Here is a 115,343-nt window from a genome sequence, read left to right on the forward strand (position 1 = left end):
AGGTACGTTTATTCGTCACGGCGGGCAAGTCACTGAGTGAACGAATAGCGGAAGTTAATGGCTTGTTAATAACAGGATTAAAGAAGAAAGTCGATTTTTGGTTAAGGAACGCATCGGGCGATAAGGTTTTGTCAGGGCTGGTAAAGGTAACCACATAACGCCAAGGTTGATTTAACTGCTCATCACCGTCAACATGCAAAACTGAAATCGGTGCGGTCAGCCCATCAACGGTTAAGGTATAGCGGTTGTGACTAACACCCCCTAAACCGACCATTAAATGGCTAAACTCGCCACCAAGTTGCCCCTAAAGGCGATTAAGTTCATTCGACATGGTAGTGTTCTCCTTTATATTCAATCCTATCATTCTTTATAAATTAGTTTTCATTATTTGTTTTATCTTTTACCTCTTCCTTTTTCTACTCCTTATTTGTCTTGCTTTTGGGGCTTTTTTTACTAGTTTTTTCTGCTATTTTTCCCTTTTCAACTGGCTTAGATGTCACTGTTGTTTTTTTAGGTTTTGCAGTTCTTACTTTGCTTCCTTTTGTTATCCATTGAAGTACAATGCCTTCTTTTTCATCAAAATCGAGTTGTAACATGCGGGATGGATTGTTATCACTATTAGCGCTTTGCAATAAGAGGTTAGATACCACTGGTAATATTTGTTGATTTAAGATACTGTCAATATTACGTGCGCCAGTATCTGGCAATAAACATGCAGAAACCAAGGTATCATAGAGTTTTTCTCCAACATTAAAGTCAACTTTGTAATGTTTTTGCAATCGAGATGCAACTTTATTGAGTTTTATTTCAACAATTTTACGCAATGCAGCATTAGCCAATGGGGTATAAATAACTGTTTGGAATCGCGCAAGTAACGCAGGTTGGAAGTGCTCCCGTATAATTGGGCGTAATAATTCTTGTTGTGTCGCAATATCGGCATCTGGCATTTGGTCAAAAAGAGCCATTAATTCATCACTACCTAAGTTAGAGGTCATTAATATTAAAGTATTACGAAAATCAATTTCACGACCTTCACCATCTCGCATAAAGCCTCGATCAAACACTTGATAAAATAGGTTTAGTACATCCCTATGTGCTTTTTCGACCTCATCTAATAATACAACGCTATATGGGCGTTTACGAACTGCTTCAGTTAAGATTCCTCCTTGACCATAACCTACATACCCTGGCGGTGAGCCTTTTAATTGTGATACAGTATGTGATTCTTGATACTCAGACATATTAATAGTAATCAGCGATTGCTCACCACCAAACAGAGTATCAGCAAGTGCTAATGCTGTTTCGGTTTTACCAACGCCAGAAGGTCCAACTAGTAAAAATACACCCATCGGGGCATCTTCTGATGTCAGCCCTGTTTTTGCTGCACGAATTCTTTTGGCAATTTCAAATAGAGCATTATCTTGCCCGACAACACGTTGATGTAGATCTTCTTCTAGCATAAGTAAATGGCTTTGCTCATCTTTTAATAAGCTTTCTAATGGAACACCAGTCCAATCTGCAATCACAGAAGAAACCATTCGACTATCAACATCGAGCGATAATAAAGGTGCATTTTTTTGTAGTTCACTTAATTTTTGCTGTGTTTCAATAAGCTGTTTTTGAATTTTTTCGTCTTGTTGTGGCGTTAGCTTTTCTCGTAAACCAATTAATGTTTCAACCAGATTTTTTTCTTTTTTAAATTGTGCTTGTTGAGTAGTTAATTTTTTTTGTAATTTGCTGAGTTGTAAATCGATTTCAGCTATGCGCTCTGTGGATAATACGTTTTCTCCAAGTGCTAAATCTGCCTCTATGGCCTGCTTTTCTATTGTCAATGATGCAATTTTGGATTCAAGCAAAGTGATTGATTCAGGAATAGTATCAAGTCCCATGCGTACGCGAGCTGATGCAGTATCCAGTAGATCCACTGCTTTATCAGGTAGTTGTCGGCCGCTGATGTAACGCCGAGACAATGAAACGGCTGTTTTGACAGCTTCGTCCAATATATGTACGCCATGGTGTTTTGCATACCGTGATTTTAAGCCTCGTAACATAAGGCAAGCTTTTTCATCATCAGGCTCATCAACTTTAACGATTTGAAAACGACGCTCTAACGCTGCATCTTTTTCAAAATATTGTTTGTATTCAGACCATGTTGTAGCTGCAATCGTTCGTAACTCACCTCTCGCTAAAGCGGGTTTTAATAAATTTGCAGCGTCTGCCCCACCAACTGAATTACCAGCACCAATAATGGTGTGAGCCTCATCAATAAACAGTAATATTGGAGTAGGCGATTGTTGAACTGCATCTATTACATTTTTTAGCCTTTGTTCAAACTCTCCTTTTACGCCTGCACCAGCTTGGAGTAAGCCAAGATCAAGCGTCAATATGTTGACTTTTTCAAGATTTTTTGGAACATTGCCCTCTACAATACGTAATGCAAGTCCTTCAACTAATGCTGTTTTACCTACGCCAGGTTCACCAACTAAGATAGGGTTATTTTTGCGACGGCGGGATAAAATATCTATCATCTGTCTTATTTCATTGTCACGTCCAAAGACTGGATCAATTTTCCCTGTTTTTGCTTTTTCGGTAATATCTTCGGTAAATCGGCTAAGTGCAACTTGATGATGTTTTTGTTGTGTAGTTTGATGTAGATTATTATCGTTCGTTTGAGAAACATCCTGAGTGTTGACGGTTGATTTTTTTGTGTTGTCGATATTATCATCTAAGTACTTATTATCTGAATAATAGCTACTTTTATTTGCTGGATTTTCATCGGACGTTTCATCTAATTTAGCACGCATTTTTTGCAATGAAACAACAGATAAACTGATTAATTGCCATGCTTCTTGTGCTTTTAAACAGTGAGACATTTCTTGCAGTGCTTGTAAAATATGAACTGAACGGATGACTTCTTCCTGATCCTCAAGCGAGGCCTTTAGCCATGATGACTGTAATATTGCAATCAACGATGGCGATAAACTTGGTTTTGTATTAATGGTATGGGGTAATATGTCTAGATAATTCAATAACCCTTGCCAGATTTTGTCCATATCTAATTGATAATGCCTTACAATAAATGAAATATCACCTGATCCTTGTTCTAGTAATTTTAATAACCAATGTTCAAGTGTAATTTCTGGATGTGCTCTTGTTTGACATAATTCTGCTGCCGCTTCAAGTGCTCTTGCACAATACGGATTGAGTCGCCTTAGTAAAACAGAAGGATCGGCAATCATTACTATTCCTTTCGTTATGTTGTTATTTATAAAAAATTGTTGATTCTGTCATTACAACAGAATCAACAAAAACCACATTAGCCTCTACTTTCTACCCAGCTATCTGAGTGAATAATGTTGCCGTCTTTATAAGTCCATGTGATTTTTTCGTAACGTAATTCAATACGTTCTAAATGGTTGTATTGCTCTTTTGTTGGATCTTTAATGTTGTGCATTTCAGGTTTAATAGAAACAACTTTTACGTTATCCATTAATGTATTGAAATACTCAACTTCTTGCCCAGCATCATTAATTTTGTACCATTTAATTTCAATAGACTTTAAGTTTTGGCCTGTAGTTACGGCTTTGTAAAGATAAGGCGACGAAGCATCAACTTCTTTAACAAATTCAAGTGCTTTATGAACACGAGTCCCTGTTAATTTACCTGTATTTCCATCTGTTGGAATGTAGACTTTGTGATCAAACTCAACCACTTCCACACTACCTTCACGCCCTACGACAGTTACAGAACCTTTAATTTCTGCACCGCCGTCATCTTTTAAAAACATATACGCTGGAACTGCCATTGTTTTCTCTCCTTTTTAGTTTTTGTTAAACATTCTTAGTGTTCATTTGCCAAAATACAATTTGACATTTGAGGAACTAAGACAATTTCTACTCGCCGGTTTTTTGCACGACCATCTAAAGTGTCGTTACTTACTAGCGGTTTTTTTGCTCCATACCCTTGTATAGCAAAACAGGTCTCAGGGATATCACTGGTTTTTATAATCCAGTTTCGTACTGCTGTTGCGCGCTCAAATGATAATTGAATATTTTTATTTTCATCGCCCGTCGAGTCAGTATGCCCTGTAATTAAAACAAGCCACCCAGTGTCTGGGTTAGCATTTATCTGTTTTTTCATTTCCACTAATGCATTAATTAGTGTTTTGGTTGAATCTGATTTTAAACTTGACTGCCCACTTTCAAATAACGCTAAACTATCTAAACGAATCACTGGAGGTGGTTCTTTCATGATAATTTCTTTTTCTTTGATAATAATTTTTTCTGGTTCAGGTGGTTTTGCAACATAATCACTCATAGAGATATTTAATAGCTCAAGTAATTGTTGTCCGTGATATAGCCCCATTCCTAGACGAACTGGTTCGCCTTGAGCTAAATATCGATTTAATACCGCTCTGTCTTTTTTAAGTTGATCAAGTGCTTGCCGCTTTTCTTCATAGCTATCCATCGAAATTAAATGATAATGTCGTATATCATTTTGTATTTGATCGGAAAGTTTAATGTTGTTCCAAAACGATGCGCCTAAACATCCAATAATAAATATAGAAGTAATCGTAATTAAACCGCATACCATCGAACCAATAGGAGAAAATGGGGAAGATATTGGCATAAATTTAATTAAGGAATCAGGCGGGGTGACGTTATCCTCAATTTTATGGTTATTGGGTAATGGTAAAGTAGTAATGCTTTCCCATTGTTTTTGCATAATATTATTATTTATAACAGATTGATTTACTGGATAAATAGCTATTGCTGTTGGTTTGCATTTTGCAATAGGCTGTTTTGTGTCAGCTAATGTGGTTAATACCACATTTTCAATCCAAGATTGTATTTCGTTTAGGAATGGTCTTAATCGCAATCTCCTTTCCCGTTCACTTGAAGGCGTTTTAATATCATTGACCCAATTATTTAGTGGCGATAAATAGCGATCAAGTAGGAACAATTTATGATCGACTAATTGGTACCAGTAAACAGGTAATGGATTTTGTTCATCATAAATTAAACTGTTTAGTCCAACATGTGTCGATAAGTAAACAGGTAGTTGATATTTTGCAATTCGACATGTGTCTACCCAAGCTTGGCGAAACGCTTGTAATTTAGCAATCAAGAAACCTTGTTTATCCTCAAGTTCAGGAGTTAATGCAAGAAATACACCAACGCGTCCTATCATATCAGGCCATTTTGCTATTAGTGAGTCATAGACAATAGGTAAATGAGAATATTCATCAATATAGATCCAAACTGCTTCAGATGAGACAACAATATTTGATTCCGCTATAGATAAATCTTTTGGAAAGAAGTCTTTTGCTGCACTACCTACCACCAATAAAATAGGTAAGCGATAACGTTGTCTTGCGGGTAATAAATCAAGCTTTTGGGCTAAAAATTCAATATTTGTTGTTGATAATGCAAGCATTCGCCGATAGCGTCGCATTCGCCATAGTAATCCACCTGAGGCGGCTAAGACTAAAAGAGCACCAATGATCTTCCAACCAATTGTTATTGGTAAAAAAACAAATAGCAGCAACAAGCTTAATATGGCTGCATAAATAATTTGAATTCTTTTAGGGTAATCGCTCATAAATTCCCCTTTAACCTACAATTTTTTTAATCAACATATCAAGTCGATAATCTAATGCAAAATAAAGAACAATAGCCAAAAGAACAGATAATGCGGTACAGGATAACAACATAGTTTTGCGCCCTAAATAACGATAAGTCTTGGTTTGTTCAATGATCGGATGAGATTGTTCTGGCTCGTATTCTCGTACTGCTTCACGTAGCGCTAGAACTAAATGCTCTCTCTCCATTTGAGGTTTATCTAGATAACATCCTTGAAAGCCAAGTCCAATGACTCTGTCAAAGCAACTTAGTACCAATGAATCTTTTTTATCTGACTTTAAACGTGTACGTATCTTTTCAAATAAATCATAACCTGCATTGTGTGTATTAAAAAAGACAACCTGTAATGGCGCACCTAACCATTCATCATAGTCTTGGTTTTTAGGGTTATCTCGATGGCAAAGTAATACTGTTTCATCTAATATGGCGCATAAAGCATAACTTACGTCATCAATTACATCTTGGCTATATTGCGCGTTATATAATGTTTCTCGAACAGTTGTTACTTGCTGCTTACAAAGCTCATATAATTTATGCCCTGATGGAATATCAGCTTTCGCTTTTAATTGGACAACAACCAATATAGAATCTCGTAATAATTCATCAATGGCTATTGTTTGTGGTTCTATACTCATACTATTGCCCCTATGATCGCAACACCGCGAAAAGTTCTAATGAAATATCAGGCAGCGCTCTTGGCACATAAAACTCACAACATCTTGTGAGCAACATGTTTTTTGCTGCGCTATGAGATAGATCCAGTGCAAAATATTGATTTTCTAAACGCATAGGTATAGCTGCCGGAACATGACTAAGTGCTTTTATTGGAATACCTGATAATGCTGAATGTATGATTTGCCTTACGTCATCAGGTGCACCTGCTTTACATAATATTGGGAACTGCGACTGTAATTGATGTCCAGGCATACTTGATCGTACAGATAAATAAAAATCAGCATCTTCAACAAGACGAGAGTCGTTTAAGCGACCAGTCCATAACGTGTCTTTGTCGTGAACTAAATCTATTTTGATCACGCGAGATGGTAAGCTTTCTTCTAATAAATTACGTACTAATCCAAATAGTGGCGGAAAAACTTCATTAAGGTTAGTATGCTGATAAGTAGGGATGGCATCAACATCATTTGTCAACGAAAATGTTAATAGTGCACCAGTTAGCCCTGTTAATGTCAGATAAAGATATTCTGGGTGAATAGTTGGATTATCACGTAAAAATTTTAGTTGAGGCTCAAAAGTATTTAGCGCATTTAAAAGCCAAAATAATGATACATCAGCTATTGCAAATTCAGCCATCTGATCATTGCGCTCATGACGCATGCCCATTAAACGCTGACGTTTAGCCTGTATTTGTATACATAAAAGCTCTAACTCTTTTATTAATGTTCCACTTTGAGTGAATAAATTAATAAGTGGCGGGAGATATTCAAAATCAAGAACAAAACGACCATTTAGATCACGCTTAAGATGTGCAATTGGACATGTCAAATAGTCACTATGATCTTCAAAATCAAATAAAAAGGTTAACGCATAACGTTCCACCGCTATTGTTTCAGTATTCTGGCCGAATAGATCTGCTACTTCAACCCATTCTTGCCTATAACGAAGTGGTCTTTCAAGATGTTGATTATCTTGTAAACAGTTACCGCCATTTGCTTGTAGCAATGGTATACCGACAAATACGGTAACCTCTTCACGCTCAGGTGGAATATCCGTATTTAGTATTCTGGCTTCTGGTAACTTATCGGCAGTATCAGTGTCAATGAATACACCATCACGAAAACGAATACTGATTGACTCCGCCTGTAAGCGATCTATCGTCAGCGCTTGTATATCAATAGCTAATTTTTCAATTCCCCATGGGTTAGCTACTGTCATAGCAGCTAACTTTTGAGAGGAAAACTGTTGCCATAATGTTTGTTGTTGGAATTGTTGAGGCGTCAAAAAGACGCCTTCGTTCCATAAAGGACGAAAAATTTTCATGAATACTACCATCCAGATTTTTTGATATTAAGCCTTAGCTTTTGGCATTTGTGATACCATTGATAAATTAATATCCATACCTTCAACCTGGAAGTGAGGAATCAAAAATGTCTTAACACGGAAAAATCCTGGGTTATCTTCAATATCTTCAACAATAACTTTTGCTTCTCGTAGTGGGTGCGATGCTTGAACTTCATCACTCGGATCGGTCATTTCGGTAACAAGATTGCTAACCCATTTATTTAGCTCAAGTTCAAGTACTCGACGATCTTTTGTAGTCCCAATATTTTCTCGTTGAATTACTTTTAAATAATGAGCAATGCGTGATAATAAGAAAATATATGGTAAGCGCGCGTTTATACGGCTGTTTGCAGTTGCTTCTTTTGTATCATATAGTGCTGGTTTTTGTGCTGAATTTGCAGAGAAAAAGCAAGCATAATCTCTATTTTTATAAAAAGAAAGTGGTATAAAACCTAAATTAGCAAATTCAAATTCACGTGTTTCTGGAATAAGAACTTCGGTTGGGATCTTAACTTGATTACCCGTGCCTAAGTCATAAAGATGAATAGGTAAATCTTCAACTAGCCCACCTGCTTGTGGACCTCGAATTTGTACACACCAACCATTACGAATAAAACTCTGTACCATGTTAGCTGCAAAAGCATATGAGGCATTAGCCCATAAATAACGGTTATGCTCAATTCCTTTAACATCTTCGATATAGTTAAAACTACGAACAGGTACCGTATCTGGACCATAAGGTAAACGAGCTAACACTCTTGGCAAGGTTAATCCAACATAACGTGAGTCATCAGTTTCGCGGAAACTATTCCATTTCGTATATTCAGCTCGATCAAAATAATTTGCAATATCTTTAATTGCTGCGACTTCTTCCATGGTTTCTTTACCAAAGAATTTCGGGCCAACAGAGCTAATAAATGGCATATGCGCTGCGGCTGCAACTTTTGAGATATTACGCAATAAAGCAATATCTTGTGGGTTACGGTCAAATTCATAATTTGAGATAGTCACGCCAATAGGCTCTCCACCTGGAGTGTCATATTCTTGAATATAAGTGTGGCGATAAAAACCAGTTTGAATAATTTCTGGCGCATCTTCAAAATCTTGGCGAAGCTCTTCTTTTGAAGCATCTAATAATTCAATTTTTACATTACGTCGGAAATCCGTACGATCTACTAAAAATTTTAGACCACGCCATGTTGCCTCAATTTCTTGGAAAGTTTCATTATGCATAATTGCATCTAATTGTCGGCTTAGCTTTTGGTCGATTTGGCTAATGTGATAGTCTAATAAATGTTTATCTAATTTTTCAACTTTTTGTGATGAGCCCTGAATCAATTTAAGTAAAATATCAACAGCCATCGTAACACGTTCATCTTGTGAAGCCTCAAATAATGCATCATTGTCTTCATATTTATCGATTTCGCCTGCTTTTTGAATCGGATTTAAATTGATCTTACTAAATAAAGATTGGTAAACACTCCCATTATCTTCTAAAACTGTTTGGCTTGCACTTTTTTGTTCTTTCTGTTCTTTCATTGCTTTTTCCTTAATTGTCTATCAACAACCATATAATTTATTTCGAAATTAACTGAATTTAGTTTGTTAAAAATACTTATTTTGTGTTTTCAGATACAATTGCCTCTAATTCAGCACGAAGCTCATCAGATAACTGTTCATCTTTTACTATTTTCTCTAATTCATAACGAAATGTAGCGTTGTCTAGTAAGTTAGATTTCAAGTCCCTTAATAAATTACGCATAGCAAGTAAAGAACGGAGTTGAGGAATATTTCTTGCAACTTGTTCAGGTTTAAAGTCATTCATCGATTCAAAAACGAGATCTACACTAATATCGCTACCATCATCAGCAAGGGTATTTGGCACACTGATTTTAGCTGTAGGCCTAAATTCTTTCAGTACAGCATCAAAATTATTTTTATTGATGGATACTTTTTCTTTTTCCGAAAGAGGGCGTTTATCTTTACCGCGGCCATAATCCCCAATAGACAAAATCTTTAATGGTAATTCTATTTTCTTTTGGGCTCCACCAGTATGAAGATCTAGTTGAATATTAACGCGAGCAGGTGGTACTTCGTTTTGATAGCTATTTGACATATATTATTCCTTATGAAACAGATAATTTAATTGCTTATTTGATAATATAAAGAGATTATCTTTAGAGGTAGTAAATTATACTAATATCCCACAAATTACAATAAAATTCCACATGTTACAAATATTTTGTAAATGACGTCTGTCAAATATTTTGATTATCAAAATAGCATAACATATTAATAAAAAATAAATTATTTTTATTTGGTAGGTATATTTTGGGAAGTTTTTTAGCGCAAAAATAAATCAAATAAAAAATATTTTTTAATCTTTTTTTGTTATTTTTTATTCTGCGTTCTCATCAAAAATACAATTTGGGCTATGGCTATGTAGCCTTCTTTAAATCTAAAATAATAAAATTAAAAATTAATCGTGTCACCATGATAGAAATGAGAATTCAAACATGAAAAAATGATATAACTTCAAATTGTATTTAATTTACAAAAAGAAAAGTTTGTGCTGTTATTAAGTAACTTTTCGCAAAATTACAATTAAAAACTGAATGGTTGATAACCTCATCTTAAAATTTTGGTATTAAGGTGGTTTCACAAAAAAAACATAATAATCATAGCAGTATGTAAAATATAAACTAAAGAATTATAAACATCGTTATCTTATGTATTGAAAACAACTGTTTAACTTTAAATAGGATAAAAAACATACTCCCGTAAAGCAAGAACCTCTACCAAGATACTCAATTAACGGGTTTTTGCTATTTTTTAGTTGGGAAACCGCTTTCTATTCGCTTTACACTCAGAATTATTGCATAATACCTAGCGTATAAAATACTGAATTTAAGTTAGGATTGATTATGGAACTTCTTTGTCCAGCTGGATCGTTGCCCGCTCTTAAAGTAGCAATCGATAATGGTGCTGATGCCGTTTATATTGGTTTGAAAGATGATACCAATGCCCGCCATTTTGCTGGTTTAAATTTTAATGAAAAGCGGTTGTTAGAAGCTTCAGATTATGTACATAAACGTGGCAAAAAGCTACATATTGCGATTAATACTTTTGCCCATCCAGATAATTTTCAACGTTGGCAACACGCTGTTGATACTGCAGCAAATATTGGGGCTGATGCTTTAATTATTGCTGATTTAGCTATATTGGATTATGCCGCTGAAAAATACCCTGATATTGAACGTCATGTTTCGGTGCAAGCCTCATCGACCAATGAAGAATCGATCAAGTTCTACTATAATAATTTTGGGGTTCATCGTATCGTTTTACCTCGAGTGCTTTCTATGCATCAAGTTAAACAGTTATCTCAAGTTTCACCTGTAGCGCTTGAAGTGTTTGCCTTTGGTAGTTTGTGTATTATGGCCGAAGGTCGATGTTACTTATCATCTTATTTGACGGGTGAATCGCCTAATACCGTTGGCGCTTGTTCGCCAGCTAAATTTGTGCGTTGGGAAGAGACTGATAAAGGGCTTGAATCACGGCTTAATAATGTGCTAATTGATTGTCATAAAAAAGGAGAAAATGCAGGTTACCCAACACTATGCAAAGGGCGTTATTTTGTTGGTGATATGCTTTATCATCCTATTGAGGAACCAACTAGCTTAAACACTATTGAGCTATTACCCGAATTGTTCGCAGCGAATATTGCTTCAGTCAAAATAGAAGGTCGTCAACGTAGCCAAGCCTATGTTGAGCAAGTCACTAAAGTATGGCGCCAAGCTATCGATCGTTACTTAGCTAATCCTCAATCATTCCAAGCAGATAAAAGCTGGTTGGATACGCTAGGTTTTGTTTCGGAAGGCAAACAAACAACTTTAGGTGCTTATCACCGTAAATGGCAATAAACCCATGATCAGTCGATAATCAAAAAGGATAGACTTTCTGTCTATTCTCGATTTTGCTTATACAATAAGCCAATAATGCAGGCTTTAATCATTTGAATAAGATTTAACATAAATATAGTGAGCAAAACTATGAAATACGCATTAGGACCAGTGCTTTATTATTGGCCTAAAATCAAAACCGAGACTTTTTATCACGCAGCCAAAGATAGCAAAGCCGATATTATTTATATGGGCGAAACGGTTTGCAACAAACGCCGAGAAATGAAAGTGCCAAACTGGCTGGAACTAGCAAAAGAAATTGCTAAATCGGGAAAACAAGTGGTACTTTCAACGTTAGCTTTACTTGAAGCACCATCAGAATTAAAAGACTTACGGCAATTAGTGAACAATGGCGATTTTTTAATTGAGGCAAACGATTTAGCCGCCATAAATATTGCTCAAGAACATAAATTACCGTTTGTTACAGGCCCTGCTATTAACTGTTATAACGCTTTAACGTTAAAATTATTACAAAAACAAGGTATGGTACGTTGGTGTATGCCTGTTGAGCTTTCACGCGATTGGTTAAGCAATGTTCTTAAGCAGTTTGAGGCATTAAATATCGAACGAAATTTTGAAGTCGAAGTATTTAGCTATGGTTATTTGCCTTTAGCGTATTCGGCTCGTTGTTTTACAGCACGATCAGAAGATAAACCTAAAGATAAATGTGAAACGTGTTGTATTAAATATCCTGTTGGTCGTGAGGTGTTTTCGCAAGAACAGCAAAAAGTATTTGTGCTAAATGGCATTCAAACCCAAAGCGGTTATTGTTATAATTTAGGCAATAATCTTAATGAAATGAAAGGATTAGTTGATATTGTTAGGATTTCGCCTTTAGGTATTGAAACGCTCGATATTGTTAAACAGTTTAAAGCTAACGAAGACGGATTAAATCCGTTGCAAATTGAATACAAGCGAGATTGTAATGGTTATTGGAATGGGATTGCAGGACTTGAACTTGCCCAATAAATATTTTACGCCTGAGCAATTTAGAGCTGATTTTCCCGCGTTAAATAGGCATTGTGTGTATCTTGACTCGGCGGCAACCGCACTCAAACCGCATGCAATGATTGATGCAACACTTGCCTACTATTCAGAAAATACCGCAACAGCTCAGCGTAGTTTGCATAATGCTGCCTTGCAAGTCACAGCAACGATTGATAACGCAAGGCAAAATGTTGCCAATTTAATTCACGCTCAAAGTAGTGATGAAATTATTTGGACTCGTGGTACGACTGAATCATTTAATTTAATTGCGCAAAGTTACGCTCGTCCATTACTACAATCTGGCGATGAAATTATTGTGAGCGAGTTGGAGCATCATAGCAATTTATTGCCTTGGTTGATTGTTGCGGGGCAAACAGGCGCTAAAGTCATTCAATGGTCGTCAGATGTTAATGAGTTATCTTTATTAATGTCTGCTAAAACAAGAATTGTTGCCATAACGCAAATGTCGAATGTAACGGGTTTTTGCCCTAACTTAGAAGCAATTAGCGATATTGTTCACCAACATAATGCAATTTTAGTCGTGGATGGAGCTCAAGGAATCGTTCATCATAATGTCGATGTAACAGCACTTAATATCGATTTTTATGCTTTTTCGGCGCATAAGCTATATGGTCCAACAGGCCTTGGGATCTTGTATGGTAAAAGAGCATTATTTGAACAAATGTCGGTTTGGCATGGTGGCGGTAAAATGTTAAAACGCACGTCGTTTGATGGTTTTATTCAAGAAGATCTGCCTTATAGATTTGAAGCTGGCACGCCGAATATTGCGGGTATTGTTGGCTTTAATGCAATACTTCAATGGTTAGAACGTTGGGATAGCAATCAAGCAGAGCACTACACTAAGCAACTCGCTGATTATGCGAAATCACAACTCAACAAGCTTACTGATATTCAATTTTATAGCGAGGATCATAGCCCAATAATCACGTTTAATATCAATCATATTCATCATAATGATATTGCTATTTTATTAAGTGAACAAAATATTGCGATTCGTACAGGTGAGCTTTGCGCTCAACCGTTGATGAATAAGTTAGGTTGCCATGGCGCTATTCGTTTGTCGTTGATGCCATATAATAATCAGCAAGATGTGGATAAATTTATTTCAGAGTTGCAAAATGCAATTGAAATATTAGTGTGATTTTATACTGAAACGTATAGTTTCCTGAAACTTTTTTACAAGCAGTTAACCGTAAATAGGTCAATATTATGCTATCACAGCAAAGTTTAACCGAATTATTTTCGCAACAACATAATTGGCAAGATCGTTATCGACAATTAGTAATGCTAGCAAAGCAATTACCTGATTTCCCTGAAAATGAAAAAACTGAGCAGAACCAAGTCCACGGATGCGAAAACCGTGTATGGCTAACTTATCAAAAACAACAAGATAATAAGTATATTTTTCAAGGTGATAGTGAGGGAAGGATTGTCAAAGGCTTATTGGCCATTTTAATCATCATTGCCAATCACAAAACAGCACAAGAAATTGCAGCTATCGATTTTCAATCCCTATTAAGTCAGTTAAAAATTTCTGATGAGCTAAGCCAATCACGTTTGCAAGGGCTTGCTAAATTAATTGAGCGCATAAAATCGGTTGCATAAAAAAGGGGCTAATGCGCCCCCTGTCTTTTATATAGTTATCGTTAATTTTCAGTATAAGTGTAAAGTGTGATGACTTTTTTTACACCACTGACTTTACTTGCAATTTCAGCTGCTGCTTTACCTTCTTCTGGGGTAACCATTCCAATTAAAAACACTTCGCTGTTTTCGGTTACCACTTTAATTTTGCGAGCTTTTGTTTTAGCATCTAAAACTAACCGAGATTTAACTTGAGTTGTTATCCAAGTATCATTAGTAATAGTCACTGCCCCAACGGGTTCCCCAATACGAATTTGGTTATAAACTTTTTTTACTCCGTCAACTTGATAAGCAAGCTTTTCTGCTTGTTCAACTTGTTGACTATTTGCTTGTCCAACTAAAAGGATATTACCACCATAAGCACTCGAAGCAATACGCGAGCCAATAAACAAAGGTCCATGGTCTTTAATTTTTATCCCCATACGTGAACTGAGCGTTGTATCATCAACTTGGGTACCAGTAGTGCGAGGATCAGAGGCAACTTTTGCCGTAGCTCCTGCACCAATTCCTATAACAGCAGCAACGCAGCCTTGCAATATTAATGTGCAAGAGATTAACATTGCCATTATGGCGATCTTTTTCATTATAGCTCCTTATGATTTATTGCTCTGTAATAATCAAATTCTAATAGATTGTTTGTATTATGCCTTGTAGATATTGATTTGCAAATAATTTTATGATTTATGCTAGCCTATAGCAGTATTTCTATTTTATTAAACTATATCATAAATTTCTGCTTGAATTTCAATTGTTATTTTAGTGTGAAATCTGCTATCTTTGTATAATAAATAAAATAAATCAGATGATTGGAATAAAAATATGAATCAAGATTGTGTCGATTGGCTATATGGTTTATCCGCACCAATGGTTGCTTTAAATAAGAGATATGGTGCAAGTTACACTTCGCCATCTTTTTTCCCTGACAGAACATTTGTTGATATGGAGAGTGATTGGGGAATAGACTCTCGCCAAGCATTACTAAACTGTGTGTTTAATATGGTTGATGATGGGCATGCACCAATATTATCTCGATATTATTCAATGTACTCTCGATTTTCTGAATCAGAATGGTGTGATTATTGCCAAGCACAAGATGATTATCAAAAAGTATTACTGGCGTTTGTTGAACAAACTTTTTGTGTATGTGGCTATGGTGGCATTCGTAGTTGGGATTATGCCCGTATGGGATATTTGCTACGCAATGGCACGACCAATAAATATATTAGCGAAGAAGAAGCTCTATGGATTTTTTCAAGAATTGCCGCTCGTTCTCAATATTTTTATAGATCTTGGCACCACTACAGTGCTGGTTGGGCGATTGGATTTCAATATTGGGAAACGCTCAATAATAAAGAAGATCTGGAGGCATTACGCTGTGAATTAACCAGAGCATCACAAACACATACCATGAAAATATTAATTAGCGATAAGGATTCACCTTGTAATCGCCTACCTTGGTATACTGAAATCGACGAACTAGAAAAACCAGAATCATTAGCGGAGTATGATTGGTCATGAATACAAATTTTTGGCAATTATTGGGCATCGAAAAAACAACAGATACCACGGTTATTCGTCAAGCATATCGTGTAAAGTTACCATTATATCATCCTGAAACAGATCCCGATGGATTTAAAGCTCTGCGCAAAGCGTATGAATTGGCAATGAATTATGCCAAATCGCCCGAAACAGCTATTGATGAAACTACACAGAATTCAGAAAAATCAACGCCACAACTAACAAAAGAACAAATTAAAGCGAATGAAATTTACGATGCTTATCAAGCCCTGTTAGAAGATCCACTGCGATGCTATAACATTGATGAGTGGCAAAAATTTATCGGTTCATTCTATGACTATCCAATGGAGGTTATTGATTCGGTAAAATGGCGACTATTAGAATTAAGTTACGAAACAACAAATATCTCTGAATCATGTGTCAAAGTTTTAGCCGATAATTTGCGCTGGCGTCAGCAACTCATGACACAATACACTGATGAACTTGAAAAATATGATAATTATTTAAATCACATTGATCGTGGTGATTTATTTGATTACACATGCTTACCAACAACAAATAAAACACTACAAAATGTAACTATCGATTATATATATAATGCCAAATGGTTATTTTGGGAAAGTAGTTCGGAAGACGTTTATGAATTTTTATGCCAAGATACCGTTATTTACCTTCCTAATGATAAAAAATTTATGCTCGAATTTGCTCATTGGCACAGTGCTGCAAGCCTAAAAAATCAATCTATTTTGGATTACGCTTTAACATGCATTGCCGAAGGCGATCAAGACGAAAATATTATTATCGAGTGGAAATATATTGCTGCCATCCAATATACTTTGCTTGAAGATAAACAAAATGCCTTACGGGCTTGGTTAGAATTGTATTATTCAGGTCATTATCAACAAAAAGCAGAAAGCTGGATAGCAGGTTGGTGTGCTTATTTTGAAAAAAATCACTTCCCATTATTAGTTATGGCGCTAAATAATAGTTATTGTGTCGCTGCCGATAAAACAGAAAATTATTTGTATACTATTCCGCAAATAACGGTAACTACAACATCACGATTAGCCTCATTAGAGAATATTGATGAGTATCCAAAAGAAATTATCGATTTTGTTAATTGGGCTTTAGATATAAGCTGGAATTACAAACAAGTCATACCAATATTGTTACTGGATGACGGCAATAATCGATTATATCGTTTATACCGACATGCCATTATGTTGCGTCACGGCAATGAAATATTATTACAAGAAATTTTAGACGATCAAAGCGATGATCCATTTGAACAATTTATTTTACAACATTTACAACGCCAAGCACGACAACATCTTGCATGGCTTGCAGAACTTTCACCCGTGCAAGAATTTAAAACATGGTTATTTGATAATAATGAAAATGCTCAACTTCCACCTCAATTCGATCCCGACGAGAATGGTAAGCTAGCTGTATATGCTCGTTTATGGCTAGATAGATTCAGCGATATTCCTGATATTGCTAAATCACATTTATATCAAAGTTTTTCTTATCCAAATATGGAAATGTTTGACTGGGTTACGTTTTTAAAATTTAATAATTATTATCAACTACCAAAATCTCCAGATCCTTCGGTTATTGCTAATAAGAAAGAAGCTTATTGGCAATGGTATCGTTGTTATTTATTAGTAATTGCAATTTCTTATGAACCAATAGAAACTGCAAAATATCTTCGGCAAGAAAATAATACTTTTATTATTGATGAAAATAACCCATTTAAACCATTAATAGCGATATTTAAGCATGGCAACTGGCAAAATGAAACCGAGCTGTATAACCTAATCAATAATGATAGTGGGCTAATTAATAATGTTTTAATTAATTATCCCAATTCAATTGAATGGTTTATTGATGCGCCTCACCTTATTGATTTTGACGATATTGAGCAAAAACTGGAGCAAATATGGACACAAAAACTGGCGAATCGAAATCCAATTTATTTAATGTTGTTATACATAATTATATTAAATAAAACTGAGCAAAAAAATAAATTAGATACGATATTACAAGATATTACTGGTGATAATAAAGAGTTAATAAACATAGCCAAAGATCTGCAAAATAATTGGATTACACTATCTTCTGATATCAAAAAAAAATACAGTTATACCAAACAAGTTGATGAAATAAGAACACTTGCTAAACGTTTATCTAACTATTACGGTATATGCGATGAAGATGAACTTGAAATGTTAGACAAGTTTAAAAACAGCTGTGGCAATGATTTAGTCTTACGGCTTTGTGCGTCATTACTTATAGCAAAACATCGTGAAAATCAACAAAAACTGGAATCACAGCCATTACCTAAAAATAAATGGTGGCAGTTTTGGCGTTGGAAAGGACGAACTAATATAAAAGGTTTTATTATACAATTATGTTGTAGCTTCATAGTGTTAGGATTGATGACCGTACTTAACAATAATTTTGAATTGGATAGTCCTACTTTCTCTATGATTTGTTATTTTGTTGTTGTAACCAACACCGTTTTTGCTATGAAACGACGTTTTAATGATATTAATAAAGGTGAGCCTCTCTGTGATTTTGTGGGCGAAATATTGGCTTATCTCTTATTTTTTGCGCCATTTTGGGTTTCTGGCATCAAACACACTAACCATTTTGGACCGCCAGTAGAAAAAGCTATCAAGAAAAAGTAAGCCGTATAAAAAACCCCTTTTATACTTATCATAAAAGGGGGTTGCTAATATTTTTAAATATCTTTATTAGTTATCGATTCAGATCTTGTAGATTAGATTCAATTTCACCACGAATTTCGTTAATTTCTTCAGAATTTTGTCTATTTAGTACTTCCATAAAAGCTTCAATATATGATCCAATTAATAGCCGTTCATTTCCCAATGATTGTGCCCATGCACGTTCCAGCCTTGCTAATAAAGTACGATTCGGCATTTCGTCGCGAGGGTGAATTTTAAGTGCTTTTAAGCGATCATGACTGTCTTGTTTTTGTTTGTCTGTTAATCCAATTGGACTATGATCAATCACTTTGCCATGTTGTTTGCCTGTCTCAAGTAAAACCACATCAACTTCTAATAAGCCATTTAGATCATAACTAAAGCGAACATCAATCCCTTGTGTTTTTTCCATTGGCGTTAGAGGCACTTCAAACTCATCAATTAAAACATCGTTTTCAACGCGTGGATTTTCACCTTGATAAACCGAAATACATATCACTTTTTGTTGAGGGTAAGTTGTGTAAAATGTTTTTACTTTCGAAGTTGGCACAATGGTATTACGTTCAATAATGGGGGAAAATAGCCCACTGACATTATTTGAACAACTTTCGATCCCTAGTGTATAAGGGCATACATCAGTTAAAATAACTTCTTCAACATCGGCATTTCGCAATCGACAAGCCGCCTGAACAGCGGCGCCTTGTGCCACGATTGTTGTCGGATTTATGTGGCGATAAGGTAGTTTTGCAAATAATTTTGTCACTAGCTCTCGAACTACACCCAATTGTGATGAACCACCGACTAAAACAATATGTTCGAGTTCGTTGGGTTTTAAGCGAGCATCACTTAAAGCTTGTTCAACTGGGGCTCGTAATCGATTAAGTAATGATAACCAAATTGATTTAGCTTTTACTTCGTTTAATGAAAATTGCCATTGTTTGTCTTGCCATAACCAGGTCAAATTATGCACTTGGTCACCACTGAGCTTACATTTTAGTTGTTCAGCTAAATCTAATAAACGCGCATAATCATCAACTGGGATATCTGGTTGTTTAAGTTTCCATTCTCTTAAGCATGCTTTGACAATTTCATCCGTAAAATCTTCACCACCTAAGTAATTATCACCTGCTGATGCATGTACCTCAATTATCGGCATGGCATATTCTAGTACAGTCACATCAAAAGTACCGCCACCTAAGTCAAAAACTAAAGTGTTACCAGACTGTTCTTCATGTAATCCATACGCCATTGAGGCCGCTGTTGGCTCATTAATTAAACGCACTGCATTTAGTCCAGCAAGCTCGGCAGCAAAGCGGGTCTGTTTACGCTGTTCGTCATTAAAATAAGCTGGAACAGATATGACGACATCATGAATTTCTTGTTGTAGAAAAGTCTCAGCATCAGCCTTTAGTGATTTTAAAACTAATGCTGAAAGCTCAGTTGGTGTAAATTTTTGATCACCTAATTCAAAAACTTTATTTGATCCTAAAAAACGTTTAAATGCCGCCACACTACGACTAGGATGAGTGGTTAAACGAGATAAAGCTGCGTGACCAACTAAAATCGAATTATCTTCATCAAGGCTGACTGCCGAAGGTGTAACAACTTCGCCTATTGAGTTGGGAATAAGTGTCGGCTGACCATTTTGCCAAACACAAATTAAACTATTGGTAGTACCTAAATCAATACCGATTGGATAATGCATAAACTCTCTAAATAATATAATAATTCCTTATTGTTTAGATTATATACTAGCGATCACCAGAATTGCAAAAATGATACTAAAAATGAGTAAAATAGGTTTATCTATCATCTTTAAATATAATTATTTTATTTATTGATTTTGGTAATTTGGCTAACAAGTTTACCTTTTTTCAGTCTTGTTACGATAATGTCGCCCACCGTGACTTGCTCAGAACGACGAACCACTGCATTGTTTTGGTCGGTGGTGACTGAATAACCTCGCTCAAGCGTAGCTAGCGGACTAACATTGTTAAGTTGAGAGGTTTGTAAAACGAATTGATGTTGTGATTTTGTTAACTTTTGTTTAATTAAATTAATAAGTCTTTGCTGTTTTTGTTCAACTACTTGTTGTAAATAGGTAATATTATTTTGTGGTGATACACGTAATAATCGCTTATCCAAAAAATTATAGCGATTTGATAGTCTGAGTAAATATTGCTGAATATTTTCAGATAATGAATGGCGATAAGCTAGGAGTTGATTTAATTGTTTTTCTAGCTTTGTTTGTGGATGTTGAGTTTGTAATTGATGTCGCCATTTATTGAGTCTTGCTTGACACTGCATTAAATAATAATCCATTGCCATGGATAAATGCTGTTCTTTTGCTTGAATACGTTTTATCTGATCTAAATTATCATGACTTACTAACTCGGCAGCAGCAGATGGTGTAGCCGCTCTGACATCAGCAACAAAATCTGCAATGGTAAAATCAATTTCATGTCCAACCGCGCTAACCGTCGGTATTTTGCTTGAAAAAAGGGCTCTTGCTACTATTTCTTCATTAAATGACCATAAGTCTTCAAGCGAACCTCCGCCTCGCCCAATAATTAACACATCACATTCTTGCCGAATATTGGCAATTTGAATCATCTTAGCAATTTGTCCCGCTGCCTCATTGCCTTGTACTTGAGTTGGGTAGATGATTAAATGTAAGCTAGGATCACGACGCTTTAATATTTGGCAAATATCATGTAGCGCAGCACCCGTTGATGAAGTGATAATGCCAACAGTACGAATATTTTCAGGAAGTGGCTGTTTATACATGGGATCAAATAAACCTTCGTCTGACAGTTTTTGTTTTAACTGCTCAAACTTTTGCTGTAGTAATCCTGCTCCTGCCGGTTGAATTTTATCAATAACTAATTGATATTCACCTCGAGCTTCATACAATGTAACTGTTGCTCGAACTAAAACTTGCTGTCCATTTTGTGGTGTAAAGCCAGCACGAAAATTACTATTGCGAAACATCGCACAGCGCACCTGTGCACTGTCGTCTTTTAATGAGAAATACCAATGACCAGACCATGGACGAGAAAAGTTTGAGATTTCGCCTATCAACCAAACTTGGCCAATAGCATCACAAAGCAACTCTTTCACCATTTGATTGAGATCTTTAATCGATAAAATTGAACTACCTTGCATGCTATTATCCTTATGGTAACTATATCTATGGTTATGCTAAATCAAATTGAGCCCAAATTGGTGCATGATCAGATGGTTTTTCCATCGCTCTAATATCATAATCAATACCTGTTTGCAGGTAGTAATTCATCATTTTTTTGCTAGCTAAAATCAAATCGATGCGTAGCCCAGTATGGGTATCAAAACCTTTAGAACGATAATCAAACCAAGAATATGTTTTTTCTTTTGGATAAGCATTACGGTAAGTATCAGTAAAACCAAGTGACATTAAATTGTTTATCCATTCACGCTCTTCGGGCAAAAATGAACATTTACCTGTACGTAACCAACGTTTTCGGTTTTCTTCAGTAAGACCTATATCTAAATCGGTTGGGCAAATATTCATATCCCCCATTATTAATGATAATTGGCTATTTAATTGCTGCTGTTCGATATAAGTTATTAAATCTTGATAAAATTTACGCTTGGCAGGATATTTTATTTCATGATGTAAACTTTCACCTTGCGGAAAATAACCATTAATTACCATTAAATTGCCTTGGCTAGTTGGTAACTCAGCAATAATCAAACGGCATTGTGCGTCTTCGTTATCGGTTGGAAAACCACACTGTACTGAAATGGTTTTTTGTTTAGTTAACAATGCCACACCATAGTGGCTTTTTTGCCCGTGATAATGTAAGTGATAACCAAACTGAGCAAGCTCTTCAACGGGAAATTGGTCATTATGTACTTTGGTTTCTTGAAGACCAATAATATCTGGTTGGTGGGTATCAATAATTGCCGCTAGCTGATGAATTCGGGCTCGAAGGCTGTTAATATTAAAAGAGATGACTTTCATGATTATTTTATTGTGTTACATTTAATGTTGTAGTTGCCCCATCCTACCAAAAATACGTTATACTGTTAAGCTATTACATAAAGAGTTGTCATTTGTGATAAAAGGAATAGCCGAATATGTCTACGGAATTAACTGCCTTGCGCGATAAAATCGATGAAGTTGATAAATCAATTTTATCATTAATTACCAAACGATTAGCATTAGTTACCGAAGTTGGTGAAGTAAAAAGTAAACATGGTATTCCTATTTATGATCCTAAACGTGAAGCAGAAATGCTAAACAAAAGGCGACAAGAAGCTGAAAATGCGGGTATATCTCCCGCATTAATTGAAGATATTTTACGTCGTTTGATGCGTGAATCGTATATTAGCGAAAATGACAAAGGTTTCAAAAAAGTTTATACAGGCCAAGGTTCTATAGTCATTGTTGGTGGTAATGGACAAATGGGGCGGTTGTTTGCTCGGTTATTTACCTTATCAGGCTACCAAGTTAAAACGTTAGGCTCTAAAACTATGCATCAAGCTACTGAAATAGTTGCTGATGCTGCTGCGGTTATTGTCACAGTGCCAATAAATAAAACTTGTGAAATCATAAAACAATTACCGCAATTGCCAAAAGATTGTATCTTAACGGATTTTACTTCTATCAAAGCTAAACCACTTGAAACGATGCTAGAAAAGCATCAAGGACCCGTTGTCGGATTGCATCCTATGTTTGGCCCTGATGTGCCTAATTTAGCCAAACAAATTATCGTTTATTGTGAAGGTCGCGAACCAACTAAATATCAATGGTTAATTGAGCAAATGCGTATATGGGGTGCTAATTTATGCGCTATTGATGCCAAAGAGCATGATAAATGCATGTCGTTCATTCAAGCATTACGCCATTTTACCTCTTTTTCATACGGCGTAAATTTACAACGTGAACAGGCTGATTTAGAGCAACTAATTGCACTATCATCTCCTATCTATCGGCTTGAACTGATGATGGTTGGACGGTTGTTTGCTCAAGATCCCGCTCTTTATGCCGATATTATTATGGCATCAGATGATAATATTGAATTAATCAAGCGCTATTATGAACGCTTTGGGCAAATGGTGAAATTAATTGAACAACGTAATAAAACTAAATTTATTGAGAATTTTAATGAAGTCACCGCCTGGTTTGGCAATTATGCAGAACGCTTTATCAAAGAGAGCCAAGTATTATTAAAATTTGCCAACGATAGTCGAGAATAGTTTTATAATGAAACGTCTATTTTATTGAGGTTTTTTTACAACTTGGGGTATACGGTTATCAAAAAAATCGCATACAACTTTAAAGTAAAGTATTGTTAATTAAATGTTGTCCAACATAACAAATATTAGTATGAGGGTACAAAATGTCTAATCGGAAATATTTTGGTACAGATGGGATTCGCGGTAAAGTTGGGCAGCATCCTATTACGCCAGATTTTGCGCTAAAATTAGGTTGGGCTGCAGGCCGTGTTCTTGCTAAAGATGGTGTTAAAAAAGTATTAATCGGTAAAGATACTCGCATTTCAGGCTATATGCTTGAGTCGGCACTAGAAGCAGGTTTTGCCTCCGCTGGCGTTGCAGCAGCTTTTACAGGCCCTATGCCAACCCCCGCTATTGCCTACTTAACTCGCACTTTTCGGGCTGATGCTGGAGTGGTCATTTCTGCTTCACATAACCCTTTTTATGATAATGGTATTAAGTTCTTTTCAGCCGAAGGAAAAAAACTTGATGATGCAATTGAATTAGAAATCGAGGCTGAACTTGAAAAAGAGATCGATTGCGTAGAATCAAAACAACTTGGTCGAGCAAGCCGTATCACCGATGCAGCGGGACGCTATATCGAATTTTGTAAGAGCACATTCGATCATGATTTAAGTCTAGCTACATTAAAAATTGTTGTCGATTGCGCTAATGGCGCAACTTATCACATTGCACCCAAAGTGCTTCGTGAACTTGGTGCTAAGGTCATAAAAATTGGCTGTGAACCTGATGGTGTTAATATCAATGAAAACTGTGGTGCAACTGACGTTAAAGCTCTCGCTAAATGTGTTATTGATGAAAAAGCAGATTTAGGCTTTGCATTAGATGGTGATGGCGATCGTATCATCATGGTTGATCATAAGGGACGCAAAATTGATGGTGATCAAATTATTTACATTATTGCTCGCGAAGCACTAAGGCAAGGTCAACTCAAAGGTGGAGTTGTTGGCACATTAATGAGCAATATGGGGCTTGAAATTGCACTTAAAAATCTTGGAATTTCTTTTGTTCGAGCCAAAGTAGGTGATCGTTATGTTCTTGAAAAATTAGTAGAAAAAAACTGGCGCTTAGGTGCTGAAAATTCAGGCCATGTGTTATTATTAGATAAAACCACCACGGGTGATGGTATCGTTGCAGGCTTACAAGTACTAGCGGCAATGGTGCGTAATGATATGTCATTAGCTGATTTATGCAGTGGCATGACAATGCTACCGCAAGTCTTAATTAATATCCGTTTTTCAGGCAAAGAAGATCCACTAAATAGTACTGCTGTAAAATCAGCTATTGAAAAAGCAGAAAAACAGCTTGGCAATCATGGGCGAGTTTTGATCCGTAAATCAGGTACAGAACCACTGATTCGCGTCATGGTTGAGGGAAACAATGAAATGGAAGCCCAAAAATTAGCAGAAACTATTGCCATAGCAGTTAAAAATTAAAAATAACCTCATTTATGCCCATTAATTAAGCCATTGATTGAACAATCTTTGGTTTAAAATAATAGATGAAGTTGCGCATATTTACACAAAATTAGTAAAAAGTGTCTAAATTTTTAATTTCGTTAATCAAAGGTTGACTTAATATAGGCAATTGGGTTTAAAATAGTGGCTTCAATTATTACAACGATTGCTTATACCTTTCTAGGTAAATAAGCAGTATTCTTTATTTTTAGGAATAAGTAAGAGGGTTATATGTCTGTTTCCTCTCCAGCTTCACCACAAGCTTACATCAAGCATCATCTTGAAAACTTGCAAGTAGGTTCGGGTTTTTGGACCTTAAACCTTGACTCACTATTCTTTTCAATTCTACTTGGTGTAATCTTTTTATGGATCTTTCACCGCGTTGCTAAAAAAGCAACTAGTGGAGTGCCTAGTAAATTACAATGTGCTATTGAAATGATTTTTGAATTTGTCAACAATACTGTTAAAGATATGTTCTCAGGTCAAAATAAGCTCATTGCACCGCTAGCTTTAACAGTGTTTATTTGGGTTTTCTTAATGAATTTTATGGATCTTATCCCGGTTGACTTTCTCCCTTATGCAGGTCAATACCTAGGTCTATCACATTTAAGGGTTGTTCCAACAGCAGATGTTAGCATCACTATGTCAATGTCTTTAGGCGTCTTTGTCCTTATTATTATTTATTCTATTAAATATAAAGGGATTAGTGGTTTCATTAAAGAATATACACTTCACCCTTTCAATCACTGGGCATTTGCGCCGATTAATTTAGTGCTTGAATTAGTTAGTCTTTTAGCTAAGCCTGTTTCTTTAGGGCTTCGACTTTTCGGAAATATGTACGCAGGTGAACTTATCTTCATCTTAATTGCTGCATTATTGCCTTGGTGGTCACAGTGGGTATTGTCATTACCATGGGCCATCTTCCATATTTTAATTATTACATTACAAGCATTTATTTTTATGGTGTTGACGATCGTCTATTTAGCTATGGCGTCGGCAACGGAAGATCATTAATTTTAATATTTTTTTGATAATAAACTGGAGTATATAATGGATATTAGTATGTTATTTGTAGCCGCAGGTATAATGATGGGATTAGCTGCAATTGGTGGTGCAGTTGGTATTGGTTTATTAGGTGGCAAATTTTTAGAAGGTGCTGCTCGCCAACCAGAATTAATGCCTATGTTACGTACTCAATTCTTTATCGTAATGGGCTTAGTTGATGCGATCCCAATGATTTGTGTGGGTATTGCGCTTTATGTTATTTTTGCTGTCGCTGGCTAATAAAAATTTAAGAGGAATCGTGTCATGAATATGAACGCAACGCTCCTCGGCCAAGCAATTACATTTGTATTGTTTGTTTGGTTCTGTATGAAGTTTGTTTGGCCTCCAGTTATCGGCGCAATTGAAAAGCGTCAAAAAGAGATAGCCGAAGGACTTGCTTCAGCAGAAACAGCAAAAAAAGATTTGGAATTAGCCAAAGCAAATACATCTGACATAATGCAACAGGCTAAGGTTGAGGCCAATGCAATTATTGAGCAAGCAAACAAACGCAAAGCAGCCATTCTTGAAGAAGCAAAGCAAGAAGCTTCTCGTGAAAAAGAACGAATTGTTGCTCAAGGGCTTGCCGAAGTAGAGGCCGAACGCAAACGAGCTAAAGAAGAGCTCAAACAACAAGTCGCTACACTCGCTATTGCTGGTGCAGAAAAAATTATTCAACGTTCTGTTAATGAAGCCGCAAATAGCGACATCATTGATAAACTCGTAGCTGAACTATAAGGAGATATGAGCAATGGCTGACTTAATTACGATTGCTCGCCCTTATGCTAAAGCCGCTTTCGAGTTTGCGGTAGAAAAAAACAGCATCGAATCATGGCATAAAATGCTAGTGTTAACATCAGAAGTAAGTAAAGATGCTCAAATAAAGAGCGTTTTAACATCTGACATGAAAGCCGATTCGGTGGCTAATTTACTCATCAATATCTGCAAAGATGTGTTAGATGAGTTTAGCACTAACTTTATTAAGATTATGGCTGAAAACAAACGGTTATCACTTCTTCCCGAAGTACTAACTTTGTTTGAGCAATATTGTTTAGAGAAAAATGCCCAAGCAGATGTAGATGTGATTTCTGCTAGTGAGCTAACCAATGAACAACTTAATAAGATTTCTGTCGCTGTCGAAAAACGTTTATCACGAAAAGTAAAACTAAAATGTCACATAGATAAATCGCTCATTTCTGGTTTTATTATTCGTACGGGCGATATGGTTATTGATAGTAGTATCAGAGGGCGTTTAAATCGTTTAACTGACGCTCTACAGTCTTAAGGGGACTGATAATGCAGCTAAATTCAACTGAAATAAGTGAACTAATTAAAGAGCGGATAGCTCAGTTCAATATTGTGAGTGATGCTCACAATGAAGGAACTATCATATCTGTAAGTGATGGTATCCTTCGAATCCATGGACTAACTGATGTAATGCAAGGTGAAATGATTGCATTACCAGGAGGTCGCTATGCAATGGCTCTCAATCTTGAAAGAGACTCTGTCGGTGCGGTGGTCATGGGACCATACGAAGATTTATCTGAAGGAATGAAAGTCCAATGTACTGGTCGTATATTACAAGTACCAGTTGGTGAAGGTTTATTAGGTCGTGTTATTAACACATTAGGTGAGCCAATTGATGGTAAAGGTTCACTTCAACATGATGGCTTTTCACCAGTTGAAGTTGTTGCACCAGGTGTTATCGATCGTAAATCTGTTGATCAAGCATTACAAACTGGCTATAAAGCCGTTGACTCAATGATTCCAATTGGTCGAGGTCAGCGTGAACTTATCATCGGTGACCGTCAAACAGGTAAAACAGCACTTGCTGTCGATGCGATCATCAATCAACGTGACTCTGGCGTAAAATGTATCTATGTCGCTATTGGCCAAAAACAATCAACTATTGCCAATGTTGTGCGTAAACTTGAAGAACATGGTGCATTAAAAAATACGATTGTTGTTGTTGCCTCTGCATCTGAATCAGCAGCATTACAATATTTAGCGCCATATGCCGGTTGTGCAATGGGCGAATACTTTCGTGATCGAGGCCAAGATGCATTAATTGTTTATGATGATTTATCTAAACAAGCGGTTGCTTACCGTCAAATTTCGTTATTACTTCGTCGCCCACCTGGACGTGAAGCTTACCCAGGTGATGTATTTTATCTTCACTCTCGTTTACTTGAACGTGCTGCGCGCGTCAACGAAGCCTATGTTGAAGAGTACACTAAAGGCGAAGTTAAAGGTAAAACAGGTTCTTTAACGGCATTACCAATTATTGAAACGCAAGCTGGTGACGTTTCGGCATTCGTACCAACTAACGTAATTTCGATTACTGATGGTCAGATATTCCTTGAAACTAGCCTATTTAACTCAGGCATTCGCCCAGCGGTTAACCCAGGTATTTCGGTTTCTCGTGTTGGTGGTGCTGCGCAAACTAAGATAATGAAAAAATTATCAGGTGGTATCCGTACTGCGCTTGCACAATATCGTGAATTAGCTGCGTTCTCACAGTTTGCTTCTGACTTAGATGAGGCAACAAGAAATCAATTGAGCCACGGTGAAAAAGTGACAGAATTACTCAAACAAAAGCAATATGCTCCTATGACTGTTGCTGAGCAATCAATTGTACTTTATGCCGCTGAGCGTGGTTATTTAGAAGATGTTGAACTCGCTAAAGTGTTACCATTTGAAACCGCACTACTTGCTTATGCTCATAGTCAATATGGCGATTTTGTTAAACAAATCGATGAGACCGGTAATTACAATGATGAGATTGAAAGTAAGCTAAAAGCATTACTTGAAAGCTTTAAATCAACTCAAACTTGGTAAGGGTGGGGTAAAAAATGGCTAATGCAAAAGAGATTAGAACCAAAATTGCCAGTATCCAAAGTACGCAAAAGATCACTAAAGCGATGGAAATGGTTGCCAACTCTAAAATGCGTAAAACGCAAGATAGAATGGCAGCTAGCCGACCATATGCAGAGATGATCCGTGAAGTAATTGGACATTTAGCGTTAGCTCAGATAGGCGCCAAACATCCATATTTAGAAGAAAGGGATGTAAAGCGAGTTGGCTATCTTATCATTTCAACCGATCGTGGTTTATGTGGTGGATTAAATATCAACCTTTTCAAGGCGGTTATTACTGACATGTCAGCATGGCAGGAGAAAGGTGTCGAAGCAGATGTAGCTTTAATTGGTTCACGAGGTGTGTCGTTTTTCTCTTCAGTAAAAGCGAATATCTTAACCCAAGTCACTAACTTGGGAGACGAGCCAACTTTATCAGATTTAATTGGTCCGGTAAAAACAATGTTGGAGGCTTATGACGAGGGTAAGATTGATAAATTATATATTGTAACAAATAAATTTATTAATACCATGTCACAAAAGCCGACAATACAGCAGTTATTGCCATTACCACATTCAGAAGATGACAAACTCAAAGCTTCATCATGGGATTATATTTATGAGCCTGATGCTAAATCACTATTAGATGTGATTTTACGTCGCTATATTGAATCACAAGTCTATCAAGCAGTGGTTGATAATTTAGCGAGTGAACAAGCAGCAAGAATGGTAGCCATGAAAGCGGCAACAGATAACGGTGCAAACCTAATTAATGAATTGCAAATTGTGTATAACAAAGCGCGCCAAGGTGCGATTACTAATGAATTGATTGATATTGTATCCGGTGCAGCCGCGGTTTCAGGTTAGTGCTAAATATTGGCTTATAGTTAAGAAAAAGACGTAGAGGATTAAAAATGGCTACTGGAAAGATTGTCCAGATCATCGGTGCGGTGGTTGATGTCGAATTCCCCGAAGATGCAGTACCAAAGGTATATGATGCATTAGAAGTGGAAACTGGCGCTGAAAAATTAGTTCTGGAAGTTCAACAACAATTAGGTGGTGGTGTTGTTTGCTGTATTGCGATGGGATCATCTGATGGTTTAAGACGTGGACTTAAAGTGGTAAACACTGGTCACGGCATTGAAGTACCAGTGGGGACTAAAACACTAGGGCGTATCATGAACGTACTTGGTGATCCTGTTGATAAAGCAGGCCCAATTGGGGAAGAAGAGCGTTGGGCTATCCACCGTGCAGCACCGACTTATGAAGAACTTGCGAACTCAACTGAATTACTTGAAACAGGTATTAAAGTTATCGACTTAATTTGCCCATTTGCTAAAGGGGGTAAAGTGGGTCTATTCGGTGGTGCTGGTGTGGGTAAAACCGTTAATATGATGGAGTTAATCCGTAACATCGCTATCGAACATTCTGGTTACTCAGTATTTACAGGTGTAGGTGAACGTACTCGTGAAGGTAATGACTTTTATCACGAAATGAAAGAATCAAACGTGCTTGATAAAGTATCGTTAGTTTATGGTCAGATGAATGAGCCACCAGGCAACCGTTTACGCGTTGCGTTAACTGGTTTAACCATGGCAGAAAAATTCCGCGATGAAGGTAAAGATGTATTATTATTCATCGATAATATTTATCGTTATACCTTAGCTGGTACCGAAGTATCTGCGTTATTAGGTCGTATGCCATCGGCAGTAGGTTATCAACCGACATTAGCTGAAGAAATGGGCTTATTACAAGAGCGTATCACTTCAACTAAAACAGGCTCAATTACGTCAATCCAAGCTGTATATGTACCAGCAGATGACTTGACTGACCCATCACCAGCAACAACATTTGCTCACTTAGATGCAACAATCGTATTGAGCCGACAAATCGCCTCATTAGGTATCTATCCAGCGGTGGATCCATTGGATTCAACCAGCCGTCAATTAGATCCTTTAGTGGTTGGTCAAGAGCATTATGATTGTGCCCGTGGCGTTCAGTCGATTTTACAACGTTATCAAGAATTAAAAGATATTATTGCGATTCTTGGTATGGATGAGTTATCAGAAGAAGATAAATTAATTGTTGCTCGTGCGCGTAAGATTCAACGCTTCTTATCTCAACCATTCTTTGTTGCAGAAGTATTTACTGGTTCACCAGGTAAATATGTACCATTGAAAGATACGATAAGTGCATTTACGGGTATCATGAAAGGCGATTATGACCATATACCAGAACAAGCGTTCTATATGGTTGGTTCAATTGATGAAGCGATTGAGAAAGCAAAATCTCTCTAGGAGATTCATTGAGCAGATCGTATTAACGGAGATAGTAATATGGCACTAACTTCCTATCAATTAGAAGTTGTTAGTGCTGAATCTCACCTATTTTCAGGTGATGTTCAGCGAATCAGAGTAACTGGTCAAGAAGGTGAGCTCGGGATCTATCCTGGTCACACACCTTTACTCACAACAATAAAACCAGGTATGGTTGGTATTGTGAAAACGAATGGCGAAGAAGAGTTTATCTATCTGTCTGGTGGTATTTTAGAAGTTCAACCTAACATCGTAACCATCTTAGCAGATACTGCTATTCGGGGTGAAGACTTAGATGAAGCAAGAGCGCAAGAAGCGGTAAGGCAAGCGCAGGAACATATTAATCACCTAAGTGATGATGTGTCATTTGCTCAAGCATCTGCCGAACTATCTAAGGCATTAGCAAAAATTCGTGTTATTGAATTAACTCGCCGTGTCGGCCAATAATTTGCTTTTTATGTTGTAGTGCACAAAAAAGGTTACTGGATAGAATTGCTGAGTAACCTTTTTAATTTTAGCGTTCCAAATGTTAAGCGTTAGTTTTCTTTCAATACTCTTCAATATTATTTTCTTATTAAATTGATACTGAAACCTATTTCTAAAACTTTTTAATAGAAAACTCGCAATAACTTAAAATTTCTTTTTCATTTAAATATAGGAAAATTAGGGTTATACCTACTACTTAGCTGTTTTCGTAAAGTAACAAGGACAGTTATTCAACAGTTTTTGAAACAAAGTAAACTACACCCAATCCAGCAGAGCAAGAATCATAAATATCATTTTCATTAACCTCTACAGCGTCATTTTTCGTTATGGCTTGATAACTGTTACCATCATCATCATGGAAAACAAAATGATAAACTTGTGTATATATATACTGTTTTTTTATTGTAGTATTTGTATTTTTCTTCTTTTCTGATGCCAATAAGGTGACTTTGGTTTTGGACGGATCTAAATTTCCCATATCAACGATACCAGCATATTGCATTTGCCTTAGTGCATCGTTCATAAACTGATTTGAGCAATTAGGCACTTTAGCAAAAGAGATAGCTGGTAATATTAGCCCAATAATTAAAATAATTTTTTTCATGTTATAACCTTAATTTTGTTTTCTTTATTCTGTGTAGCTAACTTGTAAAGCTACAGTATCAATTCATTAAATAATTTTTGAAATCTTTGGCAATTTGATCCATTAATCAAAATAATCAATCTGGCGTTTTGATACTAAATAACTATCAACTTCACCTATCGAGCAGTCTTTATTAGAAGTTTCACTTTTGGTGATAACTTCATAAGCTTTATTTTTATTATCATAAAAAACAAAATGGTAAATTTGCGTATATAAATCCTTACTTTTGTGTTCAGATGCTAAAAGGGTTATTCTCAATTTTGATTGATTCAAGTTTTCAATCTCCACTATATTACTATTTTTCAACCACTCCTTAGCCTTATCCAAAGCGCGAGTATGGCAATCTGGCCCTTTAGCAAAAGATAGCATTGGGCATAATATTAACAATATTACTAAAGAAAGCTTTTTCATATAATTACCTTAAGTTATTCTTTTTTTAACTTATATTATTTTTATCATTGACTAAAAACACGCTAAAATGCCAAATTTACTTGCCTATTATTAGATAAGCTACTAATGAACTTGACTTTTGGATATTAGATATTTATTCACATCACTGATTGAACATTCTTCATATGATGCTTGGCTTTTGGTAATAACTTGGTAGCTATTACCATGTGTATCATAAAAAACAAAGTTATATATTTGCGTATACACCCCTTTTTTTATTTCTTCTGATACCAACTGTGTTATTTTGGTTTTAGATTCATCTAACTTTCGAATATCTACTATGTTCTCGTTTTTCATCCAAGCCAAAGTCATATTCATAGGCCAAGAATAACAATTAGGTCCTTTAGCAAAAGAGGCTAATGGGCACAACATTAACAATATTAGTATAGAAAACTTTTTCATCTTATTACCTCAATTCATTCATTTCTTATCTTTGGCAGAATATAACCACCTAATAATTTAACAATCGTTCGATTGATAACTGGCTAATAAGTTTTTGTCCTTGCCCAACTTACCTCTTCAATTAAACTTATTGTTTTCATATAATTATTTAATTTAATTATTTTATAGTGAGTTAGCTTATCATAAACGTGTATTGTTAATACACTATTTGTTATATTAATCCTCGCCTTCAAAATGGATAAATGTCACCGCTGTGATATCAATAAAAAGGGGGGAAGCAAGAGCTTCATATTTAGTCTTCGGGTTTAGATAAAGAAGTCAAAGAAATTGATGATAAAAAAGGCTCAACCAATGAAAATGATTAAGCTAGTTGTTATATTGTTGGTTAATTTTATAGGTGGATTACTAAGCTATCGATAGTGTTATCACTTTATCAGGAAACACGGCACACCTGCGTCTTATTATTTACTATTTTATGGTTTGTGTTATTGCTGTTTTATTATTATTTCAATCTTTATATTAAATAAAACGATCATCAGGTTTAGTTTTTTGTGGGATGATTGTTGGTATTTTAATAAGTTTTATCTTATGGATTACCTGTCCATTCATTGTGGGAAATTATTATAGATCATCAGCCCTGAATATAGCTATTATTATAATCTATCTACTTATACCATCAGCTATTACCCTTAATTTCGCCATATTTCCAGTAAGCTTATTATGTTGTCATTACTCAATTGTTTGGATTGAAAAAATATATAACAAAATTATTCATATGATTAGGTCATCTTAAACCGTATAGAGACAACCAATACGGTATGTCCATTCAAATTAAGTTCTAGTACAATAAAAATCAGTCAGAAAACCCATTGATTTTATTGAAGTTTTTATTTTGAAAAAATGATAAGAAATAATAACATGAATCCTTTTGCTGCAAGCTATACCTTATGGTGTACGGGTTAATACATTAAGTCTATTGTAAAGGCGGATACTATTTAATATTTTGGCTAGGATCATATAAAGTATTGAGATTTAATCTTACATAACTTATTAAATAAAATAATATTATGGATTTTTATAATAAAAAAAATGATATAGTATGAAAGATTAATTTTTGATTATTAATAAAGATGTGATTTTTTAATGAAGAAAATTACTTCCTTCTTATTTTTTATACCCATTATATGGTTAATGTTTTCTTTTTCATGTTTAGCTAAACCAAAAGTTATCCATGTTCTTGTTGCACTATGTGATAACAAATACCAAAAGATTGTTCCTGTTCCAAAAGCTATAGGTAATGGACAAGATCCTAAAAGTAATCTTTATTGGGGAGCCGCTTATGGTTTTAAAACCTACTTTGCAAAACAAAAAGAGTGGCAAGTTATAAAAACTAATCGGCCAAGCAATGATAAAATATTAGAAGAAATAATTTATAAACATCAAAATCAAGATGTTTATATCATAGCGCAAGCATATAATGGTAAATATATAGATGATACTGTCAATGATTTTCTAGATTATGCTGCTGGTAAAAAAGAGCAATCCTATTTGTTTGGTGATAAAAAAGTTATTGTTGGAGGCAAGGCTGATTTAGTTGTTTATATTGGTCATGATTCGTTAATGGAATGGTCATGGCGTAAATATTTACCTGATAGCTGGCGATGGGAAACACTCTCAAAAGAGCAACAGGCAAAACAAAAATCGCGTTATGCAGCAGTATTTGCATGCAAAAGTCAGCAATATTTTTCACCACCGCTATCTCGTTTAGGTATTACGCCACTGATTTTAACTATGCACCGAATGGCGCCTGAAGCATATAGCGTTTATGCAATGATTGATAGTTGGCTAAAAGTTGATCCCAAAGAAGTTACTCGCCAAAAGGTAGCAAGCGCTTATAGCCAATATCAAAAACTAAATAAGCCAGCATTACAGATTTTTACAACTGAATATAAGCAATAATCCTAATTATTTTTTAATCACACGATAAGCACTATAGATGTTTAATTTATAGCAAAATAATTAAATAACGAAGGTATATATACAATTATGAAGGCACCTAAAATTGTCATTTTAACTGGCGCTGGTATTTCAGCTGAATCTGGATTATCAACGTTCCGTGCACAAAATGGATTGTGGGAAGGGTATAATGTAGATGATGTTGCAACCTATGATGGATATCTTCGAGATCCGATTGCTGTTCATCAATTTTATAATATGTTGCGTAATAAATTACAAGATCCTAATGTAAAACCCAATGCTGCACATTTTGCATTGGCAGAGCTAGAACAAAAGTTAGGTTTTGATAACGTATTAATTGTGACACAAAATGTAGATAATTTGCATGAACAAGCTGGATCAAAAAATATTATTCACATGCATGGTGAGTTATTAAAAGTTCGTAATGAAAAAACAGGGCAGATCATTGATTGTAATAAAGATATCGATTATGCACAAAATACATTAATCCGCCCACATATTGTTTGGTTTGGAGAGATTCCATTACAAATGGATGCTATCCATGACGCACTGTTACAGGCAGATTATTTTATTTCAATAGGTACATCAGGAAATGTTTATCCAGCAGCGGGGTTTGTTCAGATTGCAAATCAATCTGGTGCTAAAACCATTGAACTGAATTTAGAGCCTAGCTTTAAACAAAATTTATTCCAAACAAAAATTTATGGACCTGCAAGTAAAATTGTTCCTGAATTTATTAAGACATTTATCTAACAATAAACACTATTTTAACTTTTTTAGATAATTTTTATTACCCAAATTATTCATTTGGTTATAAATCCATTTAGCTCTTTTTTGTACCCGTTCACTTGGTATTGTTGGACTCCAACGTCTTGGATTAGGTAATATTGCTGCAAGTAAACTTGCTTGCTTTGCAGTTAACTGATTAGCACTAACATTAAAATAGTGCTGAGCGGCGGCTTCAATACCAAAAATACCCTCTCCCCATTCAGCACAATTTAAATAGATTTCCAGTATACGTTTTTTGGGCCAAAATAGTTCTATCCACAATGTAAACCAAGACTCAACACCTTTGCGAATCCAGCTACGAGATGGCCATAAAAAGATATTTTTAGCAACTTGCTGAGTGATTGTGCTAGCTCCTTTGAGTTTTTTGCTATTTTGATTATGATCTAAGGCGATGCGAATAGCATTAAAATCAAATCCCCAATGCACAGCAAAATTTTGATCTTCTGAGGCTATTACGGCAATTTTAATATTGTCCGAAATTTCATTCCAATTTTTCCAAACTCGTTGTTGAGGTATATTCCAATGCATGACTTTACGTTCTATCATTAACATAGACCCATATGGGGGATTCCACCAACGCATAGCTAAAGTTGAAAAAACAGATAGTAGCATTAGTCCGATTATTACCTTTTTGGCAATGGCTAGAATTTTTTTTAATAAACGAATCATGCTAATTTTATATAATATAAAGTAAAAAGGTAGATAAGATACGATATATTATTGTTTAAATAAATATCTTTTTATAAAATCAACAATTTGAATTGGTTGATTGATATCAAAAATAGGCACAGAAACATCTAATGGTTCATCACTGGCTATCGCTATTGTAAACTCATCTATATAGAGGGGCTTTTTATTTGCTTGACGATGACAAATGATTTTAGGAATATTTTCGTCTTTAAATCCTTCAATCAATATAATATCAACATCATTAAATTGATTAATGAGCGTGATTAAATCTGCTGGTTTATTCGGTGTTTCTTGAATCATTGCATAACGATTATTACAGGCAATAATTGTTTGCAAAGATCCAGCTTTTCGCAATTCATAACTATCTTTACCAGGAATATCAAACTCAATATTATGGTGCGCATGTTTTAATGAACCAATAGTAAAACCTTGTTCAACGAATAATTCAATGATCTTTTTTAGTAAAGTTGTTTTGCCGTTACCACTATAACCACAAATCCCAATAATTTTCCGGTTGTTCATCGATTCTTTACTCTAATGTGCTATATTGAAGATTAGGTAATATTACACTATTTTATACAATGCCTGTTGGAGAAGGAGCGTTATATGTACGATTTTTTGAATGATTATAATCAAACGGTTCACCCTCATTTACTAAAAAATTTTATTGATATTGCTGATAAAAAATTGAGTGGTTATGGTTTAGATGATATCTGTGATCATGCAATAGAAAGCATAAAAAAACAATTGAAATCACCAAAGGCTGATATTCATTTTATGCCTGGAGGAACCATTACTAATTTAACAGTAATTTCACATATATTAAGACCTTATCAAGCGGTTATTGCAACTGATACAGGGCATATTAATGTGCATGAAACTGGCGCTATTGAGGCGACAGGGCATAAAGTGTTAACAGTGCAAACGGAAGATGGGAAACTGACACCAGAATTGATTAAGCCTGTTTTAACTCATCATTGCGATGAGCATATGGTACAACCTAAACTTGTCTATATCTCAAATACGACAGAACTCGGTACGGTATATACCAAGCAAGAACTCAAAAAACTATATCAATTTTGCAAAAAAAATCACCTTTATCTTTATTTAGATGGTGCAAGATTAGCGATGGCATTAACGGCAAAAGATAATGATATTACTTTTCCTGATTTAGCAAAATATACTGATGTATTTTATATTGGTGGAACTAAAGTGGGGGCTTTTGCTGGTGAAGCGGTGATATTTAATAATCTTTCCATTAATCAAGATTTTCGTTTTAGCATGAAGCAAAAAGGGGCAATTTTAGCCAAAAGCTGGGTTGTGGCTGTACAAATTAAAGCATTAATGCAAAATAATCTTTATTTTGAGTTAGGGAAGCACAGTAATGAGATGGCTGATAAATTAAAAACACTATTTGAGAAAGCAGGGTTAACATTTATCGCCAAACCACAAAGTAATCAGCTATTTGTTAATTGCCCAATCCAACTGGCTGAAAAAATTCTTGCTCATTACGCCGTAGATAATCTTGGACAAACTGATGCTAAACACATTGGTTTACGTTTTTGCACCTCATGGTCCACACAAGATGAAGAAATAGAATTATTTGCTGAGCAATTTCAGAAATGGTTGGCATAACAAATAAATAGCGATTAGGCGTTGATATGAGCTACTTTAAATAAATAACCTATTTAAATAAAATAACCTACCCCCATTATTTTGGCTATATTATCTATTGATAAATAGCCTTAATACCGATGATATACTTATCTTATTTCTATCTCAGTAGTTTTTTATTTGATTTGCTTGTTTAAGTTCTTCAGGCGTATTGATATTAATAAAACAAGAAGTCTGATCATTAAAATCAACGGATTTTGCATCAATTTGTTTTAAAAATGACATTAATTTACAATTACCTTGTTCCAGATACAATTTAAGTTTTTGGATAACTGCTTTATGAATAAGCAAAATAGTTGGGTGATTATACTGACCATCACACGGGTAGATTGCTTCGCTGTTTGAAGTATGTATTGCTAAACGCGCGATTAAATCATCTGGTAAGAAAGGGGTATCACAACTAACAAATAAATTCCAATCTGTTTCACTACGTAATAACCCACTGTAAATGCCAGATAATGGCCCTAAATAGCCAGTTAGATCATCGCTAAATACTGGGTATTGAGCTTTTCGATATTGATTAGTATTACGATTGCAGTTAATCATAATTGAGTCAACTTGAGGTTTGATATGGTTAATGACATGCTGGTAAAGTGGTTTTCCGTTTAACAACAGTAATCCTTTATCATCACCATTCATTCGTAAGCTTTGCCCTCCTGCTAGAATAATTGCAGTAATTGGTACACTTTTCATAAATTATTTCTCTTTTGCATTGCCAAAAAACAAAATAACATTACTATATAACAAAGTTGTTTTAAGTTTTAGCATACATATTTTAAACATAGCAGCTCAATTATTCATGAAATTGAGTATATACCAGCCTGTTTTTAATATGTAAATTAAATTTTATATCATCATCTTCAATTACTTTGAGGATTAAAAAAGGTATTAATTATGAAATGTCATCGTATTGATGAAGTAATGGAATTATTACAACCCGCTTGGGAAAGTGATTCAGATCTTAACCTATTACAATTTTTAGCTAAATTGGGTCAAGAAGCGGGGTTTGAAGGTGAATTAAAGGACTTGAGTGACGAAGTTTTAATTTATCATTTAAAAATGCGAGGCTCAGATAAGAGCGAAGCTATTCCAGGCCTAAAAAAAGATTATGAAGAAGATTTTAAATCTGCGTTGTTAAAAGCACGTGGAATTATAAAAGAATAAGGAGGATTATGAATATGAAAAAAACGCTGATAGCAATTAGTATTGCACTTTTTTCTGTAAACTGTTTTGCAGATGAAGGTAAAACAACAACTAAATCCGAAGTATCAATAACCACAACTGCGCCAGAGCCGATCGAATTAGGCAAACAATATGCTGCATTACCAACAAACCCTTCACCCGACAAAGAAGTTATAGAGTTTTTTTCGTTTAATTGTCCAAGCTGTTTTAGATTTGAAATTCAAAATCAAGGTTCGCACACCATTGGTAAAGCTTTACCAGAGGGTGTTAAATTTAAACGTTATCATTTAGAGGATTTTGGACCACTAGCTAAAGAGCTTGCGCAAGCGTGGGCTGTAGCGAATGTCCTTGGTATTGAAGATAAAGCTTCAGATGCACTTTATAATGCAGTTCAAAAAGATAAAACAATAAAAACAGCTGATGATATTAAAGTGGTTTTTGAAAAATTAGGTATCAGTGGTGAAGTGTATGATAAAACCAAAGATGGCTTTTTAGTTAAAGCCTTTATGGCGCAACAAGCAAGTGCAATTAAAGAGATGAAACCAGAGTCTATTCCTACTGTTATTGTTAATCGTAAGTTTTTTATCATAGCAAATCAACTTAATATAACTAGTGATGAAGCATTTATTAATGACTATGCAAGAGTGACAGCATTTGTTGCTGGGTTAGATCCTAATGCAAAAGTAGAGCAAAAAACAAATTCCGATAAAAAATAATGTGATGATATATCATTGTTATCATTTTTTACTAAAAGTATAACCTATTATTTTTAATAGATAAGTTAAGCGTTTAGTACTAATATTACCATCCCTTTGCATAGCTATTTTACGCAAAGGGATTTTTTATTATAAGAATATGATTATTCTCTTTCTAAAGCATGAATAGGATCAAGCTTAGCAGCTCGTCTTGCTGGAAAGTAGCCAAAGATAATGCCAATTATACTGGAGCAACTAAATGCGGCAATAATGGCAAGAATGGAAAAACTCATAGCAAATGACGTAACAACAGCATTAAAAACAAACCCAATAGCAAATGAAAGTAAAATACCTATTGTTCCACCAATTAGGCAGACTAATACTGCTTCGATCAAAAATTGTTGTAGTATATCACTTGAACGAGCCCCAACCGCCATACGTACACCAATTTCGCGAGTTCTTTCGGTGACCGAGACTAACATGATATTCATCACCCCAATACCGCCAACAATAAGTGAAATTAGCGCAATAGCTGAAACCAATAGAGTCATTACCCAAGTTGAGGAATTAATTGTTTCTCGTATATTGTCTGAGTTAAAAATATAAAAGTCTTTTGTGCCATGCCTTTTTAACATAATTTGATTAATAGCTTGCTCAGCAACCGATAGATCAACATTATCGTTAACGCGTACCGTAATACTTTTTAATGACGTTTGCCCAACCATACGATTAATAACTGTGGTATAAGGTAACCAAATATTTAAACTCTCATTGCTACCAAACCCTTGTTGTTGTTTGGTAGCAATACCAATTATTCTTACTGGTAATTGTCCCACCATTAAAATTTTTCCAATAGGATTTTGATTGGCAAATAATCGTTTAACCGTATTTTCATCGATTACCGCATCTTGTGTGGAAGCAATAATACTTGTTTCATCGAAAGATTTCCCCTGTGTAATATTATAGCCACGAACGGCAAAAAATTGCTCACCAACACCATTTACGGTTCCTATTACAGCAAGGTTGTTAATTCGAAAATAGACACTGGTTGCAAGGTTTGGGGTTGTACTATGAACAAAGCTTTGTTGAGCTAAAAAATCCGCATCAGATGAGCGCAGTGTAGTGATTTTATCCGCATTGCGATCACCAAATCCCGATCCGGCATAAATTTCTAAAGTACTCGTTCCTAATGAATTAATATTAGATAAAATTTTTTGTTTGGTACCTTGACCTAATGCGACAACTGACACCACAGAGGCAATACCAATTATAATACCTAACATAGTTAAAATAGTTCGTAACCGTTGTGAGACCATCGATAAAATAGCCATTTTAAACGCATCACGAAAACGATAATATTTTGCCCAGAAATTATCTTGCGTTTTAGTCGCTTCGATCTGCTTAACTTGGCGATTAGCATTGCAATTTTGTTCAGATTGGTAATTTGGATTAATTGAATCAGAAACAATATTCCCATCACTAATTTCAACAATTCGCTGGGCACTTTTAGCAATATTCGAATCATGAGTAACAATAATAACAGTGTGACCTTGTTGGTGCAATTCTTGTAATATTGCCATTACTTCTAAACCACTTTTACGATCGAGGGCTCCTGTTGGTTCATCAGCTAAAATAATTTGCCCACCATTAATTAGAGCTCGACCAATACTGACTCGTTGTTGCTGTCCTCCTGATAACTGGCTCGGTTTATTATCTATTTTATCGGCAAGCCCTAAACGGGTTAAAATTTCGTTCGCTCTTTTTTGTCGTTGCTCGCTAGTAATACCCGCATAAATAGCAGGAATTTCTACATTTCCTCGTGCAGTTAGTGCGTTTAATAAATGATAACGTTGAAAGATAAAGCCAAAATGCTCACGACGTAATTCAGCTAGCTCATCAAGTGATAACTTCCTTGTTGCGCGCCCACTAATTGAGTAAGTCCCTGAAGTTGGTTTATCTAGGCAGCCTAAAATATTCATCAAAGTGGACTTTCCAGATCCTGAAGCCCCAATAATAGCGACCATTTCACCAGCATTAATTGTCAGATTGATGCCTTTAAGAACTTGTATGGTTGAATCTCCTGCTGGAAACTCACGAACAATATTCTCAAGCTTGATAAGAGGTATATTATTCTCCATGTTAGAATCGAATCCTTGGTGATCTTGCATTATTGCCTATTGATGCGCCATTAGCGCTACTGACCACAACAATATCGCCTTCTTTAATGCCTGATTTTATTTCAACATTGATATTGTTATCGGCACCCAAAATAACCTCACGCTCTTCAATTTCTTTATATTTATTTAACAGATAAATAACCGCTTTATTTTTATCTAATTTTTTTTGGATGGCTTGAGAAGGGATAGTTAGCACATCTTTTGCTTCCGACAAAACGATATAAACTTGTGCTGTCATTGAAATTCTTAAAATATGATCGGGATTATCAACATCAAATAACCCATTGTAATAAATTGCACTTTTTGTAGATGATGAGCTTGACGAGGTTGTCTCTGTATTAATTGAGTCTGGCGCAGGCTCGATTGCGCGCAGAGTTAAACCATCAAAACGCCTATTAGGTTGACCTAAAATAGTAAAATAAACCGGCATTCCTTTTTTAACATTAACCACATCAGCTTCAGAAATTTGTGCCTCAATGGTCATTTTATCAAGCTGAGCTACTTTAACTATGGTTGGTGCGCTTTGAACAGAGTTAACTGTTTGCCCTTCATCGACTGGGATTGCGACAATTATACCATCAATAGGTGAGCGAATTTTAGTATATCCTAAGTTCACTTTCGCTGTATCTACGGCAACTTGTGCCTTAACAATATCGGCATCAAGTGCTGCAATATCGGCTTTAATTACATCAAGCTCGGCTTTTGCTGCATCCAAATCAGATTGAACACCAACGCCTTTATTAACCAACTTGCGATGGCGATCATAGGTTAATTGATAGTTAATTAATTTTGCTTTTTTAGCTTCACGTTGTGCTTCTAAACTATTGAGTGATGCTTCTGATTGTTTTAAATCATTACTTTGTTTAAGATCGTCAATCTCGGCAATCATATCGCCTTGTTTAACTTCATCACCCAATTCAACATAAAGCTTTTTAATTTGACCCGAAACTTGAGCACCAACACTGACTTGTTTAAATGCACTAATTGTCCCATCTGCTAGGACTGTTTTTTCAATATTGCCTTTTGTTGCCGGTGACGTAATATAATTAACTGTCGTTTGCGAAGAGAAAAAAATTATTTTTGTAATATAAATAATTGCAAAAGTAATGACGGCTATGAATAAATACTTTTTTTTAAAAAACTTTAACAATCTTTTTCATCCTTATGTTTTGTTATTATTTTTTCGACATTGTATCGCAATAAATAAAAATGAAATTGATAACTATTCTTAATAAATTGTAATAATTATGAAAATTATCTAATATAAGTTATTCATTTTATACTACAACGCATATTTTTCTGAAACTTTTTTACAATAATTGAACGACCCAATCAGCCATAATGTGATCTTTATTCTGATTTATTTGCGATTGCGCTATAATGGCGCAAATTTATAGAGTTGATGAAGATAACAAAGCAATGGCGCTAAAAATAACATCAAAATGTATCAATTGTGATATGTGTGAGCCTGAGTGCCCAAACGAGGCTATCTCAATGGGCTTTGACACATATGAAATCGATCCGAATAAATGTACGGAATGTGTGGGTTATTATGATCATTCTACTTGCCAGCGCGTTTGCCCTATTCAAAATGCAATTATAGCCGATCCTCAACACGTTGAAACACAAGAGCAATTACTCTTGAAATTTGAGCGACTTAAAGCTATTACTAAATAATTAGCTAGATTTGACATCGATGCGTAATTCTTTAGGAATTTCAAAAGTGATATTTTCTAAAATACCATCTGTTTCAATGAGTGATGTACAACCAAGACTTTTCAAGTGATCAATGACTTGTTGCACTAAGATATCGGGAGCAGAAGCACCAGCGGTTACCCCTATGGTATGCGCGTTTACTAACCACTCTTTTTGGATGTCTGAAGCAAAATCAATTAAATAAGCCTGTTTACTATTGCGTCTAGCAAGCTCTGCTAGACGATTTGAATTAGATGAATTTTTAGAACCGACGACCAAAACAATATCTGCGCGCGAGGATAGCTGTTTTACCGCTTGTTGGCGATTGGTTGTGGCATAGCAAATATCATTTTTACGTGGACTACGAATATCAGGAAAACGTTTTTTTAAAGCGACAATGATCTCGGCAGTATCATCAACCGATAAAGTTGTTTGAGTGGTAAAGCAAAGGTTATTTTCGTTTTTTACTTGTAGTTTTTGTACATCATCTATCGATTCGACTAAATAGATACCACCTTCAGGATTATTATACTGCCCCATTGTTCCATCAACCTCAATGTGACCAGCATGACCGATTAAAATGACTTCTTCGCCACGATAACTAGATCGAGCAACTTCCATATGTACCTTAGTCACGAGTGGGCAAGTCGCATCAAAAACGCGCAACTTACGTTGTTTGGCTTCTTCTCGAACGGCTTTAGATACACCATGCGCTGAAAATATAAGAATCGTGTTGTCAGGAACTTCATTAATATCTTCAATAAAAATCGCACCTAATTCTTTTAGGCGATTGACAACGTAGCGATTATGTACAACCTCGTGGCGGACATAAACGGGTGCACCAAATAACTCTAGTGCACGTTCAACAATGGTGATAGCACGATCAACACCTGCACAAAATCCACGAGGGTTGGCTAAAATAATTTGCATGTTATGCTGTCTTCTTCGGTTTTTTGTAATTACAGAAAATAAATAAGCCAATACCCGCACAAATTGCACAGTCAGCAATATTAAAGGTTGGATAATGCCAATTACCAAAGTTAACATCTAAAAAGTCAACCACAAAACCATGGTAAATACGATCAAATAAATTACCAAATGCTCCTCCCAGAATCAGTGATAATGAAAGGTTCTCTAATTTTTGTTTACGACTATTGCGGTATAACATGTGCATAATCACGGCACTGATTATCAAAGCAAAAACAGCAAGCATTGTACGTTGACCTTCAAAAATGCTAAAGGCAGCCCCAATGTTGCGGACATAAGTGATCGAGAAGAAGGGTAGAAGGTTCACTGATTCAAATAACGAGAAGTTATTTATAATCCAAAATTTACTTGTTATATCAATGATAAAAACAATGATTGCAAATAATAACCAGTAAAGTCCGTTATCTTTTTTCATATAATTTATGCTCATTATTATATTTCCGCCGACAATCGTCGGCGGAAAGGGTACTAGGTTGCTATAGGGATCGCTATAGCTGATTTTGTGCGTTAAATGGCTTTATTATTGCTTATGCAAAATACCTTATCTCGCCATTGCCATGGATGTTTTCTTCACAACGCTTACATAAATGGGTTGTTGGTTCATTATCTGTTGTGTAGTGCCAACAACGAGGGCATTTATCGCCTTGTGCTTTGGCCAACTCAATTTTCAGTCCTTGAATATCACTTTGTACAGCGTTTTCTGGTGCTGTTTGTAATGGTTTAACGCTAGCTTGTGATGTAAGTAAAACAAAACGCAATTCGTTTTCTAATTTAGCTAATGTTGTAGCAATCTCTTCATCAGCATAAAGAGTAACGGCCGCTTCAAGTGCACCACCGATTACTTTATCATTACGACCTTGTTCAAGTACTTTATTCACTTCGCTACGAATTGTTAAAATTTTCGACCAGTATTCACTATTCAAGGTTTCATTATCCGATAATGCAAATAATGCGCTATACCATTCATCTTCAAAAACGAATTCTTGTTTTTCTGCTGCTGGTAAGTATTGCCAGATTTCATCTGCAGTAAATGATAAGATCGGAGCAATCCAGCGAACCATAGCTTGAGCAATATGATATAAAGCGGTTTGACAACTGTGGCGTGCAATACTATCACTTTTGGCTGTGTACTGACGATCTTTAATGATATCTAAATAAAATGATCCCATTTCGATTGAACAAAATTGCATAATGCGTTGTACAACTTTATGGAAATCATAATTTTCATATGCCTGAATAATGTGTTCTTGTGCTTCTTTCGCCATGCTCACCGCCCAACGATCAAGTACAACCATATCATCTGGCTTAACCATATCGGTCACTGGATAAAATCCATTTAAATTCGCTAGCAAAAAGCGAGCAGTATTACGAATACGACGATAGCTATCCGCCGCTCGTTTGATAATTTCATCTGAATAACTCATTTCACCCGAATAATCGGTAGATGCAATCCATAAACGTAAAATATCGGCACCAAGCTTATTCATCACTTCTTGGGGGGTAACGATATTACCGAGAGATTTAGACATCTTACGACCTTGTCCATCAACCACAAAACCATGAGTAAGCACTTGCTTATAAGGCGCTTTGTTATCAATTGCAGTAGATAACATTAACGAAGACATAAACCAACCACGATGTTGATCTGAACCTTCTAAATATATGTCGGCATCATGACCTTCGAATTCTGGACGAGCGCGAACCACCGATGAAAAAGTAGATCCAGAATCAAACCAAACATCTAACGTATCAGGAACTTTGCGATAATCATCAGCATCTGGACCGAGAAGATCTTTAATGTCCGCATCCCACCAAGCTTGAATGCCATCTTTTTCAACTAACTTAGCTATTTTTTCAATTAAAGCTAATGTGTCTGGGTGAAGTTCCTCAGTCTCTTTGTGTACAAACAATGTCATAGGTACACCCCACGTACGCTGACGAGAAATACACCAGTCTGGGCGATTAGCAACCATAGTTTCAATGCGCGCTTGTCCCCAATCCGGGATCCAACGCACTTGTTTAATTTCTTCTAATGATTGCAAGCGCAAATCTTGCTTTTCCATGCTAATAAACCATTGCGGTGTCGCACGAAAAATAACAGGTGTTTTATGGCGCCAACAACATGGATAGCTATGTTCAATATTTTCAAAGTGTAATAATGCATTATGTTCTTTTAAGATCTCAACAATGACTTTATTCGCTTTAAATACAAATAACCCGTCTAAACCTGCACCTGTTCCTGATAAGTAGCAACCATTACCACCAACAGGATTGGCGACTTCAAGTCCATATTTTTGACCTACCATAAAGTCTTCTACCCCATGACCAGGGGCGGTGTGTACTGCACCAGTACCAGCATCAATAGTAACGTGATCACCAAGTACAACTGGCTCATCAAAATCAAGGAATGGATGTTTAAAACGCAATAACTCAAGCGCATCACCGTGACAGCTACCTAACACTTTCCATTCACTGATATTGGCTCGTTTCATCACAGATTCAACTAAATCAGCTGCTAAAATTAAGCATTCTTTATCATTGACTTGAACAAGCTGATATTCAAAATCAGTGTTTAAAGCAATTCCTCGACTTGCTGGTAAAGTCCAAGGTGTGGTAGTCCAAATTACAACATAAATCGTTAAGTCGGTATTGATACCAAATTTATTTGCTACAGCTTGATTATCGACCGCTTTAAATTTTACATCAATTGCTGGCGATGATTTATCATAATATTCCACCTCAGCTTCTGCCAAAGATGACATACAATCCGTACACCAATAGACGGGTTTGGCACCTTTGACTAAATGGCCATTTTTTATAACGTTACCTAAAGTGCGGATAATATTTGCTTCCGTATTATAATCCATTGTACGGTAAGGATTTTGCCAATCACCCAATACCCCCATACGGATAAAATCCGCCTTTTGTAGTTCAACTTGTGAAGCCGCATAATCACGGCAAATTTGGCGAAATTCAGCAGACGAAACTTTAACCCCAGGTTTACCAACTTGCTCCTCAACTTTTTGCTCAATCGGTAAACCATGACAATCCCATCCAGGGATATAAGGTGAATTATAGCCACTCAATCCTTTTGATTTGATAATAATGTCTTTAAGGATTTTATTAACGGCATGACCAATATGTAATTTCCCATTGGCATAAGGAGGACCATCATGCAAAATAAAGCTTTTTTTACCTTTTTTCGCAGAGCGAATTTTGCGATAAAGTTCTTTATCGTACCAATTTTGTAACATTGCTGGTTCGCGCTTAGCAAGATCGCCTCGCATAGGAAACCCTGTTTCAGGTAGATTCAATGTATTTTTATAGTCTGTCATGCTGATTTATTCCAGTTAAATTTGTTGATACTACTTTTTAATTGGTTAATTGTGCACTGATATTTTTCGCAGTGCAAACATCTTGTGTAATTTGTTGTTTTAATTCTGCTAATGAATCAAATTTTTTCTCATCGCGTAATTTTTCGATGAATGTTATGTCTAAATATTGTCCATAAATATCATCCGAAAAGTCAAATATATTCACTTCTAAAATCGCCTTTTTTCCATTAATGGTTGGTCTTAAACCAATATTGGCAACGCCATCATAAAGTTGATTATTACAAATATTTCTAACTTTAACAAAATAGACGCCTTGTAGTGCAGGCTTTTTTCGGTGTAAGTGAATATTTGCGGTTGGAAAACCTAATTGTCTTGCCAAAGCATTACCATGTATTACGCGACCTTGAATGGTATAATCTCGACCTAAAAGACAATGAGCCAATTTAAAGTCGTTATTTAAAAGTGCTTGGCGCACAGCTGTGCTACTAATACGAAAATTATTCCAAACAAATGTTGGCATACTTTCGACGATAAAATCGTTGTTATGTGCATATTGCTGTAAAAGGTTTATATCTCCTTTACGGTCAAATCCAAATCGAAAATCATCACCAATGGCGATATATTTAACTTGCAGCTTATTAATCAACCAATCTTGAATAAAATGATTCGCTGACATGTGAGCAAATTTTTTTGTAAATGGAATTGCGAGAATATAGTCAACACCAAATTTTTCAATAAAAATGACTTTTTCCTGAAATGAAGTCAACCGTGAGGGCGCATTATTTTGTGTAAAAAACTCTAGTGGTTGTGGCTCAAACAACATCACAACTGTAGGCAAGTTTCGCTTTTTACCTTGTTTAATAATATGGTTAATTAACTGTTGGTGCCCTAAATGAACACCATCAAAATTTCCCAAGGTTAAAACACATTGAGAGAATTGATTTTTTAAATTAGTTATACCACGGATAATCTTCATGAAAACAATGTTATTTATATTAAGTAACCAAGAATTATACCAATCTTTCTTGAAGATGCACGAAATATAAAGCTAGGTATTGCGGTTTTCTATCGAGCTTTTTGCACTAGTTTTGGCAACAGCTTGATTGTTGACCAATGTCCAAAACTTAATTAACCAAATATAACCATTAGTAAGATCAGTAATGATTAAGTGCCCGTAAAAACTCTTGTCTTGTGCTTGGATTAGTTTTAAATCCACCACCAAGCGCAGTAGTTGTTGTGATGCTACTAGAGTCTTTAATTCCTCTTGCTTTTACACAGTAGTGAGTGGCATCAATTGAAACAGCAACATTGACCGTACCAAGCAAAGTTTGTAGAGCTACTAAAATTTGTTGGGTTAACCGTTCTTGTACTTGGGGACGCTGTGAAAAAAACTCAACAATGCGATTGATTTTAGACAGACCAATTACTTTATCTTTTGGAATATAAGAAACCGTTGCTTTACCGTCTATTGTTACAAAATGGTGCTCACATACACTAGTTAATGTAATGTCACGAACGGTAATCATCTCATCCACTTGCATTTTATTGTCGATTAACGTAATTTTCGGAAAATTTTCATAATAAAGGCCAGAAAAAATCTCATCAACATACATTTTTGACACACGATGAGGGGTCTGAGCAAGGCTGTCATCCGTCAAATCAAGCTCCATTAATTTCATAATTTCACGAAAATGAGCCTCGATTTTTGCTTTACGCTCATTATTATTCATAGCTAGATGGCATGATGGAGTTTCAAGATTTTTGGCTGCTAGTGCATCTTTGACTTTTTGCGCGGCAAGACTTAATACTGTCATTTATCAAATACTCAGGTGAAATTGAATACGATATTATATAACACTTGTGGTGCAATATATAGTTTTTTGCTGAAACGTCTAACTAACCTGAAACATCTTTACATTATATTATCTATGATGATAAGAATATTATGACTAATTAGGTTATACTGTCAGTTATTATATAGCATAACGTTTAGGTAACTATAATGCCAAATAACACACCAATTATTTTAATTGATGGATCTTCTTATCTTTACCGTGCTTTTTTTGCATGCCCTCCTTTAACTAATGCCAAAGGTGAACCAACAGGCGCTATTTTTGGCGTCATTAATATGATTCGTAGCTTGTTAAATCAATACGATCCGACACATATTGCTGTTGTATTTGATGCTAAAGGCGGATCGTTTCGTAACGAAATTTATAGTGAATATAAAGCTACTCGTGAAGCGATGCCTGAAAATCTTCGCCCACAAATTGAGCCTATTCATACCATTTTAAAAGCGATGGGACTACCACTGCTTTGTGTTGAAGGTGTTGAAGCAGATGATGTAATTGGTACATTGGCTAGGCAAGCAGAAAAGGCAAATCTTGAAGTCTTGATTAGTACTGGCGATAAAGATATGGCGCAGTTAGTAAGCGATAAAATTACACTTATTAATACCATGAATAATACCATTCTTGATTCAAAAGGTGTCATGGAAAAATTTGGTGTTCCACCAGAAAAGATGATTGATTATTTAGCGTTAAGAGGTGATTCTTCCGATAATATTCCTGGTGTGCCTGGAGTAGGTGAAAAAACAGCACAAAGTTTATTATCCCAATTTGATGGTGTAAAAGATATTTATAATCGATTAGATGATGTTGAAAAATTGGCTATTCGAGGAGCTAAATCCTTAAAACAAAAATTGATTGATAATCAGAATGATGCTGAACTTTCTTATCTATTAGCAACAATCAAAACGGATGTTAAATTAGATTTTACCAATGAACAATTATTGATCGGAAATATTGACGTTAATGCGTTAATTGAGTTATTTAGTTATTATGGTTTTCATCGTTGGCAAAAAGAATTAATTGCAGGTACCTTCCTAAAGCAACAAAAAAATATGGTTGTCGAGATTGAAGATGATTTATTTTCTCAAGAACAACCTACAGCAACTTTGCAAAAAAATGAAACCGATTACCAGTGTATATTAACCAATGAACAACTCGATGAATGGATAACCAAATTAAGCAACAGCAAGCAATTTGCTTTTGATACCGAAACGGATAATGTTGATCATGTGCACGCTAAATTAGTTGGTATCTCATTGAGTGTTGAACCTTACCAAGCGGCTTATATTCCACTTGCTCACCAATATTTAGGTGTTCCAAAACAGCTTCCTCTCAATGATGTTCTGGCTAAATTGAAACCAATACTTGAAAATCCAGAAATAAAAAAAATCGCTCAAAATGCAAAATTTGATTACAGCGTATTGGCCAACTATGGCATAACCGTTCAAGGTATCGCATTTGACACTATGCTTGAATCTTATGTACTAAACAGCACTGAACGTTATGATATGGATAGTTTGGCCAATCGCTATTTGAACCACAAGACGATTACTTATGATGAATTAACTAAATTTGATAAAATTCAAGTTACTATTGATGCTATTGAGGTAGAAAAAACCACACAATATGCTGCGGAAGATGCCGATATTACATTGCAATTGCATCATAAGTTATGGCCAACTCTTGAAAAAAACCAAAAATTAAAAAAACTATTCACTGATATTGAAATGCCACTTGCTATTATAATAGCTGAAATGGAAAGAACAGGCGTTCTAGTGGATGCTAAATTATTAAATAAGCATTCAGCTGAGTTGAATAACAAATTGAACGAAATTCAAGAAACGTTACAATTGTTAGCAGGTGAAAAATTTAACCCAGCATCACCTAAGCAAATTCAAGTTCTTTTATTTGATAAGCATCAATTACCAGTACTCAAAAAAACGCCCAAAGGCGATCCTTCAACTAGTGAAGAGGTTTTGAGCGAGCTAGCTAATCAATATGAGCTACCACGCATGATTTTACTTTATCGTAGCTTAGCTAAGTTGAAAAATACCTATACTGATAAATTACCATTAATGCTTAGCCCAGTTGATCATCGGATACACACTAATTATAACCAAATTGGTACGATAACAGGACGATTGTCTTCAAATGAGCCTAATTTACAGAATATTCCTGTTCGCAATGAAGAAGGTCGTCGAATTCGACAGGCATTTATTGCACCAACAGGTTATAAGATTATTTCTGCCGACTACTCACAAATCGAATTGCGTATCATGGCACACTTATCGCAAGATAAAAGTTTACTTGATGCTTTTTCTCACAACAAAGATATTCATCGTGTCACAGCTAGCGAAATTTTGGGAAAATCTGAATCTGAAGTAACTTCTGAAGAGCGAAGACGAGCAAAAGCCGTTAACTTTGGGCTAATTTATGGTATGAGTGCATATGGCTTATCAAAACAAATTAATATTGCTCGAAAAGAAGCCCAATTTTATATCGATCGCTATTTTGAACGCTATCCAGGTGTTCAAACGTATATGGACGAAATCCGCCAACAAGCGACAGAACAAGGTTATATTGAAACGCTATCTGGTCGACGATTATATCTACCTAAAATTAAATCAGGAAGTGGCATTGAACGCCGAGGAGCTGAACGAGCCGCCATTAATGCGCCAATGCAGGGCACAGCAGCTGATATTATCAAAACAGCGATGATTAAGGTAAGCGACTGGATTAAAAGCCAGCCTGTAGGTAATATTAGGATGGTAATGCAAGTACACGATGAGCTCGTATTTGAAGCAAAAGAGGAGTTGGTTGAGCAATATCGTGACCAAATAAAATCCATTATGGAAAATTGTTACCAACTATCCGTACCATTAAAGGTAGACGTGGGAATAGGCAATAACTGGGATGAGGCACACTAATTAATGCCAAATCAGCGCCAAATAAGTTAGCCTTAAATAAAATAGTTAATCGCTTTTTTATGCTAAATCGCATATTTTACAGAAAATTTTTTATAAATTATGGCGTAACTTTTTGGCACTAATGGCACTATTGCTCAAACTTTTCGGCGTGTTAGAATAAGCAACTAAATTGAATTGATATCAACATGTTATTCTGCTTGTTAATATTGGCAGAATAAAAAGGCATTTGTCGCCATTTGGCTATTTAAGTTTGCTTTTTTGTTATTATTAGGATTATTTCATGAAAATAAAAACCCGTTTTGCACCTAGCCCAACAGGCTATTTACATGTAGGTGGTGCACGTACAGCGCTTTATTCTTGGCTCTATACTCGCCATGCCAAAGGTGCATTTGTATTACGTATTGAAGATACTGATCTTGAACGTTCAACGCCAGAAGCGATTGAAGCGATTATGGAGGGTATGAATTGGTTAAAATTATCATGGGATGAAGGTCCTTATTATCAAACTAAACGTTTTGATCGTTACAATCAGGTCATTGATGAAATGTTAGCTAACGGTACTGCTTATCGTTGCTACTGTTCTAAAGAACGGCTTGAAAAATTGCGCGAAGAACAAATGGCAAAAGGTGAAAAATCGCGTTACGATGGACATTGTCGTTGTGATTCAGTACAAAAAGAACACAGCCATAATGAACCTCATGTTGTGCGTTTTGCTAACCCTATTGATGGCACTGTCATCTTTAATGATTTAATTCGAGGACCGATTGAGATTGCCAATAGAGAACTTGATGATCTTATTATTCGCCGCACTGATGGTTCACCAACCTACAATTTTTGTGTAGTAGTTGATGATTGGGATATGGAAATTACTCACGTTATTCGTGGAGAAGATCATATTAATAACACACCTCGTCAGATTAATATTCTAAAAGCGTTAGGTGCACCGATTCCTGAATATGGACATGTATCGATGATCTTAGGCGATGATGGACAAAAATTATCTAAGCGTCATGGTGCGGTAAGTGTAATGCAATATCGTGATGATGGCTATTTGCCTGAAGCTCTACTTAACTATTTAGTGCGCCTTGGTTGGTCTCATGGTGATCAAGAGATTTTCTCAGTACCTGAAATGATTAACTATTTTTCATTAGGTGCGGTGAGCAAATCAGCCAGCGCCTTTAACACTGAAAAATTACTTTGGTTAAACCATCATTATATTAATCATCTGGACGCTGATTATGTGGCTCAACATTTAGTATGGCATATGAATCAACAAGGATATGATTTATCAAAAGGCCCTGACCTTATTACAATTATTAAACTATTTGGTGAACGTTGTAAAACCCTTAAAGAAATGGCTGAATCGTGTGCCTATTGTTATCAGGATTTTGATGATTTTGATGCAGATGCAGCTAAAAAGCATCTACGTCCTGTCGCTAAAGAGCCATTGGAAGCCATTAAAGCAAAAATTACAGAAATTGCTGATTTTGATTGGCAAATTGATAAAATTCACCATGCTATTGAAGCAACAGCAACAGAGCTCAATGTTGGCATGGGAAAAGTCGGCATGCCACTACGCGTTGCCATAACAGGCATAGGGCAATCACCATCGGTTGATGCGACGGTTTTTGCGGTAGGAAAAAAGCGAACGCTTGCAAGAATAGATAAGGCACTTGCATATATTACACTGCGTGAGCAATCTTAAAATTAACCTATAGTAATTGCAGGATGTTGCCTGCAATTATTTTTGCCAAACCGAGAACTTCTATGGTTCGCTTAAAAAAACGTTATTGGTTTTTATTGATTATTTTGCTTACCAATTTGATATTAGGTTTTTGTGGTTGGCATTATTGGATATCATTTAAAGAAAAATATCATCTATCGATAGATTGGCATGGCATAAATATGAGTTTTGAAGGCTTATCTTTTGATGAGTTTACTATATCTCAGCCGTCTCAATTATCCGTAACAGCGAAAAATTTACTTGTCTCATGGTCACAGTTATCGGCAAAAAACATTGATATTTACTGGCAACCAAATGATGCAAAAGCGCTTGTCAAAGCCACGCAAAAAGTTGTTGATACGACAATTCAAGATGTGCATCAAGCTAATTTTGACCTCTCCACTATTTCAACCATGCTTGATTGGTTGCCGAAAAAAATTCATATCGATTCGTTAACATATTATGCACAAAATAACCAACAATTTGACGTAAAAATTGATGCAACTAAACAGTTAGAATCTATACAATTAGCTGTGTCGAGTAATAATCAATATTCGGCAAAACTGTCTACCACTTTACTATTTAATGAAGTGGATTCACGTATTGATATTCAAAATGGTATTTTGACCAGTAATTTAAGCCAATTTGGTATAGAAAATAGCAAATTAACTTTGCCATTCACGGGGTGGATTTCCAGTAATCAATTTATGTTAGTCAATTCTGGTCATGCCTCACTGATGTTAGAAAAAGCTAATTTATCTGATGATCTGATACTTGGTCGTTTAGAAAGCGTTTTTACGTTTAAAGTTGAATCGGCTATTCCTATTGAAAGTAAAAAATTAGCTACTACAACTGATTTCATTGTTAATAAATTCGATGGCATTTACAAAAATAGCGAAATAAAATCAGCAACAGGCAACATCAAAATTGTTATTAAAGATAATCAATTTACTGCATCAGTACCTATTTTAAATATACAAGAAGTCAATTTAGGCATAGCCTTTGAGCAAGTAAAATTAGCGGGTATTTATAACGCACCACTCAAGACAATAGCTCAAGGGCAGCTAAACTTGAAAAAAGCTCAAGCATCAATTTTTTCTGGTTCTGTGTCTATTAAACCAAGTAAATTGAATTTAGCTAAATTACCCCAACAATTAAGTTTAAGGCTAAAGCAAATACAGTTAAAAGAGATTCTTGCTAAATACCCAGCTGAAGGACTTGCTGGGGTAGGTACAATTGATGGTTATTTGCCCGTTACATTACTAAAAGCGAAAAAGAAAGGTGGATCTGCGTTTGAACTTGCGATTAAAAATGGTCAGTTAACCACAATCAATGAAGGCTATTTACAGTTTGAAAATTCTGCTTTGAAAAATTATGCACAAAATAACCCTAATATGAAAATACTCACTGATATTATTAAAAATTTTCATTATACTAAGTTACAAGGTACTGTTAATTATGCCAACGAAATAGCCAAGCTTGGATTAAATATCCAAGGAAGCAATTTAGATGTCGAAAATGGCAAAGCGGTTAATTTAAATATCAATCTTGAAGAAAACATGACTAAATTGCTGATGAGTTTACAGTTGTCTGATCAAATTAGCGAACCAGTTCGTAAACGAATTCAAGCACATTTAAAAAAAGAATCTTCAAAATAAGGGGTTATTTTATGATGCGAAATGTTATGGTTATAATGGTATTAGCAGGTATGTTAATCGGATGTTCGCCGACGGTTAAAGTACAAGCACCTAGCGAGCCAATTAATATCAATTTAAACGTTAAGATAGACCATGAAATTAATATTAAAGTCGATAAAGCATTAGATAATATAATCAATAAATCTGGATTATATTAATTGTATAAGTTTTATTTTCATCTATTCTTTTGATTGTGGTCAGTAGAACAATCTATATTCACACTCAAATCAATAAAATATGATGTATTTACTAAGGAGTTTGTTATGACTATCTGTAAAAAAGCAACCATAGCATTATTGTCCATTATGTTATCTTTTTCTACATTTGCATTAAATTTAGAGCAAGCCATGGATTCATTAAGCCAAGCCAAAGCGCAAGGTCTTGTTGGTGAACAGGCTGATGGTTATTTAGGCGTTGTTAAAAATGAAGGCAATGCCAGTGAAATTGCGCAACTGATTAATCAGGCACGTAAAACCCAATACCAAAAAGTGTCTAATGAAAGCCATGTCCCTTTAAATGAAGTAGAAAAAAAAGCGGGTAGTAAAGCGCAAGAAAAGACCCCAACAGGTCAATATATAAAACGACAAGGTCAGTGGTTAATAAAATAATCATTTGTTTTTTGCAACAACCGAGAAAGTATAACGACATTACACTTTAATTGTGTATTAATAATGTGTATGCTGTTTGCTTAAATGTTTGTTTACCGCTTTTTTATATTTATCTATTTAATAAAAAGATGGTAAAGTTTTTATTTAATTAGTTTTTACTTGTAATAGTATCGCTTATGCGATTTGAAATGGAGAAAATCAATGTGTTCGATTTTAGGTATTCTTGATATTAAATCAGATCCAGAACAACTACGAACAAAAGCACTAGAGTTATCATGTCTACAGCGTCATCGCGGTCCTGATTGGTCTGGTATTTTTGCGTCTGATAAAGCTATTCTTGCTCATGAACGTTTATCAATTGTGGATGTCAATACAGGATCTCAGCCCCTTTATAATAAAGATAAAACCCTAGTTTTAGCGGTAAATGGCGAAATTTACAATCATCAAGAACTCCGAAATCAGTATAAAGATCGTTATGAATTTCAAACAGGCTCTGACTGTGAAGTCATTCTTGCTTTATATCAAGAAAAAGGAATTGATTGTCTTGATGAATTACAAGGCATGTTTGCTTTTATTCTTTATGACATCAATAAAGGTAGTTATTTTATTGGTCGTGACCATATTGGTATTATTCCAATGTATACAGGGCATGATGAAAACGGTACCTTTTATGTTGCCTCTGAAATGAAAGCCTTAGTACCAGTTTGTAAAACCATTGAGGCTTTCCCTCCTGGATGCTATCTATCGAGCACCGAAGGTGAAATAAAAACCTATTACAAACGTGACTGGATGGATTACGAAAATGTTAAAGATAATCAAACCGATATTAATGCACTTCGTGTTGCGTTAGAAGATTCGGTAAAAAGCCACTTGATGTCTGATGTGCCTTACGGTGTTTTATTATCAGGTGGGCTTGATTCTTCGGTCATTTCGGCAATCACTAAAAAATTCTCAGCACGCCGAGTTGAAGATCATGAAAAATCTGAAGCATGGTGGCCACAATTACACTCATTTGCTGTAGGCTTAAAAGGAGCCCCAGATCTTAAAGCTGCGCAAGCGGTTGCTGATCATTTAGGCACAGTGCACCACGAAATTAACTTTACTATTCAAGAAGGGATTGATGCAATTCGTGATGTAATTTATTTTATTGAAACTTACGATGTCACCACTATTCGTGCATCTACACCAATGTATTTAATGGCACGTAAAATCAAAGCAATGGGCATTAAAATGGTACTATCTGGTGAAGGTGCTGATGAAGTGTTTGGTGGTTATCTCTATTTCCATAAAGCGCCAAATGCAAAAGAATTCCATGAAGAAACCGTACGTAAATTAGCAGCGCTACATATGTATGATTGTGCACGAGCGAATAAAGCCATGGCAGCATGGGGAGTTGAAGCTCGGGTACCATTCCTTGATAAAAAATTCTTAGATGTCGCAATGCGCATTAATCCAAAAGATAAAATGTGTGGCAGTAATGGCAAAATGGAAAAACACATTGTACGTGAAGCATTTGAGTCTTACTTACCTGCATCGGTTATTTGGCGTCAAAAAGAGCAATTCTCAGACGGTGTTGGTTATAGCTGGATCGATACATTAAAAGAGATTGCTGAAAGTAAAATTACTGATCAGCAATTAGAAAACGCAAAATTCCGCTTCCCATACAATACACCAACATCGAAAGAAGCTTATATGTATCGTGAAATTTTTGATGAATTATTCCCACTTGAAAGTGCCGCTCGTTGCGTACCTGGTGGACCAACTGTTGCTTGTTCAACCGCTAAAGCAATTGAATGGGATGAATCATTTAAGAATCTAAACGATCCATCTGGTCGTGCGGCGGTTGGTGTTCATAATGATGCGTATAAAAAGTAATGAACCGATTTGAAATAATAAGTTTGAAAAGGGCATAATTGCCCTTTTTTATTGACTAAAATACAAGAATACAGTCCCGCTGATAGCTAACTTCATATCGCTATTTTCCACAAAACTTATCTGAAAATTTTTATTCTCAACGGCTTATGATTGATTAAATAACACCTGTTGTTAATGAAAATTTTTTAAATATGTGATCTGAATTCATTTTTTACCAAAAGTAATAAACTATACTAAATGTTACCAGTCACATAATGATTAGAAGGGAAGTAAATCACATTTATTTTTCAATCCATAATTTATAAAGATACATGATTTATTAATTAGGAGGGCTGCGTGAAAAATTATAAAATTGCAATAATTAACTCAAGTAGTTTTGGAAAATATTTTCCTGATCATCTAAATCGATTAGAAAAAATAGGTGAAGTGAAACATTTCACTTTCGAGAGTAATATTTCTGGTAAGGAATTAGCCAATACATTGCAAGAATACAATATTTTTATTGCAAGCGTTAGACCATTTTTTAACAAAGAGTTTTTTGATAATCGAAAAAATCCTCTATTTTTACTTTCTCGCCATGGAATAGGGTTTAATAACGTTGATATTATTGCAGCTAAAAAGCATGGCACAATTGTTACTATTGTTCCCCCATTGGTTGAACGCGATGCTGTTGCTGAAAATGCAGTAACCAATTTGCTGGCATTAATTAGAAAAACAGTGCAATCCCAAGCTGCCGTTAAGTCAAATGAATGGAAAAATAGAGCCTCTTTTTTAGGTATTAATGTTACTGGTAAAGTTGTTGGTGTTATTGGCTGTGGCAACATTGGCAGCCGAGTAGCAGAAATATTTAAACATGGTTTTAATGCCCAGCTACTTGTTGTTGATCCTAATGTCAATAAACAGTGGGCGAGTGAAAATAACATTGAAATTGTTGATTTAAATTATCTACTACAACATGCAGACATCATCTCTTTAAACGCATCCTTAAATGAAACCAGTTACCACATTTTAACAGCGCACCAATTCTCTTTAATGAAAAAAGGTGTTTATATCACCAATACCGCAAGAGCTGAATTGATTGATGAAAGCGCATTATTAACTGCGCTTGATAGTGGTATTGTCGCTGGGCATGCAACTGACGTAATGTATGCTGAACCAGCATATAACGATAATCCTTTAGTTAAACATCCTAAAGTGCTTGTTACTCCACATACTTCCGCTTATGCAATTGAATGTTTGCAAGGTATGGGGGAAAAATGTGTGCAAGATGTAGAGAATTTTGTTAATAAGTTAAAACTTCAATCAGTTGTTTCTTAATGATTTATTTTAAATTGTTAAGTAATAATAAAAAACATTAAGGAGTTTATATATGCCAGAAATGCATGTAACTTTTCTGCAAGCAGCGATTATTTCTGTATGGGTTGCGATGGTAATGTCACGGGGATTGGGGGGAGCAACATTAACGTTAAGATTTACTCCAATGATGACTGGTTTAATTGTTGGTGTTGTATTTAATGATATTGCAAATGCAATGATAACAACAGCTGCAATACAGCTAATTTATATGGGCGTCTTTTCTCCTGGTGGTCAAATGCCATCAGAGCCTTCCATTGCTACAGCAGTTGCTGTTCCTGTTGCATTACTTGGAAAAATGGAACCAACAGCTGCTGTTGCGGTCGCTGTCCCTGTAGGTTTATTAGGCTCTTATTTATATCAACTACGATTTTTCTTTAATACTATGATTATGAAATTAACTGAAAAATATGCGCAAGAAGCCAATAGTTCAAAATTAACTTTCTCCATAATCATACTACCCATTATTTGTAGCTGTGCTTTATTTATACCATTTATGTTTGTCGCATTATACTTTGGTGCGCCGATTATTGCCGATGTAATTAAATCAAATGCTGGTGGGCTTGTTTTTCATATCCTGAATGTCATAGGGGGTGGACTTGCTGCGGTAGGTATAGCATTAACCATTTATGTTATTGGTAAAAAGAGCTACATCATCTTTTTTTTATTGGCTTATTTTATTGCGGTAATTGCAAAACCACTTAATGTAACAATGGTAACCTACGCCATTGTTGGCGCCATTGTTGCATTCATTTTTGTTTTAGCAAAAAGTGAAGCAGTGAATTGTGCGGCAGAGCAACCTAGAAATAATCCAAATAATAATCAAGATGATGACGATTATTAATCTGTAGTTATTCGATTAATAAATTAGATAGAGGAATATTATAATGACACAAATCGTACAAGAAAGTATTGATCTAAAGCCAGAAGCCATCACGAAAAAGGATATCACAATTGCTTGGTTACGATGGTATTATGCAAATGAAATCCCACACTCATTTGATCGTTATCTAGCTGCATCTTTAATGTGGGGATTAATGCCAATTCTTAAAAAACTATACAAATCAAAAAGTGAACTTGCTGCTGCCTATCAAAGACATTTATTGTTCTTTAATACTCAAATAACATGGGGTGGTGGGACAATTTCGGGAATTATGGCCTCACTTGAGTCTGTTAGAGCCGATGAAGTTTATCAAAATAAACCTATCAGTATTGATAATGATGTGCTTTATAACACTAAAGCTGGTTTAATGGGGGCTTTAGCTGGCATTGGCGATGCTATTGATTCTGGTACAGTACAATATATTTTTATTGCAATTGCACTCCCTTGGGCACAAGAAGGGTTGGCTATTGGCGCACTATTCCCTTTCTTTGCCTTTGTAATCTACCAACTTTTTGTAGGCTATTATTTTGCTCAACTCGGATTTAAATTAGGAAGAAACGCTGCGACAGAAGTTGTGGGTAATAAAATGCAGATGCTTATCGAAGGCTTATCTATTTTAGGTTTATTTATGATGGGTATCTTAGCAGCTAGCTATATTAAAGTATCCTCAAGTTTAAAATTTACCTTATCAGGCAAAGATTTTGTTATACAAGATACATTAGATAAGATTCTACCTGGTGCGTTACCCCTCATTGTGGTAATGGGATTGTATTTTTATTTCTCCCAAAAAGGTTTAAAAGTAACCAGGGCATTAGTAGGATTAACCATTATACTTGGTGTTTTAGCTGCAATTGGTATTTTATAAAATAATTAAAAAAGAGGTTTTAAATTATGGGAAAAGTTGTTTTAGCTCGAGTAGATAGTCGCCTTATTCACGGTCAAGTGGCAACCAACGTTTCTAAAGCGGCTGGTGCTAATGCTTTATTTGTTGCCGATGATTATTCAGCAAATGATGAGTTCACCAAAAATATCATTTTAGGGGCAGGAGCTAGCACGGGTCATAAAATCAGAGTATTAAAAGAAGATGGCGCGGTAAGATACTGGAATGATCGCAAGTACGATGATTTTAATGTTATCTTAATTACAAAAAATATTGAAGTAATGTATAAAATTATTAAAGCTGGCGTACCAATAACAAATCTTAATATTGGTGGTTTACCGCTAGTACCTGGGGCAACTTCAGTCATTAAAGAAGTATCGATTAACAAAGAGCAACTTAATCTATTAATCGATTTACAAAAAAGCTTTCCTAATATGGATATTTACTTTCAAGCAACACCTTCTTTGAAAAAAGTCACATTAAATGAAGCAATCAAAATATTTGAATAATATAGGATAATAAATATGATAGGTATTTTATTAATTAGCCATGGCAATATGGCTGATGGGATAAAAGATAGCGTTAAAATGATTGTTGGAGAACAAGACAAATTTGAATCACTCTCACTTAACCCAGGGCAAGATATTAATCAATTAAAAACGGATATATTTAATTGTTCTAGATCGTTAGATTCGGGCGATGGTGTTCTCATTTTTGTTGATCTATATGGTGCATCTCCTTGTAATGCATCAATGAGGTGTGTGCCAGAATGGCATGATCTTGGTATGAATGTTCGCATCATTACAGGTATGAGTTTACCGATGATCATTAATGCCGTATGCAATAGAGAATCACTAACAATACAAGCGTTAGCAAAAGAGTGTATTGAGGCAGGCCATGATAATATTCAAGATGCTATTGCTAACATAATTCATCCTAATCAATCACATAATGAGGATGATTATTAATGCGTGTAATTATGCTCATTAATAATATAAATCATAGTGAATATGGTTTTATACGATTATATTCACTATATTGCTGAATTTTTTTTAAATTAAAATCGATTATTAATCATAATGGAAATATTTAAAGATCTTGTTCTACGATATTGTATTATATTTGGCAAACGCTTCTCTTCAACAGAGAAGTTGGCTTTTTTAAGAGTATTATCTAAAGAACTCATGCAATTAGGCTATATGGTTTACGTTAAGCTTGCCAAATTGAAATTAGCAACACGGCGATATGAAAACTATTACAATGCTTATATTGGTGATTTAAATAAAGCAGAGTTAATTATCTGTACTTATTATGACACAGGTCTTAATAACTTTAATCTTCAAAAAAACTATGCATTTTCACCACAATTTAGCAAGTTAAGCTATTTTATTAGTATTGCACCTATCCTTTTTTTATTTATTGTGTCATTAATATTAAATTATTTCGTTTTTGTTCCTGATATTCGTAATCATGGTTTTTTCAGCATTTCGGGCATTAGTTCAATCATTTCGACTGTTATATTATTTTTTTTCGTATTGAAATTTAAAAGTGGTATTCCTAACCAAAAGAATTTTGTTTGTAACTCATCAAGTATTATTACCATCATTAATTTAATTAACCAACTCAATAAAAAAGAGAAGAAAAAAATAGCCTTTGTTTTGTATGATGGTGGTAATAGCAGTCAATATGGTTTAAAAATGTTAGAAAGTTATTCCAAACAACTAAAAAGCAAAAAATTTATTTTTATTGACAGTATTGGCAATAGTGAAACACTAATTTTTTTAAAACCACAACAATCAAACCTACAAGTAGAAAATATTACTTTTCATACCGGTCAAATGGAGACAAAATTACTAAATTACATCATGATCAGCTCGGGAAGTATCGATAAAAATAGTAAAATTATTATACACAATGCGCACTCGCCTAAAGATAGCCACTTACCGAATAAAGTAATAGAAAAACACACTCAATCACTACTTGCAATATGTAGAAGCCTGATAAATGATAACGCTGATAAATAGTAAAAGTAGCTTTTTTTAGGGAAGTTTAGTGAAGAAAAAATGAATCACATCAACCAAAATGACTTGGTAGATGTGATATACCAATTAATGTGTAGCGCCTTTTGGTGCCCCAATTGGTAGAATGGTTCGGCCATATTGCTCATTAATTACTTCAGCCATAGCAAGATAAACTGCACTTGCTCCGCAAACAATACCTTCAAAACCAGCGATATGGATAATGCTATGATTACCAGAAATGTTACCAATGGCTAATAAAGCAAATAAAACGGTTAAACTCGCAAAAACAAATTGTAATGCTCTATTACCTTTTAACGTACCAATAAACATAAACCCAGTAAAAATGCCCCATAAAGCAAGAAAAATACCAACAAAAGTTGCATCAGATGTTGCTGTGGCAGCAGAGGTCGGTAAATACCAAATGCCCACTAACGCAATCCAAAAGAAGCCATAAGACGTAAATGCTGTAGTGCCAAACGTATTGCCTTTTCGAAATTCTAAAATGCCAGCAATGACTTGTGCAAGGCCACCATAAAAAATACCCATCGAGACAATAACCGTCATAACAGGGAAAAATCCTGCATTATGAATATTTAATAAAATTGTTGTCATACCAAACCCCATTAAGCCCAAAGGGCCAGGATTTGCAAGTTTTGTTTGTTCCATAAGGATCCTATAAATTAAGTTTGATGATTAAAAAGAGCGGCAATAATAAGTGCAGAAAACGCGATAATCAAGATTTCAGGAAAAATTATTTTTTATCGCCCCTTGATATTAATAATAATGTTCCCATTTATGTGAAAACAAAAACATTTCCTTGTGAAATTAAGGGCTTGAAAATTCATATTTAAACCCTATATACAAGGAATAAATTACAGATTTTTAGGAGAATAAATTATGGGTAAAATTATTGGTATTGACTTGGGAACAACAAACTCATGTGTTGCTGTAATGGACAATGGTCAAGCAAAAGTATTAGAAAATGCAGAAGGCGATCGCACAACTCCTTCGATTATTGCTTATACCCAAGATGGTGAAACATTAGTTGGTCAACCAGCAAAACGTCAAGCTGTAACCAATCCACAAAACACCTTATTTGCAATTAAACGTTTAATTGGTCGTCGTTTTGAAGATGCTGAAGTGCAACGTGATGTTAGCATCATGCCATATAAAATTGTGAAAGCAGATAATGGCGATGCATGGGTTGATGTTAAAGGTCAAAAAATTGCACCACCACAAATTTCTGCTGAAGTATTAAAGAAAATGAAAAAAACAGCAGAAGACTATCTTGGCGAAGCCGTTACTGAAGCAGTAATTACAGTTCCAGCTTATTTTAATGATGCTCAACGCCAAGCAACTAAAGATGCAGGCCGTATTGCTGGGCTTGATGTTAAACGCATTATCAACGAACCAACAGCTGCAGCACTCGCTTATGGTTTAGACAAAGATGTCGGCAACCGCACTATCGCTGTTTATGACCTTGGTGGTGGTACATTTGATATCTCAATCATCGAAATCGACGATGTTGATGGTGAAAAAACATTTGAAGTATTAGCAACAAATGGTGATACACACTTAGGTGGTGAAGATTTCGACTCACGCTTAATCAATTATTTAGTTGACGAATTTAAACGTGAACAAAACTTTGATTTGAAAAATGATCCACTTGCTATGCAACGCTTGAAAGAAGCAGCAGAAAAAGCAAAAATTGAATTATCATCTGCTCAACAAACAGATATTAATCTACCGTATATTACAGCTGATGCAAGCGGTCCAAAACATTTAAATATTAAAGTAACGCGTGCAAAACTTGAGTCTTTAGTTGAAGATTTGGTTAAACGCTCAATGGATCCTGTAAAAACAGCATTACAAGATGCAGGTCTTTCTGTTTCTGACATTAAAGACGTTATTCTTGTTGGTGGTCAAACACGTATGCCAATGGTTCAAAAAGCCGTTGCTGACTTCTTTGGTAAAGAGCCACGCAAAGATGTAAACCCTGATGAAGCGGTTGCTGTTGGTGCTGCTGTTCAAGGTGGTGTACTTGGCGGTGATGTTAAAGATGTTTTATTACTTGATGTTACACCATTGTCTTTAGGTATTGAGACTATGGGTGGTGTGATGACAGCGTTAATTGAAAAGAACACAACTATCCCAACTAAACATAGTCAAGTGTTCTCAACTGCTGAAGATAATCAATCAGCCGTAACTATTCATGTATTGCAAGGTGAGCGTAAACGTGCTGGCGATAATAAATCATTAGGTCAATTCAATCTAGATGGTATTCAACCTGCACCACGTGGTATGCCACAAATTGAAGTGACATTTGATATTGATGCTGATGGTATTTTACATGTATCGGCAAAAGACAAAAATACAGGTCGTGAGCAAAAAATTACGATTAAAGCCTCTTCAGGATTAAGCGAAGAAGAGATTCAAAAAATGGTTAATGATGCAGAAGCAAATGCCGATGCAGACCGTAAATTTGAAGAACTAGCTCAAACTCGTAACCAAGCCGATCACCTTGTTCATTCAACTCGAAAACAAGTGGCTGAGTCTGGTGATCAGTTATCAGCTGATGATAAAAAAGCTATTGAAGACGCAGTAAATGCTTTAGAAGTCGCAGCTCGAGGTGAAGATAAGGCAGAAATTGAAGCAAAAATTAATGCATTAATGGAAGCATCTAAAAAATTACTTGAACTAGCACAACAACAAGCTCAAGGCGCAGGTCAATCAAATAGTGAAAGCGCTAGTGCGCAAGATGATGTTGTTGATGCTGATTTTAAAGAAGTTGATGATGATAAAAAATAATCATTAATTACTATGTTTTTTAATAAGTTATTTCAACAAGTTTTAGACATGTAGCAAGTTAAACGGGCGCGAGGTAACTCAAGCCCGTTTAGTTCTTTATGAAAAGAAACAAAAATAAAGGTTAATTATGGCGAAGAAAGATTATTATGAAACATTAGGCGTTAGTAAAAGTGCTAGTGAAAGCGAGATAAAAAAAGCCTATAAACGTCTAGCCATGAAATATCATCCTGATAAAAACCAGGATAATAAAGACGAAGCTGAAGCAAAATTCAAAGAAGTAAAAGAAGCCTACGAAATCCTAACTGATCCGCAAAAAAAGGCGGCTTATGATCAATATGGTCATGCGGCATTTGAACAAGGGCAAGGAGCAGGAGCTGGTGGTTTTGGTGGATTTGGCGGTTTTGGTGGTGGAGCGTTTGACGATATATTCAGTGATTTCTTTGGTGGAGGTCGAGGGCGTAGTCAAACCACTTCTCGAGGTAATGACTTACAATACAATATCACCCTAACATTAGAAGAAGCCGCAGCCGGTGTTAGTAAAGAAATTAAAGTGCCAACATGGGTAAGTTGTGATACTTGCCATGGACAAGGAGCTGAAAAATCTTCGGATGTGGTGACGTGTAATACTTGTCATGGTTCAGGTGTTGTACAAATGCGACAAGGTTTTTTTGCCGTGCAACAAGAGTGCCCAACTTGTCATGGGCGAGGAAAAGTTGTAAAAAATCCATGTAAAAAGTGTCATGGTGAAGGTCGTGTACAAAAAACGAAAACACTTTCTGTTACTATTCCAGCAGGTGTTGACACAGGTAATCGTATTCGACTTTCTGGCGAAGGTGAAGCAGGTTTAAACGGAGCACCTGCAGGCGATTTATATGTACAAATGCAAGTTAAACCACATGCTATTTTTGAGCGAGATGGTACAAACCTGCATTGCGAAATCCCGATTAATATTGCACTCGCATCACTTGGCGGTGAAGTTGAAGTACCAACGCTTAATGGTAAGGTCAGTTTAACCATTCCTCCTGAAACACAAACAGGAAAAATGTTCCGACTACGTGGTAAAGGCGTTAAATCGTTGCGCGGTAGCACTATCGGTGATCTTTACTGTCATGTTGTGGTTGAAACACCAGTCAACTTAACAAGCAAGCAAAAAGAATTGCTAAAAGAATTGGCTGAAAGCTTTAAAGCTGATAAAAGTTCTAAACACAGTCCAAAAGAAAAAAGCTTTTTTGACAAAGTGAAAAAGTTTTTTGAATAAAACAAATCACAGCTGAAATAATAGCGAGGTTAGGTTACTAATCTCGCATTTTAATTATATCAGCTTGTTTAATTTAAATATTTTTAGTTTTTCTACTTTGATAAAATAAAGTTTCCTTACAACAATATTTTCATTAATAATCTTATTAGATAATCGATAGTTATTAACTTTAAATGAATATAGTATACATTAGTTAAATTATTAATATTAGTTTTGTATGATTTTAATGACATGAAGGGAATAATATATATGTTTTTTAAAAAGTTTTGGAAAAAATCACCGCCTAGTATTAAAGACATACCAAAAGAGCAACAAAGCTCACAAAATCATTTAAGTGTGATAATTCAGGATTTTTGGCGACAGGTAAAAAAATCTGAGCAATCTCTTAATGAACTTGAACTTATCGATATAATTAAAAATATCAATAAGCTATTAGATGAAAATCAGTTAGATGTAATTGCTGAAATTACTATAGGGGATACTAAGAAGCATAAAATTATTTTTACCGCAGATGGAAAAATTGATCGATTCGAGTATGTAATGGAAATTACTCGACAAGCACCTGATCTTCAGTTTTTCGAAGTAGAAGCATTTCGTCAGCGCACTAATAATGTAGATACATTTGTTATAAAATCTGAAGAAAGTTCTTTCTCATTAAGTGCTGCTGATTTATTAATTCAATATAAAGAAAGTTATCGTAAAATATCTATCGGTATTCTGTTTGCTAAGACGATCCCCGAAGATATGGTAAAACAAGCAGAAACGATGGCATTGATTTATCTCGATCACCTATTGGGTGAATATGATTTTGCTGTTAGATTAGAATCTATTGAGTTTTTAAAGACAGATCACAATGCTGTTACAATTCCTGCTAACCAATTTGTCACTATTTTTGATCGATTATGGAAAGAAGATTTAAAACATACCGGTGTGCTTAACGCTCAAGAGGATCAATGGATTGTATTTGAATTAACGGATCTTAAAATATTAGTGCATCGTAATGAAGCGGCTAATTCTTTGGTAGGGCATGAAAATTATTGTTATGCGCTTAATATTATCGTTGATATTGATAGTAAAGAGGCTCTTTCACTTGTTTATGAATTAGAGGATACTATCAATCTTGCTTTACGTGCTGATGAGCAGGGTATTCACTGTCAAAACAGTTTTAGTCAAGGTGTCAGAAATATGTTATGGCATGTAGGAAATAAACACTCAGCACTTCAACTAGTACAACAGATAACAGACCGATATCATACATTATCCGTTAAAACTGAATGCGAGTTCGATCCTTTCTGGCGACAATACTTACGTTGGGTTGAATGTCATCAAGCATAACATAAAATGTATCTACGATTAATGGATGCTTTTCCTCACTAATAACTAGTGCATTAGCATATTGTTATATTTAATTCATAAAAAAAGATAACCTAATTACTTAGATTATCTTTTATAAAACTTAAACTCGATTTAATTAAATTTTGGTTGTAAATGTACGAGCAATAACGTCGCGTTGTTGTTCTGCAGTTAACGAGTTAAAGCGCACTGCATAGCCAGAAACACGAATTGTTAATTGTGGGTATTTTTCTGGATTTTTTACTGCATCTTCTAAAGTTTCACGACGAAGAACGTTAACATTTAAGTGTTGACCACCTTCAACTTTGATGGTTGGTGCAACATCTAATGGAACTTCACGATATTCGAATTGGCCTAATTCGGCAGTTGGAATAACTTGATCTTCTTTATAAACTGATTTAGCTGCCACACAACGAGCTTCTTTAGTAGCGTCATCTAATAGCCAAAAAGAGTTAAGAAGTGCTGCATTGTCTGCTTTAGTAATTTGGATACCTGTAATCATTTTAAATCCTCCTAACGGGGCCTTATTGCCCTAAAATAATTAGGGTTAATATAGCACTTTCAAAATTTGATTAAAGTCAAAAAAAGCTATCAATCCAATAAGTAATACCTTTGTTTAGTGTTTTTGCTATGTTTCTGAAAAACTATTTATCGCATTAATTCTTTTAAATTTATTAACTATACATTTGTATTATCTAAACATATGGGTAGGTAACATAATGCCTCATTTAGTGTAAAGTGTAGCGTAATTTGGGATGTTATAAGAATATTTTATTAGCATTGCAGCCTTGATCAATAAAGCAACATTTTTTATTTAAATAAATATTTTTGTTTAGTGAACCTTAAGCTCATTAGCATTAGGTTTATTATTATTTTTAGGTATAATTATTGTAATTAGTAAATGGTCTTGTTGAGTCATATAAAATAATAGTATAGGTGTTGTATGAGTAATCAATTAACATGGCATGATGTTATTGGCGCTGAAAAAGAAAAGCCCTATTTTCAACAAATAATGCAATTTGTGGCATCTGAGCGGGCGAAAGGTAAAATTATTTATCCACCACAGCATGATGTGTTTAATGCATTTCGTTTTACGCCATTTAATCAAATTAAAGTGGTGATTTTAGGGCAAGATCCTTATCATGGTCCTAATCAAGCTCACGGACTTTCGTTTTCTGTTTTACCAGGGATTAAGCCGCCCCCATCGTTATTGAATATCTATAAAGAATTATCAACAGATATTGAACATTTTAAGATTCCTTCTCATGGTTACTTAGCCTCTTGGGCAACTCAAGGTGTATTATTATTAAACAACGTGCTAACTGTTGAAGCAGGACAAGCCCATTCCCATGCAAAAATAGGTTGGGAAACTTTTACTGACCATGTAATAGCTGCAATCGATCAATATCTTGAAGGAGTGGTTTTTTTATTGTGGGGGTCTCCTGCGCAAAAAAAAGGACAGTTTATTAATCGCCAAAAACATCATGTATTAACTTCAGTACATCCATCGCCGTTATCCGCACATCGAGGTTTCTTGGGCTGTAAGCATTTTTCCAAAGCAAATGATCTAATTATACAGCAAGGTAAAACTGCTATAGATTGGCAGCCAAAGCTACCGGAAAAAGTGAATGAGCAATAAAAGACGTCGAACAAGTTTGCAAGAAATTGCCAATTTGATTGGGATAAGTAAAATGACAGTCAGTCGTTTTCTGCATGATCCTAACCTTGTATCAAAACCACTCCAATTACAAATTTCAGCCGCAATAGATAAGCTAGGATATATTCCCAATAAAGCTCCCGATATGCTGTCTAACGCTAAAAGTAATGCTATTGGTATTGTGTTCCCTTCTTTAACTAATCAGGTTTTCGCCGATATTTTAAAAGGTATTGAGATGGTGACGGATGTGCGAGGATATCAAACCATGATCACTCATACTGGATACAGTGCTGACAAAGAAGAATTACGCCTGCGCTCATTACTTTCTTATAATATTGACGGGTTAATTTTAACGGAAAGAACGCATACTCCAGCAACATTAAAGATGATTGAAATTTCGGGTGTTCCTGTTGTTGAGATTATGGATAGCATCTCACCTTGCATTGATATGGCTGTTGGGTTTGATAATTTTACTGCAACGAAAAATATGATTCATCGTATGATAGATAAAGGGCGTCGTAATATTGTTTATTTTAGCGCAAGGCAAGATCAACGAAGTATTATTCGTCAACAAGGCTATGAACAGGCAATGCAAGAAGCGGGATTAAATCCACGAACATTAGCAACTAAAGAAGCGTCATCTTATGAGTTAGGCGCACGATTTTTGCATCAGATTTTAACAGAATTACCTTGCGTTGATGGCATTTTTAGTACCAATGATGATTTGGCCTTGGGCGTATTATTAGAGTGTCAGCGAATGCGTATTGAAGTTCCAAAACAGATAGCGATTGTTGGCTTTCATGGGCATCAAATTGGTCAATATATGAATCCTAAATTAGCTTCTATACAAACACCAAGAATTGAAATGGGGAAGATTGCGACTGAACTGTTATTAAAACGAATCAACGGCGAAAAGATTGATCGAAAAGTGGTTGATTTGCCTGTTGAATATTTAGATGGAGAAAGTATTTAAAAGATAGGAGATAATGTTAATAATGATTTAACCTTACCACGTTTAATGATAAGGTTATTAGTAATAAATTGTAACCCTTTAGGGTTTTCACCGTATTGGTTGCTGCCTGGTGTTGAGTCCTGTACGCAGAATACAATTATAATAATAGCGCCAATGAATGGAATAAATTGTAACAAAACCCACCAACCTGATTTACTTGTATCATGTAAGCGGCGTACAGTAACAGCTAAATTAGGAAGGAATAATGCCAACGTTAAGATTACCATTAAAGGACTTCCAATCATTTTATCAATGATTATTGCGATAACAGTTAAAATAGAACTGAACAAAACGTACATCCAATATTCTTTACGACGTGCTCGTCCATTAAAATTTGCATAATTTTTTGTAATGCCATCAATAAACCAATTCATTCCTATATTCCTTTTTTTAAATTAATTGCTGAAATAAATTATTTGGGACGGCTATTCAAATGAAAAAAATGAAAATAAAACTTATTTTTACCGTTAAATTTTTTATTTTTCTTTTTTTATCAATATTTACGTTGTCTATAAGGCAGTCGATTTTAGGTTTTCATCAAGTGATATCTATGTTAAAATCACCGCTCAGTGGTTATTTATACCGACTAACCGATTATAGAAAATAACACTGAGGCTCTCCATGAAAATAGTTGAAGTAAAACACCCTCTTGTCCGTCATAAAATTGGATTAATGCGTGAATACGACATTAGCACCAAAGAATTTCGTGATCTTGCCAGTGAAGTTGGCAGTTTATTAACTTATGAAGCAACGGCTGATCTACCTACCGAAAAAGTAACGATAGAAGGTTGGTGTGGGCCTGTTGAAGTTGAACGTATCAAAGGTAAAAAAATTACCGTCGTACCTATCTTGCGCGCAGGTTTAGGTATGATGGATGGCGTGCTTGAACATATACCAAGTGCCCGTATTAGCGTTGTTGGTTTTTATCGTAATGAAGAAACTCTCGAACCTGTCCCTTATTTCCAAAAGTTAACATCTGATATTGAAGAGCGAATGGCTTTAGTTGTTGATCCTATGCTTGCAACAGGCGGTTCAATGGTTGCAACAATCGACTTGCTAAAAAAAGCAGGGTGTAAAAATATTAAAGTATTAGTTTTAGTTGCTGCGCCAGAAGGCATTAAAGTACTTGAACAAGCTCATCCAGATGTTGAACTTTATACCGCATCAATTGATGAGAGGTTGAACGAAAAAGGCTACATACTACCAGGACTTGGGGATGCTGGAGACAAAATTTTCGGCACAAAATAAAATCTCAAATTTTAGACCGGTTAAACCGGTTTTTTTATGCCTGTTGATCAGGCAAGTTATACAATAAGATTAGTTAAGTAAGAGAGGCGAGATGTGAACAATATCACAACAGACAAAACAAAAAATATAACATCACTGCATAAGCATTGTTGGCAGGATATTTTGACTGGAGCACAAATGTTATTTGTTGCATTTGGGGCATTGGTATTAGTACCCTTGTTAACAAGGTTAAATCCAAATGTCGCTCTTTTTACTGCTGGAGTGGGTACTTTATTATTTCAATTGACAACTAAAGGTAAAGTCCCTGTATTTTTGGCTTCATCATTTGCCTTTATTGCACCTATATCATTTGGTGTTGCCCAATGGGGAATTCCAGCAACATTAGGCGGTTTAGTTGCTGCTGGTTTTGTATTTATGCTTTTTGCTTTTTTAGTTAAAATTAATGGTAATCATGTTATTGATCGGATATTGCCACCAGTGGTGACTGGTCCTATTATTATGGTTATCGGCTTATCACTAGCTCCAGTAACTGTAAATATGGCCATGGGTAAAGATAGTGGACTGCAAGCAGAAAATTATCAATTGATTATCATATCAATGACTTCGTTGTTAACTACGCTAATTGTTGCCATTTGGGCAAAAGGCTTTTTAAAATTATTGCCAATTATTTCGGGAATCGTCGTTGGTTATACCCTTTCTTGTGTATTTGGTATAGTCAATTTTCAACCAATTATGGATGCTCCATGGTTTAAGATTCCCGATTTCACTTTCCCTGAATTTCATTGGCAAGCTATTTTATATATGATTCCAATTGTCATTGCACCAACCATTGAACACGTGGGTGATATTATGGCAATTAGTTCTGTGACAGGAAAAGATTATACACGTGATCCTGGTTTACAACGCACATTACTAGGTGATGGGATTGCAACCTCTACAGCAGGTTTTTTTGGTGGGCCACCATGCATTACTTATGCCGAAGTAATTGGTGCGGTAACGTTAACGCGCAATTTTAAAACACGCGTTATGACATGGGCCGCAATTTGGGCAATTTTAATGTCTTTTATTGGCAAAATCGGGGCATTTTTAAGCTCCATTCCAACTGTAGTAATGGGAGGAATTATGGTGCTATTGTTTGGTTCTATTGCATCAGTGGGCATCAATATTTTAGTCAAACATAAAGTCGATCTTTCCATGCCTCGAAATATGTGTATCGTTTCATTAGTTTTAGTTTTTGGGATTGGTGGAATGATTTTTGATTTTGGATCTTATGCACTACAGGGCATTAGTTTATGTGGTATCTTAGCCATTGTTTTGAATTTAATCTTACCTCATCAAATAAATGCCAATCGTTCTAACTAATATTTATTAATGTTTCGTTGGCTATAATTTATAGCCAACGATTTTTATAATGTATTAGCAATCACACTCCCGAATCAATGAATAACCCCCCATTTTACTTATCTTAAGTGCTGATCAAACTAATAAGAAGTTTATCGGCAATAATTATTTTTATATCAAATAGTTAATCGATACAAACATCTTTTTAGCAGGTTAAGCATGTGTATTATTAAAAGGTAAGCAATAACGTATTATGGTATTTATTCGTTAATGATTAAGATACATTGTTTATATAGCTAAGTATTAAAAAAATGAGTCATAATTTAGATAAAAAAGGGGGAAATTTTGGATACTTACATTGATTATTATGTAAAATAGTTTTTTAATAAACTTGATTTAAATTATATGTTTAAATATAAAAGCTCACTTATTTATATGATAAGTGAGCTTTTTTAGTCGTATTTAGTAGTAAGTTATTTTATTTGATTGGTCGCATGGTTGGGAATAAAATAACATCACGAATTGTATGGCTATTTGTAAATAGCATTACTGTTCGGTCAATACCAATTCCTAATCCTGCTGTAGGCGGTAAACCATGCTCAAGGGCAGTAATGTAATCTTCATCATAGAACATTGCCTCATCATCGCCAGCGTCTTTTTGGGATACTTGATCTGCAAAACGTTGTGCTTGATCTTCGGCATCATTGAGTTCTGAGAATCCATTGCCAATTTCACGGCCACCAATAAAAAATTCAAATCGATCAGTAACAAATGGGTTTTCATCATTACGACGAGCCAGAGGTGAAACTTCTGCTGGATACTCAGTAATAAAGGTTGGTTGAATTAAATTTGCTTCAGCCACTTCTTCAAAAATTTCAGTGACAACACGACCAAGTCCCCAGCCTTTTTCAATTTTGATGCCAACTGATTGCGCAATGGCACAGGCTTTATCAAAATCATCTAAATCGGCATTATTGGTTTCTGGGCGATAGTGGCAAATGGCTTCACGCATTGTCATCTTGATAAATGGCTTACCAAAATCAAAAGTATGATCACCATATTGCACAACAGCATCGCCAGTTACGGCAATAGCTAAACGACGGAATAATGCTTCTGTTAATACAATCAGATCTTTGTAGTCAGCGTAAGCCATATACATTTCCATCATGGTGAATTCTGGATTATGTCTTGGCGACACCCCTTCATTACGGAAGTTACGGTTAATTTCAAATACACGTTCAAAGCCCCCAACAACTAAACGTTTTAAATAAAGCTCTGGTGCAATTCGTAAGTACATATCTAAATCAAGCGCATTATGATGCGTAATAAAAGGCTTAGCTGATGCGCCACCAGGGATAACTTGCATCATTGGCGTTTCAACTTCCATAAAGCTATTTTCAATCATAAAATTACGGATTTCACTGACCACCTTTGAGCGCGCTTTAAACGTCTCTCTTGATTCTTGATTAGTGATAAGATCCAAGTAACGCTGGCGATATCGCATTTCTTGATCAGCCAGTCCATGAAACTTATCAGGTAATGGGCGTAGTGCTTTGGTTAGCAAGCGGATTTCTTCACAATGAATAGAAAGCTCACCAGTTTTAGTTTTAAATAGGTAACCTTTAGCACCGACAATATCCCCCAAATCCCATTTTTTAAATTGTTCGTTATAAAAACCTTCAGGAAGATCATCACGAGTGACATAAAGTTGGATCTGCCCAGCAACATCTTGTAAAGAAACGAACGAAGCTTTACCCATAATACGGCGCATCATCATACGCCCAGCAACAGTTACAATAATTTTATTTTCAATCAATTCTTCATTCGTTTTATCGCCATACTGTTTATGAAGATCGCTTGAAATTGCGTCACGACGAAAATCATTCGGGAAAGCAATGCCTTGTTCGCGAATTGCAGATAATTTTTCACGACGTATTGTAAGCTCGTTATTTAACTCTTCAATATGGTTTTGTTGCTCTTGCTGTGTTGACATAATTTTACCTTTTATTTATCACCAAGCAGGGTTATAAACCTGCTTTTAAGCTTTCTTCAATAAATTGATCTAAATCACCGTCTAAAACGGCTTGGGTATTGCGTGTTTCGACACCGGTACGTAAATCTTTGATTCGTGAATCATCAAGTACGTAAGAACGAATTTGGCTGCCCCAGCCAATGTCAGATTTATTTTCTTCCATCTGTTGTTTTTCGGCATTTTTTTTCTGCATTTCAAGCTCATACAGTTTTGCTTTTAACTGCTTCATTGCTTGATCTTTATTGCTGTGTTGTGAGCGGTTATTTTGACACTGAGTAACAATCCCGGTTGGAACATGTGTAATACGTACTGCAGACTCAGTTTTATTCACGTGCTGCCCACCAGCACCTGATGCCCGGTAAACATCAATACGGAGATCTGCTGGATTAATGTCAATATCAATATCATCATCTACTTCAGGATACACAAATACTGAAGCAAACGAAGTGTGGCGCCGATTACCTGAGTCAAATGGACTTTTACGGACTAATCGATGCACCCCTGTTTCGGTACGTAACCAACCGTAAGCATAATCGCCAGACACTTTAATTGTTGCTGATTTGATACCTGCAACATCACCATCTGACACTTCCATTACTTCTGTTGTAAAACTTTTTGATTCAGCCCAACGTAAATACATTCTAAGTAACATCTCTGCCCAATCTTGTGCTTCTGTACCACCTGATCCTGATTGGATATCTAAATAACAATCGGCACTATCGTAATTGCCAGAAAACATACGTCGAAACTCAAGACCTACCAACTTTTTTTCTAGTTGATCAAGCTCGCTGATTGCTTCATCGAAAGTATCTTGATCTTCAGCTTCAATAGCAAGCTCAAGTAGACCTTCAACATCGTCAAGGCCGTGAGTTAATGAATTGAGAGTACCGATGATTTCATCAAGCGCGACACGTTCTTTACCTAACGCTTGTGCTTTTTCTGGATCTGCCCATACTTCGGGCTGTTCTAATTCAGCATTGACTTCTTCTAGTCGTTCTTTTTTTACATCATAGTCAAAGATACCCCCGAATCACAGCCGTGCGTTCGGTAAGTTCAGCGATCTTTGACTTAACAGGGTTAATTTCAAACATGATTTAAATTGATCTGCTCAGTTTATGATTTTTTAAACAAGCACCCATTGTAGCGGATTTAGGCATAAATTAGCAATTGCCAATTTTAGAGGGGGTGTTGATGAATAATCTATTGATGATAAAAAAGATGACACATAAAATGTCATCTTTAACAGGTTGGATAGAAGCTTTATTGTAATAACTATTTATTTTTTAGCTTCTGCGTAGAGTTCAGCAACTTTATCCCAGTTAACTACATTCCAAAACGCACCGATATAATCAACACGACGATTTTGGTATTTTAAATAATAAGCGTGTTCCCACACATCAAGTGTTAAAATAGGTGTGCCAGAAACGCCGGCAAATTTTTCACCCATCATTGGTGAATCTTGGTTAGCGGTTGACACAATTTCAAGCTTGCCATTTTGTAATACTAACCATGCCCAACCTGAACCAAATCGAGTTGCTGCCGCTGCGGCAAATTTTTCTTTAAAAGCATCAACTGAACCAAAATCTTTTTCGATGGCTGCTTTAAGTTCACCTTTAAGCTCGGTACCGACTTTTAATAATTCCCAGAAAAGTGTATGGTTAACATGTCCACCTACGTTATTTTTAACACCGGTAACTTTGTCGGCAGGGACTTTATCTAAATTTTTTAATAAATCACTTGGACATAAATCTTTCAATTCAGCCGGCAATGTTTCAAGGATAGCATTTGCATTATTTACATAAGTTTGATGATGCTTATCATGATGAAGATGCATCGTTTCTGAATCGATATAAGGTTCTAATGCATCATATGCATAAGGTAAGGGAGGTAAAGTATAAGCCATGAAATTTGCTCCTTTCATATAATTAGGTATTAACTACAATTTATAATGAGTATAAGGACTATTAGTATAGCCCTCAAACTATCACTTAGATAGCTGATGACTATCTATTATTAAGATAATTATTGTGTTTTCAATTACGTTTCATTATTTGCGATAAATGGAGTGTACATCATAATGGCGTGATTTTCACTGATGAGTTTTTCTTCCGTATGGTTATCAATTAAATGGGTTTTACGTTGCCAGATTTTATTATGTCTAGTGTAGCCTCCCCACCATTGTTGCTCAATGCGGTGATCGGTTTCAAATACTTCATAATCATAAGACAAAGGCGAATCTGCAAGCAATTCACCATGTAAGTATTGATCATCAAGCCACAGGTTAAGTCGATAAGTTGTATTAGTTTTATTGATCAACTGTAAATCGACATAGTTATAAGACAAGGTTGCCCCGCAAGCAAATGGAATTGTACGATTAATATCAGGGAAAACATCAAAGCTGTGCCGCCAACGCTCCAGAATTGTTAAATCAGAATGTAATACAATCCAATAAATCAAATTACCTAATTGGCATAACCCTCCACCAATATCTTTACCTATTTGCCCATTATGCAGCGATAGCCCTTCTAAAAATCCTCGTTTTTTAGATGGACGCCCTACTTTATGCCAGATCGAAAAGCGCTGGTTGGGCTTAATGATTGAACCATTTAGTTTTTCGATTGCTAAGCGCAGATTCGTGATTTTGTTATATTGTAAATACATATCAACATCTTTTAATGGTCTTAACAAAACAGACTGATGTTTTTTATGCGAATAACAACATGTATTATTATGGATATCAACAGCGCTATAAACTTTGCGATGTCGCCACCAATCTAATTTACGTTTTAATATAAAATATTCTTTACCTAATTTTAGTCTTAATTTGCTACGTTTTTCTGGCTTATCAACGGGAATATTTTTCATGTTTTTTAATTTCCTTATTAATCAAGATATAATCAATTATTTTCTTTAAGGCGAAAGATAAAGCTGACTCAATTTGTCGAGAAAAGTAAAAAGCTTTTGATTCATTTCAGTGTAATTATGAGAGCGAAGTTTATCTTGGGTATCAACAAAGCGGTATTTTTCCGTATGACTAAACTCTTTTTGTGAATTGGCAATCAGTAAATCAACTACTTTAGGCGTTAGCTCTAAATGGCATTGGAATCCATAAACTAATTTGCCATAAGCAATGATTTGGCGAGGGCAGCCTTCACTATAAGCAATAATTTGGGCATCTTTGGTTAAACCTGGCATATCATTGTGCCAATGGCCAACTTCTAATGCACTTCCAAAATCAGCAAATAAAGGATTGGCTTTACCGATTTCAGTTAGTGTAATAGGAAACTTCCCAATCTCTTTTTCTGGGCTTTTGGCATAGTTTGCCCCTAGTGCTTCGCCAATTAATTGCGCACCTAGACACACACCAATGACCATTTTACCCGCTTTTATCGCAGACAAGATCACACCTTGTTCTGCTATAGAGTCAAAATATGCACACTCTTGTTGAGTTGTTGACGGTGATTGAGGCCCGCCCATGATAATAAGAATATCAATCTTATCAATATGGTGAGGAAGCGATTCACCTAGATAAACACGAGAATAGGTTATTGTGTGATGATGCATCATGGCCCACTGCTCATAGGCACCAGGCGCTTCAAATGCTTCATGAATAATAAAATGTACATGCATTGCTCATCCCTCCTTACCGATAAATATATCATCAACTTTATGATCGAATGGAGCTTTATATATCTAGCTCTGATAGATCTATTGCTAAATTATTATGAATAATTTATTTGTAAATACAATATAGATTGCTGATATTAACGTGATAAAAGGTGGATAAGATGACTTAGTATTAAGATATTATCTATTAAAGGTGAGATTTTAAAACATGAAAGTTGGCTCCTCCAACAGGACTTGAACCTGTGACATACGGATTAACAGTCCGCCGTTCTACCGACTGAACTATGGAGGAACCGAAATGTAGCGCGCATATTATAGATTTAATGGCGCTATGTCAATAGTAAAATGCTTTTTTGTGTTAATTACCTCCTTTTAGGATAATTCAAGTGTTAGGATTGTCTTGAATAAGTGGTCTTGTCTAAGTAATTGCTGTGGATGTGAGCCAAGCTCTTGTTGTGGGATCCTCTGCTTTAGCTCACGATAATAATCAATCCAATAAGGTAAAATTTGATTTGTCGTTAAATCCTTAAAATTCATTGGATATAATGCGAAATAGTCACTACCATGCTTAGTTTTGAAAGCATAAGTGATCAGCTCACTACAATAAAATCCGTCCGAATCGGGATAAAAGCTATGATTGTAAGGTGAACCTAAACAAGTTTTAACTCGCTTAATTGCATTTTTAATAACAACTAAATCATCGATTCTGCCAATAATATTGCGCTTAGCTGCACAAATAAAATCAGCCAGTGGTTGTTCAATCACACCATATTGTTGCGTTGCTTCAATAACGATATTATTTCCGATATATAAACCGACATGATTGATATTTTTTGTTATTTTATCCATGTTAGGCACTGCGCCAGAACAGTTTATCGCGTCACTAAAATCATTATCTTCGTTAAGGCTTTGGAAGATGATATCGCCACTTTGAATATTATTGATTTTTAGCACGATAACGCCATAGAGAAAACATTACACAAGTTGCAATGATAAATTTGAGCGCATCAATACCGACAAATGGAAAGTAACCCACTTTTAAAGCATCAATAAAACTAATGTGCAAATAGCCCATCAAATAAACAACACCAAATGCAAATAATAATTGATGCGCACAAGCAAATGCAATTAAACCGAAAATAAAGTGACGATCATAACCTTTTTCTGCTGCAAACCCCGCTAAATAAGCGCTAAAAACATAGCCGTATAAGTAGCCAGAAGATGGTGAAGCCAGCGCCATAATTCCACCACTACCATTGGCAAATAACGGTAACCCCATTGCGCCTAACAATAGGTATTGGAGTATGGCTAATGTACCTAACTTACGACCTAAGAAAGCACCAATTAACAACACCGCTAATGATTGTAATGTAAATGGAACGGGGTAAGTTGGAATACTAATATTAGCCGCTAGCCCTAAGAGTAATGCCGCACTTGTGGTAGCCAATAGTTTACGTTGCCAAGAAGATAAGTTAACCAATGTGGTAATAAACGTTGGATAATACGAAGTCAGTTGTTGTTTCATTATTTTCTACCTTTATTCATAAATAGTAGAACTATGATAACGTAATGCATCTTAATGTAAACTGTTTTTTATTAAAATAGTTTACATTAAGATGATGAGAGGAGCTTTTGTTATTACGCACTAAAATAAAAATGTAATAACAAAGGCTATGTATTTCTTAACTTAGATTAGATAAGGATTGCTAATTCGTTCATGACCAAAACTCGACATCGGCCCATGCCCTGGCACAAAAATAAAGTCATCGCCAAGAGGTAATAATTTGTGGGTAATTGACGAAATCAAATCGGCATGATTGCCACGAGGAAAATCAGTTCGCCCTATACTACCTTTAAATAAAACATCACCAACAAAAGCTAATTTATCCAAATGATTAATAAAAACAATATGTCCTGGGGTATGTCCTGGGCAAAAAAGCACATCAAGGGTAGTTTTTCCTACTTGGATCTGATCACCTTCTTTTAACCAACGATCAGGTAAAAAACTGTCAGTATGTGGAAAACCAAACTGAACGCATTGTTGTGGCAAAGAGGTTAATAAAAATTCATCTTCTTGGTTTGGCCCAATAATTTTCACGTTGTAATGTTTAGCTAATTCAACGGCTGCACCAACATGATCTAAATGCCCATGGGTTAATAAAATTTGTTTAATATTAACACCTAGTTTTTCAATCGCTTTTTTAAGTAGCTCTGGCTCACCACCAGGATCAATAACAGCCCCTTCCATCGTTTTATCACACCAAATAATGCTACAATTTTCTTGGAAAGCGGTAACTGGGATAATTTGGTATTGGAACATATGCTTATCTCCTTGTTTCTTGATGATGAGCAGTTAAATTTTGTCCATCTTCTTTTTTTAATTGCGCAAAAATAAAACTTGATAATATGGTAACAACACCAAGTATAACAAATGTTAGTTGGAATGCGTGAATAGTATTAGTCGTATTGCTTATCAATCTGAGTAAAACCGCCCCAAATCCTGTGCCAAAACTAATTGCTAATTGTTGGTTAACTGCCATTAAGCTATTGCCACTACTTGTTGTTTCACCTTGTAAATCAGCTAAAGTTATACTATTCATCGCCGTATATTGCATAGAGTTAATACCACCGATACAAAATAATAATAAACTGATTAGTATAAGTGATGTTGATAAATTTAACTGAGACATTAGCACAATCATTACACCCGCTAAAATCGTATTAGCGACAAGTACTAAACGATAGCCTAGGCGAGCTAAAATACGCGGAATAAAAATACGGGTGCAAATTGACGCAATCGCCATTGGTACAAGCATAACACCTGCAAAAATAGCTGAATAGCCGAACCCTACTTGTAATAACAAGGGAATAAGAAATGGCACACCAGATATTCCTAATCGACAGATTAAATTTCCAATAATGCCTATTTTGAATGTGCGAATCTTAAAAAGCGATAGTGGAAATAATGGAGCCTGTTTTTTTCTTGCATATCGACGATAAATAACCAAAAAGAACAAGCTAATGGCAGCAAGTAACAATGGAAGATCATATTTCTGATTTTGGTTTAAAATCTCAACACTTAAAGTGGCACTAATAAAAGCAACAACAATAAATATAAAACCAAACAGATCAAAAGGCATCTTTTCGCCTTTTAAATTGGGCATATATTTCCAACTAATGATTACGCCTAAAATACCAATAGGCAAATTAATAAAAAATACCCAATGCCAACTTACCACATCAACCAGATAACCACCCAATACAGGGCCTAAAACAGGTCCAATTAGGCCTGGAATGGTGGCTGTATTTAAAGCCGCTAGAAAATCACTACGTTTAAAAGATTTAATTAACACCAAACGTGATATGGGTACCATCATTGAACCACCAATACCCTGAATAACGCGTGATATATCTAAAAAAAGTAATGAATTGGATAAAGCACAAAGCAAAGAACCAAGTGTAAATAGCGAAACAGCCATGACAAAAATATTTCTTGTGCCAAATTTATCCGACAAAAAACCGCTGACAGGAATAAACAATGCTAGAGTCAATGCATAACTTATTACTGCTGATTGCATATTTAAAGGGGACTCATTAAGATCTTTAGCCATAGTGGGTAGAGCTGTATTTAATATTGACGTATCAAGTGATTGCATAAAAAAAGCAAAAGCTGCAATCCATGGTAATATTCGATACACAAAGGGGGATAACTGTAATTCGCTATTCATTTTAATCTAACCCAAAATTGATTTAAATGCAGTATAAGTGCTGGTATAAGCACTGAAAGTTAAGCTCTTCTACTGAGTGTTGTATTCGGTAGGAGATATGATAAATGCTATTTTACAATAATATTTATCAATTATTGGCTTTTTTCTTATTTTTAACAGGGTTAACTTACCAATAGCCAGCCAGAAATATTGTGCCAAACCGAAAATACCGTAGCAGAAAAAGCTGATAATACCGAAAAATAGGGAGTACCTAATGTGACTGCAAGCGCAGGGTTTTGTATTCCTACTTCAAAAGACATTGTTCGACAGGTTGACTCATCAAAAAACAATAAACGTCCGCTCCAGTAACCGCTGATCATTCCTAGTATATTATGAATGGCAACCACAATAATAACGCTGGCGCCAACTTGACTAATTTGGGCATGACTACCAAGATTAAACAAAAAAGGCGAATATTCAATGAAGATTTTAAACATCAAATGGTTAGCCTTTAGCAACACGGTAAATCACGTAGTGAAATCGTTGCAGAATATGATTTGACCCCATCAGCATTGGAGCGTTTGATAACGTAAGCCAGCTAAAGTGGCTCATTTAAAAAAAGGTAATTGTAGTTCGCAAGAATAAGAGTTGCTAGCTTTGCGCAACGCGATTAAACAACGCCGTATGGAAAACGATATTTTTAAAGCAATACTGATAATGGGGCGAAAATCACTATCCTAAACCAAACCGGCATCGTTATAGTACGACAGGGCTAGGGTTATTTTAGTTGTTTTGTGTATTTTTCACTCTGTTGATTCTACTAAATAACGTCAAGGTATTTGTTATAATGGTATTAAGTATATCATCTGATGATTCTTTGCGTAATTGCAACAAGACTTTAAAAACCTCAACAATATATTCAGGACGATTAACTTGCCCTTGGCGACCGCTTAATGGCATGTCAGGCGCATCGGTTTCAAGTACTAAGCTTTCAAGTGGTAATTGGGCAATAGTATTTCGCGTTTTATTCGCTCGCTTATAACTAATTACACCACCGACACCAATATAGTAGCCAAGCTTAATAAATTGCATGGCTTGCTGATAGCTACCAGAAAATCCATGTATCACGCCATGGCAAGGTAAGTTGGCTTGCTGCAATTCGTGGTACATAATATCGTGTGATTTGCGTGAGTGAATCAAAACAGGTAAATCAAACCGTTTGGCAAGTGCTAATTGTGATCTAAAAAACGATAATTGCTGTTGCCAATCTACTGTTAAATCATAGCGATCGAGTCCTATTTCACCAATGGCAACTAATTTTTTAGGTTTGGTTTCAACAATATGGGTTAACAGCTCTAAATCAGCCATTGTATGTTGATAGATAGGATGTAATCCCAAAGCAGCATAAAGTTCAGGGTAAAGATCCGTAAGTTGTAAAACAGTATCAAAATAATTAGCACTAACCGCAGGTATAATTAACCCAACAATACCCGCTTGACGCACCTTATACATTGAGTCACCAAGCGCACCAGCAAAAGGTGGAAAATCAAAATGGCAATGTGTATCAATAAACATAATGTCGCCTTATTCTACCGTTACTTGATGTAATAAAATGGGTAATAAAAATTGCTGAGCTGCAAATATAATCTGTTCAATTAACTCGTCCGTTAATTCAGGATACAAGCGAGCATAATAACTGTCACATTCAGCAGATTGATTAAAGCCACCTTGCCAAGTATTTAATAACTTATTTATTGCGCTTTCGCTGGCGACAATTTCACCTGTTTTCTTATTATAGGCTGCCATTAACCAACCCCATGCACATTGCACAGGTAACAATAAAGGTTGATTGATACCATGCAAATAGCCATCTACTAACGTGGTTAGAATGGTCATAGCTTCATCATTTGGTAAATGTAAAAAACGCCATTGTTTACCATCTAGACCATAGATACGGCTTTGGCTTTCAACTTTATCAGGGTTTAAGATGCAATAAACTAAATGATCAATCCACAACGAAATCCCATCTCGAATTGAAAGTTTTGACGGACGCCATGTCAATATACCATCATCTTGAATATGAGTTAGCCAACCTTGCAATGAATAATCTTTTTTATTGGTCGAAATGGTTAAATTGACTTCTTGGGTTGTCATGATCAAGCGTTCTTGATTGATTTTATTAGCTAATGATTGTAGTGCTTCAAATTGTTCATCATAAATAATTTCACCAAATGCACCATCTGGTAACTCGCCAGTTAAGGCTAATTGTTGATAAAAACTATCTGGATCTTGACTATTTGTTGTAATTTGTTGATTTAAAATCTGCAAGTTTAATTGATAACGTTTTAAATTATCCAAGTTAAAATTTTCAGCATCGGGCAAAGTATCGTCTAGATAATTAGCATAAAAATTAAAACGCTTCTGTAAAAATAGACGAATAGAATGATGATAAAATCGCTTTAATTCATCAAGGTTAATGTCATCGACAATAATTGTTGGAATTTCGCTGATAAATGATTGGCTTTTACCTTGTTGTAATGCAGCAGGTAACCACTCGTCGGCATAACTTTTAGGATCTTGTAAAAAGTTTTTAGGATTAAATGGTGTTCGTGTATGGATAATTTTTAACGCATCAAGATGACTATGCTTATCTAAACTATTTACAGATTGATTATTATAGTATTGAACAATATATTCCCAAAGCTCATCAACAAGTATAGAAGGATAACGCTCACTATTATCTTTCATATCACGACCAATATAACTGATATATAACTGTTTTTGGGCGGATAAAATTGCTTCTAAAAATAGATAACGATCATCCGTACGACGACTACGATCCCCTCGCTTTGGATGATGTGCAATTAAGTCAAAATCAAGGGGAAGAGATGTTCTTGGATAATCGCCATCATTCATACCAAGCAAACACACAATTTTAAACGGTATTGAGCGCATTGGCATCATGGTACAAAAATTTACCTTCCCAACTAAAAAACGATGAGCCAAATGGTTTTGCTCTAAACGTGATTGCATAGCATCATGCAAGATAGCGATAGATATATTATCTGTATAATTAGCCGTTAAACCACTACTAATCAATTTTTGCCATTCTTCTTCAAGCATCAACAAAATGGATTCACGTTGCGGATTGCTGACAAAAAAATCATTAATCAATTTAAGGCAACAAGGTTGCCAATCAATTAGGGATTTTTCTTCACTTAAAATAACAACCCACTCATTAACAACGTTAATAAACTCGGCTAATTGGCCAATTAATTCAGCATCTAAGCCTGTTGCGCCATCGTAAGGTAATATCTGTTGCCAGCCACCTTGTTCGCTACTCATGGTATAGCCAAGCAATAACCGTTTAAGCCCAAATAACCAACTATGCCCACTATCAAGCCCAAAACGAATACCCGATTCCACAATCCAAGTTCGTAGCAAAGTTAATTGTGATTCACTAATGGCAAATTTTTCGGCAATAGCGGGGATTTCTAATAAGTTAAATAGCTCTTCGGCCGTAAATCGGCTTTGAGGAAAATTTAAGATAGTGAAAAAACCTTGCACAATCGGATCAATATTTCGTGCTTTTTGATCAGAAATAGTAAAAGGTAAAAATCGCTTCCCAGTAGCATTTCCAAACACAGCGCGAATATAAGGAACATATTTATCAATATCCGACACCATAACAATGCAATCACGTAACTCCAATGTAGGATCATCATCAAAAACCGATAACAGATAATCATATAACACTTCAACTTCTCGCTGTTCACTATGGCAGGCATGAAATGAAATGGACTTATCCATAGGTGATATATGTTTATTACAAAATTCGCTTTGATAAAGATCCAAAATATCTTGTTGTATGGTCTGTAACAAACAAGAACAATCCAGATCGACAAACGCTTCAATATCTTGCTTATGGCTAAATTCTTGTAGTAAAAATAGATTATCTCGACCTAATTTCCCCCACGAAGTTAATAATGGATTAGGGATTTTATCTGGCGTATTTTCGATATCTGATAATTGTTTTTCAACAATATCTCCCCAATACCATTTACATGGATTATTAAACATTAAATGGACATCAATATGTTGTCCAAGTGCTGAAAGTAATGAGAGATAAATAGGGGGAAGCGAAGTAATACCAAAAATAAAAATACGCTCAGGTAACGGATCTAAACAAGCACGATCAAAATGTTTATCTAACAAAATCTCAAGCATTTGCTGATAAATATTAGCCCGATGATAAGGTTGGCTGATAGCTATTAGCTTGCGCCAAAGCTCGGCTTGCCACGTTTCATCAGAATGATGCTTTAATTCGGCAACAGTTTGATTGGCTTCCCATTTTGCCAACCAATCAGGGCGATAAACTAAATATTGGTCAAATAACCAAGCGATACGCGTTGCGAGTTGATAGCGTTTTCTATCGTGTTTATCATCATTAAGATAATGGCTAAGTGCACTAAATTCAGGTTGCTTAATAACTTGGGGTAATAAGTAATATAAACGCCACGTCATTGATTCAATATTATAACTATTTTCAGTTGGCGCATTGGGTAACAATTTTTGGTATAGCTGCCAAATAAACTGTGTAGGAAAAAGAAAGTCAACATTAGCCACAATCCCCAATTCATCAGCTAACGCAATTTGCAACCATTGTGCCATACCTTGGCTTTGCACCATAACGACATCAGGTATGAATACGTCTTCTAATGGTTGCCTGAGCATCAATTCACTTAATAGTGTCTTGAGTAGATCGACTTGGTTAGAATGATAAATGATAAACATAGTAACAGCAAATTTGATAAGGTTGTTTAGGATTATCGCTGATCGTTACTAATAAATCTAGCCATCTAAAAACTATTCTTCTACTTTATATTTTTGCTTAATTTTGGTGCGCTGACTAGATAGGTAGGTTGGTGAATGTTTGCCATTGATAGGATTTGTATGCGCTATTTGATGCTCAATTGAGCCTTCGCAGTAAACAAATTGAATAGTACATGATTTGCCACCCATTGTGACGACATAATGGGCATTTAGCGATTTGATACATGAAATGCCAAATTCAGCTAAGGAAAGGCAAGCTTTGGTTAATATGTACAAGTTTTTATATGACTTACTACCATTATGATTATATAAAAACAGGCAATCTATCTTTGATTGCCCATATTGCTTGCTTAATTATTTTGTTGTAGCCAATACATTGCTTCATAAGGCCTTAATGTTATTTGCGAACCTAAGAACGGGCTATCTGGATAATTACTTAATAATTGATTCCAGCTTAGATGTTGTAATTGTGTTGGTAATGCGTAATTGACTTTTTTATCAGTAAGATTAATTATTACCAATAGTTGTTGCTGACAGTAACTACGTACATAAACCCAATAATCGCCAATATCAGCGGAAAAATCGCGATAGTCGCCTAAAATAAAAATCGGATGCTGCTTGCGGAGCGCAATTAAAGTTTGATAACAATAAAATATTGAATCGGGATTATTGAGTGCGGTATTAACATTAATTTGTGGATAATTATCGGCAACCTCAATCCATGGTTCACCTTGCGTAAACCCTGCATTAACTGAGTTATCCCATTGCATTGGGGTTCGGCTATTGTCTCTGGATTTACTGGCTAAAATGGCTAAGATTTCCTGCTTTGTCATGCCTTGCGCGAGTTTTTCTTGATAGATATTCAGGCTTTCAACATCGCGATATTGCGTAATATCCGTAAAATGGGGGTTGGTCATACCAATTTCTTCGCCTTGATAAAGATAAGGTGTTCCTTGTAAACCATACAGCAACATGGCTAGCATTTTGGCTGATTGTGTATGATATTGGTTTTCGTTGCCAAGGCGCGATACAATGCGTGGCTGATCATGATTACACCAAAAAATGGCATTCCACGCTTGATTATGCATGCCCGTTTGCCAATAACCGATAATTTTTTTAAGCTCAATTAAATCAGGTTTAGCTAAACACCACTTATAGCCATTAGGATAATCGACTTTTAGATGATGGAAATTAAAGGTCATAGTCAATTCTTTACCATCTAATGCGGCATATTCTCGGCAGTTTTCTAGTGTGGTTGATGACATTTCACCAACCGTTTTCAACTGGTAGGGTTGCAACACATTAGTACTCAGATCCTGTAAAAATTCATGAATACGTGGACCATCGGTATAAAATCGTCGTCCATCACCATTTTCATCATTAGGAAAATTCTGCTGTTTAGACACTAAATTAATCACATCAAGCCTAAGCGCATCGACCCCTTTATTCGCCCAAAATTGACACACTTTCTTGATTTCATCACGAACGGTTGGGTTTTCCCAGTTGAGATCGGCTTGTTCTTTAGCAAATAAGTGTAAATAGTATTGCTCTGATGGTTGATGCCATTGCCACGCTTTACCGCCAAATTTTGATAACCAATTATTCGGCTCTGCTCCATTTGGGGCGGCATCTTTCCATATGTAAAAGGAGCGGTAAGGGCTATTTTTATCTAAAGCCGCTTTAAACCAAGGATGCTGGGTTGAAGTATGATTAAACACCATATCCATCATAATTCGGATATCTCGTTGATGAGCTTGTGCAATGAGTAGCTCAAAATCAGCCATTGTGCCATAACTTGGATCAATATCGTAATAATCCGAAACATCATAACCGTTATCAATTTGCGGCGATGGATAGATTGGCGTTAACCAAATGGCACTAATTCCAAGGTTTTTTAAGTAATCTAATCGCTTAATAATACCTTGTAAGTCTCCAGTTGAATTTGTGCCACTAGCTTGAAAACTTTTTACATAAATTTGATAGATAGTCCCATTTTGCCACCAAGGAATTGTAATTTTGTTCATTGTGCACTCTTTTTGTTAATCAGTTAATCAGTATCACTTACCGTTTAGTTAATACAACGATAAAAAGTGACATCAATAAGTTAGCGGATATTTAACGTGCCTTGCTTCTGTTTTATTTTATAAACTAACGAGGTTAAAACAATCGGAACGACAATTGCTACCAACATAGCAACGGCATAAATTGACCAATATATCGGTTTGATAGTCAATATGCCGGGTAAGCCGCCAACACCAATGCCATTAGACAACACGCCAGCTAACCCACAAATTAATCCGGCTAACGCCGAGCCAATCATGGCGCATAACATCGGGAACTTATAACGCAAATTAATGCCATACATGGCAGGCTCAGTCACGCCTAAATAAGCTGATATCGCCGCAGGCACAGAGACTTCACGTTCATTTTGTTTTTTACTGGCTAAAATGATACCAACCACGGCTGAAGCTTGAGCTATGTTAGATAAAGCAATAATGGGCCAAATTGGTGTTCCACCCATACTATTGGTCATCTGCATGTCAATAGCAAGCGTGGTGTGATGAATACCTGTAATTACCAGTGGTGAATAAATAAAGCCAAAAATAGCCGAACCAATAAAGGCATAATCACCGGTCATTAAGTATTTAACAATATAAGCAATACCGTTACCTAACATGCGACCAAATGGGCCTAAAACAAAATGGGCTAAAAAGACCGAAGTTAGTAACGCAACAATAGGTACAATAACCAAAGTTAAATAATCGGGAACCATTTTTCGTAAACGGGTTTCGATAAAGCCGAGTGCTAATCCAGCAAAAATCGAGGGAATCACTTGTGCTTGATAACCAACTTTAGCAATAGTAAACCAACCAAAATCCCATACTTCGGGTATTTTGCTACCTAAATCATAAGCATTCATTAATTGAGGCGAAACTAAGGTAACCCCCAACACAATACCGAGTACCGGCGATCCGCCCATTTTTTTGGTGGTTGACCAACAAATAGCAACGGGCAAAAAGTGAAAAATTGCCTCGCAAGGTAACCAAAGAATACTATAAATTGGTGCTAACCAAGGGTAACTTTCGGTAAGCGGTTTATTGTCAATAAATGGCATATCACCAAGCACATTACGCAGTCCCAGTAATAACCCGCCAGCAATTAAAGCAGGCAACAGGGGTATAAAAATTTCGGCTAAATTAGAGATCAACCTTTCAAAAAACGACATATTTTGTTTAGCCACAACTTTGGTTTGTTCTTTGCTTGATTCGCTTAAATTTAATTGTTGTATCAATACTTTATAGTAGCTATCCACATTGGTACCAATAATGACTTGAAACTGTCCAGCATTAATAAAACAGCCTTTGACAAAAGGTAATGCTTCTATCGCGTCAATTTTAGCTAATTTGGGTTCAACCAGCGCAAAGCGTAACCTTGTTAAACAGTGGGTGACACTGGCAATATTTTTACTACCACCAATAAAATCAATCAATTGCCCAATAGATTCTGTGGTTATTGTTAATTCTTTAGCCATAATAACGTTCCCTTGATTGGTAAAATCTCAGTCTAAATCATTCTATTTGAATAGATCATCTGACTATTTTTTGCTTAATGTTAAGCATAGATTGAAATGAATAATTAATAAATGGGAACGTTCCCTTTTTTGTGATTGACATCACAAATTGAGATTAAATAAGCACAAATTAACTAAATAGGGAGGTTACTAGCCTATCAACTTGCAAGGCACAGTGATAGTTTTAAAGGAGGCCTGATTTTGTAATAGATTCAACAATTCTTGAGCGGCATAACTACCCGCTTTATCAAAACCCAGCTCAACGACATAAGTTTTAGGAAAAAGAAAGCTCAGTAGTTCACTAGTACCAATACTACCAACCACAATATGTTCTAACTGTTTTTCGTGTAAGTATTTATTTAATCCTAATGCGATGCTATCTGTTGCACAAACAATTGCCGATGGCTTTTGTGCTAATACCGGTATGGCGAGCTCATAGCCTGAGCGATAACTTAATTGACCTAAGGCCGCATTTGGGATCAGTTGATATTGCTGACAAAAATCCAGATAAGCTTGGTAACGCCGAGCGCCAGTGGTTTGGTCTTGTTGATCAATACCAAGATATCCAATGTTTTGATGTCGTTGTGACTGATATAAATAGGTAAGTAGCGTATTTACTGCCCCTATATCATCATAACAAATACAAGTATGAGCAGGAAACTTTCTGGCAATCACCACACTTTTATTTTGCCAGAAGGGTAATAATGAATGCTCAAGCCCAGTAAACGCAAAAATAACCACGCCATCAGCTTGCTTGTCTTTTAGCATGGATAAATGCTCTTTAACTTTAGCGGCACTAAATTGACTCTCCATAATAATAGGATCATAACCATGCTGATAAAAAATAGGCAACATACTGCGAACCGCTTGATTTTCTGACCATGAATCAAGGCGGGTCACAATAATACCAATGACCTTATTGCCATAACCACGCATGGCGCGAGCTGATTTTGACGGCGTAAATTGATGCTGTTCAATCATTGCCATCACCTTGGAGCGTGTACTGGCTCTAACCATTGGGTCATGATTTATCACCCGTGACACCGTCGATTTGCTTACCCCACAAAGCTTTGCAATATCTTTAATCGTCAAATTGTTTGAAGATATGCCCATAATAAATTTAGCCAACAAAAATCAATAAAATCATACTAATCTATTTTAGAATAAATAGCGATTTTAGATTGTTGATATCAACTTGATAAACTAGTGACACAGTTAATGACTAAAACAAAAAAGATGAAAAATTTCATTGCATTTCTATATAAAAATCGTTCAGAAAAGCCATTGATTTTATTGAAGTTTTTATTTTACATTTTTAAGTGAAATCAAGCAGTTATAAGGTGGATGCTGTCGGTAGTACTGTTAGATTTCAAGTTGTTTCCTTTCACAATATCTTGAAATTATTATCAATAATCTTTCAGAAATGAACTTTCAGATTAAACCCTGTTTCAATATGATATTTAGGTTTTCCATTTTGACTGTTTGGTTTTTTAGCAAAAATTATCACAGCATCCAATTTAAGCTAGTAAGGTAAAAAATCATTTAATAATGCCAATAAGCTCTCTTTGATTTTTGTATTATCTTGGGTTAAATCAATAGTACAAAATGCTAACTTATGTCCTTGAATCAGCATACTTTCATTAATCGTCACTCCAACTGTTGGATATAACAGCATTCCCGAAGCAGAAATAGATAATGAATCACTCTGTTTTTCCTGACTTCTTAGATAAGCATACAATTGATAAAGATGATGGCTACTTAATGAATGTGTTCTAAAACGCGATTTTTTCAAAATTGAGGTACATTTAGTATCAATAACCAACCGTTGATTCTGACTGCGATTTTCGATGATTAAATCAGTTTTCATTGTTGGTAAATAACGTTTTATATTCTCGGTTGCGTTGGTATATTGCCAGTTTAGTTTTTTGCCAGCATGAATGATCCATTGTTGAGGATCTAAATTTACCCGATAAAAACCAATTATCGCTTTTTCAAATAATTCGCGTAACCAATGATCGGTTTTTTTTAGTTGTTCAATGGTATGTAATCCTTGGAATTGAGTGGGAATTGACAAGCTAAAAATCAGTTTTGCTAAAGAGATTAAAGTATTATCTTTAAGATTTGCATGGTTAAAACGCTCCTTTTCATAGCAATAATGCGTTGTTTGACCAATCTTCAACGCAGTAAATTGATGAATGATTTTTCTACATTGTTCAATTAAGCTCGTATCCGTCAATTGTTTTACTAATAGATGAGCCGCAGCATGAATATAGCGATTTTTAGGGGTATCAATCGTTAAATCATCATATCGACATTGAATTTTACCCTTTGCCAATAATTGCTTACGCTGAGTAGTTAAAACCTCTATTTTTCCTCTGACACGATTAAGTGATTTTGTTGTGAGCTGGTAATCTGCGGCAAGGTGATGTATTAACCATTTATTTGCTACCTGACAATATAGTTTGGCAGCGAGCGTTATTAATTCCTCTGGGTTATTTTCTAGCTCTATTCTCTGCTTTTTCCCTACAGTTTTATAATAATCAGAAGCATAGAGCAAAAGTAGCCATATGTTTCTAATTGGTATTTTGGCAACGGTCGTATTGGTTAATAGCGGATGATTATTTATCGTGGCCATTATTGTGCATTACCTAATAATATATTCATCGCATCGCTAAATTTTTCAGGCTCGCCAAACCAATACTCTTCTAATAGAGGCTCGATTTCTGAACGAACAATATGCTTAAACCAATCTTGCGCAGTCATTTTTTGGTTAGAACAGGTAAAATAGCTATGCCCAATGGTAAATGCCTTGCCGAGTGTACTATCATTACTGATATATTGATTTAATGCCTCTATACGGTGCTTTATATCTTGTAATTGTTTCGGTGAAAAGGCGTGTTTTTCTTGCATATAGTTGAGCCAATTTTCACCAAAATGAGGACTTAAATGATAAAAGGCAAAACGACGGCGTAAAGCAAAATCAAGCATCGCTAACGAACGATCGGCAATATTCATAGTACCGATAACATAGAGATTGGCGGGAATAAATACGCCTTTTTCATTTTGGTGTTGGTATGTTAATTCTAATGCCTCATTTGGATTTCGTTTATCAGCCTCAAGTAGCGTTAACATTTCACCAAAAATTTGTGCCGGATTGCCTCGGTTAATTTCTTCGATCACAATCACATAATTTACCTGGGGATCGTTTTTGGCTTGATTGATTATTTCTAAAAAAGGACCATCAATCAGTGCTAACTTACCATCACTTGTTGGGCGATAACCGCGAACAAAATCCTCATAAGACATATTAGGGTGAAATTGAATTGCTTTGATATTATTTGAATCTTTATAGCCAACCATTACATTAGCTAAACGTTTAGCCAACCACGTTTTACCAGTACCTGGTGGGCCTTGTAAAATAATATTTTTTTTCGCTCTTAAACTGATTAAAATGGATTGTAACTGTTGTTTATCGACAAAACATCCCTCATTGATTAAATCATCTAAGGTATAAGATTGCTTCATTATTACTGGCTCAGTCATGTCTTGATTATCTGAACAGTCTTTCTCTAGATAACTTGCATCTATCTCTAGTAATTGGTATTTTCCATTTCCCAAAAATAACAAAATATTATCATTTCTCAGTTCTTGAAGCCTATTATCAATGCTTGATTTTATCGTTTTATTATTAGGAAATAATTGCTGAATTTCTTCTTTATAATGATCAAGAAATTCCGATCGAGTAAATATATTATCATTTTTCTGATAACATAATTGTTTAACACGACTTAATACAATATCTTTCCAAGTATCATTACTTGATTCGTTCATATTGTCAGCATAGTTATTACTATTAACATCGTTACTATTAATATCCCCATACCGTGAACGCCAATAAGGAGCATTACGGAACACGTCAATATCTTGTGGCTTATCATCAAAAGTAAAATTAATTAATTGTTCAGAAAACCAATTATCAGCTTTAACTTGCCAAATGACAGCGACATTAGTGTAAAAATACCACTTTTTATTTAAATCAGTTCGTTGCCAATTGACTTCCAATAATTTACCATCGCCGTGGTTCTTTGTTACAACCCCAATAGCCTTAATTTTCATAACAGAAACATTAAAGCCTTTATTATCAAAGGGTAAATTGTGCTTTTCCGTATAAGTTGATTTGATGGCAATTTGGTCACCAACCGCAATAGAACGCACTAGCTTTAAATATTTATCGTTATAACCACTTTCCCAAATGCCTGCACTAATAAAGCGATCAGTTTGATCTTTGCCATTATAGCTAGCACTCAAAAACCAATATGTTTTTGTCCCGTCCAATTGCTTTCCTTTCTGATTATGTTATTTATTTTTATGTATATTTTAAACTAATTTATTGTTAACCAAAAATAGAATGTTGATAATTTTTTGCTGACTATTGTTATAAAGTTATTTATGTTTTTAAAATACATAATCAAATAGTTAAATAATAAAAAAGTAGATGATTTTTAATAAATCTATTAATGATTTAAAAGAGTTGTGCATGCATATTGGGTTGAATTGTTTTATATAAAATGATCTTGTTGCTAGGCAAAAGAAATTGATTAAATTAGGCTATAAAATTATGCATCCTAATACATTGCCAATCACATATCTGCTATAGGATGTCATATTATATCGACCATTTACCCATTGGTATTAAAATAACTTTATTTCACGAAATTTTGATAAGCGCTATTCAATACAATTATTGTTATTTATAATATGAAATAATGATTTTAAAAAGGAAAAGATAACAGTGTCATACAGACTTTTATGCAGTTCACTACTTATTTTCGGCTTTTCAACATATGCATTAGCGACCGAAACAAATAATACCATTGAGTCACAATTTAAAGCGGCTTTATTATGCAACGTTGCGCCAATTGATGGTCGTGATGCAAAAGTGGTTAAACAACTCAGCGAGCAAAACATTACCGTAAAAAATTTAGAAGAAGATGGACTGATTAATTTAGAGTATCACTTTGCTAAACCGCTGGAAATAATGAATACCACTGTGTCACAGATTAAATATCAAGGCGATAGTGGTTCATACTTTTATGCGATTGCTAAAGGTGATATAGATACATTTGCCAAATCAATGGCAGCAATCCCAATCCCTGCCGATTTAAAAAAAGAAATATCTTGGGGAGATATAGGTCAATATTATCAATATACTGCCCCAGTCACGGAAGAAAATCCTTTTCCTAGTATCATTCTTATCGGTCGTGACAAAAATGTTAAATCAGATGAGTTTTATTTTGGCTGTGAAGAATTTGACAGCTAATCATGATTAATTTAAGGATGGGTAAAAGGTTACTCATCCGCTCTTAATTTGTAAGCCTTTCCCCACGCTAACATGGCATCATGCACCTGTTTTAGGCTTTGCCCAACCTCGGTTAACGTATATTCAACCCTTGGTGGAACCTCGGCATACACTTGACGAGTTAATAGGCCACTTTTTTCCATAGCGCGTAAATGCTGAGTTAAGACTTTTTGTGATATGCCAGTAAGGGATTTTTTTAGTTCACCAAAGCGTTTGGTGCCCGTAAGTAAATCACGCACAATTAATATTTTCCATTTGTCACCCATTAACATTAATGTGGTTTCAACAGGACAAATTGGCAACGCTTCACTTAATTTTATCATTATTTAATTGTTTAAATTCAATAATAGTTTCATAAAAGTAACTATAGCACTATTTAGTACCTACTTTACAGTAGAAAGTTTAAAGGTTAACCTGAAATCAAGCTATATCATGCTAATTATTATTAGCGTTTAGCGTTCATTCTTTATGATTTATTGAACGAAAATATTAGGTTATTGAATGTCGTTGATGTTAATTATTTAAACATTAAAAGGAGTGAAATATGAAAATTGCTGTCATTGGTGCAAGTGGTAAATCAGGCTCATTAATTGTTAAAGAAGCGCTTTCACGTGGGCATGATGTCACGGCGATTGTACGTAAATCAACTTCTCACGTCGATCCAAAAGCAAAAGTATTAGTTAAAGATCTGTTTGATCTGACTTATGAAGATTTAAAGCCTTTTGATGTGATTGTCGATGCTTTTGCCACATGGACTCCAGAATCATTGCCATTACATCAAACTAGCTTAAAACACCTTACTAATATTTTAAAAAATAGACCTAATCGATTATTAATTGTAGGCGGCGCAGGAAGCTTATACGTTAATCCAGAAAATACTATGCGTTTGGTCGATACACCTGAATTTCCTGATCAATTTAAACCATTAGCGACTAATATGGCTAAAGCGCTTGATGAACTTAGAAAATGTGATGATGTGCAATGGACTTATTTAAGCCCTGCTATAGAGTTTATTGCCGATGGAGCAAGAACAGGTCATTATAAAGCTGGCGGAGAGCAAGTGTTATTCAATAATAAAGGTCAAAGCCAAATTAGCTATGCCGATTACGCCATTGCAATGATTGATGAAGCAGAAAACGCTAAACATATTAAACAGCGCTTTACCATTGTTACTGAATAATCACACTAAAATAGTATGATTAAGTTTTTTGATTAGTTATAGATGCTTATGTTAAACAATAGCTAGTTGCATAACTCAGAAAAATTTTTAACCCTTTGCAACCTCTTTATTGTTTAGCGTTGTATCTCGTTTTTAGCGTTTAGTGAAACACATTAACCCAGAGCCATAACCCAAAGGGATCGAGAGGATCCCTTTGGGTCATTTTATCGATACTCTCGTAAAGTGTTGCCTAAGGTAAATTGCCCTACCAAGTGAGAATAATTTTTTTAGACTTTAGTGAAAAAGCGGTAAATTATTGTCGATAAGGCTTCAGGTAATATGGTATTTGAGTATACAAACCTACTTATTGGGAAAAATATACCTAAAAAAATAAGTCCGCCTTGTTTATTAACTTAATGTAGATTGTTCTTTTAATGCCTTACGCACGGCCATCAAAACTTCACCTAATAAGTTTTTTCCTCGCCATTTGGCCATATTAAATCGCATTTCATCATCCATACTTAAACCGATTCCCCAAACTTTATCATAAGGGCTGGCTTCTGCTAAAACTTTATCTTTGGTGGATAATAACGATTTTTTAAGCTCCGCATTTTGAGAAAACTTTGCATAATTACCTTTAAAAACAATTTCTTTCTTATGGTTATTCCATATCGTTTCATCAAAATTACGCACAGCTTGCCCGAGCTGCTTTTGCATTTTCGAGGAAGTGATAGATAAAATGGCATTGGCACTTTCTATATCTTGAAATAACAATGCTTTAGCATACATCATCCACTGCTCTGCACTAGTAAATGTAATGTTATCAATGACAAAATGGCAAGGGTACCATTGAGATAAATAATTGTCAGGACTAAAAAAGAAAATCATTTTCTTTTTTCCAACTTGTTTCATGGGCTACAATCGCTCCTTGTTTAGAATAAATGGCCTGAAATAAATTAGCTTTCAATTAAAATCAATTATTGATAACCATACAAAAGCTATATGGGTTAGTCAATGTAAAGATATTTTAAGTTATAGCCATATTTTAACAATGTAAGTGATTATATTGTTATTTTTGTTTAAAAATAGGACTTTTGAGTTAAAAGGGTATTGCTTTTTTATTTTATTATTATAATATAGCTACCTCTTTGACGCGGGGTGGAGCAGCTTGGTAGCTCGTCGGGCTCATAACCCGAAGGTCGTTGGTTCAAATCCAGCCCCCGCAACCAATTCTACCAAACTTATCAATCATCTTTCTTAAAACAAACACTATTTTAATTTCGGCACGGCTAATAACGTTGCTACCGCTTCGCTAATGCGTCTAGCAATATAACTATTATTCATCGTATATAAATGAACACCATCAACGTTTTGCGAAACCAAATCAACTATTTGATCAATAGCATAAGCAATACCCGCATCACGAAATGCATCTGGATGATGTTCATATTTTTCCATCATCTGTTTAAACTTCTTCGGTAGGTTTACACCGCACATTGAGACCATACGCTCAATTTGATTTTTATTGGTTACTGGCATAATTCCAGCTTCGATCGGCACATTAACGCCCATATCACGTGCTTTATCTAAAAAAGCATAAAAATAATCATTATCAAAAAAGAGCTGTGAAATTAGTTGATCAGTACCTGCATTCACTTTTTCTTTTAAGTGGATTAGATCTTGTTTTAATGTTGAAGCTTCAAGGTGACCTTCTGGGTAGCATGCGCCAACGATATTAAAATCACCACTTTCTTTAATAAAACTCACCAGCTCACTGGCATATCGAAAATCATCTTTAGGCTGTACATTTGGGCTGATGTCACCACGCAAAGCTAGCACGTTATCAATACCGGCACATTTAAGATCGTGAAGGATTTTCTGCATCTCGGTTTTACTGAAATTAATCCCAGGTAAGTGAGCGACACTCTCAATCCCATAAGTATGTTTGACCGAATGAGCAATATCGATAGTGGTTTGACCATTTAAACTCCCACCCGCGCCATAGGTGACACTGATAAAATCAGGTTTAAAATAACCAAGTTCACGTAATGTGCTATAAATGGTTTCTAAAGGCGATGTTTTTTTAGGTGGAAAAACTTCAAAGGAGAACACTGTTTTTTGATTAAAGAGTAGATTTGTTTTCATTTGTCTCATCCATTGGTTATGTCACTAATTATCCTTATTGACATTTCGCCGCCTAACATAGGCGGCGGTAATGTAAGGTTTAACAAAGTACTAGGTCTTAACAAAAGAGTCCTGCAACGTTGTAAAAAATAGTCACTAATTAAGCGTTTTTCTTACTTCTAATGTGGCTTGAACAAGGTGCTGTAAGCTTTCTACCACTTCTTTTTCACCGCGTGTTTTTAAACCACAGTCTGGATTAATCCATAATTTTTGCTTATCAATTTTTGCCAATAATTTTTCAATAGTTGCTTTAATTTCAGCCACAGGTGGAACACGTGGCGAATGAATATCGTAAACACCAGGTCCAACTTCAGTTTTAAAATGATTAGCTTTAAGCACATCAATTAACTGTAGATTAGAACGAGACGCTTCAAACGAGATAACATCAGCATCCATTGCATCAATATCTTTAATGATGTCGGCAAATTCGCTATAACACATGTGGGTATGAATTTGGGTATCAGCTTGAACTTTGCTATGTACTAATCTAAATGACGGAATCGCCCAATCAAGATATTCACTATTCCAATCCGCTTTACGCAGTGGTAATTTTTCTTTTAAAGCGGCTTCGTCAATTTGGATGATTTTAATGCCAGCCGCTTCAAGATCTAAAACCTCATCACCAATTGCTAATGCTATTTGATACACCGATTCTTTTTGGGAAATATCTTCACGTGGGAATGACCAATTTAGAATAGTCACCGGCCCTGTTAACATGCCTTTAACAGGCTTATCCGTCAAGCTTTGAGCATATTTTGAATATTCAACGGTAATTGGCTTAGAACGTGAAATATCTCCCCAAACAATCGGTGGCTTAACACACCGTGTACCGTAAGATTGTACCCATGCTTTTTCAGTAAAGACAAAGCCATTTAAACTTTCACCAAAATATTCGACCATGTCATTACGTTCAAATTCACCATGCACTAACACATCAATGCCAATTTCTTCTTGTAATTTAATGCATTCAGCAATTTTTTGTTGATTAAACTCAGTGTATTCATTCAAACAAATTTCCCCTTTTTTGAATTTAGCACGGTTTAAACGTACATCAGGCGTTTGCGGGAATGAACCAATTGTGGTTGTTGGCAATAATGGTAAATTAAAGGCTTTTTTCTGTGCTGCTTCACGCACCGAAAATTCAGGCAAGCGAGTAAAATCAGACTCTTTTAATGCAGCAACTTTTTGTCGAACAGTTTGATTTGCGCCTTCGCGTTCACGCGTAAATAGTGTCTGATTAGCTTTATAAGCTGCATGGCTATCTGGTTTTGCCTCATTAAATAGCTGACCAAGTTCAGCAAGTTCTTGTAGCTTTTCTTGTGCAAAAGCAAAATATGCACGTTGTTGAATCGTTAATTTAGTTTCATTTTGCAGGGTATAAGGCACATGCAATAGTGAACATGAGGTATTAATAACAATATTGGTTGCTTTTTGTTTGATTTTACCAAGTAATGCCAAGGTTTTTGAATAATTATTTTTCCAAATATTTTTCCCGTTTACAACACCTGCAAATAATATTTTATCTGATGGGAAACCATTATTTTCAAGCAATGTTAATGATTGCTTGCCTTCCACAAAATCAAGGCCAATACCATCAAAAGGTAAAGCAACAAGCTCTTTATAACAGTCACGTACATCACCAAAATAGGTTTGTAGAACAATCTTGGTTTGCCCTTTAACCGATAAAATGGCCTGATAAAGCTCTGCAAATAGCGCAATATCGTCCTTATTCAGATCTGTCACTAAAATGGGTTCATCAATTTGGATCCACTCAGCACCAAGTGCAGTAAATTTTTGGATGATGTCTTGATAAGCTTTAATAATATCAGCTTTAAAATCAACAAGCTGTTTATTACCTAAATACTGAGCTAATTTAAAAAAGGTTAATGCACCGATCACCACTGGTTTGGTTTGTACGCCTAACGCTTTGGCTTCTTGATATTCATCAAAAGGTTTAGTACCAGCTAATTTAATTTCTACTGAATCTTCAATTTCGGGCACTAAGTAGTGGTAATTGGTATTAAACCATTTTTTCATAGCAAGCGCACGTACATCACCTTTTTCACCTTGATAACCACGCGCCATGGCAAAATAGCGGTCAAGTTCAGGTAAGCCTAAATCTTGGTAACGTTTTGGAATGACATTAAGTAAACATGCTGTATCTAATACCGCATCATAAAATGAAAAGTCATTAGATGAGATGAAAGCTATTTTTTGATCGGCTTGTTGTTTTAAATGCTCGGCTCGTAGCGCTTTGGCTTCATTTAATAATTCAGCTTGAGTTTTATTACCTTTGAAATAAGCTTCTGTTGCAAATTTAAGTTCACGAAGCTTACCAACTCGAGGATATCCAATAACAGCAGTATTCATGTTTATTTCCTTTTTATCCATTTTTATTTTCTTTAGTGATAAAAAGATAACAAAAAAAAATGATATTGAATAATTCTAGTTTTTTATTGATTGATATAGTTTTTTTCTATATCAAATAGAATAAAAAATCCCACTATAACTAAATAGCAGGATCTAACATGAACTAATCTAAATTTAAATCAATTATTGACGCCACTTACCATGAATTGGTCTTGAAAAATGGGCTAATACCGCAATCATACACACTTCGATTGATGCACCCCAATAAATATGGCCTAGAATTTCACTCCAAAGCTCATAACCATTTAAATTCCATAACCAACCCACAGTTCCTTCAGCATCATAAGCAGGATGGCGAAAGCCAAGTAACGGAATTAAAAAACCATGCATAACAACAGTTATAATAATGCCATATAATGCACCATACCATAAGCGGATTTTATTACAATAATATGCGCCAGCAACATAAACAAAGGCAAAAGCGAAACTAAATAGCCAGTGATAAAGTGTTACCGCCCCTAAAACACTTGCGCCTTGATAAATATAATCCAGTGAATGAGAATTAATGCCTACCCAACCAAGCCATGCATCAATGTGCGCTGCTGGTGGCGATATTTCACCTGGCAAGCGAGGAGGCATATTAACCTCTGAACCCCATTTTACTAATGAACTGAAAAAGCCACCAATGATAGTTGTCCCAATAATTACTTGGCGATTTGTTTTATTGCCGAACATATTGTGTTTTCCCATAATTAAAAGAATAAGTCATCAAATTATACTGCGCAGCAATTTGTGATAAAAGAAGAATAAATAGGATTGGTTGACTAAAAAAGCTATTTTAATAATTTTTTGTGGTTATTTAAAATAAATCAATTAACTTTTTATCTTTTATTTTTGAAATAGTGTTTTATAAAGCATTTTACAGTGATTTTAGGAAAAGGTAATTTTAGGGGGAAATTTGTTCATTTTGTTGATAAATAATCAGGCATGGCTGTCATGTAAATTTAGTTTAAATAAATCATTTAGTGTGATGATGCATTATTAAACGGTATAGAATCCTGAATATTTTTACCAAAATATAATTTAACATATGAACAGGTATTATGTTGGCTTATCATGGTAAAATTCTTAAGTGTTGTACCATTTTGTTGAATAGATTTGTATATAAAAAGTTGGCTGTTTAGAATATAAAAAAGATTTTAGAGAGTACACCGTTAAGGTGATAGTGGGAACAAAGTAAAAATTCACCCTATAAATAGAGGCTTATATTTTAATAATCATTGAAGTAAATTCAGCTAACCAATTTTCATACGATAATATGCGTTTAACTAACCCTCTTAATATCAGCAATATCATATATAGCATAAAAAATCGCATCAGAGGGACTTATTTGTTTGAATATCTTTTTCATGTCTCTTGGAGCATTTGTCATAAAAACTATTGCATCTTGATTAGGAATTCTTTTTGCAGCAAAATGAGCAAAAATATTTCTATGATTTCTTCAAGTTTCTCTTCTACTTCTTTTCTTTGTTCATAGCTTAGGTTTAATTCTGAAAGACAAGATATAATTTTATTAACTAAATTAGGAATAATATGTAATTCTTTTTGACTTGTAATTAAAATTCCTTTTTCTTTTAATATATTAAAACAACGCCTAATGTTTAAATCAATAAAATTGTAAGTTTGTATATACATACCTAATATTCTAAAGTCTTCATTAGTTAAATTTTCTAATAACTCAACTTCAAATTCTTTAAACTCATTTTCCAATGCCAATATTTGTTCAGTCCTAAATTCTTTTGGTAATCCCATTTTATTTCTCTTTATTTAAATTTTATCTAAGAATAATAAATAAATCATAATTTAGAATCAATTATCCCTTTACACTCAACTTACCGTAATTGATGCTCAATCTCAGCTAATTCATTTTTTTGAGTTGCATCTAATCATTATTATTAATATTCATACTACAAAATAATTTTATCAATATCCCTATACTTGAGCACAAGCTCTCCCCAAAAAAATAAAAACAATCACCTGTATTTATTTACAGTATTTTTACTGCTATACTGCCAATATTATAACTAGCCTTATGTATTAATTTATTATGATAACTCAACTAACTATTAATAATTTTGCTATTGTGGATCAGCTTCTTGTCGATTTTACTTCGGGTATGACCGCTATTACCGGTGAAACGGGTGCAGGGAAGTCGATTGCCATTGATGCATTGGGATTATGTTTAGGCAATCGTTCCGATGCCTCATCGATTCGCTATGGTGCAGATCGCGTTGATATTTCTGCAAGTTTTGTACTTGATGATACACCTGCTGCTTTTGCTTGGCTCAGTGAAAACCAACTTGATGAAGGCAATGAATGTATTTTACGGCGCGTTATTAATCAAGATGGACGTTCTAAGGCTTTTATTAATGGTCGTGCAGTACCGATTTCGCAATTAAAAGATTTGGGGCAGATGCTCATTCAAATTCATGGCCAACATGAACATCAAAGGCTTTTGCGCAGTGACTATCAACAGTTGTTACTAAATCATTATATGAATGAGCCAACACTGCTAACACAGATGCATCAAGCTTATAAGCAATGGAAAGATGCAGTGCGTACTTACCAACAATACGAAGCTTCACGGCAAGAACGTGACGCACATATGCAACTTTTGCAATATCAGTTAAAAGAACTTAATGAGTTTTCGCCAATTGAAGGAGAATATCAACAAATTGACGAAGAGTACAAGCGATTATCAAACAGTGAACAATTAATTAACCTTAGTCAACAATCAGTCATGCTATTAGATGAAACTGATGATTATAATGTTAATAATTTACTAAGTAGCGTAAAAAATAGCGTTCAAGAACTAGCTGAACTCGACCCTTTCTTAAATAGCGTTTATAACATGTTAGAAGAAGCCTCTATCCAAATTAAAGAGGCAAGTGATGAACTGCGCCACTATAGCGAGCGTTTAGAACTCGATCCTGCTCGCGCCATGCAACTTGAACAGCGAATTTCAAAGCAAATTGCTTTAGCTCGCAAACATCATGTATCTCCCGAAACTCTACCCGAATTACATCAAAATTTGTTAGCTGAATTTAAACAAATTAATCAACAAGATGAGCAAAGCGAGCAACTGAAAACAGATATAAAAAAATATCATCAAATTGCTATTGAAATTGCGGCTAAATTACACCAAAAACGCTTAACAATCAGTAAAACGTTAGCGAAAAACGTGACCGCAACGATGCATGAATTATCTATGCCAAATGGACAATTAAGTATAGATATTGCTTTTAACGAAAATCGATTAAACAGCGATGGGGCTGATCAAGTAACATTTTTAGTCAGTACTAATGCCGGTCAAAATCCACAACCGCTGGCTAAAGTCGCATCGGGTGGCGAATTATCCCGTATTGCTTTAGCAATTCAAGTGTTAACGGCCAAAAAAATGGATACGCCTGCGTTAATCTTTGATGAAATTGATGTCGGTATCAGCGGCCCAACTGCCGCCAAAGTAGGGCAGCTATTAAGAGAGCTAGGGCAATCAACGCAAGTTATTACCGTTACGCACTTACCACAAGTAGCAGGGCAAGCTAATCAGCATTACTTTGTTAGTAAACAAACTAATAGCAAAAAAACGTCCACAGATATGCAAAAATTAGACAATGATGGACGGTTAAATGAGTTAGCGAGATTATTAGGTGGCGATAAAATTACAGATGCAACATTAGCCAACGCAAAAGAGCTACTTATTATCTAATTTAATTGTGGTAATATAGCGCTTTCATTTTAGGTGTGAAGGAAGCTTCTCATGAGTTTATCTGGTAAACGTATTTTATTAGGAATTACAGGTGGCATTGCTGCTTATAAATGCCCTGATCTTGTTCGCCATTTAAAGAAAGCTGGTGCGCAAGTGCATGTCGTTTTAACTGATTCGGCTAGCCATTTTGTCACCAAAATGACCCTACAAGCCGTATCTGGCAATCCGGTATCAAGTGATCTATTTGATCCTTCAGCTGAGCTTTCTATGAGCCACATTGAACTCGCAAAATGGGCTGATTTTGTCCTAATTGCTCCCGCTACAGCAAATATAATTGCCAAAATGGCAAATGGAATTGCCGATGATCTGCTTTCTACCATTTGCTTAGCAAGCTCTGCACCGATTGCTATTGCACCTGCGATGAATCAACAAATGTATAAAGCCGCAGCAACTCAACATAATTTATCAGTATTAGCATCAAGAAATACCCTAATTTTAGGCCCTGATAATGGATATCAAGCCTGCGGAGATATCGGTCCAGGCCGAATGCTTGAACCGCATACTATTGTTGAAGAAATTGCTCACTTTTTTTCTAAAAAGTCGGTGCTTTCAGGTTTGTCTATTACAATTACAGCAGGTCCAACCATTGAAGAGATTGATCCTGTTCGTTACATTAGTAATTACAGCTCAGGAAAAATGGGCTTTGCTATTGCAAACGCGGCGGCACAAATGGGTGCAACAGTGACGTTAATTAGTGGACCGGTTCATTTAAATACACCAAATAATGTCAACCGAATTGACGTTAAAAGCGCTAGACAGATGTACGATGAAGCACTAAATCACGCGCAAAAATCAACTATTTTTATTTCTTGCGCCGCTGTTGCTGATTATCATGCTAAAACAATTGCAACGCAAAAAATCAAAAAAATAAGCGATAACGATGAACTTACTATTAAATTAGTTAAAAATCCCGATATTGTTGCAAGTGTAGCAGCACTAAAAAGCCATCGGCCTTTTGTTGTTGGATTTGCTGCTGAAACCAATGATGTTAAAGCTTATGCAATAAAAAAATTAATCGATAAAAACTTAGATTTAATTTGTGCTAATGATGTTTCAGATAAAACTATTGGCTTTAATTCCGATCAAAATTCATTAACACTATATTGGCAAAGTGGTAAGCAAACGTTACCATTAAGCAGTAAACAACAATTAGCAACACAGTTACTTCAAGCTGTTATAACACGATATAAAGCGAGTCATGATGAAAAGAAAAATTGATATAAAAGTATTAGACAAACGACTGGGGAATGAATTTCCACTACCTACCTATGCAACGGAAGGATCTGCGGGTATTGATTTACGAGCGATGTTTGATAAAACAACTGAAATAAAACCAGGCGAAACCATCTTAACACCTACGGGGCTATCAATGCATATTGCTGATCCTAGCTTGGCTGCATTAGTATTGCCTCGATCAGGACTTGGTTCAAAAAATGGTATTGTGCTTGGTAATTTGGTTGGTTTAATCGATTCTGATTATCAAGGTCAGCTATTTGTTCCTGTTTGGAACCGTAGCCAAACGCCTTTTGTGATTGAAGCAGGTGATAGAATTGCCCAATTAATTATCGTTCCAGTTGTGCAAGCAGAATTTAATATTGTTGATGAATTTATTGAGTCAGCACGCGGTGAAGGTGGATTTGGACATTCGGGTAAAAAATGATCGTGAGTAGCAAAAATAAAAATCGCAAAGAAGACATATTACAAGCATTGGCAACGATGCTCGAATCCAATGAAGGGACTCAGAGAATCACAACAGCTAAATTAGCCGCAATGGTAGGTGTCTCTGAAGCTGCGCTATATCGACATTTTCCAAGCAAAACAAAAATGTTTGAAAGCTTAATTGTCTATATTGAAGATATCTTGTTATCTCGTATTAATGTGATTATACAAGAACAATCTGCTACATTTACTCGCTTACAGCTTATTCTTGCGTTGATATTAGGTTTTTCTGAAAAAAATCCAGGATTAACCAGAATTATGACTGGCCACGCATTAATGTTTGAGCAAGAACAATTACAAGAACGTATTAGCCAGCTATTTGAACGCATTGAAACCCAAATCAAACAAGTTCTACGTGAGCGAAAAATTCGTGAAGGAGTTGCATTCATAACAGATGAGCGTATTTTATCTAGCCAATTGTTAGCTTTTTGTGAGGGCATGATGGCACGATATTCTCGTTCAGGCTTTAAATATCTACCAACAACTAATTTTGACACACGTTGGGCTTTATTAGCCAAACAATTGGTTTAATCAATTTGGTAAACCAATACCTTGTTAAAAATTTTTATTACCGATTACTGAGGATAATACGATGAATTTTGAAGATTTTTCAAATCATGCCATTTCGTTTATCAAAAGGTACGATGGAGTGGTTTTTAGCTATATTGCACATTTTTGCTTTGCTATTATTATTTTTATTATTGGTAGAACTATCGCTAAATTTATTAGCAAGCAATTAAAACGAATATTATTAAATCGCCACGTTGATCCGACGGTAGTTAAATTTGTCAGCGCTTTGTCGTACTATGCCTTTATGGTAATGACATTAGTTGCCGTTTTAGGTCAATTGGGCGTACAAACCGCTTCGATTGTCGCTGTTATTGGTGCTGCTGGTTTAGCTATTGGTTTGGCATTACAAGGCTCGCTATCTAACTTTGCAGCAGGCGTTATTTTAATTATTTTTCGACCATTTAAAGTCGGTGAAACAGTAGTCATCAATAGCCAGCAAGGTGTTATTGATTCCATACAGATATTTTCAACATCTATTGTTACCCCTACCAATGAACTAGTTGTGATCCCTAATAGTCAGGTTGTCAGTGCCAATATTATTAACTATACACGCTTACCTGAAAGGCGTTTAGATTTAGTGATCAATGTAGGCTATAACTCAGATATTCAAAAAGTATACCAAGTGTTAAAACAAGCGGTTGATAAAACCAGTAATATATTAACCAGCAAAGAGCCAACCATCCGGTTAGATGTCTTAGATGCTTCCTCAATGAATTTTAATGTATTAGTTTGGACATTAAATGAAAATTACGGTTCAGTAAAAGGGGAGTTACTTGAAAATATCAAAAATGCGCTAACAGAAAACAACATTAATATTCCATATCCAACAATGGATGTAAATCTTAATACTAAGTAATTTACTAAAGCTCCGTTGATAGATATCAACGGAGTTTTTACATTAGTTAATAGCAATTAAATATCTTGATCCATATTTAAAGCTGGTTTTTCACAATCAGGGCAACCAACCACTTTCGCTGGCACACCAGCAACGGTTGTATGTTGTGGCACAGGATCCAACACCACAGAGCCAGCACCAATTTTAGCACCTTTACCTATCTCAATATTACCTAAAATTGTTGAATGTGCCCCAATCATTACCCCTTCGCGTATTTTGGGGTGACGATCACCGTTTTGTTTACCTGTTCCGCCTAATGTTACTGATTGTAAGATAGAAACATCATTCTCAATCACCACTGTTTCACCAACCACAATTCCTGTCGCATGATCAAACATCACGCCACAACCAATTTGAGCTGCGGGATGAATATCAACACCAAACACTATCGCAATCTGGCTTTGTAAAAAAATGGCTAGTGATTTACGATCTTGCATCCAAAGCCAGTGAGCAATCCGATAAGCTTGTAATGATAAAAAGCCTTTATAATAAAGTAGTGGTGTTGAGTAATAATTAGTTGCAGGATCGCGAATATAGACAGCGATAATATCATTTATAGCTGATTGAATAATGCTTTCATCTGCTTCGTACGCCTGCCGAGCAATTTCACGAATTTCAATAGCAGGCATAACCTGAGAAACAAGCTTATTGGCTAAAATATAACTTAAAGCATCCCCTAGCTTTTCATGGTTTAGTAAAGTTGCGTGGAAATAACTAGCTAGCATCGGTTCGCTTTCAACTAATGCTGAGGCTTCTTGTCGAATGGTTTGCCATAACATTTCGGGTTTAACAACAATCTTTGCATCGTTCACAACAAGTTCCTATACACATTAACTAAAATTGCTAACATTGTTTCGCAAACTTACCTTGGAAGCAAGTACTGTATTAAGCTGGCATCATTAAAAAGTCAAATGGCAACGTATGTTTCCATTTTTTAATGAATACCCCAACTAGTCGCAGTTCGCTTTCTTATCATCACTTAAAGTAAATATTGCTATTACTGAAGTAAGTAAAACAACACCAGAAAGCACATAAAATGTTGTCGCATAGCCAGTATTATCAAATAATTTACCCACTAGCCATGATAGTACAATAACGCCAAGGTTTGATGAAATATTAAAACCAACTAAATAAAGCGTAGCGGATAATCGAGCGTCAAAATGGCTTACGATATATTTAAACATGGCTAAAATAAATAATGGAATTTCAATCGCATGAAATAGTTTAACAAATGAAATTAGGTAAATATTATCTAATGTTGCCGATAACCCAATTCGGCAAATCATAACTAACGCTGCAACTAACAATGATTTTTTAGCCCCCATTTTGTTAATAAAATAAGGCGCTATAATCATACAAGTTGCTTCTAAAAAGACTTGAAATGAATTTAAATAGCCATAGATTTGATAACCATCTTCTGATTTTTCAAAAAAGCTCGTATAAAAATTCGGAAATAATTGCTGATCATAAATAGTATAAAAACTATAAGTACCGATAACAAAAAGAACAAACAACCAAAACTTTTTCAATCCAAATAGTGAAAAAATTTCACCCATTGTTGGTATGGTTGATATTTTTTCTGCTGCAATATTTTTATTATGAGCCGTTGGCATTTGACCATTTTTGGGTTTAAAAATAATGTTAATAGTCAAAAAGATAACAGCAACACCCGATGCCATCCAAAAATTAATATGGGGATCAATACCAAATAAAATACCTGCAACAAAGGTTGCCGCCGCATAACCAAATGATCCCCAAAACCGCGCAGAACCAAATTCAAATCCAAATAATCGACTAATACGTTCGATAAAAGAATCAATCAAAGCACTGCCTGAAATAAAGCTAGCACTTAAAACAGGTGCACCGAGACAAACTCCCCAAATAAAATCATGTCGCAATAAAGGTTCATACACATAAATTAAGAACGGTCCAATCAGTACCATAATGATACTTTGAAAGGTCACTACCGCTTTTCCTATTTGTAATTTATCTTGAATAATGCCGTAGAAAATCATGAAAAACATTGCAGCAGCAGAGTTAGCCGCATAAACAATACCTAACTGTTCACCCGATAACCCAATTTTTTTTTGTAACCAAATTGCATAAAAAGACCACCAAAGCGACCATGCCGCGTAAAAAGTAATAAGGTAGCCAGATGAGAACCAATAATTTCTATTTTGTATCATATTCATGTTTATTACTCTTATGTTGTTGAAGTTTAGGTAGGTTTAACGTTAACATGTTAATGTTAACATTATGGGCATATTTCAGACGAAATGGATAGAACCAATTATCATAAATGTTATTTTCCTCACACTTTTTCTCGTTTAAATTTGTGCTATCATCATGCATGAGTAATGGCTAATAACTATTTTTTATCTTATTGAACAAAAGGATATAACAATGGCTTCTCTTAAGGATGTTGCGAAACTAGCATCGGTTTCATTAATGACTGTTTCACGCGCAATAAATAATCCTGAAAAATTAAATAAAAAGACTTATAAACGCGTTAAACAAGCTATTGAACAACTTAATTATGTTCCTGATTTATCGGCAAGAAAAATTCGCGGTGATAGTTCAGGACCTTGTGCTATTGGTGTATTAGCATTAGAAACCGCCATGACGCCATTTTCAGTAGAATTACTACAAGCCATAGAAAAAACCGCACAAAATCACGGTTGGAATACCTTTATTGTTAATTTATTTGATGATAAAGATGCCGATCATGCCATCAATACCCTGCTATCGTATCGCCCTAACGGTATCATCTATACCACAATGGGACTAAGAAAAGTTGAACTTCCTGAAAAGCTATTAGATAAAAATGTTGTATTAGCCAACTGTATAACGGATTCAAAAAAGTTAGCTTGCTATATTCCTGATGACTATTTAGGTCAATATCAAGCCATGCAACAGGTAATAAAGAAAGGTTATAAAAAACCATTATGTATCTATTTATCAGAAAAAACGCTAGCAGGAAAAACTAGGCGCACAGCAGCCGAACAAGCATGGATTGATGCAGGTAACAATTTGGATGATATTACCAGTTATCACACATCAATTTTGTCAGCTAACCTAGCTCAAGAATATATGGTGACAATTGATATATTGAAACAACATTGTAATAAAAAACCAGATTTTGATGTATTAATTTGTGGTAACGATCGGATCGCTTTTGTCGCTTATCAATTTTTACTTGGTCGGGGTTTTCATATTCCAAATGATGTTGCGGTGCTAGGTTACGACAATATGGTGGGTACTGGCGAGCTATTTTATCCGCCATTGACAACAGTCCAATTGCCTCATTATGAGATTGGTGAACAAGCAGCTTTACATATTATTGATGGCAAAAACCAAAATGAAATAATACCTGTAGCATCACCTTATTTAGAAAGACAATCTTTATAAGAAAAATTAAAGACTATTAAAACGAGTAATGCGGTATTTATCATTTAGCGTGTAATACGTAAAAATACCCATCATTCATATCATGTTATTGTCAAACATAAATATACGTCAATCAATTGATAATTAAGTAGGTCTATATCTTACTAACTAGTGGTTGAATATTGCCACAAGAATATGAACAATTGTATTACCAAAAAGAGCCATTTGCTAAGGTCAGCATAGACTAATATTTGGGTGAAAACCCAACAGATTACATTTATTCTATTTAGGTTAGGCATTACTAATGTTATCGCACTTTAACCCCTTTAAGATATTATAATATTTAACTATAGTTAAGAAATTAACCTTGTACAACTAGTTAAGTTTTATTATTATGAAAAAATAAATTTCATTTTGGAGTATAGCTGTGTAGTTTATTGCGAGTTGTTCTTATCAATAATAATTATAATTACTCGCGTGATGCACAGAAGTCAGGCTTCCCTATCAAATTTTGACAATTTTCTAACGCATTGCTTCACGCTGTAATTTTCTTTTGTTTTTTCAGTGGTGGTAAAATTCAATGCAATCTTTACGTCAAGAATGGTTTTCAAATATCAGAAACGATGTCTTATCAGGTATCGTTGTAGCTCTTGCCCTTATTCCTGAAGCAATTGCTTTTTCAATTATTGCAGGTGTTGATCCCAAGGTGGGATTATATGCTGCTTTTTGTATAGCGGTTATTACCGCTTTTGTGGGTGGCCGTCCTGGAATGATCTCTGCGGCTACTGGTGCAATGGCATTATTAGTTGCAAGTCTGGTTAAAGCACATGGGATTGAATATTTACTAGCTGCAACCATACTATGCGGTATTTTTCAGATTATTGCAGGTTTTGTTAAATTAGGAAATTTAATGCGTTTTGTATCACGCTCAGTAGTAACCGGCTTTGTTAATGCATTAGCGATC

Annotated in this window: 104 protein-coding genes and 2 tRNA genes (1 of these 106 running past the window's edge); 51 read left to right on the top strand and 55 right to left on the bottom strand. The window is 35.3% G+C overall.

Going from position 1 to position 115,343, the window contains the following annotated elements; all coding sequences use genetic code 11:
- From A9G45_RS00955 to tssB, 8 genes are all read right to left on the bottom strand, one after another.
- The coding region (locus A9G45_RS00955) for a hypothetical protein (protein ID WP_218056983.1) at window positions 1–274 on the bottom strand (274 nt) is incomplete at its 3' end.
- A 142-nt stretch (window positions 275–416) separates the two neighbouring features.
- Window positions 417–3,239, bottom strand: a complete 2,823-nt coding sequence (gene tssH, locus A9G45_RS00960; RefSeq protein WP_065566601.1) for a type VI secretion system ATPase TssH — start codon at window positions 3,237–3,239, stop codon at window positions 417–419.
- 77 nt (window positions 3,240–3,316) lie between these two features.
- Window positions 3,317–3,805 carry an Hcp family type VI secretion system effector gene (locus tag A9G45_RS00965; RefSeq protein WP_065566602.1) on the bottom strand — a complete coding sequence of 163 codons (489 nt, stop codon included), beginning with the start codon at window positions 3,803–3,805 and terminating at the stop codon, window positions 3,317–3,319.
- A 35-nt stretch (window positions 3,806–3,840) separates the two neighbouring features.
- Window positions 3,841–5,601 carry an OmpA family protein gene (locus tag A9G45_RS00970; RefSeq protein ID WP_065566603.1) on the bottom strand — a complete coding sequence of 587 codons (1,761 nt, stop codon included), beginning with the start codon at window positions 5,599–5,601 and terminating at the stop codon, window positions 3,841–3,843.
- A gap of 10 nt (window positions 5,602–5,611) precedes the next feature.
- The gene (gene tssL / locus A9G45_RS00975; RefSeq protein ID WP_065566604.1) at window positions 5,612–6,277 is read right to left on the bottom strand and encodes a type VI secretion system protein TssL, short form; all 666 of its coding nucleotides are present in this window, start codon (window positions 6,275–6,277) and stop codon (window positions 5,612–5,614) included.
- 10 nt (window positions 6,278–6,287) lie between these two features.
- Window positions 6,288–7,640 (bottom strand): type VI secretion system baseplate subunit TssK, encoded by a 1,353-nt coding sequence (tssK, locus tag A9G45_RS00980; RefSeq protein ID WP_065566605.1) that lies wholly within the window; start codon window positions 7,638–7,640, stop codon window positions 6,288–6,290.
- A 27-nt stretch (window positions 7,641–7,667) separates the two neighbouring features.
- Entirely contained in the window at window positions 7,668–9,200 is a 1,533-nt protein-coding gene (gene tssC / locus A9G45_RS00985) for a type VI secretion system contractile sheath large subunit (protein ID WP_065566606.1), read from the bottom strand.
- A gap of 76 nt (window positions 9,201–9,276) precedes the next feature.
- Window positions 9,277–9,777: a type VI secretion system contractile sheath small subunit gene (gene tssB, locus A9G45_RS00990; protein ID WP_065566607.1), complete on the bottom strand. Its 501-nt coding sequence runs from the start codon at window positions 9,775–9,777 to the stop codon at window positions 9,277–9,279.
- Window positions 9,778–10,585: 808 nt separating this feature from the next.
- On the opposite strand from tssB, the gene ubiU reads away from it, so the two are divergent.
- The 4 genes from ubiU (at window position 10,586) to csdE (ending at window position 14,233) form a co-directional block, all read left to right on the top strand.
- Window positions 10,586–11,581 (top strand): ubiquinone anaerobic biosynthesis protein UbiU, encoded by a 996-nt coding sequence (ubiU, locus tag A9G45_RS00995; RefSeq protein ID WP_065568341.1) that lies wholly within the window; start codon window positions 10,586–10,588, stop codon window positions 11,579–11,581.
- 129 nt (window positions 11,582–11,710) lie between these two features.
- On the top strand, window positions 11,711–12,589 hold the full coding sequence (locus A9G45_RS01000; protein WP_065568342.1) for a U32 family peptidase: 879 nt from the start codon (window positions 11,711–11,713) through the stop codon (window positions 12,587–12,589).
- A complete protein-coding gene (gene csdA / locus A9G45_RS01005; protein ID WP_065568372.1) occupies window positions 12,558–13,769 on the top strand; it encodes a cysteine desulfurase CsdA in 1,212 nt (403 codons plus the stop codon). The genes A9G45_RS01000 and csdA overlap by 32 nt, the downstream gene beginning before the upstream one ends.
- A gap of 68 nt (window positions 13,770–13,837) precedes the next feature.
- Window positions 13,838–14,233: a cysteine desulfurase sulfur acceptor subunit CsdE gene (csdE, locus tag A9G45_RS01010; RefSeq protein WP_065568343.1), complete on the top strand. Its 396-nt coding sequence runs from the start codon at window positions 13,838–13,840 to the stop codon at window positions 14,231–14,233.
- 41 nt (window positions 14,234–14,274) lie between these two features.
- Here the strand turns inward: csdE and dolP are convergent, their stop codons facing one another.
- On the bottom strand, window positions 14,275–14,853 hold the full coding sequence (gene dolP, locus A9G45_RS01015; RefSeq protein WP_065568344.1) for a division/outer membrane stress-associated lipid-binding lipoprotein: 579 nt from the start codon (window positions 14,851–14,853) through the stop codon (window positions 14,275–14,277).
- A 235-nt stretch (window positions 14,854–15,088) separates the two neighbouring features.
- Between dolP and A9G45_RS01020 the strand changes: the two genes are divergently transcribed.
- Complete coding sequence (locus A9G45_RS01020; protein ID WP_065568345.1) at window positions 15,089–15,787, top strand: DUF1266 domain-containing protein; 699 nt, start codon at window positions 15,089–15,091, stop codon at window positions 15,785–15,787.
- Complete coding sequence (locus tag A9G45_RS01025) at window positions 15,784–18,477, top strand: J domain-containing protein (protein WP_065568346.1); 2,694 nt, start codon at window positions 15,784–15,786, stop codon at window positions 18,475–18,477. Before A9G45_RS01020 ends, A9G45_RS01025 begins: the two co-directional genes overlap by 4 nt.
- 70 nt (window positions 18,478–18,547) lie before the next feature.
- On the opposite strand, the gene A9G45_RS01030 is transcribed toward A9G45_RS01025, so the two are convergent.
- The 3 genes from A9G45_RS01030 to xthA form a co-directional block, all read right to left on the bottom strand.
- On the bottom strand, window positions 18,548–20,218 hold the full coding sequence (locus tag A9G45_RS01030; RefSeq protein WP_065568347.1) for a molecular chaperone HscC: 1,671 nt from the start codon (window positions 20,216–20,218) through the stop codon (window positions 18,548–18,550).
- 125 nt (window positions 20,219–20,343) lie between these two features.
- Window positions 20,344–21,678, bottom strand: a complete 1,335-nt coding sequence (gene xseA / locus A9G45_RS01035) for an exodeoxyribonuclease VII large subunit (protein ID WP_065568348.1) — start codon at window positions 21,676–21,678, stop codon at window positions 20,344–20,346.
- A gap of 31 nt (window positions 21,679–21,709) precedes the next feature.
- On the bottom strand, window positions 21,710–22,516 hold the full coding sequence (gene xthA / locus A9G45_RS01040) for an exodeoxyribonuclease III (protein WP_065568349.1): 807 nt from the start codon (window positions 22,514–22,516) through the stop codon (window positions 21,710–21,712).
- Window positions 22,517–22,632: 116 nt separating this feature from the next.
- Between xthA and tyrA the strand changes: the two genes are divergently transcribed.
- The 10 genes from tyrA to A9G45_RS01090 all read left to right on the top strand — a co-directional run bounded on the left by tyrA (window position 22,633) and on the right by A9G45_RS01090 (window position 31,908).
- Window positions 22,633–23,754 carry a bifunctional chorismate mutase/prephenate dehydrogenase gene (tyrA, locus tag A9G45_RS01045; protein ID WP_065568350.1) on the top strand — a complete coding sequence of 374 codons (1,122 nt, stop codon included), beginning with the start codon at window positions 22,633–22,635 and terminating at the stop codon, window positions 23,752–23,754.
- 143 nt (window positions 23,755–23,897) lie between these two features.
- Window positions 23,898–25,229 (top strand): phosphoglucosamine mutase, encoded by a 1,332-nt coding sequence (gene glmM, locus A9G45_RS01050; RefSeq protein ID WP_065568351.1) that lies wholly within the window; start codon window positions 23,898–23,900, stop codon window positions 25,227–25,229.
- Window positions 25,230–25,481: 252 nt separating this feature from the next.
- Complete coding sequence (atpB, locus tag A9G45_RS01055; RefSeq protein WP_065568352.1) at window positions 25,482–26,264, top strand: F0F1 ATP synthase subunit A; 783 nt, start codon at window positions 25,482–25,484, stop codon at window positions 26,262–26,264.
- A 36-nt stretch (window positions 26,265–26,300) separates the two neighbouring features.
- Window positions 26,301–26,534 carry a F0F1 ATP synthase subunit C gene (atpE, locus tag A9G45_RS01060; RefSeq protein ID WP_442902731.1) on the top strand — a complete coding sequence of 78 codons (234 nt, stop codon included), beginning with the start codon at window positions 26,301–26,303 and terminating at the stop codon, window positions 26,532–26,534.
- 24 nt (window positions 26,535–26,558) lie between these two features.
- Window positions 26,559–27,029, top strand: coding sequence for a F0F1 ATP synthase subunit B (gene atpF / locus A9G45_RS01065; protein WP_065568354.1), 471 nt, complete (start codon window positions 26,559–26,561; stop codon window positions 27,027–27,029).
- 13 nt (window positions 27,030–27,042) lie between these two features.
- Window positions 27,043–27,576, top strand: coding sequence for a F0F1 ATP synthase subunit delta (atpH, locus tag A9G45_RS01070; RefSeq protein WP_065568355.1), 534 nt, complete (start codon window positions 27,043–27,045; stop codon window positions 27,574–27,576).
- A gap of 11 nt (window positions 27,577–27,587) precedes the next feature.
- On the top strand, window positions 27,588–29,129 hold the full coding sequence (gene atpA / locus A9G45_RS01075) for a F0F1 ATP synthase subunit alpha (RefSeq protein ID WP_065568356.1): 1,542 nt from the start codon (window positions 27,588–27,590) through the stop codon (window positions 29,127–29,129).
- Window positions 29,130–29,143: 14 nt separating this feature from the next.
- Window positions 29,144–30,013 carry a F0F1 ATP synthase subunit gamma gene (gene atpG, locus A9G45_RS01080; RefSeq protein ID WP_065568357.1) on the top strand — a complete coding sequence of 290 codons (870 nt, stop codon included), beginning with the start codon at window positions 29,144–29,146 and terminating at the stop codon, window positions 30,011–30,013.
- 47 nt (window positions 30,014–30,060) lie between these two features.
- The gene (gene atpD, locus A9G45_RS01085) at window positions 30,061–31,443 is read left to right on the top strand and encodes a F0F1 ATP synthase subunit beta (RefSeq protein ID WP_065568358.1); all 1,383 of its coding nucleotides are present in this window, start codon (window positions 30,061–30,063) and stop codon (window positions 31,441–31,443) included.
- Window positions 31,444–31,482: 39 nt separating this feature from the next.
- A complete protein-coding gene (locus A9G45_RS01090) occupies window positions 31,483–31,908 on the top strand; it encodes a F0F1 ATP synthase subunit epsilon (protein ID WP_065568359.1) in 426 nt (141 codons plus the stop codon).
- A gap of 265 nt (window positions 31,909–32,173) precedes the next feature.
- Here A9G45_RS01090 and A9G45_RS01095 read toward each other — a convergent pair whose 3' ends face one another.
- The 3 genes from A9G45_RS01095 to A9G45_RS01105 all read right to left on the bottom strand — a co-directional run bounded on the left by A9G45_RS01095 (window position 32,174) and on the right by A9G45_RS01105 (window position 33,442).
- Window positions 32,174–32,551, bottom strand: coding sequence for a hypothetical protein (locus A9G45_RS01095; RefSeq protein WP_065568360.1), 378 nt, complete (start codon window positions 32,549–32,551; stop codon window positions 32,174–32,176).
- Window positions 32,552–32,653: 102 nt separating this feature from the next.
- On the bottom strand, window positions 32,654–33,001 hold the full coding sequence (locus tag A9G45_RS01100; protein ID WP_065568361.1) for a hypothetical protein: 348 nt from the start codon (window positions 32,999–33,001) through the stop codon (window positions 32,654–32,656).
- Window positions 33,002–33,103: 102 nt separating this feature from the next.
- Window positions 33,104–33,442, bottom strand: coding sequence for a hypothetical protein (locus A9G45_RS01105; protein ID WP_065568362.1), 339 nt, complete (start codon window positions 33,440–33,442; stop codon window positions 33,104–33,106).
- A gap of 1,143 nt (window positions 33,443–34,585) precedes the next feature.
- Here A9G45_RS01105 and A9G45_RS01110 point away from each other — a divergent pair.
- Window positions 34,586–35,401, top strand: coding sequence for a hypothetical protein (locus A9G45_RS01110; protein WP_141673561.1), 816 nt, complete (start codon window positions 34,586–34,588; stop codon window positions 35,399–35,401).
- Between the two features lie 87 nt (window positions 35,402–35,488).
- Entirely contained in the window at window positions 35,489–36,172 is a 684-nt protein-coding gene (gene cobB / locus A9G45_RS01115; protein WP_065568364.1) for a Sir2 family NAD+-dependent deacetylase, read from the top strand.
- A 9-nt stretch (window positions 36,173–36,181) separates the two neighbouring features.
- Here the strand turns inward: cobB and mtgA are convergent, their stop codons facing one another.
- On the bottom strand, window positions 36,182–36,877 hold the full coding sequence (mtgA, locus tag A9G45_RS01120) for a monofunctional biosynthetic peptidoglycan transglycosylase (RefSeq protein ID WP_065568365.1): 696 nt from the start codon (window positions 36,875–36,877) through the stop codon (window positions 36,182–36,184).
- A 48-nt stretch (window positions 36,878–36,925) separates the two neighbouring features.
- Window positions 36,926–37,420: a molybdopterin-guanine dinucleotide biosynthesis protein B gene (gene mobB, locus A9G45_RS01125; protein ID WP_065568366.1), complete on the bottom strand. Its 495-nt coding sequence runs from the start codon at window positions 37,418–37,420 to the stop codon at window positions 36,926–36,928.
- Window positions 37,421–37,504: 84 nt separating this feature from the next.
- On the opposite strand from mobB, the gene A9G45_RS01130 reads away from it, so the two are divergent.
- Window positions 37,505–38,533, top strand: a complete 1,029-nt coding sequence (locus A9G45_RS01130; RefSeq protein WP_065568367.1) for a threonine aldolase family protein — start codon at window positions 37,505–37,507, stop codon at window positions 38,531–38,533.
- A gap of 144 nt (window positions 38,534–38,677) precedes the next feature.
- Here the strand turns inward: A9G45_RS01130 and mobA are convergent, their stop codons facing one another.
- Window positions 38,678–39,265, bottom strand: coding sequence for a molybdenum cofactor guanylyltransferase MobA (gene mobA / locus A9G45_RS01135; RefSeq protein ID WP_065568368.1), 588 nt, complete (start codon window positions 39,263–39,265; stop codon window positions 38,678–38,680).
- Window positions 39,266–39,466: 201 nt separating this feature from the next.
- Here mobA and A9G45_RS01140 point away from each other — a divergent pair, with 201 nt between their 5' ends.
- Window positions 39,467–39,736 (top strand): YihD family protein, encoded by a 270-nt coding sequence (locus A9G45_RS01140; protein WP_065568369.1) that lies wholly within the window; start codon window positions 39,467–39,469, stop codon window positions 39,734–39,736.
- A gap of 14 nt (window positions 39,737–39,750) precedes the next feature.
- A complete protein-coding gene (locus A9G45_RS01145; protein WP_176701801.1) occupies window positions 39,751–40,470 on the top strand; it encodes a thioredoxin domain-containing protein in 720 nt (239 codons plus the stop codon).
- Window positions 40,471–40,613: 143 nt separating this feature from the next.
- Here the strand turns inward: A9G45_RS01145 and A9G45_RS01150 are convergent, their stop codons facing one another.
- Together A9G45_RS01150 and A9G45_RS01155 are read right to left on the bottom strand one after the other, a co-directional pair.
- The gene (locus A9G45_RS01150; protein WP_065568371.1) at window positions 40,614–42,587 is read right to left on the bottom strand and encodes a MacB family efflux pump subunit; all 1,974 of its coding nucleotides are present in this window, start codon (window positions 42,585–42,587) and stop codon (window positions 40,614–40,616) included.
- A 1-nt stretch (window position 42,588) separates the two neighbouring features.
- On the bottom strand, window positions 42,589–43,776 hold the full coding sequence (locus A9G45_RS01155; RefSeq protein WP_065572346.1) for an efflux RND transporter periplasmic adaptor subunit: 1,188 nt from the start codon (window positions 43,774–43,776) through the stop codon (window positions 42,589–42,591).
- 269 nt (window positions 43,777–44,045) lie between these two features.
- Here A9G45_RS01155 and A9G45_RS01160 point away from each other — a divergent pair, with 269 nt between their 5' ends.
- Window positions 44,046–44,303 carry a YfhL family 4Fe-4S dicluster ferredoxin gene (locus A9G45_RS01160; RefSeq protein WP_065566157.1) on the top strand — a complete coding sequence of 86 codons (258 nt, stop codon included), beginning with the start codon at window positions 44,046–44,048 and terminating at the stop codon, window positions 44,301–44,303.
- Here the strand turns inward: A9G45_RS01160 and ispH are convergent, their stop codons facing one another.
- The 5 genes from ispH to folE all read right to left on the bottom strand — a co-directional run bounded on the left by ispH (window position 44,304) and on the right by folE (window position 50,457).
- On the bottom strand, window positions 44,304–45,251 hold the full coding sequence (ispH, locus tag A9G45_RS01165) for a 4-hydroxy-3-methylbut-2-enyl diphosphate reductase (RefSeq protein WP_065566086.1): 948 nt from the start codon (window positions 45,249–45,251) through the stop codon (window positions 44,304–44,306).
- Between the two features lies 1 nt (window position 45,252).
- Window positions 45,253–45,723, bottom strand: a complete 471-nt coding sequence (gene lspA, locus A9G45_RS01170) for a signal peptidase II (RefSeq protein ID WP_065566087.1) — start codon at window positions 45,721–45,723, stop codon at window positions 45,253–45,255.
- A 112-nt stretch (window positions 45,724–45,835) separates the two neighbouring features.
- Window positions 45,836–48,643 carry an isoleucine--tRNA ligase gene (gene ileS, locus A9G45_RS01175; protein WP_065566088.1) on the bottom strand — a complete coding sequence of 936 codons (2,808 nt, stop codon included), beginning with the start codon at window positions 48,641–48,643 and terminating at the stop codon, window positions 45,836–45,838.
- Between the two features lie 37 nt (window positions 48,644–48,680).
- On the bottom strand, window positions 48,681–49,619 hold the full coding sequence (ribF, locus tag A9G45_RS01180) for a bifunctional riboflavin kinase/FAD synthetase (protein WP_065566089.1): 939 nt from the start codon (window positions 49,617–49,619) through the stop codon (window positions 48,681–48,683).
- 178 nt (window positions 49,620–49,797) lie between these two features.
- Entirely contained in the window at window positions 49,798–50,457 is a 660-nt protein-coding gene (folE, locus tag A9G45_RS01185; RefSeq protein WP_065566090.1) for a GTP cyclohydrolase I FolE, read from the bottom strand.
- A gap of 188 nt (window positions 50,458–50,645) precedes the next feature.
- Here folE and polA point away from each other — a divergent pair, with 188 nt between their 5' ends.
- The 12 genes from polA (at window position 50,646) to A9G45_RS01245 (ending at window position 64,463) form a co-directional block, all read left to right on the top strand.
- Window positions 50,646–53,420, top strand: a complete 2,775-nt coding sequence (gene polA, locus A9G45_RS01190; protein ID WP_065566091.1) for a DNA polymerase I — start codon at window positions 50,646–50,648, stop codon at window positions 53,418–53,420.
- Window positions 53,421–53,700: 280 nt separating this feature from the next.
- Window positions 53,701–55,125: a glutamate--tRNA ligase gene (gltX, locus tag A9G45_RS01195; RefSeq protein WP_065566092.1), complete on the top strand. Its 1,425-nt coding sequence runs from the start codon at window positions 53,701–53,703 to the stop codon at window positions 55,123–55,125.
- A 23-nt stretch (window positions 55,126–55,148) separates the two neighbouring features.
- On the top strand, window positions 55,149–56,801 hold the full coding sequence (locus tag A9G45_RS01200) for an intermembrane phospholipid transport protein YdbH family protein (RefSeq protein WP_065566093.1): 1,653 nt from the start codon (window positions 55,149–55,151) through the stop codon (window positions 56,799–56,801).
- Between the two features lie 11 nt (window positions 56,802–56,812).
- Window positions 56,813–56,998, top strand: coding sequence for a YnbE family lipoprotein (locus tag A9G45_RS01205; protein WP_218056985.1), 186 nt, complete (start codon window positions 56,813–56,815; stop codon window positions 56,996–56,998).
- 105 nt (window positions 56,999–57,103) lie between these two features.
- Window positions 57,104–57,448, top strand: a complete 345-nt coding sequence (locus tag A9G45_RS01210) for a YdbL family protein (RefSeq protein ID WP_065566094.1) — start codon at window positions 57,104–57,106, stop codon at window positions 57,446–57,448.
- A 201-nt stretch (window positions 57,449–57,649) separates the two neighbouring features.
- Window positions 57,650–59,323: an asparagine synthase B gene (gene asnB / locus A9G45_RS01215; protein WP_065566095.1), complete on the top strand. Its 1,674-nt coding sequence runs from the start codon at window positions 57,650–57,652 to the stop codon at window positions 59,321–59,323.
- Window positions 59,324–59,659: 336 nt separating this feature from the next.
- Entirely contained in the window at window positions 59,660–60,640 is a 981-nt protein-coding gene (locus tag A9G45_RS01220) for a D-isomer specific 2-hydroxyacid dehydrogenase family protein (protein WP_065566096.1), read from the top strand.
- Window positions 60,641–60,701: 61 nt separating this feature from the next.
- Complete coding sequence (locus A9G45_RS01225; protein ID WP_081297772.1) at window positions 60,702–61,520, top strand: PTS sugar transporter subunit IIC; 819 nt, start codon at window positions 60,702–60,704, stop codon at window positions 61,518–61,520.
- Between the two features lie 43 nt (window positions 61,521–61,563).
- The gene (locus tag A9G45_RS01230) at window positions 61,564–62,424 is read left to right on the top strand and encodes a PTS system mannose/fructose/sorbose family transporter subunit IID (RefSeq protein ID WP_065566098.1); all 861 of its coding nucleotides are present in this window, start codon (window positions 61,564–61,566) and stop codon (window positions 62,422–62,424) included.
- 26 nt (window positions 62,425–62,450) lie between these two features.
- Complete coding sequence (locus tag A9G45_RS01235) at window positions 62,451–62,948, top strand: PTS system mannose/fructose/N-acetylgalactosamine-transporter subunit IIB (RefSeq protein ID WP_065566099.1); 498 nt, start codon at window positions 62,451–62,453, stop codon at window positions 62,946–62,948.
- A 15-nt stretch (window positions 62,949–62,963) separates the two neighbouring features.
- Complete coding sequence (locus A9G45_RS01240) at window positions 62,964–63,407, top strand: PTS sugar transporter subunit IIA (RefSeq protein WP_065566100.1); 444 nt, start codon at window positions 62,964–62,966, stop codon at window positions 63,405–63,407.
- Window positions 63,408–63,518: 111 nt separating this feature from the next.
- A complete protein-coding gene (locus A9G45_RS01245) occupies window positions 63,519–64,463 on the top strand; it encodes a hypothetical protein (RefSeq protein WP_141673562.1) in 945 nt (314 codons plus the stop codon).
- A gap of 84 nt (window positions 64,464–64,547) precedes the next feature.
- Here A9G45_RS01245 and satP read toward each other — a convergent pair whose 3' ends face one another.
- Window positions 64,548–65,126 (bottom strand): acetate uptake transporter, encoded by a 579-nt coding sequence (gene satP, locus A9G45_RS01250; RefSeq protein WP_065566102.1) that lies wholly within the window; start codon window positions 65,124–65,126, stop codon window positions 64,548–64,550.
- A gap of 231 nt (window positions 65,127–65,357) precedes the next feature.
- Between satP and dnaK the strand changes: the two genes are divergently transcribed.
- The 3 genes from dnaK (at window position 65,358) to A9G45_RS01265 (ending at window position 69,861) form a co-directional block, all read left to right on the top strand.
- Window positions 65,358–67,268 carry a molecular chaperone DnaK gene (gene dnaK, locus A9G45_RS01255; RefSeq protein ID WP_065566103.1) on the top strand — a complete coding sequence of 637 codons (1,911 nt, stop codon included), beginning with the start codon at window positions 65,358–65,360 and terminating at the stop codon, window positions 67,266–67,268.
- 127 nt (window positions 67,269–67,395) lie between these two features.
- The gene (dnaJ, locus tag A9G45_RS01260) at window positions 67,396–68,526 is read left to right on the top strand and encodes a molecular chaperone DnaJ (protein ID WP_065566104.1); all 1,131 of its coding nucleotides are present in this window, start codon (window positions 67,396–67,398) and stop codon (window positions 68,524–68,526) included.
- Window positions 68,527–68,775: 249 nt separating this feature from the next.
- Complete coding sequence (locus A9G45_RS01265; RefSeq protein ID WP_065566105.1) at window positions 68,776–69,861, top strand: hypothetical protein; 1,086 nt, start codon at window positions 68,776–68,778, stop codon at window positions 69,859–69,861.
- 136 nt (window positions 69,862–69,997) lie between these two features.
- Here A9G45_RS01265 and grcA read toward each other — a convergent pair whose 3' ends face one another.
- Entirely contained in the window at window positions 69,998–70,381 is a 384-nt protein-coding gene (grcA, locus tag A9G45_RS01270; protein ID WP_065566106.1) for an autonomous glycyl radical cofactor GrcA, read from the bottom strand.
- 441 nt (window positions 70,382–70,822) lie between these two features.
- On the opposite strand from grcA, the gene ung reads away from it, so the two are divergent.
- Together ung and gntR are read left to right on the top strand one after the other, a co-directional pair.
- Window positions 70,823–71,518 (top strand): uracil-DNA glycosylase, encoded by a 696-nt coding sequence (gene ung, locus A9G45_RS01275; RefSeq protein ID WP_065566107.1) that lies wholly within the window; start codon window positions 70,823–70,825, stop codon window positions 71,516–71,518.
- Entirely contained in the window at window positions 71,508–72,509 is a 1,002-nt protein-coding gene (gene gntR, locus A9G45_RS01280; protein WP_065566108.1) for a gluconate operon transcriptional repressor GntR, read from the top strand. Before ung ends, gntR begins: the two co-directional genes overlap by 11 nt.
- On the opposite strand, the gene A9G45_RS01285 is transcribed toward gntR, so the two are convergent.
- Entirely contained in the window at window positions 72,506–72,922 is a 417-nt protein-coding gene (locus tag A9G45_RS01285) for a DUF805 domain-containing protein (RefSeq protein WP_065566109.1), read from the bottom strand. The genes gntR and A9G45_RS01285 overlap by 4 nt on opposite strands.
- A gap of 247 nt (window positions 72,923–73,169) precedes the next feature.
- Here A9G45_RS01285 and upp point away from each other — a divergent pair, with 247 nt between their 5' ends.
- Window positions 73,170–73,796 (top strand): uracil phosphoribosyltransferase, encoded by a 627-nt coding sequence (gene upp / locus A9G45_RS01290; RefSeq protein ID WP_065566110.1) that lies wholly within the window; start codon window positions 73,170–73,172, stop codon window positions 73,794–73,796.
- Between the two features lie 102 nt (window positions 73,797–73,898).
- Complete coding sequence (locus A9G45_RS01295; protein WP_442902997.1) at window positions 73,899–75,158, top strand: uracil-xanthine permease family protein; 1,260 nt, start codon at window positions 73,899–73,901, stop codon at window positions 75,156–75,158.
- 457 nt (window positions 75,159–75,615) lie between these two features.
- Here A9G45_RS01295 and lysS read toward each other — a convergent pair whose 3' ends face one another.
- The 19 genes from lysS to A9G45_RS01390 all read right to left on the bottom strand — a co-directional run bounded on the left by lysS (window position 75,616) and on the right by A9G45_RS01390 (window position 97,242).
- On the bottom strand, window positions 75,616–77,130 hold the full coding sequence (lysS, locus tag A9G45_RS01300) for a lysine--tRNA ligase (protein WP_065566111.1): 1,515 nt from the start codon (window positions 77,128–77,130) through the stop codon (window positions 75,616–75,618).
- 31 nt (window positions 77,131–77,161) lie between these two features.
- A protein-coding gene (prfB, locus tag A9G45_RS01305; RefSeq protein ID WP_141673563.1) for a peptide chain release factor 2 occupies window positions 77,162–78,260 on the bottom strand; the annotation gives its coding sequence in 2 pieces (ribosomal slippage) (window positions 77,162–78,184 and window positions 78,186–78,260; 1,098 coding nt in all).
- Window positions 78,261–78,445: 185 nt separating this feature from the next.
- The gene (locus tag A9G45_RS01310; RefSeq protein WP_065566113.1) at window positions 78,446–79,072 is read right to left on the bottom strand and encodes a Fe-Mn family superoxide dismutase; all 627 of its coding nucleotides are present in this window, start codon (window positions 79,070–79,072) and stop codon (window positions 78,446–78,448) included.
- Between the two features lie 134 nt (window positions 79,073–79,206).
- Window positions 79,207–80,034 (bottom strand): VanW family protein, encoded by an 828-nt coding sequence (locus A9G45_RS01315; protein ID WP_065566114.1) that lies wholly within the window; start codon window positions 80,032–80,034, stop codon window positions 79,207–79,209.
- Window positions 80,035–80,079: 45 nt separating this feature from the next.
- Entirely contained in the window at window positions 80,080–80,799 is a 720-nt protein-coding gene (locus tag A9G45_RS01320) for a type 1 glutamine amidotransferase (protein WP_065566115.1), read from the bottom strand.
- Window positions 80,800–81,012: 213 nt separating this feature from the next.
- Window positions 81,013–81,088 (bottom strand) — tRNA-Asn (locus A9G45_RS01325).
- Window positions 81,089–81,168: 80 nt separating this feature from the next.
- A complete protein-coding gene (locus tag A9G45_RS01330; protein WP_065566116.1) occupies window positions 81,169–81,750 on the bottom strand; it encodes a YiiX/YebB-like N1pC/P60 family cysteine hydrolase in 582 nt (193 codons plus the stop codon).
- Window positions 81,734–82,321, bottom strand: a complete 588-nt coding sequence (locus A9G45_RS01335) for a biotin transporter BioY (protein ID WP_065566117.1) — start codon at window positions 82,319–82,321, stop codon at window positions 81,734–81,736. The genes A9G45_RS01330 and A9G45_RS01335 overlap by 17 nt, the downstream gene beginning before the upstream one ends.
- A 162-nt stretch (window positions 82,322–82,483) precedes the next feature.
- Complete coding sequence (locus A9G45_RS01340) at window positions 82,484–83,116, bottom strand: MBL fold metallo-hydrolase (RefSeq protein WP_065566118.1); 633 nt, start codon at window positions 83,114–83,116, stop codon at window positions 82,484–82,486.
- Window positions 83,117–83,120: 4 nt separating this feature from the next.
- Complete coding sequence (locus A9G45_RS01345) at window positions 83,121–84,524, bottom strand: DHA2 family efflux MFS transporter permease subunit (protein WP_065566119.1); 1,404 nt, start codon at window positions 84,522–84,524, stop codon at window positions 83,121–83,123.
- A 161-nt stretch (window positions 84,525–84,685) separates the two neighbouring features.
- A complete protein-coding gene (locus A9G45_RS01350) occupies window positions 84,686–85,000 on the bottom strand; it encodes a hypothetical protein (RefSeq protein WP_065566120.1) in 315 nt (104 codons plus the stop codon).
- A gap of 286 nt (window positions 85,001–85,286) precedes the next feature.
- Window positions 85,287–86,078, bottom strand: a complete 792-nt coding sequence (locus A9G45_RS01355; protein WP_065566121.1) for a TatD family hydrolase — start codon at window positions 86,076–86,078, stop codon at window positions 85,287–85,289.
- Window positions 86,079–86,087: 9 nt separating this feature from the next.
- On the bottom strand, window positions 86,088–89,297 hold the full coding sequence (gene recC, locus A9G45_RS01360; protein ID WP_065566122.1) for an exodeoxyribonuclease V subunit gamma: 3,210 nt from the start codon (window positions 89,295–89,297) through the stop codon (window positions 86,088–86,090).
- 72 nt (window positions 89,298–89,369) lie between these two features.
- On the bottom strand, window positions 89,370–89,612 hold the full coding sequence (locus tag A9G45_RS01365) for a hypothetical protein (RefSeq protein WP_065566123.1): 243 nt from the start codon (window positions 89,610–89,612) through the stop codon (window positions 89,370–89,372).
- 74 nt (window positions 89,613–89,686) lie between these two features.
- Entirely contained in the window at window positions 89,687–91,360 is a 1,674-nt protein-coding gene (gene treC, locus A9G45_RS01370; protein WP_065566124.1) for an alpha,alpha-phosphotrehalase, read from the bottom strand.
- An 80-nt stretch (window positions 91,361–91,440) separates the two neighbouring features.
- Window positions 91,441–92,868 carry a PTS trehalose transporter subunit IIBC gene (gene treB / locus A9G45_RS01375; protein WP_065566125.1) on the bottom strand — a complete coding sequence of 476 codons (1,428 nt, stop codon included), beginning with the start codon at window positions 92,866–92,868 and terminating at the stop codon, window positions 91,441–91,443.
- A 189-nt stretch (window positions 92,869–93,057) separates the two neighbouring features.
- Entirely contained in the window at window positions 93,058–94,020 is a 963-nt protein-coding gene (gene treR, locus A9G45_RS01380) for a trehalose operon repressor TreR (RefSeq protein ID WP_065566126.1), read from the bottom strand.
- A 409-nt stretch (window positions 94,021–94,429) separates the two neighbouring features.
- Complete coding sequence (locus A9G45_RS01385; RefSeq protein WP_065566127.1) at window positions 94,430–95,542, bottom strand: 5-methylcytosine restriction system specificity protein McrC; 1,113 nt, start codon at window positions 95,540–95,542, stop codon at window positions 94,430–94,432.
- Window positions 95,542–97,242: an AAA family ATPase gene (locus tag A9G45_RS01390; RefSeq protein ID WP_065566128.1), complete on the bottom strand. Its 1,701-nt coding sequence runs from the start codon at window positions 97,240–97,242 to the stop codon at window positions 95,542–95,544. The genes A9G45_RS01385 and A9G45_RS01390 overlap by 1 nt, the downstream gene beginning before the upstream one ends.
- Window positions 97,243–97,699: 457 nt before the next feature.
- Between A9G45_RS01390 and A9G45_RS01395 the strand changes: the two genes are divergently transcribed.
- Window positions 97,700–98,227 (top strand): hypothetical protein, encoded by a 528-nt coding sequence (locus A9G45_RS01395; protein ID WP_065566129.1) that lies wholly within the window; start codon window positions 97,700–97,702, stop codon window positions 98,225–98,227.
- A gap of 29 nt (window positions 98,228–98,256) precedes the next feature.
- On the opposite strand, the gene A9G45_RS01400 is transcribed toward A9G45_RS01395, so the two are convergent.
- Complete coding sequence (locus tag A9G45_RS01400) at window positions 98,257–98,589, bottom strand: winged helix-turn-helix transcriptional regulator (RefSeq protein WP_065566130.1); 333 nt, start codon at window positions 98,587–98,589, stop codon at window positions 98,257–98,259.
- 221 nt (window positions 98,590–98,810) lie between these two features.
- On the opposite strand from A9G45_RS01400, the gene A9G45_RS01405 reads away from it, so the two are divergent.
- Window positions 98,811–99,446, top strand: coding sequence for an NAD(P)-dependent oxidoreductase (locus tag A9G45_RS01405; protein WP_065566131.1), 636 nt, complete (start codon window positions 98,811–98,813; stop codon window positions 99,444–99,446).
- 387 nt (window positions 99,447–99,833) lie between these two features.
- Here A9G45_RS01405 and A9G45_RS01410 read toward each other — a convergent pair whose 3' ends face one another.
- Complete coding sequence (locus A9G45_RS01410; protein ID WP_065566132.1) at window positions 99,834–100,337, bottom strand: NADAR family protein; 504 nt, start codon at window positions 100,335–100,337, stop codon at window positions 99,834–99,836.
- A 240-nt stretch (window positions 100,338–100,577) separates the two neighbouring features.
- Here A9G45_RS01410 and A9G45_RS01415 point away from each other — a divergent pair.
- Window positions 100,578–100,654, top strand: a tRNA-Met gene (locus A9G45_RS01415).
- 40 nt (window positions 100,655–100,694) lie between these two features.
- Here the strand turns inward: A9G45_RS01415 and metF are convergent.
- The 4 genes from metF to A9G45_RS01435 all read right to left on the bottom strand — a co-directional run bounded on the left by metF (window position 100,695) and on the right by A9G45_RS01435 (window position 105,791).
- Window positions 100,695–101,570: a methylenetetrahydrofolate reductase [NAD(P)H] gene (gene metF, locus A9G45_RS01420; protein WP_065566133.1), complete on the bottom strand. Its 876-nt coding sequence runs from the start codon at window positions 101,568–101,570 to the stop codon at window positions 100,695–100,697.
- Window positions 101,571–101,705: 135 nt separating this feature from the next.
- Complete coding sequence (metE, locus tag A9G45_RS01425; RefSeq protein ID WP_065566134.1) at window positions 101,706–103,979, bottom strand: 5-methyltetrahydropteroyltriglutamate--homocysteine S-methyltransferase; 2,274 nt, start codon at window positions 103,977–103,979, stop codon at window positions 101,706–101,708.
- A 183-nt stretch (window positions 103,980–104,162) separates the two neighbouring features.
- Window positions 104,163–104,714, bottom strand: coding sequence for a YagU family protein (locus tag A9G45_RS01430; protein ID WP_176701587.1), 552 nt, complete (start codon window positions 104,712–104,714; stop codon window positions 104,163–104,165).
- Window positions 104,715–105,416: 702 nt separating this feature from the next.
- A complete protein-coding gene (locus tag A9G45_RS01435) occupies window positions 105,417–105,791 on the bottom strand; it encodes a hypothetical protein (protein ID WP_065566136.1) in 375 nt (124 codons plus the stop codon).
- Window positions 105,792–106,086: 295 nt separating this feature from the next.
- Here A9G45_RS01435 and recN point away from each other — a divergent pair, with 295 nt between their 5' ends.
- The 5 genes from recN (at window position 106,087) to A9G45_RS01460 (ending at window position 110,953) form a co-directional block, all read left to right on the top strand.
- Window positions 106,087–107,748, top strand: a complete 1,662-nt coding sequence (gene recN / locus A9G45_RS01440) for a DNA repair protein RecN (protein WP_065566137.1) — start codon at window positions 106,087–106,089, stop codon at window positions 107,746–107,748.
- Window positions 107,749–107,799: 51 nt separating this feature from the next.
- Window positions 107,800–109,026: a bifunctional phosphopantothenoylcysteine decarboxylase/phosphopantothenate--cysteine ligase CoaBC gene (gene coaBC, locus A9G45_RS01445; protein ID WP_065566138.1), complete on the top strand. Its 1,227-nt coding sequence runs from the start codon at window positions 107,800–107,802 to the stop codon at window positions 109,024–109,026.
- Window positions 109,010–109,468, top strand: a complete 459-nt coding sequence (dut, locus tag A9G45_RS01450) for a dUTP diphosphatase (RefSeq protein ID WP_065566139.1) — start codon at window positions 109,010–109,012, stop codon at window positions 109,466–109,468. Before coaBC ends, dut begins: the two co-directional genes overlap by 17 nt.
- Window positions 109,465–110,058 carry a nucleoid occlusion factor SlmA gene (gene slmA, locus A9G45_RS01455; protein WP_065566140.1) on the top strand — a complete coding sequence of 198 codons (594 nt, stop codon included), beginning with the start codon at window positions 109,465–109,467 and terminating at the stop codon, window positions 110,056–110,058. The genes dut and slmA overlap by 4 nt, the downstream gene beginning before the upstream one ends.
- Window positions 110,059–110,119: 61 nt before the next feature.
- A complete protein-coding gene (locus A9G45_RS01460; RefSeq protein ID WP_065566141.1) occupies window positions 110,120–110,953 on the top strand; it encodes a mechanosensitive ion channel domain-containing protein in 834 nt (277 codons plus the stop codon).
- Window positions 110,954–111,009: 56 nt separating this feature from the next.
- On the opposite strand, the gene cysE is transcribed toward A9G45_RS01460, so the two are convergent.
- Window positions 111,010–111,771: a serine O-acetyltransferase gene (cysE, locus tag A9G45_RS01465; RefSeq protein ID WP_065566160.1), complete on the bottom strand. Its 762-nt coding sequence runs from the start codon at window positions 111,769–111,771 to the stop codon at window positions 111,010–111,012.
- A 171-nt stretch (window positions 111,772–111,942) separates the two neighbouring features.
- Window positions 111,943–113,184, bottom strand: coding sequence for an oligosaccharide MFS transporter (locus A9G45_RS01470; RefSeq protein WP_065566142.1), 1,242 nt, complete (start codon window positions 113,182–113,184; stop codon window positions 111,943–111,945).
- A 211-nt stretch (window positions 113,185–113,395) separates the two neighbouring features.
- Here A9G45_RS01470 and A9G45_RS01480 point away from each other — a divergent pair, with 211 nt between their 5' ends.
- Both A9G45_RS01480 and A9G45_RS01485 read left to right on the top strand, forming a co-directional pair.
- Window positions 113,396–114,400 (top strand): LacI family DNA-binding transcriptional regulator, encoded by a 1,005-nt coding sequence (locus A9G45_RS01480; protein ID WP_065566144.1) that lies wholly within the window; start codon window positions 113,396–113,398, stop codon window positions 114,398–114,400.
- A 559-nt stretch (window positions 114,401–114,959) separates the two neighbouring features.
- Window positions 114,960–115,343, top strand: the beginning of a protein-coding gene (locus A9G45_RS01485) for a SulP family inorganic anion transporter (protein ID WP_065566145.1). 1,098 nt of this gene lie beyond the right edge of the window; only the first 384 of its 1,482 coding nucleotides appear in the window; it begins with the start codon at window positions 114,960–114,962; the stop codon falls past the right edge of the window.

Origin of the sequence: Gilliamella sp. HK2, assembly GCF_001690265.1 — a bacterium.
In the GTDB taxonomy this organism is placed as follows: Bacteria; Pseudomonadota; Gammaproteobacteria; order Enterobacterales; family Orbaceae; genus Gilliamella; species Gilliamella apicola_C.

Bases quoted from the DNA above. Each gene is read 5' to 3' on its own strand.
- A9G45_RS00970 (WP_065566603.1), bottom strand. From the start codon at position 5,601: ATGAGCGATTACCCTAAAAGAATTCAAATTATTTATGCAGCCATATTA.
- A9G45_RS01230 (WP_065566098.1), top strand. From the start codon at position 61,564: ATGACACAAATCGTACAAGAAAGTATTGATCTAAAGCCAGAAGCCATC.
- A9G45_RS01265 (WP_065566105.1), top strand. From the start codon at position 68,776: ATGTTTTTTAAAAAGTTTTGGAAAAAATCACCGCCTAGTATTAAAGAC.
- dut (WP_065566139.1), top strand. From the start codon at position 109,010: ATGAAAAGAAAAATTGATATAAAAGTATTAGACAAACGACTGGGGAAT.
- mobA (WP_065568368.1), bottom strand. From the start codon at position 39,265: ATGAAAAGTGTACCAATTACTGCAATTATTCTAGCAGGAGGGCAAAGC.
- A9G45_RS01245 (WP_141673562.1), top strand. From the start codon at position 63,519: ATGGAAATATTTAAAGATCTTGTTCTACGATATTGTATTATATTTGGC.
- recC (WP_065566122.1), bottom strand. From the start codon at position 89,297: ATGTTTATCATTTATCATTCTAACCAAGTCGATCTACTCAAGACACTA.
- atpF (WP_065568354.1), top strand. From the start codon at position 26,559: ATGAATATGAACGCAACGCTCCTCGGCCAAGCAATTACATTTGTATTG.
- upp (WP_065566110.1), top strand. From the start codon at position 73,170: ATGAAAATAGTTGAAGTAAAACACCCTCTTGTCCGTCATAAAATTGGA.
- csdA (WP_065568372.1), top strand. From the start codon at position 12,558: ATGGGATTGCAGGACTTGAACTTGCCCAATAAATATTTTACGCCTGAG.
- A9G45_RS01225 (WP_081297772.1), top strand. From the start codon at position 60,702: ATGCATGTAACTTTTCTGCAAGCAGCGATTATTTCTGTATGGGTTGCG.
- treR (WP_065566126.1), bottom strand. From the start codon at position 94,020: ATGGGCATATCTTCAAACAATTTGACGATTAAAGATATTGCAAAGCTT.
- ubiU (WP_065568341.1), top strand. From the start codon at position 10,586: ATGGAACTTCTTTGTCCAGCTGGATCGTTGCCCGCTCTTAAAGTAGCA.
- A9G45_RS01090 (WP_065568359.1), top strand. From the start codon at position 31,483: ATGGCACTAACTTCCTATCAATTAGAAGTTGTTAGTGCTGAATCTCAC.
- A9G45_RS01130 (WP_065568367.1), top strand. From the start codon at position 37,505: ATGTACGATTTTTTGAATGATTATAATCAAACGGTTCACCCTCATTTA.
- A9G45_RS01100 (WP_065568361.1), bottom strand. From the start codon at position 33,001: ATGAAAAAGCTTTCTTTAGTAATATTGTTAATATTATGCCCAATGCTA.
- lysS (WP_065566111.1), bottom strand. From the start codon at position 77,130: ATGTCAACACAGCAAGAGCAACAAAACCATATTGAAGAGTTAAATAAC.
- A9G45_RS01150 (WP_065568371.1), bottom strand. From the start codon at position 42,587: ATGGAGAATAATATACCTCTTATCAAGCTTGAGAATATTGTTCGTGAG.
- A9G45_RS01000 (WP_065568342.1), top strand. From the start codon at position 11,711: ATGAAATACGCATTAGGACCAGTGCTTTATTATTGGCCTAAAATCAAA.
- atpA (WP_065568356.1), top strand. From the start codon at position 27,588: ATGCAGCTAAATTCAACTGAAATAAGTGAACTAATTAAAGAGCGGATA.
- A9G45_RS01310 (WP_065566113.1), bottom strand. From the start codon at position 79,072: ATGGCTTATACTTTACCTCCCTTACCTTATGCATATGATGCATTAGAA.
- A9G45_RS01160 (WP_065566157.1), top strand. From the start codon at position 44,046: ATGGCGCTAAAAATAACATCAAAATGTATCAATTGTGATATGTGTGAG.
- treB (WP_065566125.1), bottom strand. From the start codon at position 92,868: ATGGCTAAAGAATTAACAATAACCACAGAATCTATTGGGCAATTGATT.
- A9G45_RS01320 (WP_065566115.1), bottom strand. From the start codon at position 80,799: ATGCATGTACATTTTATTATTCATGAAGCATTTGAAGCGCCTGGTGCC.
- A9G45_RS01140 (WP_065568369.1), top strand. From the start codon at position 39,467: ATGAAATGTCATCGTATTGATGAAGTAATGGAATTATTACAACCCGCT.
- cysE (WP_065566160.1), bottom strand. From the start codon at position 111,771: ATGTTATGGCAAACCATTCGACAAGAAGCCTCAGCATTAGTTGAAAGC.
- ribF (WP_065566089.1), bottom strand. From the start codon at position 49,619: ATGAAGATTATCCGTGGTATAACTAATTTAAAAAATCAATTCTCTCAA.
- tssC (WP_065566606.1), bottom strand. From the start codon at position 9,200: ATGAAAGAACAGAAAGAACAAAAAAGTGCAAGCCAAACAGTTTTAGAA.
- gntR (WP_065566108.1), top strand. From the start codon at position 71,508: ATGAGCAATAAAAGACGTCGAACAAGTTTGCAAGAAATTGCCAATTTG.
- A9G45_RS01435 (WP_065566136.1), bottom strand. From the start codon at position 105,791: ATGGGATTACCAAAAGAATTTAGGACTGAACAAATATTGGCATTGGAA.
- A9G45_RS01470 (WP_065566142.1), bottom strand. From the start codon at position 113,184: ATGAATATGATACAAAATAGAAATTATTGGTTCTCATCTGGCTACCTT.
- A9G45_RS01240 (WP_065566100.1), top strand. From the start codon at position 62,964: ATGATAGGTATTTTATTAATTAGCCATGGCAATATGGCTGATGGGATA.
- polA (WP_065566091.1), top strand. From the start codon at position 50,646: ATGCCAAATAACACACCAATTATTTTAATTGATGGATCTTCTTATCTT.
- A9G45_RS00965 (WP_065566602.1), bottom strand. From the start codon at position 3,805: ATGGCAGTTCCAGCGTATATGTTTTTAAAAGATGACGGCGGTGCAGAA.
- metF (WP_065566133.1), bottom strand. From the start codon at position 101,570: ATGAAAACAAATCTACTCTTTAATCAAAAAACAGTGTTCTCCTTTGAA.
- coaBC (WP_065566138.1), top strand. From the start codon at position 107,800: ATGAGTTTATCTGGTAAACGTATTTTATTAGGAATTACAGGTGGCATT.
- A9G45_RS01460 (WP_065566141.1), top strand. From the start codon at position 110,120: ATGAATTTTGAAGATTTTTCAAATCATGCCATTTCGTTTATCAAAAGG.
- A9G45_RS01340 (WP_065566118.1), bottom strand. From the start codon at position 83,116: ATGTTCCAATACCAAATTATCCCAGTTACCGCTTTCCAAGAAAATTGT.
- ispH (WP_065566086.1), bottom strand. From the start codon at position 45,251: ATGCAAATTATTTTAGCCAACCCTCGTGGATTTTGTGCAGGTGTTGAT.
- tyrA (WP_065568350.1), top strand. From the start codon at position 22,633: ATGTCTACGGAATTAACTGCCTTGCGCGATAAAATCGATGAAGTTGAT.
- A9G45_RS01105 (WP_065568362.1), bottom strand. From the start codon at position 33,442: ATGAAAAAGTTTTCTATACTAATATTGTTAATGTTGTGCCCATTAGCC.
- A9G45_RS01110 (WP_141673561.1), top strand. From the start codon at position 34,586: ATGAAGAAAATTACTTCCTTCTTATTTTTTATACCCATTATATGGTTA.
- tssH (WP_065566601.1), bottom strand. From the start codon at position 3,239: ATGATTGCCGATCCTTCTGTTTTACTAAGGCGACTCAATCCGTATTGT.
- A9G45_RS01145 (WP_176701801.1), top strand. From the start codon at position 39,751: ATGAAAAAAACGCTGATAGCAATTAGTATTGCACTTTTTTCTGTAAAC.
- A9G45_RS01020 (WP_065568345.1), top strand. From the start codon at position 15,089: ATGAATCAAGATTGTGTCGATTGGCTATATGGTTTATCCGCACCAATG.
- recN (WP_065566137.1), top strand. From the start codon at position 106,087: ATGATAACTCAACTAACTATTAATAATTTTGCTATTGTGGATCAGCTT.
- metE (WP_065566134.1), bottom strand. From the start codon at position 103,979: ATGAATACTGCTGTTATTGGATATCCTCGAGTTGGTAAGCTTCGTGAA.
- dolP (WP_065568344.1), bottom strand. From the start codon at position 14,853: ATGAAAAAGATCGCCATAATGGCAATGTTAATCTCTTGCACATTAATA.
- A9G45_RS01480 (WP_065566144.1), top strand. From the start codon at position 113,396: ATGGCTTCTCTTAAGGATGTTGCGAAACTAGCATCGGTTTCATTAATG.
- A9G45_RS01350 (WP_065566120.1), bottom strand. From the start codon at position 85,000: ATGTTTAAAATCTTCATTGAATATTCGCCTTTTTTGTTTAATCTTGGT.
- A9G45_RS01205 (WP_218056985.1), top strand. From the start codon at position 56,813: ATGATGCGAAATGTTATGGTTATAATGGTATTAGCAGGTATGTTAATC.
- folE (WP_065566090.1), bottom strand. From the start codon at position 50,457: ATGACAGTATTAAGTCTTGCCGCGCAAAAAGTCAAAGATGCACTAGCA.
- atpH (WP_065568355.1), top strand. From the start codon at position 27,043: ATGGCTGACTTAATTACGATTGCTCGCCCTTATGCTAAAGCCGCTTTC.
- ung (WP_065566107.1), top strand. From the start codon at position 70,823: ATGAGTAATCAATTAACATGGCATGATGTTATTGGCGCTGAAAAAGAA.
- atpE (WP_442902731.1), top strand. From the start codon at position 26,301: ATGGATATTAGTATGTTATTTGTAGCCGCAGGTATAATGATGGGATTA.
- A9G45_RS01200 (WP_065566093.1), top strand. From the start codon at position 55,149: ATGTTGCCTGCAATTATTTTTGCCAAACCGAGAACTTCTATGGTTCGC.
- gltX (WP_065566092.1), top strand. From the start codon at position 53,701: ATGAAAATAAAAACCCGTTTTGCACCTAGCCCAACAGGCTATTTACAT.
- A9G45_RS01210 (WP_065566094.1), top strand. From the start codon at position 57,104: ATGACTATCTGTAAAAAAGCAACCATAGCATTATTGTCCATTATGTTA.
- A9G45_RS01315 (WP_065566114.1), bottom strand. From the start codon at position 80,034: ATGAAAAATATTCCCGTTGATAAGCCAGAAAAACGTAGCAAATTAAGA.
- atpG (WP_065568357.1), top strand. From the start codon at position 29,144: ATGGCTAATGCAAAAGAGATTAGAACCAAAATTGCCAGTATCCAAAGT.
- A9G45_RS01410 (WP_065566132.1), bottom strand. From the start codon at position 100,337: ATGAAACAAGTTGGAAAAAAGAAAATGATTTTCTTTTTTAGTCCTGAC.
- ileS (WP_065566088.1), bottom strand. From the start codon at position 48,643: ATGACAGACTATAAAAATACATTGAATCTACCTGAAACAGGGTTTCCT.
- A9G45_RS01235 (WP_065566099.1), top strand. From the start codon at position 62,451: ATGGGAAAAGTTGTTTTAGCTCGAGTAGATAGTCGCCTTATTCACGGT.
- atpD (WP_065568358.1), top strand. From the start codon at position 30,061: ATGGCTACTGGAAAGATTGTCCAGATCATCGGTGCGGTGGTTGATGTC.
- A9G45_RS01355 (WP_065566121.1), bottom strand. From the start codon at position 86,078: ATGTTTATTGATACACATTGCCATTTTGATTTTCCACCTTTTGCTGGT.
- tssL (WP_065566604.1), bottom strand. From the start codon at position 6,277: ATGAGTATAGAACCACAAACAATAGCCATTGATGAATTATTACGAGAT.
- satP (WP_065566102.1), bottom strand. From the start codon at position 65,126: ATGGAACAAACAAAACTTGCAAATCCTGGCCCTTTGGGCTTAATGGGG.
- A9G45_RS01400 (WP_065566130.1), bottom strand. From the start codon at position 98,589: ATGATAAAATTAAGTGAAGCGTTGCCAATTTGTCCTGTTGAAACCACA.
- mtgA (WP_065568365.1), bottom strand. From the start codon at position 36,877: ATGATTCGTTTATTAAAAAAAATTCTAGCCATTGCCAAAAAGGTAATA.
- xseA (WP_065568348.1), bottom strand. From the start codon at position 21,678: ATGCAAGGTAGTTCAATTTTATCGATTAAAGATCTCAATCAAATGGTG.
- A9G45_RS01030 (WP_065568347.1), bottom strand. From the start codon at position 20,218: ATGCATTATCCAATCGGTATTGATTTAGGTACTACCAATAGTTTAATT.
- A9G45_RS01335 (WP_065566117.1), bottom strand. From the start codon at position 82,321: ATGAAACAACAACTGACTTCGTATTATCCAACGTTTATTACCACATTG.
- A9G45_RS01285 (WP_065566109.1), bottom strand. From the start codon at position 72,922: ATGAATTGGTTTATTGATGGCATTACAAAAAATTATGCAAATTTTAAT.
- dnaK (WP_065566103.1), top strand. From the start codon at position 65,358: ATGGGTAAAATTATTGGTATTGACTTGGGAACAACAAACTCATGTGTT.
- atpB (WP_065568352.1), top strand. From the start codon at position 25,482: ATGTCTGTTTCCTCTCCAGCTTCACCACAAGCTTACATCAAGCATCAT.
- grcA (WP_065566106.1), bottom strand. From the start codon at position 70,381: ATGATTACAGGTATCCAAATTACTAAAGCAGACAATGCAGCACTTCTT.
- A9G45_RS01025 (WP_065568346.1), top strand. From the start codon at position 15,784: ATGAATACAAATTTTTGGCAATTATTGGGCATCGAAAAAACAACAGAT.
- xthA (WP_065568349.1), bottom strand. From the start codon at position 22,516: ATGAAAGTCATCTCTTTTAATATTAACAGCCTTCGAGCCCGAATTCAT.
- dnaJ (WP_065566104.1), top strand. From the start codon at position 67,396: ATGGCGAAGAAAGATTATTATGAAACATTAGGCGTTAGTAAAAGTGCT.
- treC (WP_065566124.1), bottom strand. From the start codon at position 91,360: ATGAACAAAATTACAATTCCTTGGTGGCAAAATGGGACTATCTATCAA.
- lspA (WP_065566087.1), bottom strand. From the start codon at position 45,723: ATGAAAAAAGATAACGGACTTTACTGGTTATTATTTGCAATCATTGTT.
- tssB (WP_065566607.1), bottom strand. From the start codon at position 9,777: ATGTCAAATAGCTATCAAAACGAAGTACCACCTGCTCGCGTTAATATT.
- A9G45_RS01385 (WP_065566127.1), bottom strand. From the start codon at position 95,542: ATGGCCACGATAAATAATCATCCGCTATTAACCAATACGACCGTTGCC.
- tssK (WP_065566605.1), bottom strand. From the start codon at position 7,640: ATGAAAATTTTTCGTCCTTTATGGAACGAAGGCGTCTTTTTGACGCCT.
- csdE (WP_065568343.1), top strand. From the start codon at position 13,838: ATGCTATCACAGCAAAGTTTAACCGAATTATTTTCGCAACAACATAAT.
- A9G45_RS01345 (WP_065566119.1), bottom strand. From the start codon at position 84,524: ATGAATAGCGAATTACAGTTATCCCCCTTTGTGTATCGAATATTACCA.
- slmA (WP_065566140.1), top strand. From the start codon at position 109,465: ATGATCGTGAGTAGCAAAAATAAAAATCGCAAAGAAGACATATTACAA.
- mobB (WP_065568366.1), bottom strand. From the start codon at position 37,420: ATGAACAACCGGAAAATTATTGGGATTTGTGGTTATAGTGGTAACGGC.
- asnB (WP_065566095.1), top strand. From the start codon at position 57,650: ATGTGTTCGATTTTAGGTATTCTTGATATTAAATCAGATCCAGAACAA.
- cobB (WP_065568364.1), top strand. From the start codon at position 35,489: ATGAAGGCACCTAAAATTGTCATTTTAACTGGCGCTGGTATTTCAGCT.
- glmM (WP_065568351.1), top strand. From the start codon at position 23,898: ATGTCTAATCGGAAATATTTTGGTACAGATGGGATTCGCGGTAAAGTT.
- A9G45_RS01095 (WP_065568360.1), bottom strand. From the start codon at position 32,551: ATGAAAAAAATTATTTTAATTATTGGGCTAATATTACCAGCTATCTCT.
- A9G45_RS01430 (WP_176701587.1), bottom strand. From the start codon at position 104,714: ATGTTCGGCAATAAAACAAATCGCCAAGTAATTATTGGGACAACTATC.
- A9G45_RS01405 (WP_065566131.1), top strand. From the start codon at position 98,811: ATGAAAATTGCTGTCATTGGTGCAAGTGGTAAATCAGGCTCATTAATT.